107 protein-coding genes (2 of these 107 running past the window's edge) are annotated in these 115,343 nt (G+C 60.3%); 40 read left to right on the forward strand and 67 right to left on the reverse strand.

All coding sequences use genetic code 11. The features are described 5' to 3' along the window. From PY308_RS15705 to PY308_RS15715, 3 genes are all read right to left on the reverse strand, one after another. Positions 1-462, reverse strand: partial view of a carbohydrate ABC transporter permease gene (locus PY308_RS15705; protein ID WP_275784296.1) — the 5' portion only. 411 nt of this gene lie to the left of the window's left edge; only the first 462 of its 873 coding nucleotides appear in the window; its start codon is at positions 460-462; its stop codon lies beyond the left edge, outside the window. 203 nt (positions 463-665) lie between these two features. Further along, positions 666-1,976, reverse strand: a complete 1,311-nt coding sequence (locus PY308_RS15710) for an ABC transporter substrate-binding protein (RefSeq protein ID WP_275784298.1) — start codon at positions 1,974-1,976, stop codon at positions 666-668. A 151-nt stretch (positions 1,977-2,127) separates the two neighbouring features. Continuing rightward, positions 2,128-3,081 carry a sugar-binding transcriptional regulator gene (locus tag PY308_RS15715; RefSeq protein ID WP_275784301.1) on the reverse strand — a complete coding sequence of 318 codons (954 nt, stop codon included), beginning with the start codon at positions 3,079-3,081 and terminating at the stop codon, positions 2,128-2,130. Between the two features lie 207 nt (positions 3,082-3,288). Here PY308_RS15715 and PY308_RS15720 point away from each other — a divergent pair, with 207 nt between their 5' ends. The 3 genes from PY308_RS15720 (at position 3,289) to PY308_RS15730 (ending at position 7,883) form a co-directional block, all read left to right on the forward strand. Further along, entirely contained in the window at positions 3,289-4,650 is a 1,362-nt protein-coding gene (locus PY308_RS15720; RefSeq protein ID WP_275784303.1) for an NAD(P)-dependent oxidoreductase, read from the forward strand. Between the two features lie 15 nt (positions 4,651-4,665). Then, complete coding sequence (gene preA, locus PY308_RS15725; protein ID WP_275784306.1) at positions 4,666-5,979, forward strand: NAD-dependent dihydropyrimidine dehydrogenase subunit PreA; 1,314 nt, start codon at positions 4,666-4,668, stop codon at positions 5,977-5,979. Between the two features lie 224 nt (positions 5,980-6,203). Then, positions 6,204-7,883 (forward strand): adenylate/guanylate cyclase domain-containing protein, encoded by a 1,680-nt coding sequence (locus PY308_RS15730; RefSeq protein ID WP_275784310.1) that lies wholly within the window; start codon positions 6,204-6,206, stop codon positions 7,881-7,883. A 24-nt stretch (positions 7,884-7,907) separates the two neighbouring features. On the opposite strand, the gene PY308_RS15735 is transcribed toward PY308_RS15730, so the two are convergent. Then, positions 7,908-8,549: a TetR family transcriptional regulator C-terminal domain-containing protein gene (locus PY308_RS15735; RefSeq protein ID WP_275784313.1), complete on the reverse strand. Its 642-nt coding sequence runs from the start codon at positions 8,547-8,549 to the stop codon at positions 7,908-7,910. 271 nt (positions 8,550-8,820) lie between these two features. Here PY308_RS15735 and PY308_RS15740 point away from each other — a divergent pair, with 271 nt between their 5' ends. The 3 genes from PY308_RS15740 to hydA all read left to right on the forward strand — a co-directional run bounded on the left by PY308_RS15740 (position 8,821) and on the right by hydA (position 12,203). Continuing rightward, positions 8,821-10,074 carry a Zn-dependent hydrolase gene (locus PY308_RS15740; protein ID WP_275784315.1) on the forward strand — a complete coding sequence of 418 codons (1,254 nt, stop codon included), beginning with the start codon at positions 8,821-8,823 and terminating at the stop codon, positions 10,072-10,074. Between the two features lie 231 nt (positions 10,075-10,305). Then, positions 10,306-10,752, forward strand: coding sequence for an endonuclease domain-containing protein (locus PY308_RS15745; RefSeq protein WP_275784317.1), 447 nt, complete (start codon positions 10,306-10,308; stop codon positions 10,750-10,752). Further along, positions 10,749-12,203, forward strand: coding sequence for a dihydropyrimidinase (gene hydA / locus PY308_RS15750; RefSeq protein ID WP_275784320.1), 1,455 nt, complete (start codon positions 10,749-10,751; stop codon positions 12,201-12,203). The genes PY308_RS15745 and hydA overlap by 4 nt, the downstream gene beginning before the upstream one ends. Before the next feature lie 408 nt (positions 12,204-12,611). Here hydA and PY308_RS15755 read toward each other — a convergent pair whose 3' ends face one another. Further along, positions 12,612-13,025 (reverse strand): cupin domain-containing protein, encoded by a 414-nt coding sequence (locus tag PY308_RS15755; RefSeq protein ID WP_275784323.1) that lies wholly within the window; start codon positions 13,023-13,025, stop codon positions 12,612-12,614. Between the two features lie 127 nt (positions 13,026-13,152). Between PY308_RS15755 and PY308_RS15760 the strand changes: the two genes are divergently transcribed. The 7 genes from PY308_RS15760 (at position 13,153) to PY308_RS15790 (ending at position 22,214) form a co-directional block, all read left to right on the forward strand. Then, positions 13,153-13,944, forward strand: a complete 792-nt coding sequence (locus PY308_RS15760; protein WP_275784324.1) for an ABC transporter ATP-binding protein — start codon at positions 13,153-13,155, stop codon at positions 13,942-13,944. Positions 13,945-13,950: 6 nt separating this feature from the next. Next, entirely contained in the window at positions 13,951-14,286 is a 336-nt protein-coding gene (locus PY308_RS15765; protein WP_275784327.1) for a hypothetical protein, read from the forward strand. A gap of 2 nt (positions 14,287-14,288) precedes the next feature. Further along, on the forward strand, positions 14,289-15,176 hold the full coding sequence (locus PY308_RS15770; protein WP_275784328.1) for an ABC transporter permease: 888 nt from the start codon (positions 14,289-14,291) through the stop codon (positions 15,174-15,176). Next, complete coding sequence (locus tag PY308_RS15775) at positions 15,173-16,327, forward strand: ABC transporter permease (RefSeq protein WP_275784330.1); 1,155 nt, start codon at positions 15,173-15,175, stop codon at positions 16,325-16,327. Before PY308_RS15770 ends, PY308_RS15775 begins: the two co-directional genes overlap by 4 nt. A 60-nt stretch (positions 16,328-16,387) precedes the next feature. Then, the gene (locus PY308_RS15780; protein WP_275784332.1) at positions 16,388-17,359 is read left to right on the forward strand and encodes an ABC transporter substrate-binding protein; all 972 of its coding nucleotides are present in this window, start codon (positions 16,388-16,390) and stop codon (positions 17,357-17,359) included. A 344-nt stretch (positions 17,360-17,703) separates the two neighbouring features. Next, a complete protein-coding gene (locus tag PY308_RS15785) occupies positions 17,704-18,897 on the forward strand; it encodes an efflux RND transporter periplasmic adaptor subunit (protein WP_275784333.1) in 1,194 nt (397 codons plus the stop codon). A gap of 14 nt (positions 18,898-18,911) precedes the next feature. Beyond that, entirely contained in the window at positions 18,912-22,214 is a 3,303-nt protein-coding gene (locus PY308_RS15790; protein ID WP_275784335.1) for an efflux RND transporter permease subunit, read from the forward strand. 66 nt (positions 22,215-22,280) lie between these two features. Here the strand turns inward: PY308_RS15790 and ureG are convergent, their stop codons facing one another. The 16 genes from ureG to urtA all read right to left on the reverse strand — a co-directional run bounded on the left by ureG (position 22,281) and on the right by urtA (position 35,766). Next, positions 22,281-22,892 (reverse strand): urease accessory protein UreG, encoded by a 612-nt coding sequence (ureG, locus tag PY308_RS15795; RefSeq protein ID WP_275784336.1) that lies wholly within the window; start codon positions 22,890-22,892, stop codon positions 22,281-22,283. 32 nt (positions 22,893-22,924) lie between these two features. Further along, the gene (locus PY308_RS15800) at positions 22,925-23,596 is read right to left on the reverse strand and encodes an urease accessory protein UreF (protein ID WP_275791161.1); all 672 of its coding nucleotides are present in this window, start codon (positions 23,594-23,596) and stop codon (positions 22,925-22,927) included. Further along, positions 23,589-24,056 (reverse strand): urease accessory protein UreE, encoded by a 468-nt coding sequence (gene ureE, locus PY308_RS15805; RefSeq protein WP_275784339.1) that lies wholly within the window; start codon positions 24,054-24,056, stop codon positions 23,589-23,591. Before ureE ends, PY308_RS15800 begins: the two co-directional genes overlap by 8 nt. 102 nt (positions 24,057-24,158) lie before the next feature. Continuing rightward, positions 24,159-24,698 carry a peroxiredoxin gene (locus tag PY308_RS15810; RefSeq protein WP_275791162.1) on the reverse strand — a complete coding sequence of 180 codons (540 nt, stop codon included), beginning with the start codon at positions 24,696-24,698 and terminating at the stop codon, positions 24,159-24,161. 166 nt (positions 24,699-24,864) lie between these two features. Continuing rightward, positions 24,865-25,542 (reverse strand): TIGR02117 family protein, encoded by a 678-nt coding sequence (locus PY308_RS15815; protein ID WP_434064262.1) that lies wholly within the window; start codon positions 25,540-25,542, stop codon positions 24,865-24,867. Positions 25,543-25,567: 25 nt separating this feature from the next. Continuing rightward, positions 25,568-27,277 (reverse strand): urease subunit alpha, encoded by a 1,710-nt coding sequence (gene ureC, locus PY308_RS15820; RefSeq protein ID WP_275784344.1) that lies wholly within the window; start codon positions 27,275-27,277, stop codon positions 25,568-25,570. Positions 27,278-27,282: 5 nt separating this feature from the next. After that, a complete protein-coding gene (locus PY308_RS15825) occupies positions 27,283-27,933 on the reverse strand; it encodes a Urease operon accessory protein (protein WP_275784347.1) in 651 nt (216 codons plus the stop codon). A gap of 43 nt (positions 27,934-27,976) precedes the next feature. Next, positions 27,977-28,282 (reverse strand): urease subunit beta, encoded by a 306-nt coding sequence (locus PY308_RS15830; RefSeq protein ID WP_275784350.1) that lies wholly within the window; start codon positions 28,280-28,282, stop codon positions 27,977-27,979. Between the two features lie 16 nt (positions 28,283-28,298). Then, complete coding sequence (locus PY308_RS15835) at positions 28,299-28,553, reverse strand: DUF1272 domain-containing protein (RefSeq protein WP_275784352.1); 255 nt, start codon at positions 28,551-28,553, stop codon at positions 28,299-28,301. Between the two features lie 10 nt (positions 28,554-28,563). Then, a complete protein-coding gene (locus PY308_RS15840; RefSeq protein WP_275784355.1) occupies positions 28,564-28,866 on the reverse strand; it encodes an urease subunit gamma in 303 nt (100 codons plus the stop codon). A gap of 23 nt (positions 28,867-28,889) precedes the next feature. Next, positions 28,890-29,717, reverse strand: coding sequence for an urease accessory protein UreD (locus tag PY308_RS15845; RefSeq protein ID WP_275784358.1), 828 nt, complete (start codon positions 29,715-29,717; stop codon positions 28,890-28,892). An 11-nt stretch (positions 29,718-29,728) separates the two neighbouring features. After that, positions 29,729-30,424 (reverse strand): urea ABC transporter ATP-binding subunit UrtE, encoded by a 696-nt coding sequence (gene urtE / locus PY308_RS15850; RefSeq protein ID WP_275784361.1) that lies wholly within the window; start codon positions 30,422-30,424, stop codon positions 29,729-29,731. A gap of 204 nt (positions 30,425-30,628) precedes the next feature. Then, positions 30,629-31,381, reverse strand: a complete 753-nt coding sequence (gene urtD / locus PY308_RS15855; protein ID WP_275784363.1) for an urea ABC transporter ATP-binding protein UrtD — start codon at positions 31,379-31,381, stop codon at positions 30,629-30,631. Between the two features lie 5 nt (positions 31,382-31,386). Next, a complete protein-coding gene (urtC, locus tag PY308_RS15860; RefSeq protein WP_275784365.1) occupies positions 31,387-32,580 on the reverse strand; it encodes an urea ABC transporter permease subunit UrtC in 1,194 nt (397 codons plus the stop codon). Further along, the gene (gene urtB, locus PY308_RS15865) at positions 32,577-34,184 is read right to left on the reverse strand and encodes an urea ABC transporter permease subunit UrtB (RefSeq protein ID WP_275784367.1); all 1,608 of its coding nucleotides are present in this window, start codon (positions 34,182-34,184) and stop codon (positions 32,577-32,579) included. The genes urtC and urtB overlap by 4 nt, the downstream gene beginning before the upstream one ends. A gap of 292 nt (positions 34,185-34,476) precedes the next feature. Beyond that, positions 34,477-35,766, reverse strand: coding sequence for an urea ABC transporter substrate-binding protein (urtA, locus tag PY308_RS15870; protein WP_275784369.1), 1,290 nt, complete (start codon positions 35,764-35,766; stop codon positions 34,477-34,479). Between the two features lie 223 nt (positions 35,767-35,989). Between urtA and PY308_RS15875 the strand changes: the two genes are divergently transcribed. Together PY308_RS15875 and PY308_RS15880 are read left to right on the forward strand one after the other, a co-directional pair. Beyond that, entirely contained in the window at positions 35,990-39,376 is a 3,387-nt protein-coding gene (locus tag PY308_RS15875; protein ID WP_275784373.1) for a hybrid sensor histidine kinase/response regulator, read from the forward strand. Then, the gene (locus PY308_RS15880; protein WP_275784375.1) at positions 39,369-40,295 is read left to right on the forward strand and encodes a response regulator transcription factor; all 927 of its coding nucleotides are present in this window, start codon (positions 39,369-39,371) and stop codon (positions 40,293-40,295) included. The genes PY308_RS15875 and PY308_RS15880 overlap by 8 nt, the downstream gene beginning before the upstream one ends. 10 nt (positions 40,296-40,305) lie before the next feature. On the opposite strand, the gene PY308_RS15885 is transcribed toward PY308_RS15880, so the two are convergent. From PY308_RS15885 to PY308_RS15915, 7 genes are all read right to left on the reverse strand, one after another. Then, on the reverse strand, positions 40,306-40,695 hold the full coding sequence (locus tag PY308_RS15885) for a hypothetical protein (protein WP_434064159.1): 390 nt from the start codon (positions 40,693-40,695) through the stop codon (positions 40,306-40,308). 375 nt (positions 40,696-41,070) lie between these two features. Next, positions 41,071-42,192 (reverse strand): branched-chain amino acid ABC transporter substrate-binding protein, encoded by a 1,122-nt coding sequence (locus PY308_RS15890; RefSeq protein ID WP_275784377.1) that lies wholly within the window; start codon positions 42,190-42,192, stop codon positions 41,071-41,073. A 121-nt stretch (positions 42,193-42,313) separates the two neighbouring features. Further along, complete coding sequence (locus PY308_RS15895) at positions 42,314-42,658, reverse strand: DUF6867 family protein (protein ID WP_275784379.1); 345 nt, start codon at positions 42,656-42,658, stop codon at positions 42,314-42,316. 110 nt (positions 42,659-42,768) lie between these two features. Further along, the gene (locus tag PY308_RS15900; protein ID WP_275784381.1) at positions 42,769-43,494 is read right to left on the reverse strand and encodes an ABC transporter ATP-binding protein; all 726 of its coding nucleotides are present in this window, start codon (positions 43,492-43,494) and stop codon (positions 42,769-42,771) included. Next, entirely contained in the window at positions 43,494-44,372 is an 879-nt protein-coding gene (locus PY308_RS15905; RefSeq protein WP_275784385.1) for an ABC transporter ATP-binding protein, read from the reverse strand. The genes PY308_RS15900 and PY308_RS15905 overlap by 1 nt, the downstream gene beginning before the upstream one ends. Then, a complete protein-coding gene (gene livM, locus PY308_RS15910) occupies positions 44,372-45,757 on the reverse strand; it encodes a high-affinity branched-chain amino acid ABC transporter permease LivM (RefSeq protein ID WP_275784389.1) in 1,386 nt (461 codons plus the stop codon). Before livM ends, PY308_RS15905 begins: the two co-directional genes overlap by 1 nt. Positions 45,758-45,762: 5 nt before the next feature. Beyond that, positions 45,763-46,665, reverse strand: a complete 903-nt coding sequence (locus PY308_RS15915; RefSeq protein WP_275784390.1) for a branched-chain amino acid ABC transporter permease — start codon at positions 46,663-46,665, stop codon at positions 45,763-45,765. A 518-nt stretch (positions 46,666-47,183) separates the two neighbouring features. Here PY308_RS15915 and cysQ point away from each other — a divergent pair. Then, a complete protein-coding gene (cysQ, locus tag PY308_RS15920; protein WP_275784392.1) occupies positions 47,184-47,960 on the forward strand; it encodes a 3'(2'),5'-bisphosphate nucleotidase CysQ in 777 nt (258 codons plus the stop codon). Between the two features lie 132 nt (positions 47,961-48,092). Next, positions 48,093-49,124 carry a DUF2793 domain-containing protein gene (locus PY308_RS15925; RefSeq protein WP_275784394.1) on the forward strand — a complete coding sequence of 344 codons (1,032 nt, stop codon included), beginning with the start codon at positions 48,093-48,095 and terminating at the stop codon, positions 49,122-49,124. Between the two features lie 16 nt (positions 49,125-49,140). Here the strand turns inward: PY308_RS15925 and PY308_RS15930 are convergent, their stop codons facing one another. Both PY308_RS15930 and PY308_RS15935 read right to left on the reverse strand, forming a co-directional pair. Then, complete coding sequence (locus PY308_RS15930) at positions 49,141-49,530, reverse strand: response regulator (protein ID WP_275784396.1); 390 nt, start codon at positions 49,528-49,530, stop codon at positions 49,141-49,143. A gap of 109 nt (positions 49,531-49,639) precedes the next feature. Continuing rightward, positions 49,640-50,395, reverse strand: a complete 756-nt coding sequence (locus PY308_RS15935) for a Crp/Fnr family transcriptional regulator (RefSeq protein WP_275784399.1) — start codon at positions 50,393-50,395, stop codon at positions 49,640-49,642. A gap of 171 nt (positions 50,396-50,566) precedes the next feature. Between PY308_RS15935 and PY308_RS15940 the strand changes: the two genes are divergently transcribed. Together PY308_RS15940 and PY308_RS15945 are read left to right on the forward strand one after the other, a co-directional pair. Then, positions 50,567-51,436 carry an SDR family NAD(P)-dependent oxidoreductase gene (locus tag PY308_RS15940; protein ID WP_275791164.1) on the forward strand — a complete coding sequence of 290 codons (870 nt, stop codon included), beginning with the start codon at positions 50,567-50,569 and terminating at the stop codon, positions 51,434-51,436. Positions 51,437-51,543: 107 nt separating this feature from the next. Then, a complete protein-coding gene (locus PY308_RS15945) occupies positions 51,544-53,100 on the forward strand; it encodes a VOC family protein (protein WP_275784402.1) in 1,557 nt (518 codons plus the stop codon). A 13-nt stretch (positions 53,101-53,113) separates the two neighbouring features. On the opposite strand, the gene PY308_RS15950 is transcribed toward PY308_RS15945, so the two are convergent. The 13 genes from PY308_RS15950 to speB form a co-directional block, all read right to left on the reverse strand. Beyond that, entirely contained in the window at positions 53,114-53,674 is a 561-nt protein-coding gene (locus tag PY308_RS15950) for an NADPH-dependent FMN reductase (RefSeq protein WP_275784404.1), read from the reverse strand. 44 nt (positions 53,675-53,718) lie between these two features. Continuing rightward, the gene (locus PY308_RS15955) at positions 53,719-54,219 is read right to left on the reverse strand and encodes a DUF3833 family protein (RefSeq protein ID WP_275784406.1); all 501 of its coding nucleotides are present in this window, start codon (positions 54,217-54,219) and stop codon (positions 53,719-53,721) included. 82 nt (positions 54,220-54,301) lie between these two features. Next, positions 54,302-55,084 (reverse strand): carbon-nitrogen hydrolase family protein, encoded by a 783-nt coding sequence (locus PY308_RS15960; protein WP_275784409.1) that lies wholly within the window; start codon positions 55,082-55,084, stop codon positions 54,302-54,304. Then, positions 55,081-55,881, reverse strand: coding sequence for an ABC transporter permease (locus tag PY308_RS15965; RefSeq protein WP_275784412.1), 801 nt, complete (start codon positions 55,879-55,881; stop codon positions 55,081-55,083). The genes PY308_RS15960 and PY308_RS15965 overlap by 4 nt, the downstream gene beginning before the upstream one ends. Then, positions 55,878-56,732, reverse strand: coding sequence for an ABC transporter permease (locus PY308_RS15970; protein WP_275784414.1), 855 nt, complete (start codon positions 56,730-56,732; stop codon positions 55,878-55,880). Before PY308_RS15970 ends, PY308_RS15965 begins: the two co-directional genes overlap by 4 nt. After that, positions 56,729-57,766, reverse strand: coding sequence for an ABC transporter ATP-binding protein (locus tag PY308_RS15975; RefSeq protein WP_275784417.1), 1,038 nt, complete (start codon positions 57,764-57,766; stop codon positions 56,729-56,731). Before PY308_RS15975 ends, PY308_RS15970 begins: the two co-directional genes overlap by 4 nt. 35 nt (positions 57,767-57,801) lie before the next feature. Beyond that, positions 57,802-58,236, reverse strand: a complete 435-nt coding sequence (locus PY308_RS15980) for a type II toxin-antitoxin system VapC family toxin (protein ID WP_275784419.1) — start codon at positions 58,234-58,236, stop codon at positions 57,802-57,804. Further along, positions 58,233-58,484: a type II toxin-antitoxin system Phd/YefM family antitoxin gene (locus PY308_RS15985; protein WP_275784422.1), complete on the reverse strand. Its 252-nt coding sequence runs from the start codon at positions 58,482-58,484 to the stop codon at positions 58,233-58,235. Before PY308_RS15985 ends, PY308_RS15980 begins: the two co-directional genes overlap by 4 nt. Before the next feature lie 113 nt (positions 58,485-58,597). Further along, positions 58,598-59,686, reverse strand: a complete 1,089-nt coding sequence (locus tag PY308_RS15990; RefSeq protein WP_275784425.1) for an ABC transporter substrate-binding protein — start codon at positions 59,684-59,686, stop codon at positions 58,598-58,600. Between the two features lie 84 nt (positions 59,687-59,770). After that, on the reverse strand, positions 59,771-60,421 hold the full coding sequence (locus tag PY308_RS15995) for an amino acid ABC transporter permease (protein ID WP_275784427.1): 651 nt from the start codon (positions 60,419-60,421) through the stop codon (positions 59,771-59,773). Then, positions 60,418-61,086 (reverse strand): amino acid ABC transporter permease, encoded by a 669-nt coding sequence (locus PY308_RS16000; protein WP_275784430.1) that lies wholly within the window; start codon positions 61,084-61,086, stop codon positions 60,418-60,420. The genes PY308_RS15995 and PY308_RS16000 overlap by 4 nt, the downstream gene beginning before the upstream one ends. 4 nt (positions 61,087-61,090) lie before the next feature. Then, positions 61,091-61,894 carry a transporter substrate-binding domain-containing protein gene (locus tag PY308_RS16005; RefSeq protein WP_275784433.1) on the reverse strand — a complete coding sequence of 268 codons (804 nt, stop codon included), beginning with the start codon at positions 61,892-61,894 and terminating at the stop codon, positions 61,091-61,093. 67 nt (positions 61,895-61,961) lie between these two features. Beyond that, positions 61,962-63,023 carry an agmatinase gene (speB, locus tag PY308_RS16010; protein WP_275784435.1) on the reverse strand — a complete coding sequence of 354 codons (1,062 nt, stop codon included), beginning with the start codon at positions 63,021-63,023 and terminating at the stop codon, positions 61,962-61,964. A gap of 248 nt (positions 63,024-63,271) precedes the next feature. Here speB and PY308_RS16015 point away from each other — a divergent pair, with 248 nt between their 5' ends. Both PY308_RS16015 and PY308_RS16020 read left to right on the forward strand, forming a co-directional pair. Continuing rightward, positions 63,272-64,312, forward strand: a complete 1,041-nt coding sequence (locus PY308_RS16015) for a LysR substrate-binding domain-containing protein (protein ID WP_275791165.1) — start codon at positions 63,272-63,274, stop codon at positions 64,310-64,312. Between the two features lie 18 nt (positions 64,313-64,330). Next, positions 64,331-65,509 (forward strand): aminotransferase, encoded by a 1,179-nt coding sequence (locus PY308_RS16020; protein ID WP_275784438.1) that lies wholly within the window; start codon positions 64,331-64,333, stop codon positions 65,507-65,509. Here the strand turns inward: PY308_RS16020 and PY308_RS16025 are convergent. From PY308_RS16025 to PY308_RS16095, 15 genes are all read right to left on the reverse strand, one after another. Next, positions 65,464-66,405, reverse strand: a complete 942-nt coding sequence (locus PY308_RS16025) for a DMT family transporter (protein WP_350339839.1) — start codon at positions 66,403-66,405, stop codon at positions 65,464-65,466. The genes PY308_RS16020 and PY308_RS16025 overlap by 46 nt on opposite strands. Positions 66,406-66,996: 591 nt before the next feature. Further along, positions 66,997-68,265: a glycerate kinase type-2 family protein gene (locus PY308_RS16030; protein WP_275784439.1), complete on the reverse strand. Its 1,269-nt coding sequence runs from the start codon at positions 68,263-68,265 to the stop codon at positions 66,997-66,999. A 5-nt stretch (positions 68,266-68,270) separates the two neighbouring features. Continuing rightward, positions 68,271-68,585: a Dabb family protein gene (locus PY308_RS16035; protein WP_275784442.1), complete on the reverse strand. Its 315-nt coding sequence runs from the start codon at positions 68,583-68,585 to the stop codon at positions 68,271-68,273. A 9-nt stretch (positions 68,586-68,594) separates the two neighbouring features. Beyond that, positions 68,595-70,250 carry a GMC family oxidoreductase gene (locus PY308_RS16040; RefSeq protein WP_275784445.1) on the reverse strand — a complete coding sequence of 552 codons (1,656 nt, stop codon included), beginning with the start codon at positions 70,248-70,250 and terminating at the stop codon, positions 68,595-68,597. A gap of 207 nt (positions 70,251-70,457) precedes the next feature. Continuing rightward, positions 70,458-71,231, reverse strand: coding sequence for a 3-ketoacyl-ACP reductase (locus PY308_RS16045; RefSeq protein ID WP_275784447.1), 774 nt, complete (start codon positions 71,229-71,231; stop codon positions 70,458-70,460). Continuing rightward, a complete protein-coding gene (locus PY308_RS16050) occupies positions 71,228-72,727 on the reverse strand; it encodes a GMC oxidoreductase (protein ID WP_275784449.1) in 1,500 nt (499 codons plus the stop codon). Before PY308_RS16050 ends, PY308_RS16045 begins: the two co-directional genes overlap by 4 nt. Positions 72,728-72,734: 7 nt before the next feature. Next, positions 72,735-73,847, reverse strand: coding sequence for an ABC transporter ATP-binding protein (locus PY308_RS16055; RefSeq protein WP_275784450.1), 1,113 nt, complete (start codon positions 73,845-73,847; stop codon positions 72,735-72,737). Between the two features lie 4 nt (positions 73,848-73,851). Then, a complete protein-coding gene (locus PY308_RS16060) occupies positions 73,852-74,733 on the reverse strand; it encodes a carbohydrate ABC transporter permease (protein WP_275784451.1) in 882 nt (293 codons plus the stop codon). Beyond that, positions 74,730-75,611 (reverse strand): carbohydrate ABC transporter permease, encoded by an 882-nt coding sequence (locus tag PY308_RS16065; protein ID WP_275784452.1) that lies wholly within the window; start codon positions 75,609-75,611, stop codon positions 74,730-74,732. The genes PY308_RS16060 and PY308_RS16065 overlap by 4 nt, the downstream gene beginning before the upstream one ends. Positions 75,612-75,808: 197 nt before the next feature. Then, positions 75,809-77,065 (reverse strand): ABC transporter substrate-binding protein, encoded by a 1,257-nt coding sequence (locus PY308_RS16070; RefSeq protein WP_275784454.1) that lies wholly within the window; start codon positions 77,063-77,065, stop codon positions 75,809-75,811. 175 nt (positions 77,066-77,240) lie between these two features. Further along, positions 77,241-78,767 carry an aldehyde dehydrogenase family protein gene (locus tag PY308_RS16075; RefSeq protein ID WP_275784456.1) on the reverse strand — a complete coding sequence of 509 codons (1,527 nt, stop codon included), beginning with the start codon at positions 78,765-78,767 and terminating at the stop codon, positions 77,241-77,243. Then, entirely contained in the window at positions 78,767-79,546 is a 780-nt protein-coding gene (locus PY308_RS16080) for an enoyl-CoA hydratase/isomerase family protein (protein ID WP_275784458.1), read from the reverse strand. Before PY308_RS16080 ends, PY308_RS16075 begins: the two co-directional genes overlap by 1 nt. After that, on the reverse strand, positions 79,539-81,152 hold the full coding sequence (locus tag PY308_RS16085) for an acyl CoA:acetate/3-ketoacid CoA transferase (RefSeq protein WP_275784460.1): 1,614 nt from the start codon (positions 81,150-81,152) through the stop codon (positions 79,539-79,541). Before PY308_RS16085 ends, PY308_RS16080 begins: the two co-directional genes overlap by 8 nt. Positions 81,153-81,162: 10 nt before the next feature. Next, on the reverse strand, positions 81,163-82,164 hold the full coding sequence (locus PY308_RS16090) for a Gfo/Idh/MocA family protein (RefSeq protein WP_275784463.1): 1,002 nt from the start codon (positions 82,162-82,164) through the stop codon (positions 81,163-81,165). After that, positions 82,161-83,210 carry a LacI family DNA-binding transcriptional regulator gene (locus PY308_RS16095; protein WP_275784464.1) on the reverse strand — a complete coding sequence of 350 codons (1,050 nt, stop codon included), beginning with the start codon at positions 83,208-83,210 and terminating at the stop codon, positions 82,161-82,163. The genes PY308_RS16090 and PY308_RS16095 overlap by 4 nt, the downstream gene beginning before the upstream one ends. A gap of 318 nt (positions 83,211-83,528) precedes the next feature. Here PY308_RS16095 and PY308_RS16100 point away from each other — a divergent pair, with 318 nt between their 5' ends. Together PY308_RS16100 and PY308_RS16105 are read left to right on the forward strand one after the other, a co-directional pair. Further along, positions 83,529-84,692 (forward strand): dihydrodipicolinate synthase family protein, encoded by a 1,164-nt coding sequence (locus tag PY308_RS16100; RefSeq protein ID WP_275784466.1) that lies wholly within the window; start codon positions 83,529-83,531, stop codon positions 84,690-84,692. A gap of 119 nt (positions 84,693-84,811) precedes the next feature. Then, a complete protein-coding gene (locus tag PY308_RS16105; RefSeq protein WP_275784467.1) occupies positions 84,812-85,675 on the forward strand; it encodes an FkbM family methyltransferase in 864 nt (287 codons plus the stop codon). Positions 85,676-85,692: 17 nt separating this feature from the next. On the opposite strand, the gene PY308_RS16110 is transcribed toward PY308_RS16105, so the two are convergent. Continuing rightward, positions 85,693-86,175, reverse strand: coding sequence for a class I SAM-dependent methyltransferase (locus tag PY308_RS16110; RefSeq protein WP_275784469.1), 483 nt, complete (start codon positions 86,173-86,175; stop codon positions 85,693-85,695). A 158-nt stretch (positions 86,176-86,333) separates the two neighbouring features. Between PY308_RS16110 and PY308_RS16115 the strand changes: the two genes are divergently transcribed. Then, a complete protein-coding gene (locus tag PY308_RS16115) occupies positions 86,334-87,506 on the forward strand; it encodes a DUF3095 domain-containing protein (protein WP_275784472.1) in 1,173 nt (390 codons plus the stop codon). On the opposite strand, the gene PY308_RS16120 is transcribed toward PY308_RS16115, so the two are convergent. Further along, a complete protein-coding gene (locus tag PY308_RS16120) occupies positions 87,496-88,839 on the reverse strand; it encodes a nucleotide sugar dehydrogenase (protein ID WP_275784475.1) in 1,344 nt (447 codons plus the stop codon). The genes PY308_RS16115 and PY308_RS16120 overlap by 11 nt on opposite strands. Before the next feature lie 423 nt (positions 88,840-89,262). Between PY308_RS16120 and PY308_RS16125 the strand changes: the two genes are divergently transcribed. The 9 genes from PY308_RS16125 to PY308_RS16165 all read left to right on the forward strand — a co-directional run bounded on the left by PY308_RS16125 (position 89,263) and on the right by PY308_RS16165 (position 102,606). Further along, positions 89,263-91,158, forward strand: a complete 1,896-nt coding sequence (locus PY308_RS16125; protein ID WP_275784476.1) for a dipeptide ABC transporter ATP-binding protein — start codon at positions 89,263-89,265, stop codon at positions 91,156-91,158. Continuing rightward, complete coding sequence (locus PY308_RS16130) at positions 91,155-93,056, forward strand: ABC transporter substrate-binding protein (RefSeq protein WP_275784478.1); 1,902 nt, start codon at positions 91,155-91,157, stop codon at positions 93,054-93,056. The genes PY308_RS16125 and PY308_RS16130 overlap by 4 nt, the downstream gene beginning before the upstream one ends. Positions 93,057-93,058: 2 nt before the next feature. Then, positions 93,059-94,057, forward strand: coding sequence for an ABC transporter permease (locus PY308_RS16135; RefSeq protein WP_275784479.1), 999 nt, complete (start codon positions 93,059-93,061; stop codon positions 94,055-94,057). Next, the gene (locus PY308_RS16140) at positions 94,054-95,229 is read left to right on the forward strand and encodes an ABC transporter permease (protein ID WP_275784481.1); all 1,176 of its coding nucleotides are present in this window, start codon (positions 94,054-94,056) and stop codon (positions 95,227-95,229) included. Before PY308_RS16135 ends, PY308_RS16140 begins: the two co-directional genes overlap by 4 nt. Positions 95,230-95,290: 61 nt before the next feature. Then, on the forward strand, positions 95,291-96,499 hold the full coding sequence (locus PY308_RS16145) for a glycosyltransferase family protein (protein ID WP_275784483.1): 1,209 nt from the start codon (positions 95,291-95,293) through the stop codon (positions 96,497-96,499). Positions 96,500-96,506: 7 nt separating this feature from the next. Then, entirely contained in the window at positions 96,507-97,751 is a 1,245-nt protein-coding gene (locus PY308_RS16150; RefSeq protein ID WP_275784485.1) for a glycosyltransferase family 4 protein, read from the forward strand. Next, positions 97,748-98,896: a glycosyltransferase family protein gene (locus tag PY308_RS16155; RefSeq protein ID WP_275784486.1), complete on the forward strand. Its 1,149-nt coding sequence runs from the start codon at positions 97,748-97,750 to the stop codon at positions 98,894-98,896. Before PY308_RS16150 ends, PY308_RS16155 begins: the two co-directional genes overlap by 4 nt. A 411-nt stretch (positions 98,897-99,307) precedes the next feature. Next, on the forward strand, positions 99,308-102,025 hold the full coding sequence (locus PY308_RS16160; protein ID WP_275784488.1) for an ABC transporter transmembrane domain-containing protein: 2,718 nt from the start codon (positions 99,308-99,310) through the stop codon (positions 102,023-102,025). Between the two features lie 119 nt (positions 102,026-102,144). Further along, positions 102,145-102,606 (forward strand): cyclic nucleotide-binding domain-containing protein, encoded by a 462-nt coding sequence (locus PY308_RS16165; protein WP_275791167.1) that lies wholly within the window; start codon positions 102,145-102,147, stop codon positions 102,604-102,606. A 45-nt stretch (positions 102,607-102,651) separates the two neighbouring features. Here the strand turns inward: PY308_RS16165 and PY308_RS16170 are convergent, their stop codons facing one another. Then, a complete protein-coding gene (locus PY308_RS16170) occupies positions 102,652-104,457 on the reverse strand; it encodes a metallophosphoesterase family protein (RefSeq protein ID WP_275784491.1) in 1,806 nt (601 codons plus the stop codon). A gap of 213 nt (positions 104,458-104,670) precedes the next feature. On the opposite strand from PY308_RS16170, the gene PY308_RS16175 reads away from it, so the two are divergent. Next, on the forward strand, positions 104,671-105,501 hold the full coding sequence (locus tag PY308_RS16175) for an MBL fold metallo-hydrolase (RefSeq protein ID WP_275784492.1): 831 nt from the start codon (positions 104,671-104,673) through the stop codon (positions 105,499-105,501). Here the strand turns inward: PY308_RS16175 and PY308_RS16180 are convergent. The 3 genes from PY308_RS16180 to otsB form a co-directional block, all read right to left on the reverse strand. Continuing rightward, a complete protein-coding gene (locus tag PY308_RS16180; RefSeq protein ID WP_275784494.1) occupies positions 105,498-106,241 on the reverse strand; it encodes a polysaccharide deacetylase family protein in 744 nt (247 codons plus the stop codon). The two genes, PY308_RS16175 and PY308_RS16180, sit on opposite strands and share 4 nt — an antisense overlap. Continuing rightward, a complete protein-coding gene (locus PY308_RS16185; RefSeq protein ID WP_275784495.1) occupies positions 106,234-107,337 on the reverse strand; it encodes a glycosyltransferase family 4 protein in 1,104 nt (367 codons plus the stop codon). Before PY308_RS16185 ends, PY308_RS16180 begins: the two co-directional genes overlap by 8 nt. A 167-nt stretch (positions 107,338-107,504) precedes the next feature. Next, entirely contained in the window at positions 107,505-108,263 is a 759-nt protein-coding gene (gene otsB, locus PY308_RS16190; RefSeq protein WP_275784497.1) for a trehalose-phosphatase, read from the reverse strand. Positions 108,264-108,381: 118 nt separating this feature from the next. Here otsB and PY308_RS16195 point away from each other — a divergent pair, with 118 nt between their 5' ends. Next, complete coding sequence (locus tag PY308_RS16195; RefSeq protein ID WP_275784498.1) at positions 108,382-109,461, forward strand: ROK family protein; 1,080 nt, start codon at positions 108,382-108,384, stop codon at positions 109,459-109,461. A gap of 88 nt (positions 109,462-109,549) precedes the next feature. Further along, positions 109,550-110,134 carry a YidB family protein gene (locus tag PY308_RS16200; RefSeq protein WP_275784499.1) on the forward strand — a complete coding sequence of 195 codons (585 nt, stop codon included), beginning with the start codon at positions 109,550-109,552 and terminating at the stop codon, positions 110,132-110,134. 179 nt (positions 110,135-110,313) lie between these two features. On the opposite strand, the gene PY308_RS16205 is transcribed toward PY308_RS16200, so the two are convergent. Both PY308_RS16205 and PY308_RS16210 read right to left on the reverse strand, forming a co-directional pair. Continuing rightward, positions 110,314-110,928, reverse strand: coding sequence for a general stress protein (locus PY308_RS16205; RefSeq protein ID WP_275784500.1), 615 nt, complete (start codon positions 110,926-110,928; stop codon positions 110,314-110,316). A gap of 43 nt (positions 110,929-110,971) precedes the next feature. Further along, positions 110,972-111,292, reverse strand: coding sequence for a PepSY domain-containing protein (locus tag PY308_RS16210; protein ID WP_275784502.1), 321 nt, complete (start codon positions 111,290-111,292; stop codon positions 110,972-110,974). A 310-nt stretch (positions 111,293-111,602) separates the two neighbouring features. On the opposite strand from PY308_RS16210, the gene PY308_RS16215 reads away from it, so the two are divergent. Then, positions 111,603-112,013, forward strand: coding sequence for a hypothetical protein (locus PY308_RS16215; protein WP_275784504.1), 411 nt, complete (start codon positions 111,603-111,605; stop codon positions 112,011-112,013). A gap of 67 nt (positions 112,014-112,080) precedes the next feature. On the opposite strand, the gene PY308_RS16220 is transcribed toward PY308_RS16215, so the two are convergent. Beyond that, complete coding sequence (locus PY308_RS16220; RefSeq protein ID WP_275784506.1) at positions 112,081-112,989, reverse strand: LysR family transcriptional regulator; 909 nt, start codon at positions 112,987-112,989, stop codon at positions 112,081-112,083. Positions 112,990-113,305: 316 nt separating this feature from the next. Here PY308_RS16220 and PY308_RS16225 point away from each other — a divergent pair, with 316 nt between their 5' ends. The 3 genes in view from PY308_RS16225 to PY308_RS16235 are tightly spaced (each overlapping or abutting the next) and all read left to right on the forward strand, a layout consistent with a single transcriptional unit that may run on beyond the window. Then, complete coding sequence (locus PY308_RS16225; RefSeq protein WP_434064263.1) at positions 113,306-114,076, forward strand: 5-oxoprolinase subunit PxpA; 771 nt, start codon at positions 113,306-113,308, stop codon at positions 114,074-114,076. After that, positions 114,073-114,315: an acetyl-CoA carboxylase gene (locus tag PY308_RS16230; RefSeq protein ID WP_275784509.1), complete on the forward strand. Its 243-nt coding sequence runs from the start codon at positions 114,073-114,075 to the stop codon at positions 114,313-114,315. Before PY308_RS16225 ends, PY308_RS16230 begins: the two co-directional genes overlap by 4 nt. Continuing rightward, positions 114,312-115,343: the 5' portion of an acetyl-CoA carboxylase biotin carboxylase subunit gene (locus PY308_RS16235; RefSeq protein WP_275784511.1), read on the forward strand. It continues 354 nt past the right edge of the window; 1,032 of the gene's 1,386 nt are visible here — the first part of the coding sequence; the start codon lies at positions 114,312-114,314; the stop codon falls past the right edge of the window. The genes PY308_RS16230 and PY308_RS16235 overlap by 4 nt, the downstream gene beginning before the upstream one ends.

Genomic DNA, 115,343 nt, shown 5'->3' on the forward strand with positions numbered 1-115,343 from the left:
CGGATATTGCGCAAACCAATCGACCGGCTGCACGCCGAGAAAGCGCGCCATGTCGGCAAAGACACCGTAACTCGGATGCATGATCATGTTCTTCCAGACAAGCGCTGCCACCGGAGGCATGACGAAGAACGGCGAGATCACAAGGATGCGCACGAAGCCCTGCCCGAAGATCGGCTGATCCAGCAAAAGGGCAAGCAACACCCCGCCGACGACCGTGATCAAAAGCACGCTGCCGACAATCAGGAGTGTGTTGAGAATGGCCTGAAAAAAGGCGGGGTTGGAATAGAACAGCGCATAATTCGAAAAACCGACGAAGCCGTCACGGATCGGGTTGAGCGGATTATACTGCTGGAAGGAAAACCACAGCGTTATCGCCAGCGGCACGATCATCCAGATGAAAAGCGCAAGCACGGATGGCGCCAGCATCAGCCGGGCAAGCGTTTGGGTCTGTCGCGTGGCCATGGTTCCCCCCTCGATTGATGATGGACCGTTCGGTCTTGTGGTGGCGCATCACTTGCAGCGCACGGCGTCGGCGACGCACATCCGGTCGCCAAGCACAAACATATCCGGCATTTCGGAAAATATGGCCGCCCGTTCGTTGGGACGGGCGGCCCGGAGTGAGGCCGCCCCTTGGGAAAGGGCCTCACTCGATAGAGCCACCTCCGTTACTGGATGTAGCCGCCTTCGGTCATCGTGCTCGTGGTAACATCCTGTGCCTGCTTCAGAGCGTCATCGACCGTCATCTGCCCTGCAAGGGCGGCCGAGAAAAGCTGGCCGACTGTCGTACCGAGACCCTGGAATTCAGGAATGGCAACGAACTGCACACCGACATAAGGAACCGGCTTGACGGTCGGCTTTGTCGGATCGGCCGAGTTGATCGAGTCGAGCGTCATCTTGGCGAACGGAGCGGCCTTCTGATACTCGGCATTGGCATAGAGCGAGGAACGCGTGCCCGGAGGAACGTTTGCCCATCCCTCTTTTGAAGCGACCAGATCAAGGTAAGCCTTGCTCGTTGCCCAGGAGACGAATTTCTGGGCAGCTTCGGCCTTCTGCGTGCCAGCCGGAACAGCGAGCGACCATGCCCACAGCCAGTTGCCGCGCTTGCCGAGACCGGTATCGGGCGCCAGAGCGTAGCCAACCTTGTCGGCAACGGTGGAGTCCTTGGGGTTCGACACGAAGGATGCAGCAACCGTTGCATCGATCCACATGCCGCACTTTCCCTGCTGGAACAGCGCCAGATTTTCGTTGAAGCCGTTCGAAGACGCGCCGACCGGGCCGGCATCCTTCATCAGGTCGACATAGAACTGAAGTGTGTTCTTCCACTCCGGCTGATCGAACTGGGGTTTCCAGCTCTCATCGAACCAGCGGGCGCCGAACGAATTGGACATAGCCGTCAGGAAGGCCATGTTCTCGCCCCAGCCGGCCTTGCCGCGAAGGCAGACGCCGTTGATCTCGGCCGCACGGTCGGTCATCTTGCGGGCGGCGTCAGCGACAAATTCCCAGGTCGGCGCGTCGGGCATGGTAAGTCCGGCCTTTTCCATCAGGTCCTTGCGGTACATGATGAACGAGCTTTCGCCGTAAAACGGTGCCGCATACAGCTTGCCATCGACCGAGAGACCACCGGCAATAGCCGGGATGATGTCGGCCGCATCATAATCGGCGCCAAGATTGTCGAGCGGCAGAAGCCAGCTCTGCTTGGCCCAGATCGGAACTTCGTAAGTACCGATCGTCATGACGTCGTATTGGCCGCCCTTGGTGGCGATGTCGGTGGTGACGCGCTCGCGCAGAACGTTTTCCTCGAGCGTGACCCACTCGAGCTGAATGTCAGGATTTGCCTTGGTGAAATCATCCGTCAGCGTCTGCATCCGGACCATGTCGCCATTGTTCACCGTGGCAATGGTGAGGGTTTCGGCCTGTGCGAAACCCGCGATGACGACAGCCGAGCATGTGCCCAGCAGAAAAGTTTTCAAATTCATATATCTTCCTCCCAGAAGAGTTATGAGCATTTGCCTTGCTCGTGGGCAATTACTCACATATCGACGCGCAATGTCAACCGGCATTCGTCGCTGCATTGCAATACGGATGGCCAAGACCCTGAGGTATAAGGATAATAGTTCTTCCGGTGACCTACTGCCCGAGCAGGAATTCTGCCGTCGCCTCATCGGTGATGATGCCGTTGATGATGCGGCCTTTGAGCGCTGCGGCCAGAGCCAATTGTTTTCTCTGGCCTTTTGCCATGCCGATGACGGTCGCCGAATCGCATGACGGTAACGGCACGCTGGCCACCCGCATGTTGATGCTTCCACTCATCATCCGGCCGTTCCTGTCGAACATCCAGCCGCAGATTTCGCCGGCAGCCCCTTCGTCCATCAGGCGCAGCATTTCTTCCCGGGACAGGAAGCCGTCTTCGCAAAGCGGCGCCTGTTCGCCCAGTTCGCCGATGCCGACGAAAGCGACATTGGCTTCGGCGCCGAGTTGCAGTGCCGACCTGACGAGAGCCTGATTGTGCAGCAACGCCCGCTCTTCCGGCGAGGAGACCAGCACCGGTAGAGGCATGGGAAAATGCCGGGCCTTCACCGCATCGGCCATCGAGAAGATGACGTTGTAATAGGCGGCCGAACCATCAAGGCCGATATTTCCGGTCAGCGAGACGATACGGTGCTGCGGACATTCCATCGCCGGAAGCTGGTCGATCGCCGCTTTCAAGGTGCGCCCCGTGCCGATTGCAAGGATGATCGGATCGGCGGATTTCAGCCAGCGTTCGATTTCCGCCGCACCGGCCTCGGCAATACCTGCAGTCGTGGACAACGAGCCGGGATCGCTTGGCACGATGTCCACCTGCTTCAAACCGTATCTTTCCTTGAGACGCAGCCCCAGTTCCAGGCAGGCCGCAATCGGATGGTCGAGACGAACCTTGATCAGGCGTTCGGCCATGGCGAGGGAAACAAGCCGCTGCGCCGATTGCCGCGATATGCCCATGGCGCTGGCGATCTCGTCTTGGGTGCGGCCGGCCACATAATAGAGCCAGCCTGCCCGCGCGGCATCGTCGAGCCTGTTATTGCCTTCCGGTCTGCGCGCCATTGTCTGTGCAATCTCCCTGCTCCTCAGTGCTGACATTTTTTGCAGGCTGCTGTCAAACATGGACAGGTCACCGAAGAAGCATACACCCGCGGAACGCCTGCACGGCAAGCGTCCGGCGTTTTTACATTTTGATTTTTTACCGTTTGATAAAAAAATAAAGCGTGGTACCGTTTCGCTATCCTGAGGCATGACATTTGGGAGCAAAAAATGGGAACGACTGAAACTGGACTGGTGAGCGGGCGTCTGTCTCCCGTGGAATACGAGAAGAATTTTTCCGATCTGCATCCGCCGCTGGATGAGCACGAAGCGCTGGTCGCCTCCGACCGCTGCTATTTCTGCTACGACGCGCCCTGCATGACGGCCTGTCCCACCTCCATCGATATCCCGCTGTTCATCCGGCAGATATCGACCGGCAACCCGGTGGGGTCGGCCAATACGATTTTCGACCAGAATATTCTGGGCGGAATGTGTGCCCGCGTCTGTCCAACCGAAACGCTCTGCGAAGAGGCCTGCGTGCGCAACACGGCGGAGCATCGCCCGGTGGAAATCGGCCGGTTGCAGCGCTATGCGACCGATATCGCGATGCGCGACAACATCCAGTTTTATGCCCGTGCCGAACCCACAGGCAAATCGATCGCCGTCATCGGCGCCGGCCCGGCAGGCCTTGCCTGCGCACATCGCCTGGCGGTCAAGGGCCATGACGTGACGATTTACGATGCCCGTGAAAAGGCCGGCGGGTTGAACGAATACGGTATCGCCACCTACAAGGCCGTTGACAGCTTTGCCCAGAGAGAGGTGGACTATGTGCTCTCGGTCGGCGGGATCGACATTCGCAACCGCATGCTGCTCGGCCGGGATTTCTCGCTGAACGACATGCTTGCCAAGCATGATGCGGTCTTCCTTGGCCTCGGCCTTGCCGGCGTCAACGCCCTGCGCGTTGAAGGCGAAATCGCCGAAGGTGTCGAGGATGCCGTCGATTTCATCGCTGCGTTGCGCCAATCGGAAACCAGGCAGGATGTGCCCGTCGGGCGCCGGGTCGTCGTGCTCGGCGGCGGCATGACGGCGATCGATGCGGCGGTCCAGGCGAAGCTTCTGGGCGCCGAGGAAGTGACGATCTGCTATCGCCGCGGCAAGGAGCATATGAATGCTTCGGAATTCGAGCAGGATCTGGCAGCGTCCAGGGGCGTGACCATCCGCCACTGGCTGCAGCCGAAACGCCTGCTCACCCGCGACGGCAAGGTGGCTGGCATCGAGCTCGATTACACCCGAATCGAAGACGGACGTCTGGTTGCGACCGGCGAAACCGGCGCGATCGTCGCCGACCATGTGCTCAAGGCCATCGGCCAGACATTCGAACCGGACGGCCTTGGCGTTGTGGCGCTGCAATCCGGGCGCATCGTTGTCGACGCGGAAGGGCGAACATCGCTGGACCGCGTCTGGGCTGGCGGCGACTGCGTGCTCGGCGGCGAGGATCTGACCGTGTCCGCCGTAGCACAGGGCCGCGATGCGGCCGAATCGATCAACCGCGCTCTGGCCGCTGTATCGCAGCCGGCCGTTGCCGTCGCGTGAAGGGGAGAATGAACCATGGCTGATCTCCGCAATAATTTCGTCGGCATCAAATCCCCGAACCCGTTCTGGCTGGCATCCGCACCACCGACCGACAAGGCCTACAATGTCGAGCGCGCCTTCAAGGCCGGCTGGGGCGGCGTCGTCTGGAAGACGCTGGGTGAAGAAGGTCCGCCGGTCGTCAACGTCAACGGTCCGCGCTACGGCGCAATCTGGGGCGCCGACCGCAGGCTTCTGGGCCTCAACAATATCGAACTGATCACCGACCGCGACCTCTACACAAACCTGCGCGAGATGAAGCAGGTGAAGATGAACTGGCCGGACCGGGCGCTGATCGCCTCGATCATGGTGCCCTGCGAGGAGCAGGCCTGGAAATCGATCCTGCCGCTGGTCGAGGAAACCGGCGCCGACGGCATCGAGCTCAATTTCGGCTGTCCGCACGGCATGTCGGAGCGTGGCATGGGGGCCGCAGTCGGACAGGTGCCGGAATATATCGAAATGGTCGTGCGCTGGTGCAAGCAATATACGCGCATGCCCGTCATCACCAAGCTGACGCCAAACATCACCGATATCCGCAATCCGGCCCGCGCTGCAAAGAATGGCGGCACCGATGCTGTCTCGCTGATCAACACGATCAACTCGATCACCTCGGTCAATCTCGACACGTTTTCGCCGGAGCCCTCGATCGACGGCAAGGGCAGCCATGGCGGCTATTGCGGCCCGGCGGTCAAGCCGATCGCGCTTAACATGGTGGCCGAGATTGCCCGCGACCCGCAAACCTATGGCCTGCCGATCTCCGGCATCGGCGGCATCACCACGTGGCGCGATGCGGCGGAATTCCTGGCTCTCGGCGCCGGCAACGTGCAGGTCTGCACCGCGGCGATGACCTACGGCTTCAAAATCGTCCAGGAAATGATCACCGGCCTTTCGAACTGGATGGATACGAAGGGCCATCGCACGCTCGACGACATCACCGGCCGTGCTGTTCCCAACATCTCCGACTGGCAGTACCTGAACCTCAACTACATCGCCAAGGCCCGCATCGACCAGGACGCCTGCATCAAGTGCGGCCGTTGTCACATTGCCTGCGAGGATACGTCCCATCAGGCGATTACCCAGTATGTGGATGGTGTCAGGCATTTCGAGGTGATGGAAGACGAGTGCGTCGGCTGCAATCTCTGCGTCAATGTCTGCCCGGTGCAGGACTGCATTACGATGGTGGGCCTGGAGCCGGGCACGCTGGATGAGCGCACAGGCAAGGTCGTCGATCCCAACTACGCCAACTGGACGACACATCCAAACAATCCGATGGCGCGGCAAGCCGCGGAGTGACGGTCGGGTATTGCGAACAATAACCAGCGCTCCGGCCATCGGCTTTGGAGATCGCGGCGTCGCCCCGGTCTCCAGAGTCAACCGACCGCAAGTTCACTTCGTCGGCCTCGTCGAGCACAAAATTGCGACACAGCGTCCATAAAACGTGCTTTGCTCCCGGACGCGAACCCGGTAATAAGGAGTGCGAACCTCAGCGCTGAGGAGCAGCCAAACCGGATAGACACTTGAAGATTGCCTCGTCCAGAACGCGCAAAAGGCTGCATCTGATCACGGGCATGATCCTGGGATTGTTCCTCCTTACCCACTTCGCAAATCATGCGCTCGGCCTCGTCTCGGTCGAGGCGATGGAACAAATGCGCCGGGTTTTCAACATTTTCTGGCGCAGCCTGCCTGGCAGCGTGTTGCTCTACGGCTCGCTGTTGGCGCATTTTGTGCTGGCGCTCGAAAGCCTGTACCGCCGGCAGACATTGCGCATGCCGGTGCGGGAAGCGCTGAAAATTCTATTTGGTCTCTCTTTCCCCTTTCTGCTGGTCGGCCACGTGATCAACACGCGGGTGGAATGGATGCTGACCGGCTATGGCGATGGCTATTTCGAGGTCTTGCCGCGCTTGTGGGCCAATCCGAACGCGGCGGCTCTCCAGTCGCTCGCTCTTGTCCTTGCCTGGGCCCATGGCTGTCTGGGCCTGTGGTTCTGGATGCGCGGACGGGACTGGTACCCGCGCTATTTTCTGGTGTTCTATTCGTTTGCCGTGGCTGTGCCATTGCTCGCGCTTCTCGGTTTCGCAGTGGGCGCAAGATCCCTGGACGGCATACCGTCCAATGCCTGGTTCAAACCGGTTCGCACGCCCACCGAGATTTTACGGCAAATCAGCAGGGGGGTCACGTTTTCGCTGCTGACAGCCATCGGCGGAACATTGATTGCTCGCGCTATTCCCGTCAGGGGTAAAATCAGGATCAACTATCCTGACCGAGCTATTTCGGTTGCCAAGGGTTTCACCATTCTCGAAGCCAGCCGTGCCGCCGGGATACCGCATCTTTCGATCTGCGGCGGCCGGGGACGCTGCTCGACGTGCCGGGTCCGCGTAACCGATGGTCTCGACGGCCTGCCGCCGCCAAACGCTGCCGAACGGACAACGCTTTTGCGCATCCGCGCACCCTCGAATGTCCGTCTTGCCTGCCAACTGCGGCCGAGCCACAACATCTCGATCGCCCCGGTTCTCGGGGTCGGCACGATCGGCCCGCAGACGCAACCCAGCGAACAGGAAGCGGCCGGCAGGGAACGCCGCATCGCCGTGCTGTTCTGCGATCTGCGCGACTTCACGCTGCTTGCCCAGCAGAAACTGCCGTTCGATACGGTCTTTCTTCTGAACCGGTATTTCGAGACGATCGGCGAAGCCGTCGAAGGTTCGGGTGGCACGATCGACAAATTCATCGGCGACGGTGCCCTTGCGCTTTTCGGATTGAATACCGGTGTCGAGGAAGCCTGCGCCCAGGCGCTTGCGGCGACGGCGCGTATCGCGAAGGGGATCGAACTGCTCAATCGCAGCTTCATGAGCGAGCTCGACAAGCCGCTCAGGATCGCCATGGGCATGCATGCAGGCCCTGCCATCATCGGGCAGATCGGTTATGGACGGGCATCGTCCCTTACGGCCGTCGGCGATACGATCAACGCGGCAAGCCGGCTTGAGGGCTTCGCCAAGGAATATGACGCCCAGCTTGCCGTGTCCGCCGATGTTATCCGTTATGCCGGGCTTACCGTGGATCACCGCGAAAGCTACGACATCTCCATTCGCGGACGCACGGGCACGCTCGAAACCCTGATTATCCAGAACGCAGCTGATGTGGAGCCCATGCTTCAGGCGGGAAAGAGGGCCGTTAGTCCCAGCCAGAACGAAAAGCCCTGAGGCTACCGAAAGACCCGCCGCAAATCAGCCTTTGACTTCCAGGCCGCTCAGGAACAGCTGTTCGAGAAACCGCGCGGCATCTTCGAACCGTCCCTCGCCCGCACGCTCCGCTCCCAGCACGGCCCGCACCTGAACGTCGAAATCGGCATAGTGCTGCGTGGTTGACCAGATGGCGAAGATCAGATGATACGGATCGCATTTGGCGATCTTGCCGGCCTTCGCCCAAGCGCGGATCACGTCCGCCTTTTCGTCCACCAGCGCCTTCAGCGGACCCTTGAGTTCATCCTCGATGCGCGGTGCGCCCTGCAGCACCTCATTGGCAAAAAGCCTGCTTTCCCGAGGGAAATCGCGGGCCATTTCCAGCTTGCGGCGGATATAGCTGCGGATTTCCGAGACCGGATTGCCCTCCGCATCGAAGGCGCGCAACGGATCGAGCCAACTGTGCAGCACCCGCTCGATCAACGCCCGGTGCATCGCTTCCTTGGTCCGGAAATAATAGAGCAGGTTCGGCTTGGACATGCCCGCGACCTCGGCGATCTGGTCGATTGTGCTGCCGCGAAAACCATGGGTAGCAAAGACTTCGAGCGCAGCTTCGAGGATCTGCTCTTCCTTCTCCTCCTGGATACGGGTTCGCCGCTGCGTCTGGGCTGCCCTTGGAAGTACCATTTGTCCCCCTGCCTTCCCTCGCGATGCCGTCACACGATTGCCGACACTGCCGCTCTTCAAAATTCGGATGGCAAGGTCGCTTTTTCCCGTTTTTCGTCTTGAGTGCGGCAACGGAAGTTGTAATGTTTTACCAATCGGTCAAATTATCAGTCAGTTCATTTTCAAACGCAACGGCTGATCGCAGGGCAATCGAAAAAACCAGATCACCCCGATTTGGCCGGTGGGAACCATGGAATGCGCAGGATGCATTCCGCATAACAAGGAGAACGCCATGGCAGCTGCACCGGGCGAGAACATGCGCGTCAATTCGGACCGTCTGTGGAATTCGCTGATGGACATGGCGAAGATCGGCCCCGGCATTGCCGGCGGCAACAATCGCCAGACGCTGACGGACGAGGACGGCGAAGGCCGCAGACTGTTCCAGTCCTGGGCCGAAGCGGCCGGCATGACCATGGGCGTCGACACCATGGGCAACATGTTCTTCACCCGCCCCGGCTCCGACCCGGACGCCCTGCCAGTCTATGTCGGCTCCCATCTCGACACGCAGCCCACCGGCGGCAAATATGACGGCGTTCTCGGCGTGCTCGCAGGGCTTGAGCTTGTGCGCTCGATGAACGATCTGGGTATCAAGACAAAGCACCCGATCGTCGTCACCAACTGGACCAACGAGGAAGGCGCACGCTTTGCGCCTGCCATGCTCGCCTCCGGCGTCTTTGCCGGTGTGCATACCCAGGATTTCGCCTATGACCGCAAGGATCCGGACGGCAAGCGCTTCGGCGACGAACTGGAGCGCATCGGCTGGCGCGGCGAGGAAGAAGTCGGCGCCCGCAAGATGCACGCCTATTTCGAATATCATATCGAGCAGGGCCCGATCCTCGAGGCGGAAGACAAGCAGATCGGCGTCGTCACCCACTGTCAGGGCCTGTGGTGGCTGGAATTCACGCTCACCGGGCGTGAAGCCCATACCGGTTCGACACCGATGAATCTGCGCGTCAATGCCGGGCTTGCCATGTCCCGCATCATCGAGATGGTGCAGGGCGTGGCCATGGCCGAACAGCCGGGCGCCGTCGGCGGCGTCGGCCAAGTGTTCTTCTCGCCGAATTCGCGCAACGTGTTGCCGGGTAAGGTCGTTTTCACAGTCGATATCCGTTCGCCGGACAAGGCCAAGCTCGATCGCATGCGTACAAAGATCGAGGCGGAAGCGCCTGAGATCACCGAAGCGCTCGGCGTCGGCTGTTCGATCGAGGCGATCGGCCATTTCGAACCGGTGACCTTCGACCCGACCCTCGTCACTGCTGTCCGCAACGCCGCCGAACGCCTCGGCTACAGCCACATGAACCTGATCTCCGGCGCCGGCCACGATGCCTGCTGGACAGCCAGGGTGGCGCCCTCGACCATGGTCATGTGCCCCTGCGTCGGCGGTCTCTCCCACAATGAGGCCGAGGAGATATCGAAGGAATGGGCCGCCGCCGGGTGCGACGTGCTGTTCCATGCGGTGGTGGAGACGGCGGGGATTGTGGAGTAGGGCCATGGAGGCAAGTCAGGAAGAGCAAGCTTTGGTGGCTTCGCCCCCCTCATCCGGCCCTTCGGGCCACCTTCTCCCCGCTGGGGAGAAGAGGGAGTTTGCCGTTCTTTATAAACCCGTCGTTATCTCTGCACTTCCAACGGTATCCGCGACGCACAGGGCCAGCACACACACCCTCTTCTCCCCCACGGGGAGAAGGTGGCCCGAAGGGTCGGATGAGGGGGGCCTCCGGTGAACGCGCAGAAAAACAACGACATTACCAAGCGCCGAAATGGCGCAACAGCGAAAGCCCGTAATCTTCGGCAGGACGAGACAGAGGTCGAATACAAGCTCTGGAATGAACTGCGCAATCGCCTTCTGAATGGATACAAATTCACAAGACAAGTGCCGCTTGGAATTTATGTTGCCGACTTCGTTTGCCGCGAAAGAAGCCTTGTGATCGAACTCGACGGCGCACAGCATTGCGACTCGCTTGCCGATATTGTTCGAACACGTTGGCTGAACGAAAAGGGTTATTCAGTCCTGCGGTTCTGGAACGATGAAGTCCTGCGCGAGCGGCGCGCAGTTCTCGACACAATACTCGCAGTCCTGTCCGGCGAGATTTCCGCTCGTTGCGATGCGACCCGCTTTTCGCCCGCCGACTCCTTTGCGAATACCAAAAAGGAAATACGCTCATGACCACCATCATCAAAAACGGCACCATCGTCACCGCCGACCTCACCTACAAGGCCGACGTCAAGATCGATGGTGGCAGGATTGTCGAGATCGGGCCTGATCTATCCGGCGACGAGGTGCTGGATGCAACCGGCTGCTATGTCATGCCTGGTGGCATCGATCCGCACACGCATCTCGAAATGCCGTTCATGGGTACCTATTCCTCGGACAATTTCGAGAGCGGCACCCGCGCGGCACTCTCCGGCGGCACGACGATGGTTGTCGATTTCGCTCTCCCCTCGCCCGGCCAGTCGCTGCTCGAAGCGCTTGATATGTGGGACAACAAGACGTCGCGGGCGACCTGCGACTTTTCCTTCCACATGGCGATCACCTGGTGGGGCGAGCAGGTCTTCAACGAGATGCAGACCATTGTCGAGCAGAAGGGCATCAATTCTTTCAAGCACTTCATGGCCTACAAGGGCGCCCTGATGGTGGATGACGACGAGATGTTCCACTCGTTCCAGCGCTGCGCCGAACTGGGCGCGCTGCCGATGGTGCATGCCGAAAACGGCGACATCGTCGCGCAGATGCAGGCGAAACTGCTGTCCGAAGGCAATAACGGCCCGGAAGCCCACGCCTATTCGCGTCCCGCCGCCGTCGAGGGCGAAGCGACCAACCGCGCCATCATCATCGCCGATATGGCAGGCGCCCCGCTCTACGTCGTCCACACATCCTGCGAACAGGCCCACGAAGCCATCCGCCGCGCCCGGCAGAACGGCATGCGCGTCTATGGCGAGCCGCTGATCCAGCACCTGACGCTGGACGAGAGCGAATATGCCAATCCCGATTGGGACCATGCCGCCCGCCGCGTCATGTCGCCTCCCTTCCGCAACAAGCAGCATCAGAACTCACTTTGGGCCGGCCTTGCAGCGGGCTCGCTGCAGGTGGTCGCCACCGACCACTGCGCCTTCACCACGGCACAAAAACGCTTTGGCGTCGGCGATTTCACCAAGATCCCGAATGGCACAGGCGGACTGGAAGACCGCATGCCGATGCTCTGGACCCACGGCGTCGCCACCGGCCGCATCACCATGAACGAGTTCGTGGCCGTGACTTCGACCAACATCGCCAAGATCCTCAACATGTATCCGAAGAAGGGCGCCATCCTCGTCGGCGCCGATGCGGATCTCGTTGTCTGGGATCCGAAGCGCTCGAAGACCATCTCGGCCTCTGCCCAGCAGTCGGCGATCGACTACAACGTCTTCGAAGGCAAGGAAGTCACCGGCCTGCCGCGCTACACGCTGACCCGCGGCGTCGTTGCGATCGAGGAAGGAACCGTCAAGACGCGCGAGGGCCACGGCGAATTCGTCAAGCGCGAACCTTTTACCGCCGTCAACAAGGCGCTCTCCACTTGGAAGGACATCACCGCACCGCGCAAGGTCCAGCGCAGCGGCATTCCGGCAAGCGGGGTGTGAGCGTGCGGCTTGTTGCGCGTATCCCTCTGTTTCTCGCAGCGAGCCTGACAAGCGCTGGGCTTGTTCACGCGCAGGAAAAATTCCTCGACGGCGCCTATGGCAACAAGGATGGTTGCGCCTATGCTAACAGCAATGAAGCGATGGGGTCCGAGGATTTTTTCCTGCTGACTGACGAAGGGGTCACGTCGGCCGCATCCTATTGCAGCTTCAAGGCGCCGGTGACGAGGAAGGGCGATTCTTTTGCCGCTGCGGTCACCTGTGCGGAAGAAGGCGAAAGCGGCGAGACTGAGACGAGCCTCCTGATTCAGCGAACCGGAAAGGACTACATCATTGTGTTCGAGGACGGGATGCGCTGGGGACCTTTAAAAAATGCAAGTGACCGCCGCACCGCACTGTCCCGCCGCCAGCTCAGGCCGGCACCAGCGCCTCCAATTCCGGCAGCAAAATCACGCTCTCCTGTTCGTTCGGATCGGTGCGGGCAATCACGGCGGATGCAGGCTGGTCGGAGAGATTGGCCGGCAGATGCGGCACGCCGGCGGGGATGTAGAACATCTCGCCGGCGCGGACGATGACGTGGTTTTCCAGCCGCTCGCCGTACCAGGTATGCGCCTCGCCCGACAGCATGTAGATCGCGGTTTCATGGCTCGCATGCTTGTGCGCCTTGGCCCGGCCGCCCGGCGGGATGGTCAGAAGGTGCATGCAGATGCCGCTCGACCCCACGGTCTCGGCAGCGATCCCTCCGAAATAGCTGAACCTCTGCTTGCCGTCATAGGTGCCGCCGGGACGAACGATCCGGCAGGTCGGCTGTGATGATTGCGTCATATAGTCCCTCAGTCGATTCCAGCACTTTGGACGAGGTTAGCGTATCTTCAAAAAATCGCATATGCGAGACTTGTACAGGATATCACATGCGACCATCGGTCGATCATCGCGGAGCAGGCAGTACGAAATGAGCAATACTTCCGCATCCGTTGTCTCCGCCAGACAATTGGGTTTGACCTTTACCACCAATGACGGTCCCGTCCATGCGCTGACCGGCGTCGATCTTTCCGTCAACAAGGGCGATTTCGTCTCCTTCATCGGCCCGTCCGGCTGCGGCAAGACGACCTTCCTGCGGGTCATCGCCGACCTAGAGAAGCCGACCTCCGGCACGATCACCGTCAACGGCATGACGCCCGAGGAAGCGCGCAAAAAACGCGCCTATGGGTATGTCTTCCAGGCGGCAGCGCTTTACCCCTGGCGGACGATCGAGAAGAACATCGCGCTTCCCCTTGAGATCATGGGCTATGGCGCCGCCGAACAGAAAGAGCGTGTCGAGCGCACGCTGGACCTCGTCAATCTCTCGGGTTTCGGCAAGAAATTTCCCTGGCAGCTGTCGGGCGGCATGCAGCAGCGCGCCTCGATTGCCCGCGCGCTCGCCTTCGACGCCGATCTGCTCCTGATGGACGAGCCCTTTGGAGCGCTGGACGAAATCGTCCGCGACCATCTCAACGAACAGCTTCTGAAACTCTGGGACCGGACCAACAAGACGATCTGCTTCGTCACCCATTCCATCCCCGAAGCCGTCTACCTCTCCACCCGCATCGTGGTGATGAGCCCGCGCCCGGGCCGGGTGACCGACGTGATCGAATCGACGCTGCCAAGGGAGCGCCCGCTCGATATCCGCGAGACGCCCGAATTTCTGGAGATCGCCCGGCGGGTTCGCGAAGGTTTGAGAGCGGGGCATAGCTATGACGAGTAGGGTGTCATGAACCTTTCCTTTATCCTCTGGCTCGCGGCCTCCATGGCGATTTTCCTCAGCGCCGCGACGGCGTCCCGTTATTATGTGTCGAGCAACAACATCTTTCTTCTGCTATTCTCCCTCGCTCTCTACTGCATCGGCAATCTGATGATGGTGCGGCTGATGCGCGAAGGCGGGTTGGGGCTTGCCATTTCGGCCTCCGCCATTGCCCAGCTTCTGCTTGTCAACGTCATCGCCTTCTTTGTCTTCGGAGAGCGGCTGACACATCTGCAGATGGCGGGGGTCGCACTGGGTGTGGTGTCGATGACGCTGATGCTGCTGCCTGCCGGTGGGAGAAGCTGACAATGGCGCGAGAGCATTTCTTCAGGGACCGCTTCGTGCCTGTCACCACGATCCTGGTGGCCATGGTGGTGTTCTGGTACGGGTTCGCCATCCTCATGAACGCGCCGGTGCAGCGCGACATGGACCAGCGTCGCGGCGAAATGCCGGGTTTCGTCGAATTCATCGGAAAGACGCTGTCACAGGCCAAGCCGATCGTACCTGCACCGCACCAGGTCGCGGCCAATGTTTTCGAAAACACCTTCCTGCGCAAGGTCACCAGCAATCGCAGCCTCGTCTATCACGGCTGGGTGACGCTGTCCTCGACCCTGCTCGGCTTTCTCATGGGCACCGTGCTCGGCATCCTGATCGCCGTCGGCATCGTCCACGTCAAAGTGCTTGACCGCAGCCTGATGCCCTGGATCATCGCGTCCCAAACGGTGCCGATCCTGGCTGTCGCGCCCATGGTCATCGTCGTGCTCGCAGCAATCAACGTCACCGGCATCATTCCGAAGGCGGTGATCTCCACCTATCTCTCCTTTTTCCCGGTGGTCGTCGGCATGGTGACGGGGCTGCGCTCGCCGGAGGCCATGCATCTCGATCTCATGCGCACCTACCATGCCAGCGTGAGCGAAACCTTCTGGAAGCTGCGCGTCCCGGCCTCCGTGCCGTTCCTCTTCACCTCGATGAAGGTGGCGGTGGCCGCCAGCCTGGTCGGCGCGATCGTCGGCGAACTGCCCACAGGCGCGGTCGCGGGCATCGGCTCGAAGCTGCTTGCCGGATCCTACTACAGCCAGACGATCGACATGTGGGCGGCGCTGGTGGCCGGCTCGGTCCTTGCCGGCCTGCTGGTCACCGCCGTCGGCATCCTCGGCCGGCTGGTCGAACGCGGCATGGGGAGACGGCCGGCATGAAATGGCTCGCACCCAACTGGCAGGCTCTTGCCGCTGTGATTTTTTCCATCGCAGCCCTCGGACTGGGGGCCATGACCTCCGTGGAGGCCGATGCGCTCACCAATCCGACGGCAACGATCGATTATCCCTATATCGCGACCAAAGCCCTGATCCTCGGTCTGCTTCTGCTGACGGCGCTCCTGTCGATGATCCGCCTGCCGGCAATCGCCTCCGCAGTCCTCCTGTTCCTTGGCGCGCATCTGACGGCTTGGCTGCTGATCGCAGACATTTCCGGTTTTGAAGGCACGGCGCTGTGGCCCTTTTTCCTCGCACTTGCGGCCGCCTGGCTGCTCGCCTGGCGCTGCGTGGGTCTGCTCGCGGCTATGCGGCCGGCAACGCGATCCAAGGGGGCTGTGCTGCGCCTTTTGATCCCCGCCATTTTCGGCGTCTGGATTCTTATCCTGTGGGAAGCCATCACCCGCGGGGCGGGCGTCCCTTTCATCCTGCTTCCGCCGCCAAGCGCCATCGGCGCCCGCATCGCCGGCTCGCTGCCGATCCTCGTCGCCGATGTCAGGCAGACGATCTTCAAGGCCGTGATCTTTGGTTTTGTCGTCGGCTCTCTTGCGGGCTTCCTGACGGCTATCCTTGCCGATCGCGTCGCTTTCCTGCGCAAGGGGCTGCTGCCGATCGGCAATATGGTTTCCGCGCTGCCGATCATCGGCATCGCCCCCATCATGGTCATGTGGTTCGGTTTCGACTGGCAGTCGAAGGCCGCCGTCGTCATCGTCATGACCTTTTTCCCGATGCTGGTGAACACGGTCGCAGGCCTCGACGCCGCAGGAAGCATGGAGCGCGACCTGATGCACACCTATGCCTCGAGCTATCGGCAGATGCTGTTGAAGCTGCGTTTGCCGGCCGCGGCGCCTTTCATCTTCAACGCGCTGAAGATCAACTCGACGCTGGCGCTGATCGGTGCCATCGTGGCAGAGTTCTTCGGGACGCCGATCGTCGGCATGGGCTTTCGGATCTCCACAGAGATCGGCCGGCTCAACGTCGATATGGTCTGGGCGGAAATCGCCGTCGCCGCCGTCGCCGGCTCACTGTTCTACGGCGTCATCGCCCTTGTCGAAAGGGCGACGACATTCTGGCATCCGTCTCTCCGTGGTGGATAGGCGAAGCCCTGGGCCGCAAGGCCTTTGGCAAACTTCAGAGGGTAAAAAGGGAAAACCACAATGAAAAAACTGATGATTTCCTTGATGGCCGGCGCAATGTCGCTGGCGGCAATGCAGGCAATGGCCGCCGACAAGGTGGTGTTGCAGCTGAAATGGGTCACCCAGAGCCAGTTCGGCGGCTACTATGTCGCAAAGGACAAGGGCTATTACGAAGAGGAAGGCCTTGATGTCGAGATCAAGCCGGGCGGACCGGATATCGCGCCGGAACAGGTGATCGCCGGCGGCGGCGCTGACGTGATCGTCGACTGGATGGGCGGCGCGCTGGTCGCCCGCGAGAAGGGTGTGCCGCTCGTCAATATTGCGCAGCCTTTCCAGAAATCCGGTCTCGAAATGATCTGCCGCAAGGATGGCCCGGTAAAGACCGATGCGGACTTCAAGGGCCGCACGCTCGGCGTCTGGTTCTTCGGCAACGAGTATCCTTTTTTCGCCTGGATGAACAAACTTGGCCTGTCGACGGATGGCGGCCCCGATGGCGTGACCGTGCTGAAGCAGAGCTTCGACGTGCAGCCGCTTGTGCAGAAGCAGGCCGACTGCATTTCCGTCATGACCTATAACGAATATTGGCAGGCGATCGACGCCGGCTTCAAGCCTGAAGATCTAACGGTGTTCAACTATACGGATCTCGGCAACGACCTCCTGGAAGACGGCCTCTATGCCAAGGAAGACGATCTGAAGGATCCCGCCTTCAAGGAAAAGATGGTCAAGTTCGTCCGCGCCTCGATGAAAGGCTGGAAATATGCCATCGATAATCCGGAAGAAGCAGCCGATATCGTGGTCGAGAACGGCGGACAGGACGAGAACCACCAGAAGCGCATGATGGGTGAAGTCGCTAAGCTCATCGGCGACGCTTCCGGCAAACTGGATGAGGCCCTGTATGGGCGCACAGCCAAGGCTCTGCTCGACCAGAAGATCATCAGCAAGGAGCCGGCCGGCGCCTTCACGCATGAGATCACCGATGCGGCTGTGAAATAATCGACAGCTCCGGGAAATCGGAAATGACGGTGCGCGGACCTCGGCTCGCGCACCGTTCCGTTCAACGGCACCGCGCTCTGCGACAAAATCGCCGCCGACGTGATTTTCATTGATCGGATTTTACAAATAAAATAATGAGGGACCATTATTTATTGCGGCTCGCTTGCGATTTGGCTGGGCGGACCTTAAATAGACTCCATTGCATCCGAGGAGGTGCGGAGGAATTTCGGCTGCGCAACCAGAAGCAATGTTTCCTCTATTTCACAGTCTGACGACGGAAATTCCCAGTATGGGGCCTTTGCGTCGGTGCATTGCATGATCCGGAATTCGAAGAAAGTCAGTCCATGGCCAGCAAGACGACGTTCGCACTTGGCATGTCAGCCACAATGCTGCTCACGATCCTGACGGGTTCGGCGCTCGCCGAGGAGGCCGTGGCTCCGAAAACGGAGCAGTCCCTGCCGTCGATCGTCGTCACCAAGGTGCAGAAGAAATCCATAATTGATCGCGTTGTGGCCACGGGGAACATCAAGGCCGTCGAGGAAACCTATGTCGCGCCGCTTGTCGACGGTCTGTCGATCCGCACGCTGCACGCCGATGTCGGCGATCGGGTCCAGGCGGAGAGCACGCTGGCAACGTTGAACGAAGACATGCTGCTTCTGCAAAAGAGCCAGTACGAAGCGAGCCTTGCGAAGGCAAATGCTGCCCTTGCGCAGTACCGGGCTCAACTGGCAGAGGCGAAGGCCAATGCCGATGAGGCGGTGCGGGTTGCCGAACGATCGAGAAAGCTTTCCGCATCCGGATCGCTTTCGACGGCCCAGCGGGATCAGGAAAAGGCCGCCGCCACTGCGGCGCTTGCCCGCGTCAACTCCGCCGAGCAGCTTGTCGCTGTCGCGCAGGCCGATATCAAGGTTGTCGACGCACAGATTTCCGATGTCGATCTTCGCCTTGCCAGGACCGAGGTCCGATCCCCTGTGACCGGCATCGTATCGGCCAGACAGGCGCGGGTGGGCTCCATCGCCAGCGGCGCTGGCGAGCCGATGTTCACGATCATCCGGGATGGCGCCGTCGAAATGCAGGCCGATATCACCGAGCAGGATCTGATCCGGCTTTCCATCGGCCAGAAGGCGAAAGTGACGCTTGCGGACGGGAAGACGGTGGTGGACGGCGAGATCCGCCTGATATCGCCAATGGTCGATGCTCAAACCCGCCTCGGCACGGTCTATATCAGTCTCTTGACGCCGGAAAAGGCACGGGTAGGCATGTATGCCAATGCCCAGATCATCATCGAGGACAGGCAAGCGCTGGTGCTGCCCCTGTCCGCGGTGACCAGTTCAAAGGATGGCATGGTGGCCCGCAAGGTCCATGACAATGTGGTGCAGGTTGCAAAAATCGAAACCGGCATCCAGGACAAGGGCTTCATTGAAATCGTGAAGGGGCTCGCCGCAGGTGACATGGTCGTCTCCAAGGCCGGTGCCTTCGTGCGCGACGGAGACCAGATCAAACCCGTGCTGGCCGATGCCGGCACAGTGTCGAATTAACCGAGGCTGACGCGATGAATTTTTCTGCATGGGCCATCCGAAATCCGATCGCGCCGATCCTCGGCTTTGCGCTCCTGCTTTATCTCGGGATCCAGTCTTTCTTCGCCCTCCCCATCACCCGGTTTCCAAATATCGACGTTCCTGTCGTGGCCATCACGGTGGTGCAGAACGGCGCCTCGCCGTCCGAACTTGAAATGCAGGTGACCAAGGAGGTCGAGGACGCCGTCGCATCCATCGCCGGAGTCGATGAAATCCAATCGACGGTAACCGATGGCCAGTCGGTGACAAGCGTCGTCTTCCGCATCGAAAAGCCGACCGAAGAGGCGGTTCAGGACACCAAGGATGCAATTGACCGCATCCGCAGCGACCTGCCAGCCGATGTCGAGGAACCCGTCGTCACCAAGATCGACGTTGAAGGCCAGGCAATCCAGACCTTTTCCGTCACCTCGCCGAACATGACGCTCGAGGAACTGTCCTGGTTCGTCGACGATACGATCAAGCGCGCGCTACAGGGCCAGATCGGCGTCGGACGGATCGATCGTTACGGCGGCTCCGACCGCGAGATCAACATCGCGCTTGATCCCCGCAAGCTCGATTCTTTCGGCATCACGGCACCGGATGTCAACAATCAACTGCGCGAAACCAATGTCGATCTCGGCTCCGGCCGCGGCCAGGTGGGCGGCAACGAGCAGACCGTCCGGACCCTCGGCGATGCGCGCGATGTCGAGCAGCTTGCCAATACGACGATCGCGCTCCCGAACGGCCGTTTCGTGAAACTGTCCGATCTCGGCAGTGTTACGGATACCTACGAGGAGCCGAAGTCCTTCTCGAGCTTCAACGGCAAGGCGTCCGTGACCTTCGCCGTCTTCCGCTCGAAGGGTGCCAGCGAGGTCTCCGTAGCGGAGACCGTGGCCAAGAGCCTGGAAAAGGTTCGCGCCGACAATCCCGACGTCACCATAGAGACAGTGGACGACGCTGTTTATTTCACCTACGGCAACTATGAGGCAGCCCTTCACACCCTGGTCGAAGGCTCAGTTCTCGCCGTCATCGTTGTGCTGCTTTTCCTGCGGAACTGGCGCGCCACCTTCATTGCCGCCGTCGCCCTGCCGCTGTCCGCGATCCCGACATTCTGGGTGATGGACCTCATGGGCTTTTCGCTCAATCTCGTCAGCTTCCTCGCACTGACGCTGGCGACCGGTATTCTGGTCGATGATGCGATCGTCGAGATCGAAAACATCGCCCGTCACATCAAGATGGGGAAAACGCCCTACAGGGCCTCCCTTGATGCCGCCGACGAGATCGGCCTCGCGGTCATTGCGACAAGCTTCACCATTATTGCCGTCTTCGTCCCCGTTTCCTTCATGCCCGGCGTCGCGGGCCAGTACTTCATCCAATTCGGCCTGACGGTTGCCTTCTCGGTATTCTTCTCATTGCTGGTGGCGCGCCTGATCACGCCCCTGATGGCCGCCTATCTCATGCGACCGGAAGACGGCGTGGACGATCATCACGACAATGACAGCCGTCTGATGAAAGCCTATACGCGGCTTGTCTCCGGCACGACGTCGAAATGGTACTTCCGCTATGCGACCTTGGTGGGAGCGGTGCTGTTCCTTGTGGGTTCTCTCTATCTGATGTCGCAGGTACCGGGCAGCTTCATGCCGCCGGACGATTCCTCGCGCGTTGTTCTGTCGGTCGAGCTGCCGCCGAACGCCACCCTGGAAGAAACCGGTGCGACCACGGCGCGGATCTATGACGCGGTCCGCGGCGTCGATGGCGTCGACAGCGTCTTCGTGCTCGGCGGCGCTTCGCCCAAGGGCGATCTCGAACTGCGCCGCGCCACGGTGCGCATCATGCTCGATACGATCGACCATTCGCTTGTGAAGACCTTGGTCAACAAGGGTCTCGGCGGCCTGCCCTTCATCGGGCAATATATGCCGAAGATGCACATGGATGGCCGCACACGGCCGCAATGGGATGTTGAAAAGGATATCTTTGCCCAGCTGCGCGGCATACCGGACGTTCGCATCACCAAGCTCAATGATCGTGGCGAGCGGGAACTGACCTTCAACTTCCTGTCCTCCAACGAAGACGACCTCAACGAAGCGGTCGCCATCCTGGAAGGCAAGCTGCGCGCATCGCCGATCCTGGCGAATGTCAGCTCCGAAGGCGCCCTGCCGCGGCCGGAGCTTCAAATTCGCCCGCGCAAGGACGAAATCGCCCGCCTCGGCATTACGCCGCAGCAGATCTCGCAGACGATCCGCGTCGCAACCACGGGCGATGTCGATTCCGCGCTCACCAAGATCTCGCTCGACAATCGCCTGATTCCGATCCGGGTCCAGACCTCGCTCGATGTCCGGCGTGACCTTCAGGCCATCGGCGCGTTGAAGGTGAAAACCGCCTCTGGCGCCTTGGTGCCGCTGCGCAGTGTCGCCGATGTGAACTATTCCGAAGGCCCGAGCTCGATCCTGCGCAACGCACGCAACCGGGTGGCCGCAATCGGCTCGGACGTGCCGCAGGGGACTGCGCTCGACACCTCCACGGCGGAGTTCAAGCGCATTGTTTCGGAAACGCAGCTGCCATCGACGGTCCGCCTTGCCGAAAGCGGCGATGCGAAGATTCAAGCCGAGATGACGCAGAGCTTCGGCAATGCCATGCTGCTCGGTCTGATGATGGTTCTCGTCGTGCTGATCCTGCTCTTCAAGGACGTGATCCAGCCCTTTACCATCCTGTTCTCCCTGCCGCTCGCCATCGGCGGCGTCGCCGTCGCGCTGATCCTCACCCGCAATGCTTTCTCGATGCCGGTCATGATCGGCGTGCTGATGCTGATGGGCATCGTCACCAAGAACGCCATCCTGCTGGTGGACTTTGCCGTTGAAATGCGGCGTCACGGCATGGAGCGCGTGCAGGCCATGGTGGAGGCCGGACGCAAGCGCGCCCAGCCGATCATCATGACCTCCATCGCCATGTCGGCGGGCATGATTCCCTCGGCACTTGGCGTCGGCGAAGGCGGCTCGTTCCGCTCGCCCATGGCGATTGCCGTTATCGGCGGCATCATCGTCTCGACGGTGCTGTCGCTGGTGGTCGTTCCCGCCTTCTTCCTGATCATGGACGACCTGTCCCGCCTGCTCGGCTGGATGTTCGGCCGGCTCGTCGGCAAGAAGGATGAGGAACTGGAGGTTCTGGAAAACGAGAAGCTGACGGAAATTGTCACCGAACAGTCCAGGACGATCGGCGAACTGCAGGAAAGGCTCGACCGCCTCGAAGGACCGAAACGGAGCGGCAAGGTGCTTCACCACCCGGCTCTTGCCGCGGAATAGAGGATTCAGACACAGTAATGAAGGCTTGCCGGTGGGCAACCGGCAAGCCTTCATTCATCGTCAACTTCAGAGACCGCCCTCGACCCTCAGAAAATCAACGATCCGGTCGATCCCGTCGCCGCGCTTCATATCCGTAAAGACGAAGGGTTTTTCGGACCGCATGCGATTGGCGTCCCGCTCCATCACGCCGAGGTCTGCGCCGACATAGGGGGCGAGATCCTTCTTGTTGATGACCAGGAGATCCGAGCGGGTAATGCCCGGTCCGCCCTTACGCGGAATTTCCTCGCCCTGGCAGACGGAGATTACATAGAGGGTGATGTCGGCAAGGTCCGGCGAAAAAGTCGCGGCGAGGTTATCGCCGCCGGATTCAATGAAAACCACATCTAGATCCGGAATCCGGCGATTGAGATCGGCAATGGCCTGAAGATTGATGGTCGCGTCCTCGCGGATCGCGGTGTGCGGGCAGCCACCCGTCTCGACGCCGACGATCCGGTCGGACGGCAGTGCCTGCATCCGCACCAGCGCCTCGGCGTCCTCCTTGGTGTAGATATCATTGGTCACCACGGCGATGGAATAGGTATCGCGCATGGCCTTGCAGAGCTTGTCGGTCAAGGCAGTCTTGCCGGAACCGACCGGGCCACCGATACCGACGCGAAGGGGACCATTGGTTGATTTCATCGCTGTTTTCCTTTCAGCACGCAGGTCATCGATCAGGACCGGAAGAGCCGCGAATGCAGGGTTTCATGGCGGAGAGCCGAAATATCGGCAAGAATGGATGCAGACCCCAGATCGTCCAGTGTGCTTGAGGCAGCTCTCGCAGCACTATCGGCGATGGACGGCTCCAGGGCGGCAAGCACGGCGACACCGTCCTTCTGGCCCGTGACGCCGCAGCGAATTGCCACCGACACGAGATTGGACACGGTTGCATGCAGATAGGCGGCCAAGGCAGGTTCGAGCCTGGTGCTGCACAGGCCGGCGACCGCACCCACAGCCACCGGATAGGCAACGGCACCGGCCAGGCCGGCATGAGGGATCGTCATCCAGGGCATAGCTGCGGTGAGAAAAGCCTCCCCCTGGAGCGTCGTTTCCCTATGGCGCTCATAGGAGCCAGCCATGGCTTCCGCCAGTTCCCTTACGCCCTCAAGTCTTTCTGCATTCCCGTGAAACCGGTAGCTTTCGGCAAGAAGCACAGCGTCGTTCCAGCCGGACCCATGGACGATCAGCACCCGCAGCCACGCCGTAAGCCCGGGCGCATCCCTGATAAGGCCATCGTGAACGGCCTGCTCGATCCCGCCCGAATAGGAAAAGGCGCCGATGGGAAACGCCGGCGACAGCCATGTCACCAGCCTCAGAAGCGCCGTCGTCTCAGCGTGATCACCCATGGGCGTGGTGATGGCCATGTCCGCCTGCGCCATGATAAGCGCCGCGCATCGGCTGGAATGGCTCTTTCACCTCAGAAACCGCCGCACCCAGCCCCTCAAGCATCGCCTTGATGACCGGATCGCGCAGGATGAAGATCCTGTCCTCCCGGATTTCGGCCGGCAGATGCCGGTTGCCGAGATGCCAGGCCAGTTCGATCAGATGCAGCGGGTCTTTTGCGCGGATATCGTAGAGAGGCTCCTCGACCGCACCGATTCGGACATACTCACCTGTATCCAGGACGAGCAGATCGCCATCGGCAAGCATTACCGGTTCTTTCAGATCGAGCATCACCACATCGTCATTGTCGAGATGCAGCAGCTTGCGGCGCAGGTGACGCTGGTCGTGCGGCAGGGCCAGCCTGTGCAACACCGCCCTGTCAGTCGGGCCGGGCGACAGGATTTCGGTCGAACGATAGGGCATTCGGCAAACCTTTCGATGGATCAACCCACTGTAACCATAAAAAAATCCGGCGCCAGACCAAAGAGGTCCGGCACCGGATTCACATCATGCAAACAGCATTGCTCAAGCAGCGATTTTTTCAGATTTCAGCGCGCTGAGAATGTTCTGCGGCGAGGACACACTATAGGGATCGCTGTCGCAATTGTCCGAATAACCTTCTTCTTCGAACCACTGTTCGACGGCGCCATTGTTGATGATGGCAGCATAGCGCCAGGAGCGCATGCCGAAGCCGAGATTATCCTTGGCAACGAGCATGCCCATCTTACGGGTGAACTCGCCGGAACCATCGGGGATCAGCTTGACGTTCTGAAGGTTCTGCGACTTGCCCCAGGCATTCATGACGAAGGCGTCGTTGACCGAGATGCAATAGATGGCGTCGATGCCTTCCGCACGGAATTCACCAGCCAGCTTTTCGAAATCGGGAAGCTGGAAAGTCGAGCAGGTCGGCGTAAAGGCGCCGGGAAGCGAAAACAGAATGACGCGCTTGCCGCCGAAATAATCCTCGGATGTTACATCCTGCCAGCGATACGGATTGGGGCCGCCGACGGCTTCATCGCGAACGCGGGTACGGAAAGTTACGGACGGCACTCTTCTGCCAACGATCATGGTCATCTCCTTGAGAAACGAACTTCCGGCGCGGCAGGCTTGGGAGGAACCCGGCGCGAAGCTCAAGAAATCTTTCTACAATAAACCCTGCTGCAGTGCAGCACTCGAGAGGACAAAAACAGCTGTCGCATGGCTGCCCTGCGGTCTGCGCATGGCACGGGCTTCATCCGTTGTGAAGCGCCAGCGATGCCCGCAGCGAGGAAGGCACCGGGTTCCACCAGCCGGTGCTTAGCCCTGCCTCGCGCAAGCCCGCAGCCGTCCAGGTATTGCAGCCAAGCGCGGCGCTAAACCAGCCATTGGCCTCGAAAAAGCGGTCGTTCGTGCCATAGCCGGCACCTGCGATGGCTCTAATTCCACCACCCTCGACCGAGAAACTCGCTTCGATAAAAGACAACAGCTTCTCATAGCCGTCATCCGACACAACGAAGGCTGTCACATGTTCGGAAGGCTGGACGATCTCGCGGGCGATATCCGCGTGAATGACGGCGCGATCCAGCGTCAGACCCTTCAGGAGTGGACCCGGTTTCAGCTCGGCCCATGTCGGCGTCTCCATATAAAAGGCCCGCCCGCCCCAGCCGAAGACCAGCCACCGTGCGTCAGGATGCGCGACCGGCATCCCGCTTTCGCCAAGAAACGGAAAGCGGGCCAGCGTTTCGGCGTCGATCGGAATGGCAATATCCGTATGGATCGGGTTCGACAGAACGAGAATACGCCGTGTCGCCGCTTCCGTCCGCACGCTCTCGGCAGACGGCAGAAACGGGCGCGGCAAGACGGTGCCGAGCGCAAAGATCAGGGCCAGGACCGCAGCAATTGCGGCGAACCAGCGCATGATGCGTTTCAGGCGAGCAAACACAGCCTGTCGCGAACTAGAACAGGAAATAGCGCTGCGCCATCGGCAGCACGGTCGCCGGTTCGCAGGTCAGCAATTCTCCATCGGCGCGCACTTCATACGTCTCCGGATCCACCTCCATATGCGGCGTGAGGTCGTTGTGGACCATCGAATGCTTGCCGATACCCCCACGAGTATTCTGCACCGCCACCAGATCCTTGGCGACACCAAGCCGCGCCTTCAGCCCTGCATCGAGCGAAGCCTGCGACACGAAGGTGACCGAGGAATTCGTCCGGTTCTTGCCATAGGCGCCGAACATCAGGCGGTAATGCACCGGCTGCGGTGTGGGGATCGAGGCATTGGGGTCGCCCATCGGCGCCGCCGCAATCGAGCCGCCGAGCAGCACCAGTTCCGGCTTGACGCCGAAAAAGGCCGGGTTCCAGAGGACGAGATCGGCACGCTTTCCGACTTCGACCGAGCCGACCTGATGGCTGACGCCATGGGCGATGGCGGGGTTGATCGTATATTTTGCAATATACCGCTTCACCCGGAAATTGTCGTTCTCGCCGGTCTCCTGGGCCAGGCGACCGCGCTGGCGTTTCATCTTGTCCGCCGTCTGCCAGGTACGGATCGCCACTTCGCCGACGCGGCCCATCGCCTGACTGTCGGAAGAAATGATCGAGAAGGCGCCGATATCGTGCAGGATATCCTCGGCCGCGATCGTCTCCTTGCGGATGCGGCTTTCTGCAAAGGCGATGTCTTCCGGAATGGAGGGCGACAAATGATGGCAGACCATCAGCATGTCGAGATGTTCGGCCAGCGTGTTTTTGGTATAGGGCCGCGTCGGATTGGTGGACGAGGGAATGACGTTCGGCTGGCCGCAGATCTTGATGATATCTGGCGCGTGGCCGCCGCCTGCCCCTTCCGTGTGGAAGGCGTGTATGGTGCGCCCCTTGATGGCGGCGATCGTATCCTCGACGAAGCCGCTTTCGTTCAGCGTATCGGTGTGGATCATCACCTGCACGTCATATTCGTCGGCCACCGAGAGGCAGCAATCGATCGCCGCCGGGGTCGTGCCCCAGTCCTCGTGTAGTTTCAGCGAACTTGCACCCGACATGACCATCTCGACAATTCCGGCCGGCAGCGACGCATTGCCTTTTCCCGCGAGCGCCAGGTTCATCGGAAAGGCATCGAAACTCTCGATCATCCGTTCGATATGCCAGGCACCGGTGCAGGTCGTGGCGAGCGTCCCGTGCGCCGGTCCGGAGCCGCCGCCGAGCATGGTGGTGATGCCGCTCATCAGCGCTTCCTCGATCTGCTGCGGGCAGATGAAGTGGATATGGCTGTCCATGCCGCCCGCGGTAACGATCTTGCCCTCGCCGGCAATGGCCTCAGTCGAGGGGCCGACGATGATCGTGACGCCCGGCTGCGTGTCCGGATTGCCGGCCTTGCCGATGCCGACGATGCGGCCGTTTTTCAACCCGATATCGGCTTTGACAATTCCCGTATGATCGACGATCAGGGCATTGGTGATAACAGTATCGACGGCCCCGTCGGCGCGCGTCACCTGGCTCTGCCCCATACCGTCGCGAATGACCTTGCCGCCGCCGAACTTCACCTCTTCGCCATAGATGGTGAAGTCCTTCTCCACCTCGATGAACAGTTCCGTATCCGCCAGCCGGACCTTGTCGCCCGTGGTGGGGCCGAACATATTGGCATAGGCCGCGCGCGACATTTTGTAGGACATGGGTCTTAGGCTCCCTGAGCAATGGCGGGTAAGAAATTATCATCGAAACGCGAAAGCCGTGCTGTTGCAACCAGCGCATCGACATAGCGGCGTTCTGCTGCAAACGGATGCCCGGCCCAGCCGGCGTGACCGAAACCAGAAAGTACCACCCGATCACCACGCAGGCGGACGTTTGCCAGCACCTCGGCAATCACGATCAGGCCGCTGCTCGGCACGACATAGCGGCGGGCATGGAACGGTTTCAAACCTGTATCGACGCTGTCATGCACAGAGCCCGGAATGACGCGGAAGGAGCGGCCGGTCGCCTTGGCGAAAGCACGAAAGCCATCTGTATAGTCGTCGCAGAGATCGTTGAGATCCGGGTGGTGTCTCTCGATATCAGGCCGCAATGCCTGCAGTTTTTCGGCTGACCTGACACACCAGATGGCGCCTGCCTGTCGCACGGCAGCGCTTGTTTTCCACGCGCCGCCGCCAAGCATGGCTAATGCCGGACGCCCGGTATTGCAGACGGCGACGATATCGGTTTTCACGCCCCCTGCGCCGCAGGACCGGCAGTCGTTGAAGCGGATGACCATATCGGCAGCATCAATGACAGCAGCAGCGCCATCGGCAACCGGCCCGTTTCCGACGATCATGATGGTCCGGCCTGCTGTCACGTGTGCTCCATCTCCGGACGCTGGACCTGCACAGGCCACAGACTCATAACTTGCCCATGACCTGCTGCCGGAAGCCGTAGACTTCGCGCTTGCCGGAAAAGGGGATGAGCGTGACGTTGCGCATCTGTCCGGGCTCAAAGCGCACGGCGGTTCCCGCCGGGATATCCAGCCGCCTGCCATGCGCCAGGCTGCGGTCGAAGGAAAGACCAGCATTGGTTTCGGCAAAATGATAATGGCTGCCCACCTGGATCGGCCGGTCGCCGGTGTTCGACACCTGCAACGTTACCGTTTCCAAGCCCGCGTTCAGTTCGATCTCGCCGCTGTCGGCAATGATTTCACCGGGAATCATACTCAATCTCTCCTGTTCAGGCAGCCTTGATCGGTGCGCAGCCGTCCGCCTTTAAGACACGCTCCGTGGATGCTGGAAATTTGCCAAGCTTCGCCGCGGGCCGTACGGGCCGGCGAACGAGTTCGCCGCCGCAATTGGGGCATTTCCCGTGAAGAACCTCCGATGCACAATGCGTGCAGAAGGTGCATTCGAAACTGCAGATCATTGCCTCGCGCGTGCCGGGCGGCAGGTCCTTGTTGCAGCACTCGCAGTTTGGTCTCAATTGCAGCACGGTGCACCCTTCAGCGAATGGGTTCGTGGACAGTCACCAGCTTGGTGCCGTCCGGAAACGTCGCTTCGATCTGGATGTCGTGGATCATCTCGGGAATACCCTCCATGACCTGATCGCGGGTGATGACATGCGCTCCCGCTTCCATCAGCTCGGCCACCGAACGTCCGTCGCGCGCGCCTTCGACCACATAGTCGCTGATCAAGGCGATTGCCTCGGGATGGTTGAGCTTCACCCCGCGCTCCAGACGCCGGCGTGCTACGATGGCCGCCATGGAGATCAACAACTTGTCTTTTTCACGGGGAGTGAGGTTCATAGAGCCACCAGATTTCGCATCGATTACAGGTTCCAGACTTTCGGCACAGAGGCGTCCTTGCGCAAGCACGAAATCATCGGAATGATGATTTTTCTCAAGGCATACCCATCGGCCGCCGCGACACGGGATATCAGCTTGTCGTGTCCGCACACATGAAGCCGGCTTACGCCGCCCCCGGCGCCAACAATGGCTCGCAGTGCGTCCAGGTAGAGCTCGCAGCCCGCCCCCGTGTAGAACAGAGTCGCGAAGGCGACCTGCTCCCCAAGCACGGCATTTTCAGCCACGAGCGCCGCGACGTCTCCCGAAAACCTCAGGTTTTCCGCATGAAACAGCCTACCCTCCTTTCGGATGCGCCAGCGATCCTCGAACAGACCCGTGCGCATCGCCTCACCCATGGCCTTGCGTCCCATAAGGACGGCTTCCACGGCCAGGAATTCGCCGCCGTCCGCAATATCGACTTCAAGCCGGCGCGACAGGGAGGCACGGTCGAACAGGATCGTCTCCTGCGGCAGCCAATGAACCGTCGCCCCGGTCCCCACGGTAATCGCCGTGTCGACGGTCGCCGTGCCGGCGCTTGCCTTGTAGATTTTCTCGCAGGCCTGCGTTGTCAGCGTCAGGTGCGTCCCCTCGCCCGCCGAAAATTCCCACTCCAGATGATCGCCGCCGGTCAGCCCGCCCGAACTGTTGATCAGCACCGCTTCCATCGTTGCATCGAACGTATCGGGCAGGCGGATCTTGGCGCATCCTTCCTGATAGAATTCCGAAAGCCGCGTGCGCCCGGCAAAAGGCTTTGCCACGAGCCGCCCCTTGCCCCATGCCCTTTGCGGAGCGATTGCCGCAGCTTCAGCCATAAAATCCGCCGTTAAACCGTAAGGTGGCGGCGTGCTTCCGGCGTGTCCAGCGTCTCTGCCGGCCCTTGATGCACGATCTCGCCCCGATCCATGATGTAGACATGGTCTGCAAGCTCGCGGCAGAAGTCAAGATATTGTTCCACCAAGAGAATCGCCATCCCCGTGGAGTCGCGCAGATATTGGATCGCCCGGCCAATATCCTTGATGATCGACGGTTGGATGCCCTCGGTCGGCTCGTCGAGCACGAGAATTTTCGGCCGCGTCACCAGCGCCCGGCCGATCGCCAGTTGCTGCTGCTGCCCACCGGAGAGATCGCCGCCACGACGCCCCAGCATGGTCTGCAAAATGGGAAACAGACTGAAAATATCGTCGGGAATGAAACGATCCTTGCGGGCCACCGGCGCGTAGCCCGATTCCAGATTTTCCTTTACCGTCAGAAGCGGAAAAATCTCCCGTCCCTGCGGCACGAAACCGATACCGTGCTTGGCGCGATTATAGGGCGCCATGCCGTTCAGCTCGGTACCGTTGAAGGTGATGGATCCGGCACTCGGCCCATGCTGGCCGGTGATCGCCCGAAGCAGGCTGGTCTTGCCGACGCCGTTGCGACCGAGCACACAGGTAATCTTTCCCATGGGTGCCGTAATGGAGACGCCGCGCAATGCCTGGGCAGCGCCATAGTGGAGATTGATGTTGTCGACGGTCAGCATGGGGCACCTTTACTTTTTGAGGAGGCCTTACCCCCCTCTGTCGGCGACGCCGACATCTCCCCCACAAGGGGGGAGATCACAACGAGCTTTTGAGCAAATAAGGGAAAAGGCCAATCTCCCCCCTTGTGGGGGAGATGTCGCGAAGCGACAGAGGGGGGTGCCGCCACGGGCATCATCGTCAATGACAGAACAACTGACCTCATCTCACCGCCCCAGATAATTCTCGATCACCTTCGGATCATTGCTGACGAAATCGATCGAACCTTCGGCCAGCACCGAACCTTCGGCAAGGCACGTCACCTTGACCCCCAGATCACGAATGAAGCCCATGTCGTGCTCGACGACGACGACCGAACGGGTCTTGGCGATTTCCTTCAGAAGCACGGCCGTCTCGCTGGTCTCGGCATCGGTCATGCCAGCCACCGGCTCGTCGACGAGAAGCAGCTTCGGCTCCTGCGCCAGAAGCATGCCGATCTCCAGCCATTGTTTCTGCCCGTGGGAGAGATTGGCGGCGAGATCGTCCTTGCGGGCGGTCATGCGCACCGTCTCCAGAATCTCCTCGATGCGCGCCTTGTCAGCGGGTGTGAGACGATAGAACAGGGTCGAAAACACACCACGCTTCCGGTTCAGCGCCAGCTCGATATTGTCCCAGACCGTGTGGCTCTCGAACACCGTCGGCTTCTGGAACTTGCGGCCAATGCCGAGCTGGGCGATATCGGCTTCGTCTTTCTTCGTCAGATCGATATCGCCGTTGAAGAAGACCTTGCCGCTATCTGGCCGGGTCTTGCCGGTGATGATATCCATCATCGTCGTCTTCCCGGCACCGTTCGGGCCGATAATCGCGCGCAGCTCTCCCGGCTCGACAACGAAGGACAGGGAATTCAGTGCCCTGAAGCCGTCGAAGGACACGGAAACACCGTCGAGATACAGCAGGCTATTGGAAGTTTTTGCATCCATCGATCTTACTCCGCAGCCTGGGGTTCGAGGGAAGGCATCGGACCTTCAGCCTTTGCTGCGGCCTTGTCCTGATAGGCTTTTTCAACGGCATCCGCTTTCTTCTGTTCCCTGCGGGAAGACATGAACTGCTGGACCGTGCCGACCACACCCTTCGGCAGGAACAGCGTCGTGGCGACGAACAGGGCGCCCAGCGCAAAGAGCCAGAATTCCGGGAAGGCGGCAGTGAAGATGCTCTTCCCGAAATTGACGAGGATGGCGCCGATGATCGGTCCGATCAGGGTGCCGCGCCCACCCACTGCCGTCCAGATGACGACTTCGATCGAGTTTGCCGGCGCAAACTCACCAGGATTGATGATGCCGACCTGCGGCACGTAAAGGGCGCCGGCAACGCCCGCCATCATGGCCGAAACCGTGAAGATGAAGAGCTTCATGTTCTCCACCCGATAACCGAGGAAGCGGGTGCGGCTTTCGGCATCGCGGACCCCGACCAGCACCTTGCCGTATTTCGAGCGGACGATGGCGGAGCTGAGGATGAGCGCCAGCGCCAGCGCCGTAGCCGTTGCGGCAAACAGCGCCGCACGGGTTCCGCCGGCCTGCACGTTGAAGCCGAGGATTTCCTTGAAATCGGTCAGACCGTTATTGCCGCCGAAGCCCATCTCGTTGCGGAAAAACGCGAGAAGCAGGGCATAGGTCATCGCCTGGGTAATGATCGACAGATAAACGCCGGTGACACGCGAGCGGAAGGCGAGCCATCCAAAGACGAAGGCGAGCAGGCCGGGCACCAGCAGAACCATCAGCGCGGCAAATGCGAAGTGATTGAAACCGTACCAGTACCAGGGCAGTTCGTTCCAGTTGAGAAAGACCATGAAATCCGGCAGCAGCGGATTGGCGTAAACGCCGCGGTCGCCGATCTGGCGCATGAGATACATGCCCATGGCGTAGCCGCCGAGCGCGAAGAAGGCGCCGTGGCCCAGGGAAAGAATGCCGCAATAGCCCCAGACAAGATCAAGCGCCAGCGCCAGCAGTGCATAGCAGAGATATTTGCCGAGCAGCGGCACCAGATGTCCCGGCACATGGAAGAAAGTGTCGGCCGGAATGAGCAGGTTCGACAGTGGAACGAAGACTGCGGCAATGAGGATGATGAAGACTGCCCAGAGCGTCTTCTTCTCGTGCCGGCTGAACAGCATTTGCGAAATCATTGTTCGATCGCCCTTCCCTTGAGCGCGAACAGGCCGCGTGGCCGCCGCTGGATGAACAGGATGATGAGGATGAGGATGAGGATTTTGCCGAGCACCGCGCCGGCATAGGGCTCCAGGAACTTGTTGGCGATGCCGAGCGTCAGGGCGCCCACGAGCGTGCCCCAGAGATTGCCGACGCCGCCGAAAACCACGACCATGAAGCTGTCGATGATGTAGTTCTGGCCGAGATTGGGCGAGACATTGTCGATCTGGCTGAGTGCCACGCCGGCAATGCCGGCAATGCCCGAGCCGAGGCCGAAGGTCAACGCATCCACCCAGGGTGTGCGGATGCCCATGGAGGAGGCCATGCGCCGGTTCTGGGTGACGGCGCGCATCTGCAGGCCGAATTTCGAGCGCTTCAGAAGAAGCAACAGCGCCACGAAGACGGCCATCGAAAAGACGATGATCCACATGCGGTTATAGGTGATGGCAAGGCCGCCGAATTCGAAAGCGCCGGACATCCAGCTCGGATTGTCGACCTGGCGGTTGGTCGGGCCGAAGATCGTGCGGATCGCCTGCTGCAGGATCAGCGAAATGCCCCATGTCGCAAGCAGCGTCTCCAGCGGCCGGCCGTAGAGCCAGCGGATGACGCTGCGCTCGATCCCGACGCCGACGAGGCCAGTAAACAGGAAGGCGGCGGGCACGGCGAAAGCCAGCGAATAGGTGGCGAGTTCAGGAGAAATCGCGCTCAGCGACTGCTGTACCACATAGGTCGTATAGGCACCGAGCATGACCATTTCGCCATGCGCCATATTGATGATGCCCATGACGCCGAAGGTGATCGCAAGACCGATGGCGGCAAGGAGAAGAACAGAGCCGAGCGACAGGCCGTACCAGATGTTCTGCGCCACATCCCAAAGGGCGAGACTGCCCTGGATCGCGCTCATATGCTTTTCGATGGCAGGCTTCAGGTCATCCGGAGCGGTGCTGAGAGCCATGCTCAGGATCGTCAGCGCATCGCGGTTTCCGCGGGCGGCGATCATCTCGATGGCGGCACTCTTTTCCTCGACACTGGCATCGGTCTTCAGCAGGATGACGGCGCGCGCCGCCTCCATTGTGGTCTTGATCTCGGCGTCTTTTTCCTGCGCCAGGGCTGAATTCAGCAATTCCAGATTGTCGGGGTTTGCATCCTTGAGAAGGTCACGCGACGCAGCCAAACGGGCCGCCCTGTCCGGGCTCAAGAGCGTCAGTTGGCTGAGGGCGGCGCCGATTGCACCGCGCAATCCGTTGTTCAGGCGGATCTTGGCAAGGTTGCCGGGAGCGTCCGCGACCGGCGCGCCGGTGAGGACGTCGACATAGGTTCCGGCATCGGCGCCTTCGAGATAGACTTTACCGCCGGTTTTCGGGGCGTAGAGTTTACCGTCGCTGAGATTTTGCAGGATTTCGCCAACCTTGGGATCACCGGAAGCGGCAAGCGACTTGACCGCCTCTATTTTCTGCGGAAAACCGCCGATACCCAGCGCATTGACATAGGACCGAATGGTTTCCTGCGCATGCAGGCCGGTGGCCAAACAACTAAGCAGCAGGCAGGTAGCGACAAGAAAGGTCTGGATGGCGCGATACATGGCTCGTCTTGTTCCGTTCGCTGGCGCTTTGATCTCGAATGGCGCGTTTCCCGCCACTGCATGCATAAAGTTTCCGCAACGGGCTCGCATGATCCCCGGCTTTTCAGGGTAAAGGCGCAAAATCCTTGGACCCCGTGCATAGACAAGCAGAAAACGTGCCAGACGCTGGCGTGCGGGGAGAGGTCTCCATCCGGACGAAAACCCGGACGGAGATTGATGATGAGAATAACGACGTGATCAAATATTGCAGGAAGCGGCGGGGCCGCTTCCTAATATACTGGCCTTGATAAAATCAGGAGCCTTTGCCACCGCATTTGCCGGTGGCAACGTTGAAGTTGCCGCAGGACATCGGCTTGCGCCAATCGGAGATCAGATCCTTAGAGTCCGGCAGATAGTCGGACCATTCGTCACCGACCACGGCCGGTGTTTCCTGAACGATCTCGAACTGGCCGTCGGCCTGGATCTCTCCGATCAGGACAGGCTTGGTGATGTGGTGGTTCGGCATGACGGTGGAATAGCCGCCCGAAAGGTTCGGGACGGATGTGCCGATGATCGTGTCGAGAACGACGTCGGTATCCGTCGTCCCGGCAGCTTCGACAGCCTTGACCCAGGCGGAAAAGCCGATATAGGCGGCTTCCATCGGGTCGTTGGTCACGCGCTTGTCGTTCTTGGTGAACGTCTGCCACTGCTTGATGAACTCGGCATTGACGGGCGCATCGACGGACTGGAAGTAGTTCCAGGCAGCCAGATGACCAACGAGCGGCTTGGTGTCGAGACCGGCCAGCTCTTCTTCACCGACCGAGAAGGCGACGACGGGAATGTCTGTTGCCTTGATGCCCTGGTTGCCCAGTTCCTTGTAGAACGGCACGTTGGCGTCGCCGTTGATCGTCGAAACGACGGCGGTCTTCTTGCCGGCCGATCCGAATTCCTTGATCTTGGCAACTTCCGTCTGCCAGTCGGAGAAGCCGAACGGCGTGTAGTTGATGAGGATGTCTTCCTTCGCGATGCCCTTCGAGATCAGATAGGCTTCAAGGATCTTGTTGGTCGTGCGCGGATAGACATAGTCGGTGCCTTCGAGCACGAAGCGCTCGACGCCTTCCGTGGCCATCAGGTAATCGACGGCCGGGATCGCCTGCTGGTTCGGCGCGGCACCCGTGTAGAAGATGTTGCGCGAGGATTCTTCACCCTCGTACTGGACCGGGTAGAACAGAATCGAGTTCAGCTCTTCGAAAACCGGCAGAACCGACTTGCGCGACGACGAGGTCCAGCAACCGAATACGGCCGAAACCTTGTTGACCGAAATCAGCTCGCGGGCCTTTTCGGCAAACAGCGGCCAGTCGGACGCCGGATCGACAACGACGGCTTCGAGTTTCTTGCCGAGAAGGCCGCCCTTCTTGTTCTGCTCTTCGATGAGCATCAGCATGGCGTCCTTGAGCGTCGTCTCGGAAATCGCCATGGTGCCAGACAGCGAGTGAAGAACGCCGACCTTGATCGTGTCTTCCTGAGCAATTGCAGGGGACATTGCTGTCGCAGCGAGTGCCGCGGCCAGAAATGCGCCCATGACGTGAGATTTGAATTTCATTGTGAACCCCTCTAGTTCTCTAACGACGGCGTCTTGGGAGACCTTTAACCGTTCGTAAACAGACTATCTGCCGGGGTGCAGGAATCCTGTATACGTCAATTGACGTAGATGCCGGGGCGAAGTGTGCAATGCAGCGTATTAAGCGGCCGGATCTTCTGTGCTACCTGTCAGTCACGGCGGACGAAACACGCTCAAGGCCGCAGCAAGGAACCCAGCTTAACCGATGACAGCACGCCAGCGCATTATTCCGGTCCGGCGCGAATATAACCGTTGGGTGGCCAACCAGACGCTGGAAGACTATGCGCTGCGTTTTACGGCCAAGAGCGCCCGGCAATTTTCCTCCCAGCGCATCTCGCAAACCGCTATCGGTGCGATCTCGTTCCTGGCGCTGGAGGCGATCGGCGGCGCCATCACCCTTTCCTATGGCACGACGAACGCCGTCATCGCCATACTGGTCGCCAGCCTCGTCATGCTTGGCGTCGGCATTCCCATCAGCCGCTACGCCATCCGCCACGGCGTCGATATCGATCTTCTGACGCGCGGCGCGAGCTTCGGCTATATCGGCTCGACCATCACCTCGCTGATCTACGCATCGTTTACCTTCATGCTCTTTGCCATCGAGGCCTCGATCATGTCGGCGGCGTTGGAACTGGCACTCGGCATTCCGCTCTGGGTGGGCTACATCATCAGCGCGGTCATGGTGATCCCGCTTGTCACGCACGGCGTGCGGCTGATCAGCAAGTTCCAACTGATCACGCAGCCCTTCTGGATCATCCTCAACATCGCGCCCTTCATCTTCATCGCGCTGGCAGACTGGGAGAAGTTCGACCTCTGGCTGGCCTTTGCCGGGTCGGAAAACCCGGCTGGCGCTCCGGGTTCGTTGGCACCCTTTTCCCTTGCGGAATTCGGCGCGGCTTCGGCCGTCATTCTGGCGCTGATGGCGCAGATCGGTGAACAGGTCGATTTTCTGCGCTTCCTGCCGCCGGAGGGCCAGCAAAAGCTGCACCACCGGATCGCGATTTTTCTGGCAGGTTCCGGCTGGGTGATCGTCGGCGCGCCAAAACTACTTGCAGGCTCGTTTCTCGTTGTCCTGTGTCTCAGCGCCGGGGTTCCCGTCGAGGACGCCGCCGACCCGGCGCATATGTATCTGACCGCCTTCGGCTACATGATCCCCTGGCACGATGCGGCCCTTCTGCTGATGGCGGCCTTCGTCGTGGTGTCGCAGTTGAAGATCAACGTGATGAACGCCTATGCCGGTTCGCTCGCCTGGTCGAACTTCTTTTCCCGACTCACCCATAGCCACCCCGGACGCGTCGTCTGGCTGATGTTCAACGTGGCAATCGCGCTTCTCCTGATGGAACTCGGCATCTACAAGCTGCTGGAGGAAACCCTCGGCATTTTCTCGATCATTGCGATGTCGTGGCTCTGCACCATCTCGGCCGACCTGTTCATCAACAAACCGCTGGGACTTGCGCCGCCGAATATCGAGTTCAAGCGCGCTCATCTTTACGATATCAATCCCGTCGGCGTCGGCTCCATGGCGCTGTCTGCCGTCGTTGCGCTCACCGCGCATTTCGGCGTCCTCGGCGCGATGGCAGCGTCCATGGCGCCCTATATCGCGCTGGTCACAGCCTTCATCGCCTCGCCCGCCATCGCCTTCGCCACGAAAGGCAAATATTATCTCGCCCGCAAGCCGCGCCAGAGCTGGAAGAAGCTCTCGACCGTCACCTGCTCGATCTGCGAACATCCGTTCGAACCGGAAGACATGGCCTGGTGCCCGGCCTATTCCGCGCCGATCTGCTCGCTCTGCTGCTCTCTCGACAGCCGCTGTCACGACATGTGCAAGCCGCATGCGCGCTTCAATGCGCAGGTCGCCGTGGTCGCCAAGACATTGTTGCCCCAGAAGGTCACCGAGACGCTATCCTCCCGGCTTGGCCGTTACGGTATTGCCGTGGTTCTTTCCATTGCCTGCATCGGCGCTATTCTTGCGATGATAGCGCACCAGACCGGCACGGCATCGCCGGAAACGGCATCGGTCATCAACCGGACGGTGGGTGTCGTCTTCTTCGTCTTTGCGGTCGTGACTGGCGTCGTCTGCTGGTTCTATGTGCTCGCCCATGACAGCCGGCTCGTCGCGGAAGAGGAATCCTCGCGCCAGAACACGCTGCTGCTCAAGGAAATCGCCGCGCACAAGAAGACCGATGCGGCCCTGCAATATGCCAAGGAAACGGCCGAAGCCGCGAACCGCGCCAAGAGCCGTTATGTCGTCGGCCTCAGCCACGAATTGCGGACCCCGCTGAATGCCGTTCTCGGCTATGCCCAGATTCTTGAGCGCGACGAGACCATTCCCGCCCCGCGGCAAAGCGCGATCAAGGTCATCAAGCGCAGCGCCGATCATCTGTCCGGCCTGATCGACGGGCTGCTGGATATATCGAAGATCGAGGCCGGGCGGCTGCAGGTCTATTCCAACGAGATCCATATCCAGGATTTCCTCGACCAGATTACGGACATGTTTCGCCCGCAGGCGCAGGCCAAGGGGCTGGTTTTCCATCACGAACGCGCCAGCGCCCTGCCCCAGTATGTCCGCACGGACGAGAAACGGCTGCGCCAGATCCTCGTCAACCTGCTGTCCAACGCGATCAAATTCACCGATGCCGGCACAGTCCGCTTTGATGTCGCCTATCGAAGCCAGGTCGCCACCTTCACCGTTTCCGATACCGGCCGCGGGATTTCGCAGGCCGACCTGCCACGCATCTTCGAGCCTTTCCAGCGCGGCGAGGCCGAGCATATCCGGCCGATGCCGGGTCTTGGGCTGGGGCTGACCATCACCCGGCTTCTCACCCAGACGCTCGGCGGCGACATTGCCGTGGACAGCGAGCGTGACAAAGGCTCAACCTTCCGCGTCCGGCTGATGCTGTCGGCCATCAGCCGCCCGACCGCCACGCTGCCGTCGGTGCGCAAGATCGCCGGCTATGCCGGTCCGCGCCGAACCATCGTGGCTGTGGATGACAATGAGGATCATCGTGATCTCATGCGGGAAGTTCTCATGCCTCTCGATTTTGTCGTGCTGACGGCAGCCAGCGGTACGGAATGCCTGACGTTGATCGAGGGCATCCAGCCGGATCTGTTCCTGATCGACATCTCCATGCCCGGAATGAACGGCTGGCAGCTGGTCGCCCGACTGCGCGATCACGCACAGACGGCGCCGATCATCATGCTTTCGGCCAATATCGGCGACGGGACCGCTGCCAACGGCCAAACAGGCCACAATGACACGCTTGCCAAGCCCTTCGATATCCGCCAGTTGCTGGACAAGCTGGCAGTGCAGCTGGCCCTCGAATGGGTCTATGGAGATACGGTCTCCCAACCGAAGGCGCGACCGGCAGGCATTGTGAAATCGCCCGGTGCAGACCATGTAGAGGAACTGATCAGGCTCGGTGAAATCGGCTATGTCCGCGGTATAGAGGCCAAACTCGCCGATCTCGCAAGAGCCGAGGAAAACCAGCCCTTCGCTGAGGCGGTTAGAACCTATGTCCAGGCTTTCGACCTTGCCGGCTATGCCAACTTCCTGCAAAACATCAACAGGCAAGGGAGACCCGCAGGTGAGTGAAACAGCGCATCCACGCGATATCGTGCTCATCGTGGATGACAGCCCGGAAACGCTGGGCTTTCTCACCGATGCGCTGGAGCAATCGGGATTCTCTGTCCTGATCGCGACATCGGGCCAGGCGGCGCTGAACATCGTCGATCGCATCACGCCGGATATCATTCTGATGGACGCGGTCATGCCGGGCATGGACGGCTTCGACACCTGCCGCAGTCTGAAAGCCAATCCCGGAATTGCGCAGGTCCCGGTCATCTTCATGACGGGCCTCACCGAGACGGAACATATTGTCCATGCGCTGGAATCCGGTGGTGTCGATTATCTCTCCAAGCCGATCAACATCGACGAACTGCGCGCCCGCATCCGCGTGCATCTCGCCAATGCACGCTCGGCACAGAGTGCCCGCGTGGCGCTGGATGCGGCGGGGCGGCATCTCCTTGCCGTGCGCTCGACCGGCGGCATCCAATGGTCGACGCCCCAGGCGACGCGCCTCGTCAACGCGGCAACGGGCCGCGACGACGGACTGGATACGCTGGCCGGTCATATCGCCACATGGCTCGGGGATCGCGAAAAGCAGGGCTCGGGGAAGGACGCTGCGTTTTTCATCCAGCAGAATGGCCAGCCTGTCCTGCAACTGGCCTTTCTCGGCGCCATCGGCAGCGACGAATATCTCTTCCGCCTGACCGGCGTCAGCCAGACCTCCGACGACGAAACCCTCCGCCAGAGTTTCGCCCTCACCGTGCGCGAGGCGCAGGTTCTGCTCTGGATCGCCAAGGGCAAGTCCAACCGGGACATCGGCGAAATCCTCGGGCTTAGCGCCCGCACCGTGAACAAGCACCTGGAACAGATTTACGTGAAGCTCGGCGTGGAAAACCGGGCCTCCGCGGCGGTCAAGGCAGCAAACGCCCTGCGCCGGGAGCAATGACCGGCCCGGTTCAGAAGGAGCGCGGCGGCACGAACAGGCAGAGCGTCCGGCTTTTTTCTTCGCCAGCGAGAGAGCACCAGTGGAACTCTCCGTCCGGCGAGGTTCGGACCCGCGTGTCGCTATAGGGCACGACTTCGCCGGTGACGTTGACAACATAGCCCTGTGGACGCTCGCTGATCGCCTTGGTTGCAACCGGCCGGCAATCCTGGTTCGAACAGCACGAGAACGGATAACTCCAGCCGGATGGAGCATCATGGGCGTGAGCGGACGCTGCGGACAGGGCTGTGCCGGCCAGAGCGAACAGAAGTGGTCTCCAGCGGCGCGCCAATTCAGCGGCAAGGCGGGAGGCAATCGGGTTGGCGTGTTTGCCTGTGCGGCAGATGACTGTTGGAAAGCGCATGAACAACTCCTCAGTTGGGACCAGTTCCATCCCATCCCTGGAGTGCTTCTCCCGCATCCGGCGACCACCCGACAGTGTGCGGGCGTGACATCGGCAGGATTGCCCTGCATCCGTTCCATGGCAGCGGCCGCCACTTTCGAAGCGACTCAACTGCCTGCCTTATATTTAGGCAGTATCTACCGATTTCACAAAACGGCAACCGGCCCGACACCAGATTTTTGCTGCGTTGCAACATAGCAACAAGACCCCGGCCGCACCGGCGATGCCGCATAGGAATTTCTCTCCTAATTATATAATAGCGCTCAAATGCAGAAAGGCCCGGCAATGCCGGGCCTTTCGCGATCCAAGAGAACCGACTGGCTCTATCCGAAACGATTACTTTGCGTTTTCGAAGTAGCTGAACTTGCCGTCGTCGCCCTTTTTCCAGGTGTACATGACGTAGTCCGGGCGGGTGATGTCGCCCTTGTCGTCATAGCCGAACTCGCCGATCACGGTCTTGAACGGGCCCTTGCCCTTGATGTTGCCGGCAACTGCCTGCGGATCGTTGCCGCCGGTCGTCTTTGCGGCTTCCGCGATGACCTGCAGGGCAGCATAGGAGTAGAGCGTGTAGGCTTCAGGCTCGAAACCTGCAGCGCGGAACTTTTCAACGAGTTCCTTGGCGTTCGGGTTCTTGCGCGGATCCGGAGCAAAGGTCATCAGGGTGCCATCGACAGCGTCGCCGGCGATCGAAGCGAGTTCGTTCGAGACAATGCCGTCGCCGGACATGACAGTGGCCTTCAGGCCCTGGTCAGCCATCTGGCGCATGATAAGGCCGGCTTCCGTATGCAGGCCGCCGTAGTAAACCAGCGAGACGCCGGCTTCCTTCATCTTGGCGATCAGGGCCGAAAAATCCTTGTCGCCAGCCGTGATGCCTTCGTAGACGGCTTCGGTGACGCCGGCTTCGTTCATGGCAGCCTTGGTCAGGTCAGCAAGGCCCTGGCCATAAGGTGTCTTGTCGTGAACAACAGCAACCTTGGCGTCCTTGAAGTTTGCAGCGATGTAGGCACCGGCAACGGCGCCCTGCTGGTCGTCACGGCCACAGGTGCGGAACGTGTTCCACAGGCCCCGTTCGGTGAAGGTCGGGTTGGTGGAAGCAGGCGTGATCTGCAGGATGCCGTTTTCAGCATAAACTTCGGAAGCCGGGATCGAAACGCCGGAGTTGAAATGGCCGATAACAAACTTCACGCCGTCAGCAACGAACTTGTTGGCAACGGAAACGCCCTGCTTCGGGTCGGAAACGTCGTCGCCGAGCACGATCTTGATCTGTTCGCCGTTGATACCGCCGGCAGCATTGATGTCAGCGGCGGCCTGCTCTGCGCCCTTCTGAAGCTGAGCGCCGAAAGCAGCGTTCGGTCCCGTCAGCGGGCCAGCGACACCAACCAGCAGGTCAGCCCATGCATTGCCGCTGAAAGCGACCATTGCGGTCAGCGCGACAGCCGACAAAAGTGACTTCTTCATCTTGTAACTCCCAAAAAATTGAGCGGGTGCAGCTTTAACCGTTTACGATACCCACTATCATCGCACCGGTATTCTTGTCTCCACGGACAGCGCAACTGCACCGCCACGGGATTCCCTCTTGTTATTTCGACCGCCACGAAAAGGGCGAAGCCTTCTCGTAGAGCCAGTAGTAGTTGTTCGTCATCTGCTTCGTCCGGTAGTAACGATAACCGGCCGTAGCGAAAAACAAAAGCACGATCGTGTCAACGATATAGAACTGCACACCCAGAATGGTGCCGTTGAAAAGTGCATGGTGAATGAAGCGGATCGCGGCGCCAAGAAGCAGCGTGTAGATCACCAGCACGCCGTAACTGCTCCAGCCTTCGGCAGCACTCTTGCCGGTACGCCAGGCCGTCCATCCGCCCATCAGCACCGTCACGAATGCGAATTGCAGAACCGTCGGTTCCTCGTAGAGAATGCCTTGCATTCAGTGTCTCCCTTCAAAACGCATTGGGGATCCAGGATCACCGCCAAGCGCTTCTGCGTACCGAAATCGACGCCCCGCCGGCCGGCACAAAGGCCGCCGGCAGGATGCCATCAATGATGACCGCCTTCGAGATAGGCGGCGCGCACTTCCGGATTGGCGAGCAGTTCCTTGCCGCTACCGCTCATGGTCACCTTGCCGTTCACCATCACGTAGCCGCGATGCGACAGTTTCAGTGCCGCAAAGGCATTCTGCTCGACGAGGAAGACGGTCAGGCCTTCCTCCTCGTTAAGCTTGCGGATCGCCGCGAAGATGCTCTTGACGATGAGTGGCGCCAAGCCCAGCGACGGCTCGTCCAGCAACAGAAGCTTCGGGCGCGCCATCAGGGCGCGGCCGATCGACAGCATCTGCTGCTCGCCGCCCGAGAGCGTGCCGCCACGCTGCGCCTGCCGCTCCTTAAGCCGCGGGAACAATGTGAAGATCTTCTGCACGTCCTCGTCGAAATACTTCAGATTGTCGAGGCTCGCGCCCATCTGCAGATTTTCGTAGACGGTCATGCGCGGAAAAATACGGCGGCCTTCCGGCGACTGGGCAATCCGCAGCCGGGCAATCTCGTGCGTCGGCATTCGGGTGATGTCCTGGCCATCGAACACGACCGCGCCGGTCCGGGCCTGCGGGCTGCCGCAAATGGTCATCATCAGCGTCGACTTGCCGGCACCGTTGGCGCCGATCATGCTGACGATCTCGCCACGCTTGACCTCGACATCGACGCCGGCCAGAGCCCGGATATTGCCGTAATAGGTCTCGACAGCTTTCACATGCAGGAGGGTCTCGCTCATCAGACCGTACCTCCCGGTGCGATGTGCTCGATCTCTTCGATCACCTCTTCGACCTCATCATCTTCGACCCCGAGATAGGCGGCGATCACCTTCGGATCGTTCTTCACATGGTCCGGATCGCCGTCGGAAATCTTCTGGCCGTATTCCAAGACGACGACATGGTCGGAAATCTCCATGACCACGGACATATCGTGTTCGATCAGCAGAACGGACGTTCCCGTATCCTTGCGGATGCCGCGCAACAACTCGTTGAGCGCCAGCGATTCGCGTGGGTTCAGCCCGGCCGCCGGTTCGTCCAGGCAAAGAAACTCAGGCCCGGTGCACATGGCGCGGGCAATTTCCAGACGCCGCTGGGCCCCGTAGGGAAGATCGCCGGCCGGATCGTCGGCGCGGTCGGTGAGACTGGCCTTGTCGAGCCAGTATTTCGCCAGTTCGATCGATTCGGCCGAAGCGCGTTTGTAGGCGGGGAAGCCGAGCAGGCCGAGGATGGTGTAGCCGGAGGCCAGCATCAGCTTGTTGTGCTGGGCGACAAGCAGGTTTTCAAGCACGGTCAGCCCCGAAAACAGTCGGATATTCTGAAACGTGCGGGCAACCTTCGCATCGCGGTTGACCTCGAAGTCCGACATGCGCTCGAGCAGAAATTCCTTGCCCGCCTTCTGGCGCATCGTGATCATGCCCATCGTCGGCTTGTAAAAGCCTGTGATGCAGTTGAACACGGTGGTCTTGCCGGCGCCGTTCGGCCCGATCAGCGCTGTGATATCACCGCGAAAGGCTTCGAACGACAGGTCGTTGATGGCCATCAGGCCGCCGAAGCGCATCGACAGATGCTCGACTTTGAGAATTGCGTCTTTCGTCATCGTACTCGTTCCGGCCATCATCAACCGTGACCTTCCTTGGTGAAGCTGCCGGAGACACTCTTGCGTTCGCGCAGGAATGCCGTTGGTTCGCGCGAACCGACAAAGCCGCGGGGCTTCCAGACCATGACGATGATCATGGCGAGACCGAAGATCAGCATACGGTAGAGTTCCGGCGTGAAATCTGGCCCGAAGATATGCTTCAGGAATTCCATTTCACGCAGCAGTTCTGTTCCGCCGATCATGACGGTCGCGGCGACCGCGATGCCGACCAGCGAGCCCATGCCGCCGAGAACCACGATAGCGAGGATGATCGCGGACTCCAGAAACACGAAGCTTTCCGGCGACACGAATCCCTGGCGTACAGCGAAGAACGAGCCCGCGAAACCTCCGAACATGGCGCCTGTCGCAAAGGCCGTCAGCTTGGTCGTTACCGTGTTGATGCCGAGCGAGCGGCAGGCGATCTCATCCTCGCGAAGCGCTTCCCAAGCGCGTCCGATCGGCATGCGGCGCAGGCGGATCGTTACGAAGGCGGTCAGCATGCACAGCGCCAGCGCCAGATAGAACAGGAAGATCTTGTAGTAGGACGACGACATCGGTAGCCCGAAGACCTTGGCAAAATTGTTCGCGGCGCTGACGTCGAAGGACCAGATGCCGAAAACGCTTGCCTTCGCGATGCCGGAGATCCCGAATGTCCCCTTTGTCACGGCAGTCCAGTTGATCAGAACCAGACGGATGATTTCGCCGAAAGCCAACGTCACGATCGCCAGATAGTCACCCTTCAGGCGCAGCACCGGGAAGCCCAGGACGATGCCCCAGAGAGCCGCGAAAATGCCGGCCAACGGCAGGAGAATCCAGAACGAAAGGCCAAAATGCGATGACAGCAGGGCGTAGGAATAGGCGCCGACGGCATAGAAGGCGACATAGCCGAGATCGAGAAGGCCGGCGAGACCCACCACGATATTCAGGCCCCAGGCGAGCATCACATAGATGAGGATCTGAATGCCGAAATTGTCGACCCATTTCAGGGAGCCCTGGAAACCGAACAGCGCCACCATGACAGGCGGATAGACGATCAATGCCAGCACGGCGATCATGCTGAAATGGCGAACAAAGAAACTGGCATCCTTGACCGGGGCAGCGGCTTTCGTTGCCTTGCGCTCGGCGAGCCAGGGACGGATGAAAGCGACCGACAGGAAACGGCCGACCATGGCGATGATCACGAAGATCGCCAGCAGACCCCAGCGCTGAACCAGAATGAGCTCGTTCAGAATGTTCTGGTCGGTTTTCAGACCGACGAAGAGGACGAAGAGCCCAAGCGACACGAGACCAGCATAAAAGGCCTCGCGCAGTGCCTTCGCCATCAGACTGCCGCCCGCGCTCTCGTTGGTGTGCGAAATATTTGCCATGGGAATTATACCTTCTCGACTTCAGGCCGGCCCAGAATACCGGACGGCTTGAAAATCAGCACGATGGCGAGGATCGAGAATGTCGCGACATCCTTATAGTCGATGGTGAAATAGGCGGACCAGAGCGATTCGATCAGGCCGATCATCAGCCCGCCGATCACAGCACCCGGCAACGAGCCGATACCGCCGAGAACGGCCGCCGTAAACGCCTTGACGCCCGGCGTAAAGCCATCGGTAAACACGATGACCCCGTAATACATCAGATACATCGTGCCCGCGACGGCAGCGAGCGCCGCTCCCATGACGAAGGTGATCGAGATCGTCTTGTCGACATCGACGCCCAGAAGGGCCGCCATCTTGCGGTCCTGCTCGGTTGCACGTTGTGCCCGCCCCAGCGGTGTGTGGTTGACGATGTACCAGAAGATCGTCAGCAGCACCGCGGTTACCACAACGATGATGACCTGCTTGAGCGACACGGAAATACCAAAAATCTCATACACCGACGACACCAGCGGCGGCACTGGCTTGTTGCGCGGCCCCTGCGTCACCTGGATGAAATTCGACAGCGCGATAGACATGCCGATCGCGGTGATCAGCGGCGCGAGACGGAACGAGCCGCGCAAGGGACGATAGGCCATCTTTTCGATAACCCAGTTCCAAAGGCCGGTCATCAGCATGGCGACGAGAATCATGATCAACAGCGCAATTGCGATCGGAATGCCGCCGAACAACCCCAAAAGCACGAGATAGACGATCAGCGCGGCAAAACCGCCCAGCATGAAAATATCGCCATGCGCGAAGTTCACCATGCCGATAATGCCATAGACCATGGTGTAGCCGATGGCTATCAAACCGTAGATCGAGCCAAGAGTCAGGCCGTTGACGACCTGCTGGACAAAATACTCCATCTATATCCCCCGGGTCGGATCCTTTTCAGGTCTGACCTCTTGTTTTCAAGGCTCTTTTCGAGCCCTTTCATCGATAGGGATTCCATAATGCTTTCAGACCAAAAGTGAAGCGTAAAATGGCGGTTTCCGGAGATTCTTTGCCAGTTTGGAGATTCTGACGCTTTAACAGCCAAGAAACCAAAATATCGGCAGAGAACGCCGCCGATTTGGGCATCAAACGGTGAATCCTGCGGAAACAAATGTCTGCAGAGGGTCCTCTATGGCGTAAGTCCCGTGTAAGCAGGCCATTACCTAAACATTTATCCCCAAACCGCAGATAAAAATGCGGAATTCGTCTAGGCAAGAGATCGAACGGGTGTTCAAGAGGCATGCCAAATGAGCACAGCCAAGAAAATTTCACCGGCCTCCCTTGAAAAGACCGTCGGGGAATGCGGATGTAGATTTCGCTGTCCGGTGTGGCTTGATTGCTGCCCTGGACGCAAAACTGCGCAAACGACGGAAAGATGCAGGACCGAGGCATGCTCGACATTCTGGAAGAGGCGGCGGTGGCGGCGGGGAAAGCGATCCTCGACATCTACCATGCCGGACCTGACGTCAGCTACAAGGCGGACTGTTCTCCCGTGACAAATGCCGACGAAAGTGCCGAAAAGATCATTCTGGCACGTCTGGCAGAGGCCTTTCCGGAGATTCCGGTGGTTGCAGAAGAAGCCGTCTCCGCCGGGTTTGTGCCGGACATTGAAGGCAGATGCTTCTTTCTGGTCGATCCGCTGGATGGCACCAAGGAATTCGTCGGCCGCAAAGATGATTTCACGGTCAATATCGCCCTGATCGAAAAGGGCGAGCCGGTCGCTGGCGTAGTCTACGCACCGGCGCTCGGCATTCTCTATGCCGCGAGCCGGAGCAGCGCCAGGAAGGCCGTTGTCTCCGGCCAGAAACATATCGGCCCGGCAACGGTTATCGGCTGTCGCAGCCGGGGGGACAGGCTGGTCGCACTGGCCAGCCGTTCGCACAACAGCCAGGAAACAATCTCCTATCTCTCCCAGCATGGCATTACCGACTACGAGCAGATCGGCTCCTCGCTCAAATTCTGTCTTCTCGCCGAAGGCCTCGCCGATATTTACCCGCGGCTCAGCCGGACTATGGAATGGGATACCGCAGCCGGCGACGCCGTTCTGAGGGCGGCAGGCGGCGAGACGGTGACCATGGACGGCAACCCATTGTCCTACGGCAAGCGCAACCAGAGTTCCGACGTCGATTTTGCAAATCCCTACTTCGTCTCGCGCGGCAAGACCTGATAACGCCTGAAACAGCGCGACCCGCGCATGAGCGCGCCGGATTCCCGTTTGGAAACAAGCAGGACGGCTGCTTCTCGTCCCCGGCCTCACATGCTCGTCTATACTCGTCCCCGACACAGAGGAGAGTTTTCGATGAGCGAAGCCACCGTCAATCTGGGCCTGCCTTATATCCTGCCCTCCCAGGCGCAGAAGCATGTAACCCACAACGAGGCGCTGCAGCGTCTCGATGCGCTGTGCCAACTGAGCGTCACCGCAACGCTGGGGACACCGCCGTCCGATCCCCAGGAAGGAACCTGTTACGCCGTGAGCGGCGCAACGACCGGCGCCTGGATCGGTGCCGCCGGCAAGCTTGCGTTCCGCCAGGATGGCGACTGGATTTTCATCACGCCACGCGAGGGCTGGATCGGATGGTTTCTGGCAGAAGACCGGATCAAGATCCATGACGGCAGCGGCTGGATCAATTACGACGCGATCGGCGTACCCCCGTCGCTCGGCATCAACACGACCGCCGACAGCACCAACAGGCTCGCCGTCTCTTCGGCAGCGACGCTGCTGACCCACAGCGGCGCTGGCCACCAGTTGAAAATCAACAAGGCGACCACCGGTGACACCGGCAGCGTTCTTTTCCAGAGCAACTGGACGGGCCGGGCAGAGATTGGCCTTATGGGATCCGACAGTTTCGGTCTCAAGGTCAGTCCGGACGGCGTGGCCTGGAATACGGCGATCACCGTTGCAAGCCAGGGACAGGTGCGCATGCCGTACCGGCCCCTGGTTCGTGCAACACGGGCCGTGGGACTTTCGACTCCGGCTTCCGGCGCGCAGACAGGATTTTCGACCCTGAGCGTGGTGCAAGGCGGGTTTTCCCTGGGCTCGGCCGTTGCCGGCGGCGGAAACCGGCTGGTGGTGCCACTCACGGCTGCCTATCTGCTGTGCCTTGGCGTCGAGGCAAATCCCGCCGGCGCCTTTTCTGTTTCAGTCAAGGTCAACGGCACGACAACCGTGGCCAGTGTCAACGACAACGACGCCGCCGGATCATCCTACAGCAATTGCGCCATCGGCCTTGCGATCCTGAACGTTGGTGACTGGCTCGCGCTGGAGCATACCGGCACGACGCCGCTTGATTTCGGATACGACAAGACCGAACTGACGGTGATCATGCTGTAGAGCGGAACCCTAACAATCAGCTGCGGGCTTGCTCCGCGCCGGCAAGGAGGCCGATCAAACTCGCCTCGTTGAACGGCTTGGTGATCCGGGGTACATCCCGCAGCGCCGCGGGAAACACGGAGTCCTCCCCGTAGCCGCTGACAAAGCCGAAGCGCACGCCGCGTTCGACGAGATCGCCGGCAAAGGCAAAGCTCGTTTCAGAGCCGAGACTGACGTCGAGAAGGGCGAAATCGAAAGATTGTGCGTTCGTAAGCTCTGCCGCCTGGATCAGATTGGTTGCGATCTCGACATGCTGGACACCGAGCGAGCGCAATATATCCTCGGCCTCCATCGCGATGATGAAATTGTCTTCCAGAACTAGAACATTTCTGATCGATACCGGGATCTCCGTAAGCGCTTCCGACATCCGTCTTTTGCCTCCAAGCGCTTTCTGCGCGTTGCGAATCCTGAGGTGACATCTAGGACAAAGAATGGGACTGGACATTTAAAAATGACATGCTGATAGTGCCCAGCAGTCATATGAAAGGGCGGTGCTTCTCCTTGTGCCCGTCCCATCCGGAAATTTTCATGAGACCCTGGTCATCGAGGATGTCGCACCCCCGGTCGGCCCAACGAATAAGTTTTCGCTCGGCAAGCTTTTTCAGGGTTTTGTTGGTGTGAACGATCGACAATCCCAGCGTATCGGCAACATGCTGCTGGGTGATCGGGATCGAAACCCGTTCTCCTTTGAACAGGTTGGTGGCCTTTGCCCGTTGATACAAAAAGGCCAGCAGATAGGCAGCCCTTTCGAGCGCCGAACGACGCCCTATGCTGAGTAGGTTTTCATCCAGGATCCGCTCCTCCTGTGCTGCGATCCAGGTGAGGTCATAGGCGAGATCGGGATAGTTTCGAAACAATGTGCCGAGTTTGTCGCGTTCGAAGACGCACAGGGTCACCGGCGACAGTGCCTCGACAGAATGCTGCATCTCCCCCATCAGCGTCCCCTGAAGCCCGATCAGGTCGCCGGGCATCATATAATTGAGGATCTGCCTGCGTCCGTCATCCAGAGTCTTGTAGCGAAACCCCCAGCCGGACAAAACCGTAAACAGATGCGCGCTATGCGATCCCTCGGCCAGGATCGTCGTACCGGCATCGACGTTCAACTCGCCCGACTTGAAATTCCAGACAAAATCCAGCTCATTCGGCGTGAATTCGCGAAAATGCTCCAGCGTCCTCAGGGGACAGAGGTCGCAAGGCGTCTGCTTATTGCTGCGGGTCTTGAACGCGGCCATGCGGTTCCTCGATAAGGTCATAAATCAGGCGGGACAGGACCTTGATTTGAAACGAAAATTAAAGACTTATCATGTGTACGGCAAGACCTGCATGCGGAACGGCAAGGACGAGGCTGGACAGGATAACGCCCGGCGCTAGTTTCCCCTTACACTTCGCAACGAGACGGAACAATCATGAATCATCCGGCTTTCGCCAACAATCATGTCGCGGTCATCACGGGCGCAGCCTCCGGGATCGGGCTTGCTGCTGCCAAACGTTTCGCCGGGCTCGGCATGTCCGTCATTCTCGCCGACCTTGGCGGAGAAAAGCTCGATCGGGCAACCCGCGAGACAGCGGCATTATCTCCGCATGGTGGTGAACGCGTGGCCGGCATTGCCGCCGATGTGGCCTCTATCGATTCCTTGCGGGCGCTGGAGCGGGAAACAGTCTCCCGCTTCGGGCGCATCCATGTTTTGATGAACAATGCCGGAATTCAGCCGGGAAGCGCGATTTTCGGAGCACAGGACGCTTGGGAAAGTGTGCTCGGAGTTAATTTGTGGGGCGTCGTCAACGGCTCACGCATCTTCGCGCCCGGAATGATTGCTCACGGAGATACCGGTTTGATCATCAATACCGGCTCTAAACAGGGCATCACCACGCCACCCGGAGACCCCGCCTACAACGTCGCCAAGGCTGGCGTCAAAACCTTCACCGAATCCCTGCAGCATGACCTGCGCAACCGGCCGGATTGCAAGATATCCGCCCATCTGCTCATCCCCGGTTTTGTCTTCACCGGGTTGACGTCGAACGGACGCACCGAAAGGCCGGCCGGCGCCTGGACACCCCAGGAAACCATCGATTTCATGATGCAGAGGCTCGAAGAGGACGATTTCTACATTCTCTGCCCCGACAATGAGGTCGATCGCGCCACGGACGAGAAGCGAATCCTCTGGGCGGCAGGCGACATTGCTGAGAATCGCCCGCCCCTGTCGCGCTGGCATTCCCAATATGCCGAAGCCTTCAAGCGATTTTTGGCCCGAGACCGCCCCAAAATCCACTGAAAACAACGGAGCGTGATTGCAAAGCGCGACGGTGTGTTCATCGCCGGCCACTGGCGTTGGCCGCATTTTGCTGGCTTTATGCGGCTTCATCAAGAGGTTAGAGAGTCATGACGAGCGGCATCCACCATATCACGCTGATAACCCGCAAGGTACAGGCCAATGTCGATTTCTATGCCGGCTTTCTCGGCCTGCGCCTCGTCAAGCGGACAGCCGGATTTGAGGATGCCGATCAGTTGCACCTGATCTATGGCGACGCGACGGGCTCGCCCGGCTCGCTCGTTACCTTCCTCGTCTGGGAAGATGGCGCGCCCGGCCGCGTCGGCCACGGCCAGCCGAGCGAGATCGGCTTTGCCATCGCCGCCGACAGCATCGGCTTCTGGCTGACCCGGGCGCTGCGTTACGGCGTGGCGACGACGGGCCCGGCGGCCGAATTCGGCGAACCGGTCATCCGCCTGAAAGACCCGGACGGCGTCATCGTCAAGCTCGTGGGCAACAGCACCGTCACAACGCCAGCGCCCTATGCGACACCGGATATTCCGGCAGGGGACGCTATCCGGCGGCTGCGCGGCGCAACGATCCTGACGGAAAATCCGGACGGCACCGCCGCCTTCGTCGTGCGGCATTTCGGCTATGCGCATGCGGAACGCACCGACACGATCCAGCGGCTGGTCTCGCAATCGGGCGATATCATCGACGTTCGCGACGCCGGCGGGTTCTGGACCGCCGCGCCGGGCACGGGAACCATCGACCACATCGCCTTCCGGGCCATCGACGAAACCGCCGTCAACGACCTGCAGGCACGGCTCGCAGCCGAGGACGCCGGTACGATCGCCGTTCACGACCGCAAGTATTTTTACTCCCTCTATGTCCGCGAACCCGGCGGCACGCTGTTCGAATACGCCACCGATGCGCCGGGAATGACGGTGGACGAGGATTTTGAAACACTCGGGTCCCGGCTTTTCGTTCCGGAGCATTTTACGGGTGACCATGGTGCGCGCCTTGTCGTGCTGCCGCAATTTTCCATGCCCGGGCAAGAGCGCCTGACCCAACGCGAACTGCCCTTCATCCACCGGCTTCATCAACCGGAACGACCGGACGGCAGCACGACCTTCCTGCTGCACGGCAGCGGCGGCAACGAAACCAGTCTCTTGTCCCTGGGCCGGCAGATGATGCCAAACGCTCTTCTGATCGCCTTGAGAGGCCGTAGCACCGAAGAAGGAGCCCCGCGGTTCTTTCGCCGGCTCGCTGCCATGTCCTTCGATCAGAAGGACATGGCATCCGAAGCCGAGGCCTTGGCCGCGACCATCGAGGCGACCATTCCGGCCTATGGCATCGATCTCGATAAGACCGTGTTCATCGGTTATTCGAATGGCGCGAACATGCTGATCGCCACCATGCTTCTCCACCCCGGCCTGATCCGGAAATCCGTGCTGCTGCGGATGATGAACCCGCTCGATCCGGTGCCGGACGCCGATCTCTCCGGCACCAGCATTCTGACCGTTGCCGGCGCCACGGACCCCTATGCCAGCTACGCGCCTGCGGTCGATGAGATCTTTCGGCAGTCGGGAGCTTCTGTGGAAAGCGTGACCGTGAACAGCGGTCACGACATCGGCGACGGGGATACCCAGGTGGTGCGGCACTGGCTCCAAGCGGCCGGCACCTGACGCCGCTGGAGAGTCAGGCCGCAGTTTTCCTTTTCACATACGCAGCAAAGGCTTCGACAAAGGTTTTCAATCGTGCCCTGGCATCTTCGTCCGTGAGCTTGCCGTCCCCGTCGAACAGCGAGCCCGCTTTCGGCAACATGAGCCGCTTTCCGGACCAGAGATCTGCACCGAGCGTGCGCAACACGGGCAACCAGGCGTTCTGGCCGAGCAGCGTGCCGAACGGACCCGGCGACGTGCCGGCAATGGCGAAGGCGCGGCCGGCAAACACGTTCGGCGCCCCGGTCATGGAGGAGCTTACCCAGTCGATGGCATTCTTGAACACGCCGGGCAAGGAATTGTTGTATTCCGGCGTGAACAAGAGGACGCCATCAGCCGAAGCGATCTGATCCTTCAGACGCTGCACCGGCTCCGGCACGCCCTCCCGTTCGATATCGGCATTGTAGAGCGGAATGCCTTCGATGGTTCCGGCGACGAAAGTCACATTGACCGGCGCAAGCGGGATTGCAGCCTGCAGCAACGCCGTGTTGAAGGATGCCTTTCTCAGGCTTCCGGAAATACCGATCAGTGTCGTCATGAACAATCCTCAACCTGCGCAGACCATGGCGAAGAATTGTCGTTCTACCGCTTGAAATCAACCCGCACCCGCGCAACGGGCAAGATGTATTTCCAGACCGTGGCCGTATTGGAAAGGGAAAGCCCATCCTGCGCAAGAACCATCTTGTCATGGAAACGCACGATGTTCTTTTTCGGACCCGGGTCGAGATCGACCAGATAGGTGAAGCGCGCGGTGCGGCCATCGACGCGCACAGTCGTCGATCCGATCACGTCTTCCCGTGTCCCGGTGTAGGTGGCCGGGCCTGTGCGAATGAACGTCCAGGTCTTGCGGTCCTTCTCACCGTCGGAAAAGACGAAATCCTCCCGCACCGTTAATCTGTCGCCGCGCACCTTGCCGGTAAGAACGACCTTGAAGTCACGCTGGACGCCGTTGATTGCCGAAAACGACCCTGTCGCCGTTGTTCTTCCGCGGAAAAACCGCTCCATCATCGTATCTGCGGCCGACGCTGGCCATGCGCCGAAAAGGCTGGACGCAAGGCATAGTGCAGCAACTATCGTCTTCATGGCTTTCTCCTTTGTTTGCCAGGAGACATACGAGCATCAAGCCGCTTTGGTTTCCCTAATCGAAAACGAGCGGTGCTCACGATCACGGGATTTGCTTCAGATCGGCCAAATAGGTGTTTTCGCTCTTCGATACGTCGAAATCGCGAGGATTGATCGCGACGATCATCAGCGCTTCACCATGGGACGCAGCGCCGGCCAAAAGACTGCCGTCCGGCGCGGCGATCCGGGACGCGCCGGCGAAGGTGAACCGCTCATCGGCGCCGCAGTGGTTGATGTAAGCGACAAAAACCTGGTTCTCGAAGGCGCGGGTCTGGATCATGTGATCCGCAATGAAAGTCCCGGAATAGCCTGCTGGAAGCGCCGTCGGCACAAGAACGACATCCGCTCCCGCCAGAGCCAGCCGCCGGACATTTTCCGGAAACTCGACATCGTAGCAGATCAGCATGCCGCAGGTGACGCCGCGGTGCGCAAACAGCACGGTTTGCGGGGAAGACGGGGCAAAGAGCCTGCGCTCGTAATCGCCGTAGAGATTGGATTTCCGGTAGACCACCGGCGCGGCATCCCCATCAACATAGACGGCGCTGTTGAAGATGCCGTCGGCCGCCTTTTCGGCGAAACCCGCGATGATGGCCACGCCCGCTTCCCGTGACACCGCCTGCAACCGACGGATCAGGGGTCCATCGGAAGGCTCGGCCATATCGCGGATGGCATTTCCCGCGCCATAGCCCGTCAGCCCCAGTTCCGGCGTAACCAGAAGGCTGGCGCCCTTTGCAGCCGCCTGTTCCACCGCCTCCTCGATCCGTGAGAGATTGGCAGCGACATCGCCGCTCTTTGACTTCATCTGCAAGGCGGCAAGCGTGATCATGTGTCGTCCGATGACATGGCGCCGAGCAGTTTCGGCAGATCGCCAAAGCGGGCGACGAGGGAAAAGATCACCGCAGCGGTGACGACGAAAAGAACGGTGACAGACGCCATGGTCGGCGTATAGCCGTAGCGCAACGCGTTGAAGATCTTGATCGGCAAGGTCTCCATGGTAAAGCCGACCGTCATGTAGGCGACGATATACTCGTTGAGCGACAGCACGAAGGCGAAGGCATAGCCGGAGACCATATAGGGCAGGATCAGCGGCAGGACGACGGTGCGGAAGATCGTCCGGTCGTCTGCGCCCATCGTGGCCGCGGCTTCCACAAGCGAACGGTCGATCGCCGTAAACCCGAGCGACAGGGTGACGAGCGGCAATGTCACGAAGAAGATCGCGTGGCTGACGACGGCGGTCCATGGCTGGCCGTAGAAGCCGGTGGTGGCCCAGAAGGTGAGCAGCCCGAGCGCCGTGATGACAGGCGGCAGCGTGAACGGCGCGATGCCGAGAAGCTGGAAGATATTTGCCCAGGGCGCGATCCGCCGCCACAGGAACCAGGCAAGCGGCAGGGCGATTGCCACCGCAAGGGCGGCGGAGAGGATCGCCAGCGTCAGCGAGGCAAGCAGCGCATTGCGCCACTCCGGATTGAGAAAGATTTCGCCATACCAGGACAGGGAAAACCCCTTTGGCGGAAAGGCGAGCGTCTGCTTGGCATTTACTGAAACCCCGGCGACGACGATGATCGGCAGCGCCAGAAACAGTCCGATCAGGAAGAAATAGGTTTTTCTCAGCGCGCCCGTCATGCCGCTTCTCCTTTCCGTCCGGCGATCACCGTCAGCGCCACAAGGCCGAGCGTGACCAGCACGAGGAACACTGCCATGGCTGCAGCAAAGGGCATGTTGGACTGGTAGATCGCCTGATCTGTAATCAGCACCGACAGCGTCCAGTGCTGGGGACGCCCGAGAAGCTGCGGCAGGAGGTATGAACCGAGCGCGAAGATGAATACCATGATCAGCGTCGCAACAAGCGTGTTGCGCAGGGCGGGGACAACGACCGTGAAGAAGGCCTTGATCGGCGATGCGCCCAAAGTGCGGGCCGCTTCCGTGAGCGTCGGATCGAGCCGGACAAGGGCCGGATAGAGCACGAGAACCGTGTAGGGAAACGCCTGGTAGACCATTCCTGTCAGCACGGCACCGAAGCTCGGCAAAAGCGCCCTCGGCTCACTCATGATTCCCGCCATGACAAGCAGATTGGTGATCCCCGCCGTGCGCGAAAACAGCGTCGACCAGGCAAAGCCGATGATCACCTCCGACAACGACAGGACCGACAGCAGCGCAACGAGCCAGACGATCTGCACGTTTCGCGCCATGCGGGTCAGGAGATAGGTGAAGGGCACGGCAAGCAGAATGCAGCAGATGGCGACGGCCACCGCCAGCATCAGCGAAAAGCCGAGCACATTGGCGAAGAACAGGCTGAGGAACCGCTGGTAGTTGGCAAGTTCGAAGGCCGGCAGATAGAAGCCGCCCTGCTGGCGCTGGAAGAACGAGACGGCGATCATCGTCGCGAAGGGCACGACGAAGAAGACGATCAGCATGGCCGCCGGAAAGAACAGCGGCCCGTAATCGGCCAGACGCTGGGGAGCTTCGCGCCTCATTTCGAAAGCACCACGCAAAGGTCAGGCATCAGAACGACGCCGACCGATTGCCCCACGGTCACATCCGGCCTCGCCCTCGGCGTCGAAACCGCAACGATCTGGCGGCCAGCGACCTCGACGAAGGTTTCGATCGTGCCGCCGAGATCGCGCACGAAGGTGACAATGCCCGCAAGAGCACCCTCATCCGGTGCTGTCAGATGCACGTCCTCCGGGCGAACCGACAAGGTCGCCTTCATCCCCGCGCCGCCCAGCCCGATACCCGGCACCGGTTGGCCGAGCACGCTGACGCGCCCGGCGCTGTCGGATTGGGCTTCGAGCAGATTGGTCGAGCCGATGAAATCGGCAACGAACGTATCGGCCGGCCGGCGGTAAATTTCGATCGGCGACGCCGCCTGGCGGATCTCGCCGCCCTGCATCACGACGACCGTATCGGCCATGGTCATCGCCTCCCGCTGGTCATGGGTGACGACGATGGTGGTAATGCCGAGTTTCTGCTGCAACTGCCGCAACTCCACCTGCATCGCCTCGCGCAGTTTCGCATCGAGCGCCGACAGCGGTTCGTCGAGCAGGAACAGCTTTGGGGAAATCGACAGCGCCCGGGCAATCGCCACACGCTGGCGCTGGCCACCGGACAGTTTCGAGACGGGCCGATCAGCGTAACCCGTGAGATGGATCATCGACAGGAGTTCGTCGACCCGCTTCTTCTGCTCCTCCTTCGGCGCGTTGCGGATGCGCAGGGGATAGGCGATGTTCTCCCCGACCGTCAGATGCGGAAACAGCGCCAGCGACTGGAAGACCATGCCGAGATTGCGCCTGTGTGTCGGAACACGGGTAATATCCTCGCCATCAAGGCTGATGGCGCCGCCGGTCGGCAGATCAAGCCCGGCAATCATCCTCAGCAGCGTGGTCTTGCCGCAGCCGGACGGGCCGAGCATGCAGACGAAGGTGCCGTGCGGCACTGTGAGATCGACGGAGTTGACGGCTGTGAACGTGCCGAATTGCTTCGTGACATGCTGGAGAGAGAGGCCTGACATAAAGTGCTGTTCCACTGGTTGGATGCTGTGTTCATTCAAAACGGCGCAAGACAGGTGATGCCGAATACTTCGAAATCACGGATGTTTGCGGTAACGACGGACAAACCGTAAAACTCAGCCGTTGCCGCGATCAGAATATCGGCCAGTTCGCCATTATGCCCCCGCGCCTGCATCATGCCCTCAAGCCGACCAGCTGTAAGTGCAACCGGCACGTCCACAGGCAGAATACGATCCTGGAAATCCACACAGAGCGTCTCTAGCCATTGCCCCAGGCGTTTCGCCTTGGAAGGGTTGCCCGCCTTCACCATCTCCAATTTGGTGATGCCTCTTTTGATCTCCTCAAGAGTTATGGCGGAGATGAACAGGAGGTTTTTCCGCTGCTGCTCTTCCAGCCATGCCAGGAAGGCCGGTGACGCCCGGTTGTTGGATAACAGGGAGATCGCATTTGTATCGACAAGATAGCCGCTCAAAGATCGACGTCTCGCCCGGGAGACCGGTTACGCTCGAACACCATGCCGGGTTCCGGAAAAGCTTTTAGATGCTCCACGAAGCTACGCTCCGACTTTCTCCCGGGTTGTTCCGCTCTGTTTTCTTCAATAGGAGAAAGCGTCGCCACAGGTTTTCCGTCACGCGTGATTGTCACGATCGAACCGTTGACAACCTCATCGACCAACTCGGAAAGATCCGTTTTCACATCGCGCAGGCTCACTGTCGACATAGTTTCATCTCCAGATCGTCATTTCCGCTACATTAACACGAGCCAAGCCGAGCGGAAAACTCTTAACGCGACATGAACCCTTCTCCCAAACGGGAGAAGGGTGAAAGGTAACATCAACCGACGATCAGTTCCGTCCACTTCTGGTTCAGCCAATCCGACTTCGTCTGGTAGAGATCGTAGCGCGGAATGATCGGATCGATGTCGGACGACACGGCGGCGAATTCCTCCGCCGTCAGGTCCGTCAGTTCGCGCTTGACCGTCGGCGCGGTGCCGACCTTGCGCGACAGGACGGCCTGGATCGAGGGCTGGCTCATATAGTCGATGAAGACATGCGCTTCCTCGACCTTTGTCGACGCACGCGACAGCGCCCAGCAGCCCGAGTCTTGGATGCCGCCTTCCTTCGGGAAGGTCGAGCGCACGGGATTGCCGTCCGCCGCCGCTAGGCCGGTGACATCGTGGTAGTACTGGCCCATCGGGATCTCGCCCGATTTCAGCGCCTGCTCGAACTGTGCTTCGTCACGATACCACAGGCGCACATTCGGCTTGACCTCGGCCAGCTTGTCGAAAGCCTTCTGGATGCCCTCTTCCGTATCGAGCGCATTTGTGCCGCCAAGGAAGGTCTTTGCTGTCACTTCCAGGAGGAAGGAATTCGAAACCAGCGCCAGCAACCCGAGCTTGTCGGCATTCGCCGGATCCCACAGCGCTTCCCAGGAGGTCGGCGCTTCCTTGAAGACATCCGTATTGGTGACCAGAGTGATGTACCAGGACACGGCACCGATGCCGGCGATGCGGCCATCCGGATATTTGTTGACGAAACGATCGATCAGGTTCGACGCGTTCTTGATCTTTGCGGTGTCGAGCGGCGCCCAGAGCTCGGTCGACTGTCCCTTCAGCATCGAGACCTGCGACATCATCGAGACGTCAGCGGGCGCCTGTCCTGCCTTGGCCGCCTGGTCGAGTTGCACCAGCCAGGCTTCGCCCGTCGGCTCGGCGACCGCCTCGATGGCGATTCCCGTTGCCTTGGTAAATTCCGGGAAAATGTTCTTGTCGAACGAATCCTTGAAATAGCCGCCATAGACGCCGACCTTCAGCGACTTGTCCTGCGCCCGCAGGATGGACGGCATGGCAAGCATGGATGCGCCCGCAAGGCCGGCACCCAGCACGGCGCGGCGGCCGATGGTCTGTTTCAGAAATTCCGTCATGTCAGTTCTCCTGTTTTGCCCGGCGCCATCTTTGGCTTTCCGGTCTGTTCCCAATGTCTGATCCGGTTTCAAGTCAGGCGAGATTTATCCGTGTTTCAAGGCGCGAGCCTCCAGCAGCTTTGCGTATCGCGTCAAGGGAAAACACAGGGCAAAATAGATCAAGGCAACGAAACCATAGACTTTAAACGGCTCGAAGGTCGCATTGTTGATCGCATTCGAGGTTCTGACCAGTTCCTCGAAGCCGATGATCGACGTCAGGGCGGTGCTCTTGATCAGTTGCACCAGAAACCCGACCGTCGGCGCCCGTGTCATGGCAAAGGCCTGCGGCAGGATGATCAGCCGCAATTGCCTGACATAGTGAATACCGAGGCTGCTTCCGGCATCCCACTGCCCCACTGGCACCGCCTGCACGCCGCCCCGCCAGATTTCCGCCAGGAAGGCACTGGCACAAAGCGTCAGGCCCAGAACGGCCGCCGTCCAGGCCTCGATGCGAAACCCCAGCATAGGCAGCCCGAAGAACAGCAGGAAGAGCTGCATCAGAAGCGGCGTGCCCTGAAACAATCCGATGTAATACTCCGCGAAACGCCTGACCCAGCGCCGCTTGGAAATCCGCATGAACAGGATAAGCAGGCCGACAATCGTGCCGCCGGCAAAGGCCACGGCCGACAGAAGAATGGTCCAGCGCGCCGCGAGCAGCAGATTGCGCACGATGTCCCAGAGCGTGAACTCGATCATGACACGCCTCCGGCCAGAAAGCGGTTGCCACCGGCGACGAGCAGGCGCCGCAGGCCGATGCTCATGCCGAGATAGACCAGCGTGACGACGAAATAGGTCTCGAAGGCGCGAAACGTGCGGGCCTGCAGCAGGTCCGCCTCATAGGTCAGTTCGCGCACCGCGATCTGCGAGACGACGGACGATTCCAGCATCATGATAACGATCTGGCTCGTCAGCGCGGGATAGATGACCTTCAACGCCTGCGGCAATACGATCTTGACGAACACCGTGCGCGGCCGCAGCCCGAGCGCAAGTGCGGCCTCCCGCTGTCCTTTCGGCACGGCATCGAGACCTGCGCCGACAATTTCGGTTGTATAGGCCGTCATGTTCAGGGTCATCGCCAGAATGGCGGCGGTGACGGGGTCGAGCCGGATGCCGAGGCTGGGCAGGCCGAAAAAGATGAAGAACAGCTGCACCAGAAACGGCGTGTTGCGGATCAGCTCGACATAGCCGGCAACCGCTTGGCGCAGGATCACATACCGGCTGCGCCGGGCTGCCGCGCAGAGAATACTGAGCACGATGCCGGCCGTTGCCGACACCGCGATCAGGAACAGGGTCATGGCTGCGCCGCTTGCGATCAGCGAGACCGCGTCGTCCAGCCAACCGAAATCAAGCGCATAGCCCAAGCGATCAATCCTTGAGATTTTCAGGATTGAGCGGCGTCTTCAGCCAGGCTTGCGAACTTTCGTTCAGCTTTCCATCGGCCAGCATCTTGGCAATCGCATCATTGATCGCCTGTTTGAGACGATCCTCGCCCTTGTTCAGCGCCAGATGCGATGGCGATGTCAGGAGCTGAAATTTCTGCTCGGGCTTCAGATCGACCTGCCGGGCCAGAACCTGCGCACCGACATCATTGCCGACGACCATCAGGTCCGTCTGCCCGGAAATAAAGGCCTGGATGACGGAATTATAGTTGTCGAACCGCTTGATGTCGGCGTCCTTGGGGGCTGCTTCCGTCAGCGACGTGTCTTCCAGGGTGCCGCGATTGACAGCAATGCTCTTGCCGGAAAGATCCGCCTTGTCCTTTACCTCCATGGCAGCCGGGCCGATGACGGCGATGTAATAGGGCGCATAGGCGGCGGCGAAATCAATGACCTCTGCCCGCTCCTTGCTGTAGCCGACGCTGACAAGCACATCGACACGTTTTTCCGTAAGGTAGGGAATACGGTTCTGTCCGGTCACCGGCACCGGAACCAGCTTCACCTTCAGGCTGTCGGCAATATACTGCGCCACGTCGATGTCATAGCCCTTCAGGCTCATATCGGCGCTAGCCGAGGAAAAGGGCGGGAAATCAGCAAAGACGCCAACGTTGAGCACGCCTGCCTTGGTGATGTCGTCGATGGCATCGGCATGGGCGGCTGATGCGAAGCCGAGGGCTGCGCCAAGCATCAAAAGTCCCGTTAGATGCGATTTGAATGTCGAGAGTCTGGCCATATTTATTCCCCTTGTTGGTTTTTGTTTGAAATCGATAAATGTATTTTTGCGGCAACCGCCCCTAATCCTAGCCCCGCTCCCCCTGCACGAACGGACTGAAGACCATCAGGCTCAGGATCTCGAAGAGCACCTGCGCGCAGGCATGGGCCGTATTCGTCGTCGCATCATATTGCGGCGCCACCTCGACGACGTCGCCGCCGACGAGATTGATGCCCTTGAGACCGCGGATCAACTCCAACACCTCACGGGTCGTCAAGCCGCCGACCTCCGGCGTTCCGGTGCCGGGCGCAAAGCTCGGATCGACACTGTCGATGTCGAAGGACAGGTAGGTCGGGCCGTCGCCGACGATTGCCCTCGCCTTCTCAATGATCGCCGGCATGCCCATGCCTGTGACATCCTCGGCATGGATCACCGTCATGCCGCTCTCATAGGAGAATTCCCACAGATATTCCGCCGAGCCGCGAATGCCGATCTGCACGGTGCGCGTCGGATCGAGAACGCCGTCGAGCACCGCGTTGCGGAACGGTCCGCCATGGTGGAATTTCGTCTGATCGAAGGCGCCGCCGGTGTCGCAATGGGCGTCGATATGGATCATCCCGACCGGCCGGGTCTTGCCGACGGCTTTCAGGATGGGATGGCTGATCGAATGATCGCCGCCGACCGAAAGCGGCACGACGCCGGCATCAACGATCTGGTTGATGCGTTTTTCGATATCGTCATGGTTGAGTTCAAGCCGGTAGCGGCTCTGGAACGGCACGTCGCCGATATCGGCCACGCGCAGATCATGGACCGGGGCGCAACCGAGAACGTGATTGTAGGGACCGATGCGCTCGATGGTGCGCAAGGCTCGCGGCCCGAAGCGGGCGCCTGGGCGGTTGGTGACGCCGAGATCCATCGGCACGCCGATGATGGCGACCTGGAGATTGCCGAAATCCGGCTCCAGCGCGTCCACAGGCATGTGGGGTGCACTTAGAAATGTCGGAACCCCGGCATAGGGCGCAAGGCGCGTGCCGCTTTTCGAAAAGATCTTGTCCGCAACCTTGCGGAAGGCAGGATCGAACAGCTCGCCGCCATGGGCATTGCCGTATTTCGCTTTCAGATCGTTGAGCTTTCCGTCGTCCCACACCATATCCGTCGCCTCCGATGGAACCTTGGGAGACCTGCGGGATCGGTCCTAGACCGGCGCAACCGATGCGGCAATCCGAAATAGCGCCACCACGCCAGTTCGGCGCCGCGTCGTTCCTGCATGTTCCCCAAGGCTTTTGCGCCTCTTGTCACACCATTAGGGAATAATTTGATTGGAAAATCAATTGACAATGTTATAGCTTTTGATGTGAGAAAAACTAACATTGAATACGACGCCCGGAGCCAGGTATCCTGATCAGCCGCCTTCCCCCCCTGAACCCGCTAAGGGCCTTCGAGGCGACTGCCAGACGCGGCTCGGTTTCGGCAGCGGCGCGTGAACTCAATGTCACGCATGGGGCGATCAGCCATCAGATACGAGCGCTGGAACTGTCCTTCAACGCCGCGCTTTTCGAGCGTGGAGGCAAAAGGTTGAAACTTACGCCGCAGGGCGCGCTGCTTTTGCCCGCGGTCACCCATGCTTTCGAAGGGATCGCGGCGGCCACCGCTGCCATGTTGCGGCCGACCACCAGCGGCGAATTGCACATTACCTGCGTGCCTGCGCTCCTGTCGTTCTGGATGATCCCGCGCCTTCATCAGTTTACCGGACAGTTTCCAGACGTGCGGCTCACGCTCGTTGCCTCGAACGATCCGGCGCATCTGTTTTCGAGCGGCGTGGACATCTGCCTGCTCTATGGAGACGGCAACTGGCCGGATTGCTGGGCCCGGCTCTGGAGCCACATCGACCTGTTTCCCGTCGTCAGCCCGACGCTTCTCAACATGCAGCCCCTGCGCTCCGTGCGGGATTTGCGTGATCATGTCATCCTGCATGGCGACGATGGCCGCGAATGGAACACATGGCTTGCCGCTGCGGATGGCCTGGACGTCCAGCGCGGCCGGCAGCACTTCATGAGCGATGCCCGCCTTTCAACCGAAGCGGCTCTGCACAATCAGGGCGTGGCGCTCGGCGATACGATCACCGCCGGAAGCCTGATCGCCAAGGGCGAGCTGATCGCTCCCTTCGACCTCACGGTGCCCGCCAACGACGCCTTCTACGTTGCCTGCCGCAATGAGGTGCGGGCGGCACCGATCGTCAAGGTTTTCATCGACTGGCTGTTTTCGGCGCTGGAGAGCGATCCCATGCCGGAACTCCAGACTTCGGCACGCACGATCATCCGCGCCCGCGCCCCGAAAGTCAGCGCACCCGAGCGGGTGGCGGTCAAAGACGGTTTCCAGCCGGTCTCGTCCCCCGCCAGGCGTCGGGAACCGGCGCCGAAACGTCGCAGCAAAGTTTAGGAACCACAGGAAGCCGCAATGCCGCATTTCAACCCGCTGATTGCCAGACTATCGCCGCCGCCGGTCCCCTCCGTTCTCGCCTGGGCGAAGGCCTATGACGGCGCGCGTGGCCCGCTGATCGATCTTAGCCAGGCGGTTCCGGGATATCCGCCCCATCCGGACATGCTGACCTGGCTTGGTGAAGCAGCCGCTTCCCCTGCCTATACGGGATACGGCCCGATCGAAGGCGAGAAAGTGCTGAGGGACGCCTACGCCGCCCATGTTTCCGGTCTTTACAATGCCAGGATTGGCCCGGACCACATTCACATTACGTCCGGCTGCAATCAGGCTTTCATGGCCACCGTCATGGCGATTGCCGGCGCCGGCGATACGGTGCTGCTCACCAATCCGTTCTATTTCAATCAGGAAACGACGCTTTCCATGCTCGGCATAAAAACCGAGCTGCTACCCTGCGATCCAGGCAACAGCTTCCTGCCGGACATCGAAGCCGTCACGGCGGTGTTAAGGACCGGCGTCCGGGCGCTGGCTCTCGTCACGCCGAACAACCCGACGGGTGCAGTCTACCCAGCGGCCTTGCTGCGCCGGATCTTTGCGCTCTGCCGGGCGAACGGCGTATGGCTGATCCTCGACGAGACCTACAGGGATTTTCTTGGCGAAGACGCAAGCCCGCCGCATGCGCTTTTGAGGATCGGTGACTGGCAGGACACGCTCATCTGCCTCTACAGTTTCTCGAAATCCTTCTGCATTCCAGGCCATCGCCTCGGAGCCATAACGGCAAGCCCGCAGGTCGTCGCGCAAGTGGCAAAGGTAATGGACAACCTGCAAATCTGCGCACCGCGATCGGCGCAGGCCGCCATTGCCAAGGCGCTGCCGGCTCTGGACGACTGGCGGGCAGAAAACCGTGTCGAGATAACCGCCCGTGCGGACGCGTTGAGGAGCGTGATGAGCCGCCTGACGGGCTGGAAACTGCAGGCTATCGGTGCCTATTTCGCCTATATCCGCCACCCCTATCCCGATATCAGCTCGGAATTCGTTGCCGAGAAACTGGCGGTGATTGCCGGTATCGTCTGTCTGCCGGGAGACTATTTCGGCGCGGGACAGGAAGCCTATCTGCGCTTTGCTTTCGCCAATGCCGATGTGGCGACGATCCTTCAACTGGAAGACCGGCTTTCTGGCTTCGAATTGCCGGGCATATGATCGGCCCCGGCGCGCGCGATCAGGATGCCCACGAGCACGATGGCGCCGCCGATGGCCTGAATCAATCCCACAGGCTCGCCAAGCAGCAGCCATGCAAGGATCGCCGCGACGACGGGCTGCAACAAAAGCGTCAAAGATGAGAACGCCGGGGGCAGGAAGGCGAGCGCGTAGATGATAAGCCCCTGGCCGGCAGCCTGGCTGATAAAGGCAAGGCCGATTAGCACGGCCCAGCCGAACAGTGTCGCGGGAACGAAACTGTCTTCGAGCAAAAATGCCAGCGGAAACATGCACAGCGCCGCCGACGCCGTGCTCCAGATCATGATCCGTTGCGTGGAAAACCGGCTTCGCAACCGGCCGATGGCCAAAATGTAGCCGGCATAGACGACAGCAGCGAGAATGGCCGTCATATCGCCAGCAAGATCTCCGTCGCCAAGCGCCGTCGGGCCGCCTTTCAGCGTCACCACGCCGGCAAGCGCGAGCCCGAGCCCGGCAAGGAAGACGCCGCTGACGCGGGCGCCAAACAGAAGCCAGGATCCGAGCGTGACGAAGATCGGCGCGAGATTGGCCAGCAGCGTCGCGTTTGCAACCGACGTCATATGCAGCGCCAGATGCCAGGTCGCGAGATCGACCGCGAGAAAAACACCCGGTAAAACCAGCAGGCTATAATCGGCAAGACCGGACGGGCGGGTATCGGTTGCGCTTTTTTCTCCGAACGTCGCCCAGAGATACAGGGGCAACAGCGCCAGTGCCACGCGCCAGAAGGCGGTCGCCATCGGACCGACTTCGGACAATCGCACGAAGATCGGCGAACCGCCGATGGCCATGCCGCCAAGAATAAGGGCCGCGACAGCAAGCCTGCGTGTGCGAGATGACAATTGCTGGGAAGGGCCTGCCACGGAATGCTGTCCAACTGGGTGCAGCACGGCATGCGCTGGTGGAGCAGCAGCTATCAGAACCGGATTATCCGAAACAGTCACTTCTGTTTATGAAGGCATGAAAATTGGTGAACAGGCTTGGCGCGTGCGACAGAACTCAGCTGCTGGGTTAAAAATTCGGTTTAGATCACGCCACAGACAAGAGCAGCGACGAACGAGAAGGCAGCACCACACGCCAGAAACTGCCCAACCAATCTCCAGCACACCGGAGAAGCCGCGCCGAGCAGACTGTTACGGCTGTCCAGGATTGACTTCGAACTCTGCATCCTGCCCTTACTCCGTTGAAGGTATGGCTCCATCCTCCAATATTCTCTATAAAATTTATAGATATAATTTTTCGTCAAGTCTCCGACAAGGAGAAAATCATTCTCTTGATGTGCCGCAGGCGGAGCCGCCCCACTATGTTGATGTTGGGCCACGCTTCCTCTCCCTGACATGGCTGATATTTGTTTTGCGGAACCAGAGATCGGCAGCAATACGGCCGGCGGAATGCAGGACCACGGTCAAACACGCTGTTTCCGCCGGTTGCCGGCTGCGATCATGAAAATGCCGTCAAGTCACCAGCAACGCCCGGAAATCATTGACATTGGTTCCTGTTGGCCCAGGCACGAAAAGATCCCCGCTCCCGTGGAAGGCAGTCCAGGCGTCGTGCCAGGCAAGATGGCTGCGTGGATCTATGCCGCGCGCGCGCATGCGGCCGGTCGAGCCTGAGTCGGCAAATGCGCCGGCATTGTCTTCGGAGCCGTCGATGCCATCCGTATCGGCCGCCAGTGCATGAATACCGTCGGTCCCGTCGATATCGAGCGCAAAAGACAACAGGAACTCGCTGTTGCGGCCGCCCTTGCCATAATCCCTGCCGGAAATCGTCACGGTCGTCTCGCCACCGGACAGGATGACCACCGGCTTTCGGAAGGGGCGACCGCGCAAGGCCGTCTCGCGGGCGATCGCCGCATGCATCCGGCCGATATCCGCCGCTTCGCCTTCGATGGCGTCCGACAGGATGACAGCGTCGATGCCCTGTTGCCGCGCCTTGGCGGCCGCGGCCTCCAGCGATACGCCGGCAGAGGCGATGATATGCGTTTGATGGCCCGCAAAGGCCGCATGATCCGGCAAAGCGGCTGCGGACTCAGGCGACGCCAGATGCCGGATCACCGCTTCCGGCAATGTCATCCGGTAGCGGTCGACGATCTCGAGAGCGTCCGCCGGCGTCGATCGGTCGGGGATGGTCGGGCCGGATGCGACAAAAGCCGGATTGTCGCCCGGCACATCGGAAACGATCAGGCTGACGACCCGTGCGGGTGCCGCGGCAAAGGCGAGCCGCCCGCCCTTGATCCGCGACACATGCTTGCGCACGACGTTCATCGCCGAAATCGGCGCGCCGGAGGCAAGCAAAGCGCGGTTGACGGCGATTTCGTCTGACAATGTCAGCCCGACCGGCGGCGCGGGCAACAACGAGGAACCGCCGCCGGAGATCAGCGCTATGACGAGATCCTGCTCCGTCAAGCCCTCGACCAGACGCAGGAGTTCGGTCGATCCGGCAAGCCCCGCGTCGTCCGGCACCGGATGTGCCGACTGCAGAATTCTGATGCGCTTGCAGGCTGCAACCGGACCGTGACGGGCAACGACAGCACCTTCCAGCGGCGCATCCCACAGGCTTTCGAAAGCCGCCGCCATCTGGCTTGCCGCCTTGCCGGCGCCGACGACGACCGTGCGGCCCTTCGGCTTTTCAGGCAAATGGGCGCGGATCGCACCAAGCGGATCTGCAGCCTTGACGGCAGCGGCAAACAGGTCGCTCAAAAAGATACGCGGCTCGGAAATCATGGAAATCATCCTGAAATTTCGAGATCGTAGACGAAGATGCCGTCGATACCGCCTTCGGCGGCCCCAACGATCCTTCCCCCTGCCGCCTCATGGTCGGGATGGACGAGATAGGCGTCGCGCGCCTCAGAATCGGCAAAATCGATGACGAAGCCGCTGGTATACCCCCGGCCCAGCCCTTCGGGACTGACATTCGGACCAACATCGACCGATAGGTAGCCGGGAATAAGCGGTTTCAGCGCCACGATGTCCGACAGGATCGACGCCCTTTCATCTTCCGGGACATTCGTCTTGAACCGGATGAAAACGCAGTGACGGATCATGGAAGTCTCCTATCGGATATCGGCGCGCCCACGCGGGCGCTGGTCGTTGCGTTCGTGGGAAAAGATCGCCGCAGGCAAAGGCTGCAGGTTGCGAATGATGTCCGATCCCTTTTCGCCCATCATGATGGTTGGCCCATTGGTATTGCAAGAGGGAACGCGCGGCATCACGGAACTGTCGCAGACGCGCAGTCCTTCCAGCCCGTGCACCTTCAGATCCAGTCCGACCACTGCCTCCGGCCCGGTGCCCATCTTGCAGGTGCCGACCGGATGGTGGTCGGTCTTGGCATTGGCGCAACCGTACTCGAACAATTCGTCGTCGGTCATCACCTTCGGCCCCGGCAGGCGTTCGGCCATGATGAAGGGTTTGAGCGCGTTCTGCTGAAAGATTTCGCGGGCGATCTTCAGCCCCTCAAGCGACATCTTCCGGTCGTGCGGATCGCTCCAGTAGTTCGGATCGATCAAGGGCGCCGCCGCCGGATCGGATGACGACAACCGCACGGTGCCTCGCGAACGCGGATGCAGGTAAGCCGAATTGAGCGTGACGCCGGCGTTCTTGAGTTTTTCGACGCCCGCCTCGATGCCGGAGCCGAGGCCGAGATGGAACTGGATATCGGGCGAACGGGCCTGCGGATCCGCGTACCAGAAGCCGCCGGTCTCGAAGAGCGACGACGCCACCGGGCCGGAGCGGAACAGCACATATTGCAACCCGGCCCAGAGCGTCCGATGCAGCTTTGCGACGCCGTCATAGGTGTGGTCGCCGGTGCATTCGGAAATGACGAACAGATCGAGATGATCCTGAAGATTCGAGCCGACGCCCGGAAGATCGTGCTTCACATCGACGCCGACCGAGCGGAGGTGGTCGGCGGGACCGATGCCCGACTGCTGCAACAGCTTCGGCGAGCCGATTGCGCCGGAGGAAACGAGTACCTCGCGATCGGCCCGGATAATTTCCAGCCCCCGAGCGGTTGCAACTTCGACGCCGACCGCACGTGTCCCTTCCAACACGATCCGCGTCACGCGGGTGCCAAGCCGCACGGTAAGATTTTTCCGATCCTTGATGGGGTTGAGGTACGCAAGCGAAGCCGAAGAGCGGCGACGATTGCGCTGCGTCAGCTGATAAAAGCCGACACCGGCCTGCTGCCTGCCATTGAAATCGTGATTGTAGGGAATGCCGAGTTCCTGTCCGGCGCGGATATAAGCGTCGCAGATCGGCAAACCGGAGACCGGCATGGAAACGCCCAGCGGCCCGCCATAGGAATGATAATCGTCGGCAAAGCGCTGGTTGTCTTCCGAGCGTTTGAAATAGGGCAGTACGCTTCGATAGTCCCAGCCCACGCAACCATCCTCGCTTGCCCAGAGATCGTAGTCTGCCGCATTGCCGCGCGTGTAGAGCTGTGCATTGATCGAGGAACCGCCGCCGATGACCTTGGCTTGCGTATAGCGCAGTACCCGGTTGTTCATGTGCTTCTGCGGCACGGTCTCCCAACCCCAGCTGGCGACACCCTTGGTCATCTTGGCAAAGCCGGCTGGCATATGGAATAGCGGGTTCCAGTCGCTGCCACCGGCTTCGAGCAACAGCACCCTGACATCGGCCTCCTCGGTCAGCCGGTTGGCGAGAACGCAGCCGGCGGGTCCGGCGCCTGTGATGATGTAGTCGTAAGTCATGTCGTCGTCCTTAATAAGCTCCGCGGCTCTTCCATTCGGAAGGATGAGCCAGCCAAATATCCTGCTGCCACTTCTCCCCAGCGGGAGAAGTACCGAGCGTATGCGAGGCGATAAGGGGGCTTGCCGCGAACATCGGATGGCTTGGCTCCCCATCATCCGGCCCTTCGGGCCACCTTCTCCCCGTTGGGAAGAAGAGTCGCCCCGCCTTCACAATCTCCCGATCGACAGCGCCCCATCCGCATTGATCACCGTGCCGGTGGCAAAACCGAAACGGCCGGAGGCCAAAGCAGCAACGATGCCGCCAATATCATCCGCCTCGCCCCAGCGCTTCATCGGCACGAGACCGCCTTCGATCAGTGCATCATATTTGCCCGACACACTGGCCGTCATGTCGGAACGAATGATGCCCGGGCGAACCTCGAAAACAGAGATGCCGGCGTCTGCCAGACGAAGAGCCAAGCCTTGGGAGAAGGATGCAAGCCCCGCCTTGCTGATGCAGTAGTCCAGCCGCTCCGGCGAGCTCAGCACCGCCGAGACGGAGGTGATATTGACGACGGCTCGCGGCGCAACCGATGGCGAAACCAGCATAGCCTTGACCACAGCCTGGGTAAAAAACACCGTGCCGCGCAGGTTGGTGGCAACGATCGTGTCGAAATTCTCCGGCGACAGCTCGAGGAAATCCCCTCGAACGACGGATGCCATGCCTGCATTGTTGACGAGGCAATCGATCGAACCGAATGCCGCAAGCACCGCATCGACGGTGGCCTGATGACCGGCAAGATCGGACAGATCGGCTTTCAAAAAGATCGCCTGTGCGCCAAGCGCCGCCAGATTTTCCAGCACGGTGCCCACCTGGTCCGCCTCGCCGATGCCGGTGATGGCAATATCGAAACCATCCTTCGCAAGCGCCTTTGCAATGCCAAGACCGATGCCGCGCCGCCCTCCGGTGACGATGGCAACGGGACGCCGCTGATCCGTCATGCCGCCAACTCCTTCGAAACGATGTGATCAGCCACGCGCAGTGCCTGGGCCGCTACCGTCAGGGCCGGATTGACGGCGGCAGATGTCGGCAGGCAACTGGCATCGACGACAAACAGGTTCTGATGGTGGAACGCCCGGCAGAGCGGGTCGAGCGGAGCAGAAGCCGGATCGTTCCCCATGCGCACCGTGCCGCACTGGTGCGACGGGGTGCGTTTATCAAAAGGCTGGGACAACACGATCGGGTAGCCTGCAGCCTTGAAATGCGCGCGCATCTTTGCCTCAAGACCGGACAGCGCCTCCATATTCGAGCGCCGCCATTGCATGATGATGCCTTTGCCATCGACCATGATGCGGCTTTCGGGGTTCGGCAGATCCTCCGTCATCATGTACCAGTCGACGGCGTGCCCGGCCATGAAGTCGAGCGCGAAGCGCGGCGCGTACCACGGCGCATTGGCCTTGAGGATATCTCCGTTGATCTTGCCGAGCAGTTGCACATTGCCGAGCGGCAAGCCGTCACGGCCACCGGTCAGGTAATAATCGTTCAGCATCAGCGTCTTCTGGTACACGCTGTCATTGCGCTTGAAAGGGTTGATCGCCAGCATGGCGCTGCAATTGTGGTTCATGAAATTGCGACCGACCTGATCGGACCGGTTGGCGAGCCCCTTGCCGTCGCCGGAGCGCAGCAGGATGGCGGCGGAGTTGATCGCGCCCGCCGACAGGATCACCAGCTTCGGTGACAGCCGTTTTCTTTCGCCCCTGTGCGTGTAATGAACAGCCTCGATCCGCCCGCCCGGCCCCGCCTCCAGCGTCTCGACATGAGCGGAGGTGATAAGCTCGATATTGGGGTCCGTCAGCGCGAGAGCGAGCGGCGCGCTCTCGGCGTCCTTCTTGCCCCTGCCCGTGTTGGGAAAACCATCCCACGGCGTGCGTCCGCCGGCGAGCCACGCATCGATATCGACGCCGAGCGGCAGTGTCGCCGGATGCAGTCCCTGCGCCTTAAGCTCAGTGCGAGCGCGGGCAATCGCCGGCTCGTCCGGCACGGGTCCGTGAGGATAGGGCGTCGAATGAACAGGCTCGGTCGGATCCTGCCCCAGTTCGCCGCGCACCTCGAACAGGCGCTCCGCCTTGCCGTACCATGGCTCCAGTTCCGCGTAGGGAAACGGCCAGGCCGGCGAGACGCCGCCAAGATGCTGCATCTCGGTAAAATCCTCGGCGCGATAGCGCAGCAAGACCGCGCCGAAGAGCTTGGAATTGCCGCCGACGAAATAAAAGTTCCCCGGATTGAACGCCGTGCCATCCGGTTCGCGCCACATTTCTTTTGGGCGGAAGTGGCCATCGACGAAGATGGAACGATAGCTGCGTGTCTCCGGCGTGTCGGGCAGGCGCTCGCCGCGTTCGAGGATCACGATCCGCGCACCCGTACCGGCAAGCGCGGACGCGATTGTCGCTCCGCCGATGCCGGAACCGATGATGACGATGTCTGGTTGCTTTACCATGATCGAGCTAGCCGATGCGCTGCTGGCTTTGCGGATCGAAGAACACCGCCTTGTCGAGATTGAAGGCGAGTCGGGTGTTTTGGCCAGGCGCAATGCGCGCATCGGCACGCAGGCGTGCAACCACTTCCTTGCCGCCAAGCTTGGTGACAGCGAAGGTGTCGGAACCGGCAGGTTCCACCACCTCGATCAGGCAATCTCCTTCCACCAGAGAGCGGGCGTTGCGGTCGGCGCCGTCCGGATCGGTCAAGGCCTCCGGTCGAATGCCGAAGACGATCTGCTTGCCGGCGTAGGCGGCAAGGCCTCCCACCTGTGCGACGGGAAGATGCAGCGGCGCAGCATCCGGGCGCACAAGCGAGACGCGCAGATCATTGCCGCCCCCCTCGACGGTCGCGGTCAACAGGTTCATGGCAGGCGAACCCATGAAATCGGCGACGAAGAGATTGGCCGGATTGTTGTAGATTTCGGCAGGCGTGCCGAATTGCTGCAGCACGCCATCCTTCAACACCGCGATCTTGGTGGCGAGCGTCATGGCCTCGATCTGGTCATGCGTCACATAGACGATGGTCGTTTTCATCCGCTGGTGCAGGCGCTTGATCTCGGTGCGCATGTCCACACGCAGCTTGGCATCGAGGTTGGATAGCGGCTCGTCGAACAGGAAGACCTGCGGATTGCGTACCAGCGCCCGGCCCATGGCGACGCGCTGGCGCTGCCCGCCGGAAAGCTGGCTTGGCTTGCGGTGAAGCAGATGACCGATCTGCAACATTTCGGAAACCTGCTTGATCGCCTTTTCCCGCTCTTCCTTCGGCACGCCGCGGATTTCCATGCCAAACGCGATGTTTCCGGCCACCGTCATGTTCGGATAGAGCGCATAGGACTGGAAGACCATGGCGATGTCGCGCTTGGAGGGATGCAGGCCCGCCACCGATTTGCCGTTGATCGAGATTTCGCCCGATGTGATCGGCTCAAGCCCCGCAATGGTATTGAGCAATGTCGACTTGCCGCAGCCGGACGGTCCCACAAGCACGAGGAAGCCTCCTTCGTCGATCTCGAGATTGATGTCTTTCAGGATTTCCAGTGCGCCGTAGGACTTGCGAAGGTTTTTTATTTTCAAAAAGGACATGGCTTTACCCCTTTACGGCGCCGGACATCAGACCTCGGACGAAATAGCGGCCGGAGACGATGTAGACGACAAGCGTTGGCAGGGCGGCGAGGATCGCGCCTGCGAAATGGACATTATATTCCTTTACCCCCGTGGAGGAGGAAACCAGATTGTTGAGCGCAACCGTCATCGGCACGGAGTCGGAGCCGGAGAACGACGCCCCGAACAGGAAGTCGTTCCAGATATTGGTGAACTGCCAGATGACCGAGACGACGATGATCGGGCCGGAGGACGGCAGGAGGATGCGTCGGAATATCTGGAAGAAGCTGGCGCCATCGATCTGTGCCGCCCGCACCAGTTCGGTCGGAAAGGCTTCGTAGTAGTTGCGGAAGTAAAGCGTCGTGAAGCCCAGGCCATAGACGATGTGGACGAACACAAGGCCGGTCGTGGTGCCGGCAAGCCCGAAGATGCCGAGCATGCGCGCCATGGGGATCAGGACGATCTGGAACGGGATGAAGCAGGACAGAAGCAGCATGCCGAAGAAGATGCCGGAGCCCGGAAAGCGCCATTTGGTCAGCACGTAACCATTGAGGGCGCCGATGATCGTCGAGATCGCAACGGCCGGAACGACCATCAGGATCGAGTTGATGAAGAAGGGCTTCAAACCCGTCGGCTGGACGCCGATCTGCGCCGTCGACCAGGCGGACCGCCACGGATCCAGTGTCCAGGTCTGTGGAATGTTGAGCATGCCGCCTTGCCGGATTTCATCCAGCGGCTTGAAGGAATTGACCAGCATGACGTAGAGCGGCAGAAGCGAATAGACCGCAAACAGGATGAGTACGGTATAGATCAGGGCGCGTGTCAGGCGTCCGCTGGAAATGGCATTGTCAGGGCTCTGGACGCTCATTGGCGCTTCTCCCCTTTGATTTCGGAGTAGAGGTAGGGGATGATGATCGAGAAGATCATCACCAGCATAATGATGGCCGAGGATGCGCCGATACCCATCGAGTTGCGGGTGAAGGTATAGGAGTACATGAAGGTCGCCGGCAGTTCGGTCGCCTGCCCCGGTCCGCCGCCGGTCAGGGCGACGACAAGGTCATAGGCCTTGATGGCGAGATGGGCGAGAACGACAAAGGCCGACAGGAAGACCGGGCGCATCAAGGGGATGATGATGCGGCGATAGATGGTTGCCGACGAGGCCCCGTCGATCTGCGCCGCCTTGATGATTTCGTTGTCGACGCCGCGCAGGCCGGCGAGAAACATCGCCATGATGAAGCCGGTGGACTGCCAGACGGCTGCGATCACGACGCAGTAGATGGCGTAGTTGCGGTCCTTGATCCAGTTGAAGGTAAAACTCTCCCAGCCCCAGAGATGCATGGTGTTTTCAAGCCCGATGCCGGGGTCGAGAAACCATTTCCAGGCCGTACCGGTGACGATGAAGGACAGCGCCATCGGATAGAGATAGATCGGCCGGAGCAGTCCCTCGGCGCGGATCTTCTGGTCGAGCAGGATGGCGAGCGCCAGACCGAGCACGGAGCAGATGACGATGTAGAGCGTCGCGAAGATCGCAAGATTGGAAATCGCACGCCACCAGTGTGGCAAGGCCCAGAGCTTGGAATAGTTGCTCAAACCCACAAAATTATAGGAGGGCAGCATCTTGCTGTCCGTCACCGAAAGGTAGCCGGTATAGGCGATGAAGCCGTAGACGAAGACCAGAACAATGATGAAGCTTGGGGCAAGGACAAGTTTTGGAACAATATCCTGCAGCCGGCTGCGGCTATCCATCGTGAATACCACCGTTGAGTGTGAATTGAGAAATGGCGAGACGACGCTTATAAAAGCCCCTCACCCCAGCCCTCTCCCCGCTTGCGGAGAGAGGTGACGATGGAGTTTGCGGCTAGTCCCTTCTCCCAATTGCTGGGAGAAGGGGCCGCCCTCCTAGGCGAAGAATGGCCGGATGAAGGGCGTTGTTCGCAGAACGATCACTGCGCGGCGGCAACCGCTGCCGGCAGTTCCTTGACAGCCTCCTCAGCGGTGAGTTCACCGTTGAATTCGCGTGTCACGACGTCGTAGATCGCGTTCTTGACCGCCGCCGGGTTGGCATGGCCATGCGCCATGGACCCGAACAGCTTGCCGTTCTTGTCGGCATCCGCAAGATCGGCGATCGCCTTCTTGCCGCAGGCGTCGAAGGCTTCGTTCGATACGTCGGTACGGGCCGGGGCCGACCCCTTGACGACGTTGAAAGCCGACTGGAAGGTCGGGCTTTCGATCGCGGCTGCCATCTGCATCTGCGCCGGCACCTTGTCATCGGCAACCTTGAACATTGCGAACTGGTCGGAATTGAAGGTCACGGAACCCTGCGTCTCGGGATAACGCGCGCAGACGAAGTCGGTGCCGGGCACCTTCTTTGCCTTGACGAACTCCCCCTTGGCCCAATCGCCCATGAACTGCACGCCGGCCTTGCCTTCGATCACCATGGCGGACGCAAGGTTCCAGTCACGGCCCGAGAAGTTGTCATCGACATAGGAACGCAGCTTGGTCATGCGTTCGAAAGCCGTCTTCATCTTGTCGCCGCCGAGAGCAGCAGGGTCGAGATCGATAAAGGCGCTCTTGTAGAAATCGGTGCCGAGCGAGAGAACGACCGCATCGAAGATCGTTGCATCTTGCCAGGGCTGTCCGCCATGCGCGACGGGAGTGAGCCCCTGCGCCTTGAAGTTGTCGAGCAGGGCAACGAGTTCGTCCCAGTTCTGCGGCTCCTTGCCGCCGGCCTTGTCGAGCGCTGCCTTGTTGATCCACATCCAGTTGGTGGAGTGGACGTTGACCGGAGCCGCGATCCAGTGACCATCATATTTGGAGAACTTCTGCAGAGCCGCCGGGATGACCTTGTCCCAGTTTTCCTTGGCAGCGATTTCGTCGAGATTGCCGAGCGCGCCTTCCTTGGCCCAGTCGAGAATGTCGAAGCCGAGCATCTGCACCGCCGTCGGTGCATTGCCCGAAGTAACGCGGGCGCGCAGAACCGTCATCGCCTCCGTGCCGCCGCCGCCGGCAACCGGCATGTCCGTCCAGGAAATGCTCTTACCTTCCAGATCCTTCTTCAGAACGTCAAGTGCGGCCGCTTCGCCGCCGGACGTCCACCAATGCAGGACCTCCACGTTCTCGGCTGCCTGAACAGCCGAAGCCCCAGCCATTCCGGCTATCATGATTGCCGCTACCGCCGTCGTCGTCAAAAACTTGCGCATCGTATTCCTCCCGGTTGCAAGTCGAAAATAGCGGAGAACTCCTCCCCGCCGTGAATGCCGGCCGTGTTTTACACCACCGGAAATATGCAGCTCCTCTCCGCATGCCCAATTCAGATGCCAAATGGCATCCTCCGTCAAGCAGGCGAAACGAAGAATTCAATCGTTTTAACGCCTCTTATTCGGCCGCTCTGGCTGAACCCGGCATCCACCAGCCGGTCCGGCCGCCGATATGCATGTTGAGCGTTTTCGTCTCCGTATAGTCTTCCACCGCATGCCGTCCGAGTTCCCGGCCAAGCCCCGACTGGCGGTAGCCGCCGAAGGGCAGTTCGGATGCGCCGTCCATGAAGGTGTTCATCCAGACCGTGCCGGCCCGCACCTTGCGGCCGATCGTCAGGCAAGTGTCGAAATCGCGGCTCCAGACGCCGGCGGAAAGCCCATAGTCGATGGAATTGGCGATGCGGATTGCTTCATTCATCGTCTCGAAGGTCAGGACCGAGAGCACCGGACCGAAGACCTCTTCGCGCGCCACCGCCATGTCAGGCGTCACAGCCGACAAAATGGTCGGCGACATGAACTGGCCGGAGCCGAGGTCGAGCGCCGATCCGCCATGCGAAACGGTCGCCCCGTTCTTGGAAGCGGCAGAGACATAACCGACGATCTTTTCGAGATGCTGCGGCGTGATGATCGCCCCGACCTGGGTTTCCGGATCGAGCGGGTCGCCGACCTTGACCTTCGCTGACATCGCCGCAATCTTCGCGATCACATCCTGGGCGATATCCTTGTGGACGATCAGCCGCGAGCCGGCATTGCAGCATTCGCCAGCATTGAAGTACGCGCCGAACACGGCGGCATCGATGAAATCGTCAAGATTGGCATCGGGAAAGACGATTTGCGGATTCTTGCCACCAAGCTCCAGGGACACCTTCTTCAGCGTCTGGGCCGCATTGCTCATCGTCAGCTTGCCGATAGCGGTCGAGCCGGTGAACGAGACCATATCGACATGCGGATGGGTGGTCATGATGGCGCCGGCGTCCGGGCCTGTACCGGTGATGATATTGACGACGCCGGCGGGAACGCCGGCCGCTTCGAGGATTTCGCCCAGCACCAGCGTCGAGCCGGAGGTGAGTTCGGACGGCTTCACCACCGTCGTGCAGCCGGCGGCGAGCGCAAAGGGCAGTTTCTGACTGACGATCAGGAAGGGGAAGTTCCACGGCGTGATGATCGAGACAACGCCGATCGCTTCGCGCAGGACGACGCCCAACGTGCCATCACCCAGCGTATTGTAGCTTTCGCCATGCAGGTCGCGGGCAAGCGCTGCGGCATAGCGCCAGATGTCGGCAGCTCCGCCGAGTTCGGCTTTCGCCTGGCTGATCGGCTTGCCGCTCTCGATGCAGTCGAGATAGGCAAGCTCATCGGCGCGCGCCGCGATCATGTCAGCCGCCTTGAGCAGCACCAGCGAACGCTCCGACGCCGTCATGCGCGGCCAGGGACCGTCGTCAAAGGCTTTGCGGGCAGCAGCAATGGCGCGTTCGGCATCGGCCTGTTTCGCGGCAGGATAGCGGCTGACGGTGACGCCGTGACCGGGCGCCACCCGCTCCAGCGTCGCGCTATCCGCCGCATCGACCCATTGGCCGTCGATCAGCATCTTGAAATCGCGAACCGCGAGATCGCCGAGCGCCTTGGGCTTCACCAGAACCGTCATTACCATTCTCCCTTGAATTGCGCGGGACGTTTTCCGGCAAAAGCCGCAACGCCCTCTTTCATGTCACCGGTCTTGGCAGCCAGGATCGAACCCAGCGCCTCGACGGCCGTGCCATTGTCCTCGCCATTGGCCGACGCGATCATCAGCTTGCAGATCTCCAGCGACGCCGGCCCGCGCTGCGCTATCCGCCCGGCATAGGCCTTTGCGGCGGACAGGACAGTGCCCGTCTCCGCCACCGCATCGACCAATCCCAGCGCCCTCGCCTCCTCGGCCGAAAACATCTCGCCGCCGAGCACCATCCGCCGTACGACCTGCGCGCCGAAACGCTTGACGAGACGTTGCGTGCCCGACCAGCCCGGCACCATGCCGAGGCTCGTTTCCGGCAGGCCAATCTTCGCCTGGACTTCGGCAATCCGGATATCCGCCGCCGCCGCCAGTTCCAGCCCGCCGCCGAGCGTATGGCCGTTGATGGCCGCAATGAGCGGCATGCGCAGCGTTGCCAGCCGCTCGAACACGCGGTGACCGAAGCGCACCCATTGATGGCCGAAATCATTGGGGCTCATCGCGCCCCAGGCCTTGATGTCGCCGCCGGCGCAAAAGGCCTTGCCCTCGCCGGTCAGGATCGCGACCCGCACGCTGGCATCGGCCTCGATCGTATCGCAGGCAGAGCCAAGCGCCTTCAGCATGTCGATGTCGAAAGCGTTCAGCTTCTCCGGCCGCGCGATCGTCAGCGTTGCGATCGCATTGTCGATCTCGATCCGGATGCGGTCATCAGACATGAGCGCCTCCTGCGAGGCTGCGCGCGGGCTTTTGCGGCAAGGTCAGTCCAATCGGCGCATCGTGGAACAGCGCCGCATCCATCACCTTCAGATCTTCGGAGACGATCAGCGGGAATTCCGACTGGTCGAGAATATGCGCCTGCAGATCGACGCCGGGAGCGATCTCCGTCAGCACGATGCCATCCGGCGTCAGCTTCATTACGCAACGCTCGGTGACATAGGTGATGTCCTGTCCCTGTTCGACCGCGCGGCGGCCGGAGAAGGTGACATGCTCGACCTCGTTGACCAGCTTCTTCAGCTTGCCCTCTTTCTCTATCACCAGCCTGCTGTCGGCCATCGAAAGTTTCGCCCCTGCATTAAACATGCCGGAAAACACGATCTTTTTTGCCCGCGCGGTAATGTCGACGAAGCCGCCCGCCCCTGCGGTCACATGCGGACGGAAGGAGAGTTTCGAGACGTTGACCGAACCGGACCTGTCGATCTCCAGGAAGGACAGGAGAGACGCGTCGAAGCCGGCGCCTTGAAAATAGGTGAACTGGTAGGGCGACGGCATGAAGGCATCGGCGTTCGAAGCGCAACCGAAGGCGAAATCCAAGAGCGGCACGCCACCGACGGCCCCCTGTTCGATCACCCAGGTTACCGAACCGTGCAGGCCTTCTTCCAGAAGGATCCGCGGCACATTGGCCGAGATGCCGAAGCCGAGATTGACGCAGGAGCCGCCCTCGAGTTCCTGGGCGACGCGCCGCGCGATCACCTTCTGGATGTTGAATTCCGGCACCCGGAAGCTGTCGAGCGGCCGGAAGATTTCGCCTGATATGGCCGGATCATAATCCGTCAGCGTCGTCTGCTTCTGGTCGGGATCGACAATCACATAGTCCACCAGCATGCCGGGCACGCGCACGTCATGCGGCTTCAACGAGCCTGACTTGGTGATGCGCTTGACCTGTGCAATGACGATGCCGCCATTGTTGCGGGCCGCGAGCGCCTGATCGAGGCCACCGAGATAAGCCCCTTCGTGTTCATAGGTCAGGTTGCCGCGCTCATCGGCCGTGGTTGCGCGGATGATCGCCACTTGCGGGACGATGGCCTTGAAATACAGCCAGTCCTCGCCTTCGAACTCGATCTTCTTGACCACCGGCATAGCAGCGGCCGAAGCATTCATCGCGCAGCCCTGCCGCGCCGGATCGACGAAGGTGTCGAGGCCGATCTTTGTGAGAACGCCCGGACGCTTGGCCGCGGCTTCGCGGTGCATGTCGAACAGCACGCCGGAGGGAATATTGTAGGCCGCAACCTCGTCATTTCCGATCATCTGCCAGATCAGCGGCGGTTCGGATGTCGAGGGGCCGGAAGGATAGGAGCCGCCGATGATTGTCTTCAGCAGTCCCTTCCTGGCGATATGGTCGATCCCCTTGATGCCGCTCATGTCGCCCGCGGCGATCGGATGCAGCGTCGTCAGGTCGCGCGGATGGCCGGTTTCCTCGAAACGCGCGCCGATCGCTTTCAGCATCAGGTCCGGGCAGCCGAGACCGCTCGAGGAGGAGACGGAAACGACCGCTCCGTCCGGGATCAGGGAGGCTGCTTCAGCCGGGGTGATATGCTTGCTCATGCGTGTTGTCTCAAAGTCCGGGTTCGATGGTAACGATGGCGCCGCTCGCTGCGGCCTGCATCACGGCAAGACCGGTCGCCAGCGACCAGATGCCGTCCTCGCCGCTGCACAGCGGCCTGCCCCTGCCGGCAATCGCATCATCGAAGGCAAGCAGCGTGTTTTCGTAAAGATTGCGATGATCGAGCGAAAGCTCCGTTTCGCCATCGGCGTTGCGCAGCGTCACCGTGCCGATCGCCTTCTGCGTCATGCAGTTGCGGGCGAACAGCGAGCCCTCGGAGCCGTGCACTTCGAAACTGGTCCGGGCATATTTCGTGGTGAAGCCATCATGGAACTGCGCGATCAGACCCGACTTGAAGCGGATGACGCCCATGGCCGCATCTTCAAGCCCCGCCTTCGCCATGCCGCCGTATTGTCCGAGCGCAACCGCCTCGACCGGGTCGTCGCCAAGCACGAAACGCAGCGCGTCGGTGTCATGCACCGTGATATCGAGAATGACGCCGCCGCCGGCTTCCGGCCGGTCCAGTCGCCAGCCCTGCAGATGGGCCGGCAGATAGCCGGCATGGCAGACCCGGGCGGCAAGCGGCTTGCCGATCCTGCCTGCGGCGATCGCGTCGCGCATGGCACGTTGTGTGGCAGCACCCCGCAGATGATGATTGGTCGCCATGACGACGCTGGCATCTCTGGCCGCCTTGACCATGGCATGCGCATCATCCAGCGACATCGCCAGCGGTTTTTCGCACAGGATGTGTTTGCCGGCACTGGCCGCCGCAAGCACTTGATCGCGATGCAATTCGTTGGTGGTCGAGATATAGACGGCCTGCACATCAGGATCGTTGACCAGATCGGCAACGCTGGTCACCGATTTCGCGATGCCGTGTTCGCTGGCATATTTGGCACCGCGCTCGGTGCTCGTGCTCATCACCGAGACGATTTCGCCGCCCGTCGCGCGGATCGCGTCGATAACCCACTCATGCGCTATCGTGCTTGCGCCGATCAATCCCCAGCGTGTCATAGCAGAGCCAGCCTTTCCCTTTTGTCGGATGCAGCACCACAGCTTTGGCGCACGACGAGCCGTACCGAGCCGACAACGGCCTCCGCATCGGCCTTTCCGGCATTGATCTGTTTCAGGAGCAATTGCGCCGCCCGCCGGCCCATGCCCTGCGGATCGACCGAGATGGTCGTCAGCGCCGGCACCGCCGTCTGCGCCTCGATGACGTCATCGAAACCGACGACGGCAAAATCCGGACCGGGTTCCAGGCGATGCGCGCGCAACCCGTCGCAGACGCCGAAGGCAACCGCATCGTTCAGGCAGACCGCCGCCGTCGGCGGATCACGCAAAAGCAAAGCCCGCTCCACGGCCGCCACGCCACCGGCCCGCGAGGGCGCCGAGCTGATCACCAGATCGTCAAGCGGCGCCAAACCCAAGGCAGCCAGCGCTTCCCGATAACCGTTCAGCCTGTCATTGAATACCGCCGTATCGGGAAAGCCGCCGAGAAAGGCAATGCGGCGGTGGCCGAGGCCGGCCAGATGACGCACCGCCTCGCGCATTCCGCCGCGATTGTCGGAAATGAGCGACGAGACTTTCGCGCCGGCAATCTGCCGGACGACGTTGACCACCGGAATACCGCTTGCCACCAGCGCCTTCAGATCCCCGGCTTCCGTGCCGCGGGCTGGAGACAGGATCAGGCCCGAAATACCGTGCTCGCGCATCGAGGCGATGACCTCGCTCTGGCGATCGACGCTCTCTCCGGTATTTGACAGGAACTGAACATAGCCGGCGGACTGCACCACCATGTCAACGCCGACGGCAAGCTCGGCGAAGAAGCTGTTGGTCAGGTCGTTGACGACGATGCCGATAATCTTGGATTTGGAATTCGACTGACGCAGATTGGCAGCACCGCGATTGTAGACATAGCCGAGATCGCGGATCACCGCATTGACCTTGGCACGCGTCCCTTCGTTGACGAGCGGGCTTCCCTGCAAGACGAGCGACACGGTCGATTTCGACACGCCGGCGGCGCGTGCAATATCGATGACCGTCACCCGTTCCCCGCTCATGCCGTCCTCCCTGCAAAGCCCTTGCGGCTCTGTTATAGATCTTAAATAATTGGATCGTTCCAAATTTGTCAAGCGAGGCAATCAAAAAAATGCTTCCGCACCGCATCCCGCCTCCGATCATTCACAGCAGTAGGGGTAAAACTAAGATTTCTAGGCTAATTTAGTGATTTTAGCCAGCAGTTGCTCCAAAATTTACCCAAACCAGCAATGCACCGACAGGACTACTGGAACTCGCCCAGGATCAGGATGGTCGCATTTTCTGCTTGAAATTTGGAACGATCTAAATTATCTGACGTCTGTCATTGCGAGGAGGACCCCATGACAATTACCCTGCCGCTTCCGCGCGCCGATGGAAGTGTTGAGCCCTACCGTCTGACAGGCTCTCCGATCGCCCGCCCGTCAGCCACTCCCCGCTTCAATCGCATTGCCTACGCGGCGGCGCATGTCGTGTCGGACCCGTTGCGCGACGTGACGCCGTGGGGCCAGCCAGCGATCGACTGGGACACGACACTCGCCTTTCGCCACCATCTCTGGAGCCTGGGGTTCAGGATTGCCGAAGCGATGGATACGGCGCAGCGCGGCATGGGGGTCGATTGGGCCGGCGCGCAGGAGTTGATCCGCCGCTCGCTGGTGGAAGCGCGCACCGTTGCAGGCGCCGACCTCGCCTGCGGCGCCGGCACGGACCATCTTGCACCGGCAGATGCAAAATCGCTTGATGACGTCATCAAAGCCTATGAGACCCAGATCGGCTACGTCGAAAAATGCGGCGGCCGCGCGATCATGATGGCCAGCCGGGCACTCGCACGGATCGCTACATCGCCGGACGATTATCGCCATGTCTATGGCCATATCCTGCGCCAGACCAGGGACAAGGTGGTGCTGCACTGGCTGGGCGATATGTTCGACCCACAACTCAAGAGCTATTGGGGGTCCGAAGATTTCGAAACTGCGCTCGCGACGGTGCTGTCGATTATCGAGGACAACAGGTCGAAGGTCGAAGGCATCAAGATCTCGCTGCTCGACAATGCTTGCGAGGTCGCGCTGCGCAACCGCCTGACCGACGGCGTGCTTTGCTTCACCGGCGACGACTTCAACTATGCCGAACTGATCGAAGGCGACGGCAAAAAATACAGCCACGCTTTGCTCGGCATTTTCGATGCCGTGGCGCCGTCCGCCTCAAAGGCGCTGGCCTCACTGGCGACCGGCGACATCGACACCTTCCGCAGCGTGATAGAGCCGACAGTCCCGCTGTCGCGAAAGATATTCGAGGCACCGACGCAATATTACAAGGCCGGCGTGGTCTTTCTCGCCTGGCTGAACGGCCACCAGAAACACTTCACCATGCCCGCCGGCATGCAGTCGGCTCGCGGCATGGTGCATTATGCCGATATATTCCGGCTCGCCGACCAGGCGAATGTGCTGGATCGTCCGGACCTCGCTGTGGAACGAATGAAGGCGTTCCTCGTCACCCAGGGATTTTGAGACCAGGCGACCGGCGCTCGACCAAGGCTGCAAACGGCGTTCCAACTCCAAGAAAATCCTTCATTTCCGCATCGAACTCGTATTGAAGAGGGCAGCACACCGAAGGAGCGACTGAGGGCATGGCTGCAATGGAAAATTGGAAGCGCCGGCTGCGCAAATGGCGCAACCGGACGGCTCGGCGGCTGCTCAATACACGCATAGGCCGGGACATGCTCGTCAATTCAGTAAGCCCGAGCATCCTGACCATGACGGCGGACTGCGGCGATCACCGGATGACGTTTTCGCCGCATGATTACATCGGCCGCAAGATTTATCGCAAAGGCCATTTCGAGCGCGAAAATGTCGAGCGCCTTCTCGCCGTGCTGCACCGGCGCTGCCTCTTGCCTGACGGCACAGTGCTTCTTGAACTGGGAGGCAATATCGGCACCCAGACACTCTATTTCGCACTGAGCGGCGCTTTCCGCCGCATCCTCACGGTCGAGCCGGACCCCCGCAATTTCGCCCTGCTGCAAACCAATATCGGCCAGAACGGATTTGGGGAGCAGATCACGGCGATCAACACTGCTGCGGGCGAAAGCGAGGGCACGCTGGATTTCTTCCTCAACCGCGACAACCATGGAAAAAGCAGCGCGATCCGGCAGAGCGACAGCGATATTGCAACAACCGTCCCGGTTCGGCCGGTCACTGACATTCTGGACGAGGCGGGCGTAAGACCTGATGATATCGGGTTGATCTGGATGGACATCGAGGGATATGAGCCGGTGGCCATCCGCTCCATGACGCCGCTGCTTCAGCGTCGCACCCCCTTCTATATGGAATTTTCGCCGGTCTTTTACGGCCCCGAGGGAACACGGGCCTTTATCGGCCACCTCGCCCGGTTCTATGAAGACTGCATTGTCTTTTTCGAGGACCGGGAGGTGGAAATGAAGGTGACCGCCCTGCCCGCCGACGAACCGCAATTCGACGTTCTCTTTTTTCCCTGACGGCAGGGCTGTTCGTGTCAGCGCCTGCGATAGAAGTAGGTGCGTCCGGGCTCGGCCCCCGCGGGCAAGGGCAGTGGCTCAAGGTCGGCGTGCTCGAGCGGCAGACCGCTGGCGGCGACACCGCCCTGATCCAGCGCCGCGGCGACCGACTGAGGAAGCCAGGTCAGCGTCACCGCATCTTTTTCCGGATAGGCCGTGCCGATATCGGCGTGAACGAAGGCAACCATCCGGCCTGCGAATTGCCGGATGGTCTCCTTGATATCGCCAAGCACCATATCGGCCTCCGGCGGCGTCGAGGCAGGATGGGCGCCGACGGCGCGATCGAAGGCTAAGATCCGGTTGCTCGGAAACAGTTCGCGAATATGATCGTAGGTTCGGCCATTGCCGAGCCCGACTTCCAGAATGACCCCATCCGGCGGGATCATCGCTTCTGTCCGGATGTGATTGAGAACGGCGCGCTGCGATTGCATGCGGGAAATAAAACTGTCGAGGCGGCTCATTGCGTGCTGTCCATCCATTCCGGAACCCGTGACGTTCAAGTGGCTTAACACGGCCCCGCGTCCAAGGTCGACCATAGGATATCGACGGAGGCCAAGAATTCACCCGGCCGGCATCTATGGGACGTGCTTGCGCCTTGTCGATATGCTAGCGTCGCCACATGAACGCCAGCGAAACATTTTTCAACACCCTCCCCGTCTTTCTGGAATTCGAGGGCGTTACCGATGTCGAAAACTACAAGCCGCTTCCGGCCGACTGGGCGCTTGCAACGGCTGACATCGTCGATTCCACCGGAGCGATCGAGGCAGGCCGTTATAAAGCCGTGAACATGGCCGGTGCCAGCGTGATCTCGGCGATCCTCAACGCGCTCGGCAAGCACGATCTTCCGTTTGTCTTCGGCGGTGACGGCGCCCTCGTTGCCGTGCCGCCCTCCGCTGTCGAAGCTGCCCGGGACGCCCTGTCGGCTGTGCAGTTATGGGTGAGACAGGAACTGCAATTGACGTTGCGTGCAGCGCTCGTTCCGGTGGCCGACGTCAATGCTGCGGGGCTCGAGGTTCGCGTCGCCCGCTTTCAGGTCAACCCGAACATTTCCTATGCCATGTTTGCCGGCGGCGGATCGAGTTGGGCGGAGGCGCGGATGAAGGAAGGGCTCTACGCCGTGCCGCCCGCAGCAGACGGCGCGCAACCGGACCTGACCGGCCTTTCCTGCCGCTGGAACCCGATCCAGTCCCGCCACGGCGACATCGTCTCGATCATCGCTGTACCGGGCGCCTCCGGCACCGGCGAGGCTTTCCGCACGCTGATTTCCAACATCGTGGCGATTGCCGCCGAAGAGGAGCGCGCCGGTCACCCGGTTGCGGCCGAAGGTCCTCAGCTTGGTCTTTCGCCCGCAGGTCTGGCGACGGAAACGAAGACGGTTCCAAAGGGGAAGCAGTTCAGGCAGCGGCTGTTCATCCTCGCGCAATATCTGCTCACGGTTGGCCTCTTTCGCCTTGGAATGACGCTCGGGCGGTTCGATCCGAAGGAATACCGCCGCGATGTCGCCCGCAACACCGATTTCCGGAAATTCGACGACGGCCTGAAGATGACCATCGACGTCGATCCGCAGCGTCTTCAGAAAATCCAGACCCTTCTCGAGAAGGCTGCCAGCGCCGGCATCACCCGCTACGGGCTGCACCGACAGGATTCTGCATTGATGACCTGCATCGTGCCCACGCCGCTCAGCCACGACCACATGCATTTTATCGACGGCGCCGCGGGAGGCTACGCGATGGCGGCCAGCCGCCTGAAGAAACAGACCCCCGGCACCCACGCTTCAGCGCTTACGCCTTGACGATCTTGCCACCCGTTATTCCACGGCGCGCAAAAACATTGCGCGTGTCGACGATCAGCGGCGACCAGCGGGCCAGCGACGCATAGTCCACGGTATCATGGTCGGTAGCGATGAGTACGGCGTCGAACGACGCCACCGACGGCTCGTCGAGCGCCACGGATTGCCGGCCCTTGAGCGCCATATATTCCCGCGTGCGCGGGATTTCTGCCACATGAGGATCGTGATAGCAGGCGCTTCCGCCACGTTCCTCGATCAGTTCGATCAGTTTGAGAGAGGGACTTTCGCGGATATCCGGCACGTTTTTCTTGTAGGCGAGGCCGACAACCAGAACGCGCGAGCGGCTGAGCGCTTTGCCGCAATGGACATCGAGCGCTTCTGCCAGCCGTCCGACAACGTGGCGCGGCATGGCCGAATTGATCTCGCCAGCCAGTTCGATGAACCGGGTCGGCAACTCGAATTCCCGTGATTTCCAGGTAAGATAGAAAGGATCGATCGGAATGCAGTGGCCGCCCAACCCCGGCCCCGGGTAGAAGGGCATATAGCCGAAGGGCTTGGTCTTGGCCGCATCCACCACTTCCCATATGTCGATACCCATGGCCTCGTAGACGACCTTCAGTTCGTTGACGAGCGCGATGTTGACAGCGCGAAAGATGTTTTCCGTCAGCTTGACGGCCTCGGCGGTCGCGGTCGAGGATACGGGAACGACGGTATCGACTGCGAGGCTGTAGAAGGCCTCCATCAGTCTTGCCGCATCCGCGCCATCACCGGCCACGATCTTCGGAATGCTGGACGTGTGGAAATCCCGGTTGCCGGGATCCTCGCGCTCCGGCGAAAAGCCGAGGAAGAAATCCTGTCCCGGGGTCAACCCGGTTTTTTCGAGAATCGGCCGCACCACCTCGTCGGTCGTTCCGGGATAGGTGGTGGATTCCAGCACCACCAGTTGTCCCGGCCGCAGTGTCTCGGCAATGGTCGCGCAGGTTCGGGTAATGTAGGAAAGGTCCGGCTCGCGATATTTTGTCAGAGGGGTGGGAACGCAGATGACGATGATATCGCAGGCGGCGAGGCCGGAGAATTCCGTCGTCGCACGAAAACGCCCTGCCCCGGTCTCGGCTCGCAGAACGGTATCCGGCACTGCCTCGATATAGGAACGACCGGCATCGATATCGACGATCTTTTGCGGATCGATGTCGAAGCCGGTAACCGTCAAACCACCACGGGCGACGGTCATCGCCAGGGGCAAGCCGACATAGCCTAAACCGATGATGCCGGCATGCGCGGTCTTGTCTGTGATCTTGGAGAGCAGGATTTCGCTGGAGGAGGAAAGAACGGTCAAGGCAGAATTCCCGGCGGATCGTGCGCATCAGCGGCTTTGAAGAATGCGGGTCAGTTGAGGATAAATTTCGCGGGTGTCAAGCAAGACGCTCAACCTGCCTCCTCGATCTCCGCCGCAGGCGCGCTGTCTTTCGCAGCCTTTGGAACAAAAAAAACGGCCGCACGGCGCGCTTTGCGGAACAAGTCGGACGCTTTGGCGGTTTGTTGCGATTGGCGGGAGCAATCTCCAAGTGCGTGCCGCGATCCTCTTCGAAAGATTGGCATTTCGCCTTGAGGACATGGAACAGCAGAACGCATTTTAGCCATTGTAGGTCATGGACAGGTGAAATGCCGTGCGATAGTCTTTTTCTGAAGAAGACCGGCCACAGGCCGAAAAATAAGCGGCCGTGACGTATAGCTGCCGGAAACAGGGAAATGTGCTGGCATGAATTCAGGCGCGGACCTGCTGCGAATTGAAGATCTGAGTATCTCGTTCGCGATGCTCGGCGGGCAGATTGATGCCGTGCGCAAGGCCAGCCTTCGCGTCATGCCCGGCAAGGTTACCGCCCTGGTCGGAGAATCCGGCTCCGGCAAATCCGTCATCAGCCAGGCCGTCATGGGTATTCTGCCAAAAACTGCCAGCACCAGCGGCCGCATCCTGTTCTGCGACCCCGCAGCATCTTCCACGCCGGTCGATCTTTTGCGCCTGCCGCGTGACGGAAAAGAAATCCGCCATTTGCGCGGCAATCGCATCGGCAAGATCTTTCAGGAGCCGATGACATCGCTCTCGCCGCTGCATACCATCGGCAACCAGATCAGCGAATCCCTGACAATTCACACTCCCATGACGCGCAGCGAACGGCGCGAGCGGACCGAGGAGATGCTTGGCCTTGTCGGCTTCGCAAAGCCGGCGCGCGCCTTCGACATGTACTCGTTCGAACTTTCGGGCGGCATGCGCCAGCGCGCCATGATCGCCATGGCGCTGATCTGCAACCCCTCGCTGCTGATCGCCGACGAGCCGACGACGGCGCTTGACGTCACCATCCAGGCGCAGATCCTGCAGCTTTTGCGCGGCCTGCAGACCAAGCTGAACATGGCGATGCTTCTGATCACCCATGATCTCGGCGTGGTGGCCAATGTCGCCGACGAAGTGGTGGTGATCTATCATGGCGAGATCATGGAAGCCGGTCCCGTCGAAACCATCTTTCGCAATCCATCGCACCCTTATCTCAAGGGATTGATGGCGGCGGTTCCACATTTCGACATGAAACCCGGAGAACGGCTGAAGGCGCTGCGCGACGTGCCCGTCAATACCGGTATGCTGCTCGGCAAGAAGAAGCTTGCGGCCGAACCCGGCAAAGCCGGTGTCCTTCTGTCTGTCCGCGATATCAGCAAGACTTTCACGACACGCAAATCCAGCTGGTTCAAAAGTGAAGCGGCGACAGCGACCAAGGCGGTCGACAGTGTGAGCTTCGACATCATGCGCGGCGAATGCCTGGGTCTCGTCGGCGAAAGCGGCTGCGGCAAGACGACCGTCAGCAAGATCCTGATGCGGGCCGTCACCCCTGATCAGGGCACAATCGTCCTGAACAGCAGCGACGGGCCGATCGACGTCCTGAATGCCGAGGGCAATGATCTTCAGACGTTGCGAACTCGGGTGCAGATGGTTTTCCAGGATCCGGTCTCCTCCCTGTCGCCACGCATGACGGTGCAGAACATTCTCAGCGAGCCGCTCGAAATCCACGGTCGCGGCAGCAGCAAGACACGCGCCGAAACCGTGAAGGCGCTGCTCAAGGCGATTGGCCTGCACGAGCGCCACCTCAACCGCTATCCGCACAGTTTCTCCGGTGGGCAGCGCCAGCGGATTGGAATTGCGAGGGCGCTGGCGCTCGGGCCGGATCTTCTGATCTGTGATGAGCCCGTTTCCGCGCTCGACGTTTCCGTGCAGGCGCAGATCCTCAACTTGTTGAAAGATCTGCAAAAAGAACTCGGACTGACCTATCTGTTCATCTCCCACAATCTTGCGGTGGTCGATTATATGGCGGACCGGATCGCGGTGATGTGCGGCGGACGGATCGTCGAGATCGCGCCACGCGAGACGCTGATGCGCGCACCGGTCCATCCCTATACGAAGTCTCTTCTTGCCGCAGTTCCCTTCCCCGATCTCGATCGGCCGCTGGACTTTGCTGCACTCAATCCGAGCGGTGCAGCCGACAAACGCAGCTGGGGACGGCATTTTTCCAACGAGGGAGACGAGGACGCCCTGGCGACCGCCGACCTCGGCAACGGACATCTGGTTCTGGCGCGACGCGGCGCCGATGCAAGGGAGTTGCAGCCATGATTACACGGCGAATGACCCTCGGTATGCTGGCCTCGGCCTTTTTGCCCGGCACGAGCCGCGCGGCCCCCGAACCCGATTACCTCAGGCCCTATCTGCGCGCCCAGACGCTGCCCGTTCTGAGCGACCGGATTCCGAAGAACCCGCGCCGAGTGAATCTCGCTGCCATGGGCCGCGAGCCCGGCGCGTATGGCGGCACGGCGCGCATGGTGATCGGCAGTCAGAAAGACATCCGCATGATGACGATCAACGGCTATGCCCGCTTGGTCGGTTACGATGAGCATCTGAATTTCCAACCGGATATCCTCGAAAGCTACGAGGTTCAGGAAGGCCGGATTTTCACCTTCAGGATCAGGGATGGCCACCGCTGGTCGAACGGCAGTTATCTGACGGCGGAAGATTTCCGCTATACATGGGAAGACGTCATTCTCAACAAGGAACTGCGCAAGGGCGGCGTTCAACGGGAGTTGCTGGCCGATGGCGAGCCGCCGGTCTTCGAGGTGATTGACGACCTGACGGTGCGGTACAGCTGGGCTGCTCCCAACCCGGATTTTCTGCCCGGACTGGCCGCTGCCTCTCCGGTGGTTATCCTGCTGCCGTCAGCCTATATGCGACACTTTCATAAGAACTATCAGGACAATTTCCGTCTTTCGGCCCTGATGAAGCAGTATCGCGCCAAGAAATGGACGGACCTGCACATCAAGATGTCCCGGCAATACCGTCCGGAAAATCCTGAGCTTCCCTCCCTCGATCCTTGGGTAAACCGGACTGCGCCGCCCGCCGAGCAGTTCATTTTCGAGCGCAACCCGTTCTTTCACCGGGTGGACGAAAACGGCCTGCAGCTTCCCTATATCGATCGCTTCGTCCTCAACATCAGCTCGGCGGAGATCATTGCCGCCAAGACTGGCGCCGGCGAGAGTGACCTGCAATCCACCGGCGTCGATTTCGTCGATTATGCCTTCTTCAAGGATGCCGAGAAGCGTTATCCAGTCAAAGTGAACCTGTGGAAACGCACGCAAGGGTCGCGCGTCGCCCTGCTGCCGAACCTGAATTGCGGTGACGCGGTCTGGCGCAAGCTGTTCTGGGATGTCCGCGTCCGGCGCGCGCTGTCCCTCGCAATCGACAGGCATGAAATCAACATGGTCAGCTTTTACGGGCTGGGCAAGGAAAGCGCCGATACCGTTCTTCCTGACAGCCCCCTGTTCAAGCCCGAATATGCGGCAGCCTGGTCCAGCCACGATCCCGATCAAGCCAACGCCCTGCTGGACGAGGTGGGCCTCATAGAGAGGAACAGCGATGGTGTCCGCCTGCTTCCCGATGGCAGGGAGGCCAAGATCGTCATAGAGACCGCCGGCGAAAGCACGCTGGAGACCGATGTCCTGGAATTGATCAAGGACCATTGGAGCAAGATCGGCTTCTCGCTTTTCGTAAAAACCTCCCAGCGCGACGTGTTCCGCAGCCGTGCGATGGGCGGCGACATCATGATGTCGATGTGGACCGGCATCGAGAACGGGGTGCCGACCGCCGACATGAACCCCGCCCAGCTTGCCCCAAGCGCCGACGATCAGTTGCAGTGGCCGGTCTGGGGCATGCACTACCTTTCGATAGGCCAGAACGGTCACGCGCCGGAGCTGCCCGAAGCGACGCAACTGGTTGAATTGCTCAAGCAATGGCGCAGGACCGTGGATACGCAGGGACGCACGGCCATCTGGCACCAGATGCTGAACATCTACACGCAGAACGTCTTTTCCATCGGCATCGTCAATTCGACGCTGCAGCCGGTGCTGCATTCGTCGCGCATGCGCAACGTTCCCGAAAAAGGCCTATACGGTTTCGAACCCACCTGTTACCTCGGTGTCTATATGCCGGACACGTTCTGGTATAGCAGCGAGGTCAGCTAAGCATGGTTCGGTACATTTTCTGGCGTGTTCTGGCGATGATCCCGACCCTGCTGGTTATTTCGGCGCTGGTCTTCCTGATTATCGAATTGCCGCCGGGCGATTATTTCGAGAGCTATATTTCCGAACTGCGCGCGCAGGGCGAAGCGGTCGATATGGCCGAGATCGAGGAACTGCGCGCCCAGTACGGCTTCGACCAACCGCCGGTCCTTCGCTATTTTCACTGGGTCGCCGGCATGACGCAGGGCGACTTCGGATATTCCTTCGAATACCAGCTACCGGTGAACGAGGTCGTCGGCGACCGGCTCTGGCTCACCGTTCTCGTCTCCTTCGTCACCATTCTCTTCACATGGCTCATCGCCTTCCCCATCGGCATCTATTCGGCGACCCATCAATACAGCTGGGGCGATTACGGGCTGACATTCCTCGGGCTGATTGGCATTGCCATCCCCAACTTCATGTTCGCTCTGATCCTGATGTATTTCGCCAATATCTGGTTCGGAACCTCCATCGGCCACCTGATGGACCAGAAATATCTGGCCGAGCCGATGAGCTGGGAAAAAGCCAAGTCGATCCTCGAACATCTCTGGATCCCGGTGCTGATCATCGGTACTGCCGGCACTGCCGGCATGATCCGGCGGTTGCGCGCCAATCTGCTTGACGAGCTGCAGAAACAATATGTCGTGACGGCGCGTGCCAAGGGGCTCCACCCGTTCCGGGCGCTGGTCAAATATCCGCTGCGCATGGCGCTGAACTTCTTCATTTCCGACATCGGTTCGATCCTGCCGGCGATCATCTCCGGCGCCGAAATCACCGCGATCGTCCTGTCTCTCGAAACAACCGGGCCGATGCTGATCAAGGCGCTCCAGAGCCAGGATATGTATCTGGCCGGATCCTTCCTGATGTTCCTGGCTTTTTTGACCGTGATCGGGGTCCTGGTGTCGGATATCGCGCTTGCGCTGCTCGATCCCCGCATCAGATTGCAAGGCGGTAGCACCAAGTGACGGCATCCCTCCCCGAACCCGGCGCACCCTTGGCGCACTACGTTTCCGCGGCGCCCTTCGATCCGCACTCCATAGACGTGATGAGCGAGGAACAGACCCGCGTCAATCAGGCGTCGCAAACGCGGCTGATGTGGTGGAAATTCAGGAAACACCGCCTGGCGGTGTTCTCGCTCTATTTCCTCGGCCTGCTCTACGCGGCAATGGTCATCGTCGAGTTTCTGGCGCCCTACAATCTGCATACCCGCAACGTCGATTACATTCACGCGCCGCCGCAGCGGATTCACCTTTTCCATGAGGGCAGTCTGGTGGGACCGTTCGTCTACGGGCGGAGCATGAACCTCGAAATGGATACGTTGCGCCGCGTCTATACCGAAGACAAAAACAAGGTCGAGCCGCTCCGCTTCTTTTGCAGCGGCGACCCCTACATGTTCTGGGGCCTCGTTAAAGCCGATACGCATCTCGTCTGTCCGGCCAAGGACGGCGAACTCTTCCTGCTCGGAACAGACCGGCTCGGCCGCGACGTCCTGTCGCGCATCATGTACGGCGCGCGGATCTCGCTGACCATCGGCCTGCTCGGCATCACCATGAGCTTCGTGCTCGGCATCGTCATCGGTGGCCTTGCCGGCTATCACGGCGGCGTCTTCGATCTCATCGTGCAGCGCATCATCGAGGTTCTGCAGTCCATTCCGAGCATTCCGCTTTGGATGGCGCTCGCCGCGATCATGCCCGTGACTTGGAGCCCGATCCTCATTTATCTCGGCATCACAGCAATCCTCGGCATGCTGGACTGGACGGGGCTTGCGCGCGCCGTGCGCTCGAAGCTTCTCGCCCTGCGTGAAGAGGATTATGTTCTCGCGGCACAGCTCATGGGCGCCGGGTCAGGCCGCATCATCGGCCGTCACCTCGTGCCGGGCTTCATGTCTCACCTGATCGCCACGGCCACCATGTCCATTCCGGGCATGATCCTCGGCGAAACGGCACTGAGCTTCCTCGGCCTTGGCCTTCGGCCGCCGATCACCAGCTGGGGCATTCTCCTGACGGAAGCCCGCAGCGTCAGCGTCATTGCTTTTTATCCCTGGCTGCTGTTTCCAACGATACCGGTGATCCTCGTGATTCTGGCGTTCAATTTTCTGGGCGACGGACTTCGCGATGCGGCCGATCCCTACAAGTGAAGTGGAACACATCAATGTTCAGGACGACGGGCAACGTGAGAGGAGACAAGGGGCTCCGATCATGACGCGCAGGATCGAGGATGCCCACATCCTGATGTACAGCCACGACACGTTCGGTCTCGGCCATCTCCGGCGATGCCGGGCAATTGCGCATTCGCTTGTCGAGGATTATCGCGGCGTCAACATCCTGATCATATCCGGCGCGACCATCGCCGGCGCCTTCGACTATCGGGCGCGGGTCGACTTCATGAAGATTCCGAGCGTCATCAAGCTGCGCAATGGCGAATATACATCGATGGACCGGCATATCGACCTTCACGAGACGCTGAAGATGCGCAGGTCGCTCATCCGCCACACGGCAGAGACCTTCCAGCCGGACATCTTCATTGTCGACAAGGAGCCGATGGGCCTGCAGGGCGAGGTCGAGGAAACGCTCGCCTATCTGAAGAAACAAGGCACCACTCTGGTTCTGGGGCTGCGCGAAGTCATGGATGCCCCGCATCTGCTGGATGCGGAGTGGAAGCGCAATGACGTAATGCGCAAGATCGACCGGTATTACGACAGCATCTGGGTCTACGGACCGCCGGATTTCTACGATCCGCTCATCGGTCTGGAGGTGCCCCCCGGCGTTCGTTCGAAGATGGATTTCGTCGGCTTCCTCCAGAGGAGCGTCTCTCAGGACATGATCTCCGAGCACAAACCGAAGGACGATTATATTCTGGTCACCACCGGCGGCGGCGGCGACGGTTCGGACCTTATCCACGACGTCATCGACGCCTATCAGGAAGACGTGACGCTGACGCATAAATCACTGATTGTGCTTGGGCCCTACATGCCCGCCAAGCAACGTCACAAGCTCATCACGAAATGCGCGAAAATCCCCTATGTGGAGGTCATCGAATTCGACAACCACATGGAGGAACTGATCGCCGGGGCGAAGGCAGTTGTGGCAATGGGCGGGTATAACACCTATTGCGAAATCCTGTCGTTTGACAAGCCGGCTCTCATCGTTCCGCGGGTCATGCCACGCGAGGAACAACTGATCCGCGCCAGCCGCGCGCAGGAACTGGGGCTGGTCGATATGCTTCTACCCGAGGAAGCACGCGACCCACGTCGCTTTGCCGCCGCCCTCAAGTCCCTGCCCGACCGCCCCCGCCCCTCGCAGAGCGCTGCCGGCATGACCCTTGAGGGGCTCGCCAACATCTCCCAGATTGTGGGCGAATGGCTGGGCCGGCGCAGCCAGGAACCCTTAAGCGCGGTGCAGGGATGATCCGGCTTTGACCACGCGGCGCAAGATCGTCGTCGTTCTGAAGGGATATCCGCGCCTGTCGGAAACCTTCATTGCGCAGGAATTGCTCGGGCTCGAAAAAGCCGGTTTCGAGCTTGTCCTCGTTGCGCTGCGCCGCCCGACGGATACCAAGCGTCACCCCGTCCATGACGAGATCAAAGCCCCGGTCCACTATCTCCCGGAATACCTGCACGATGAGCCGGCTCGGGTCGCGAAGGCGCTTATCCATGGCATCGTCAAGCCTGGCTTCTGGCGCGCGCTGGGTGCCTTCCTGCCGGATCTTCTTCGCGATGTGACGCCGAACCGGTTCCGCCGCTTCGGGCAGGCCTTGGTGCTTGCGCACGAATGGCCGGCAGGCGGCGGATGGTTGCACGCCCATTTCATCCACACGCCCGCCTCAGTCGCCCGCTATGCAAGCCTGATGACCGCTATCCCCTTTACCTGTTCGGCCCATGCGAAAGACATTTGGACCTCTTCGGACTGGGAGCTTGCCGGCAAGCTCGCGGGGTCCCGCTGGACGGTGACCTGTACCCAGTCGGGATATGACCATCTGCGTCATCTGGCACCGGACGGAACCCGCGTCCATCTGAGCTATCACGGCCTTGACCTGACCCGGTTCAGTCCATTTGACGGTGCGCGTCCGGCATTCGATGGCTCTCGCGCGCATGAACCGGTAACGATCCTGAGCGTCGGACGCGCTGTCGAAAAGAAGGGATACGACATTCTCCTGCGGGCACTGAGCTTGCTGCCTCCGGCTCTCCACTGGCGGTTCGAGCATATCGGGGGCGGCGAGAAGCTCGCAAAGCTTCAGGCGCTCGCCACGGAACTCGGCATCGCAGACAGGATCGTCTGGCATGGGGCCCTGTCGCAAAAGGAGGTGCTGCAGCGCTATCGCAGCGCGGAGATCTTCGCGCTCGCCTGCCGGATTACAGCGGATGGTGATCGTGACGGGCTGCCCAATGTCCTTGTCGAGGCTTCAAGCCAGGGTCTCGTCTGCGTGTCCACCGGCATTTCGGGCGTTCCCGAACTGCTGACGGACGGCGAGAACGGCTATGTGGTGCCGCCGGAATCGCCCGAGGCCTTTTCCGAAGCTCTCGCGGCGGCCATTCGCGATCCCGCGGCTCGCCGGAGGCTTGGCGCTGCAGCGGAGCAAAAAGTCCGCGGCAATTTCGATCATCACACCAGCATCCGGCAACTGAAGGAACTGTTCGAGACGGAATGGAAAGCTTCATGACGACCAGGCCTGTCAAAGCGGCACCACGTGTCTTTTTCTATGTCCAGCATCTGCTCGGCATCGGTCATCTGGCCCGTGCAAGCCGCATAGCCGAAGCGCTGGCGCAACACGGCTGCGAGGTCACGGTCGTCACGGGCGGAACACCGGTCAAGGGTTTTCCGGGACCGCAGGTGCATCACGTTGCCCTTCCTCCCATCGTCGCCGGAACGAAAGGCTTTTCAGAGCTCGCCGACATGGACGGCAATCCGGTCGATGACGCTTTCAAGGATCATCGCCGGGATCTCCTGCTCTCCGCCTTTCGCCAGAACGCCCCGGATATCGTCATGATCGAAGCCTTTCCGTTCGGTCGCCGCCAGGTCCGCTTCGAGCTCCTGCCGCTGCTCGACGAAATTGCCGGCATGACGGAGCGCCCGCTTGTCGTAACGTCTTTGCGCGATATCCTGCAGGAGCGCGCCAAACCTGGGCGTGATGAAGAAACCGTGGCGCTCATCCAGCGCTATTTCGATCATGTGCTTGTCCACGGAGATCCCGACTTCGCCCGTTTGGAAGAGACCTTTCCGCTGGCGGCGGAGATCGCCGGCAAGGTGATTTATACCGGACTTGTCGCCGCCCCGCCGCCCGGGCAACCGACCGAGCGTTTCGACGTCGTCGTTTCCGCTGGCGGCGGCGCAGTCGGCAATAGCCTCATCCGTGCGGCACTCGAGGCGGGGAGATCCTTCGACAGCCGATTGTCCTTCGCGCTCATCACCGGCCCGAACCTCCCCCAGGCAGATTTCGATGCTATTTCCACGGATGCGCCTCCTCATATCGGCGTCTTCCGTTTCCGTGCGGATTTCGCCAGCCTGCTTGCCGGCGCAAAACTCTCTGTCTCGCAGGCGGGCTATAATACGGTTTGCGACACCCTGAGAGCTGGCTGCCGGTCGTTGCTCATCCCCTTCACGGCAGGCGGCGAGACGGAGCAGACAGTCAGGGCCGAACGGCTCGAAAAACTCGGTCTGGCGCATGTGCTGACGGAGGAAACCCTCTCGCCGGACACGATGCGAGAGGCAATCGAGGTTGCTCTCTCGGCCACCGACAGGCCTTCCCACAAGCTCGACCTCAACGGAGCCCTCAGAACGGCGGAAATCCTGCATCGCCTCGCCTGAAGGGTCTATACGGGGACTTTCAAACGGCTTGCTGCGTAACCATATGGTTGTTCAATCGTCTTTTTTGGAACGCGCGAGGAGCGTCTTTGAAATTGCCTGACAGCATAAGCGCTCCTATTTTGAGTTGCTCTTCACCAACACAAAACATCAACATTACCTATCCGTGCCAATCTCTTGTCTCCGCATCGTTTACCGGTGGTTTTGGCCCATCGCCTGCTGTAGTCTGGACTTTTCCAGGGGGGCAAGGAATGCAACTGAGCCTGAAACATGCCGTCTCCGCATCCCGATCCTTCGGGGTGACGGGCAACAAGCAACCTCCTGCAGGCCGCGATCTGGTCAACGGTCCGCGATCCTATGCCAGCCGTAACCTCTCCCTTTCCAACACCTGCTTCCCGGTCTGTTGACGTCCCCATGGAAAAACGCCTCTCCCGCTACATCTGGACCCATACGCGCGGCCAGCAGCTCTGGATTCTGCTCGTCGTCGCCGTTTCCATGGTTCCGTATTTCCTGTCGTTCGATTTGCCGAAGCAGATCGTCAATGGCCCGATCCAGGGGGAAGGTTTCGACCGGCCCGGTGCTACGCAGACCTTCATGAACATCAGCTTCGATCTGCCCTGGCTGGGTACGGTGTCGCTTTACGACGGCATCGACCTGACCCGGATGCAGACGCTGTTTGCGCTCAGCATGGTCTTCCTCATCCTGGTGATCATCAACGGGCTTTTCAAATTCTACATCAATACCTACAAGGGCCGCCTCGGCGAGCGACTGTTGCGGCGCATCCGGTTCGAGTTGGTCGATCGCATTCTCCGGTTCCCGCCAAACCAGTTCAAGCGGATGAAGGGCGCGGAAGTCTCCAGCATGGTCAAGGATGAGGTCGAGCCGCTTGGCGGCTTTACCGGCGATGCTTTTGTTCAACCGGCAATGCTTGGCGGACAGGCGCTGACGGCCCTCATCTTCATTTTCATCCAGAACGCCTGGCTTGGCCTGATCGCTGCGCTGATGGTCGGCGTTCAGGCAGTGATCATTCCGCGCATGCGCCGCCGTTTGCTCGTGCTCGGACGCGAAAGACAGATCACCGCGCGCGAGCTTGCCGGCCGCGTCAGCGAAATCGTCGACGGCATCGGCACCATCCACTCCTTCGACACGTCCAACTACGAGCGTGCCGATATCGCCTCGCGGCTCGGCCGCATCTACAAGATCCGCTATGACCTCTATCAGTGGAAATTTCTGGTCAAGTTCATCAACAATTTCCTCGCCCAGCTCACGCCGTTTCTCTTCTATTGTATCGGCGGTTATCTGGCGCTTCAGGGTCGCCTCGACATTGGCCAACTCGTCGCCGTCATCAGCGCCTATAAGGATCTGCCCGGGCCGCTCAAGGATCTGATCGACTGGGACCAAACCCGCCAGGACGTTCAGGTCAAATATGTGCAAGTGGTCGAGCAGTTCAGCGTCGATCAAACGATGGATCCTGCAGTTCAGGCTATTGCCATCGGCACCGCCGGTGTGCTGGCCACTCCGCTGGCCGCGGTCAACCTGTCGGTGGCGGACGACAGCGGCGCCAAGCTTCTCGATCGCGTGTCGGTCCAGCTCAACCCCGGAGAAACGATAGCGATCATCGGGGGTGCTGCCAGCGGCGGCGACATGCTGGCGGAAGCCCTGGGCCGCGTGACATGGCCCGAGAGCGGCAAGATCACCGCCGGTGGCGACGATATTCTGACGCTGCCTGAAAGTGTCACGGGCCGGGCCATCTCCTATGTTTCCGCAGATGCGTATTTCTTCTACGGCAGCCTGCGCGACAACCTGCTTTACGGGCTCAAGCACGCACCCCTAAAAGACTTTCCCTATAAGGGCAGCGATGCCGCACACCGCAAATGGGAAATCGGAGAAGCCAAGCTGGCGGGCAATCCGGACCATGACGTGAAAAGTGACTGGATCGATTATAAGGCCGCCGATGCGACCGACCGGGAGGACCTGTTCACGCCCGTGCTGTCCGTGCTCGACACGGTGCAGTTGTCGAAGGATATCCTCGACCTCGCATTGCGCAGCACGGTTTCCCCCAAGGATTATCCTGGCCTTGCGCAGGGGATCGTTGAAATGCGGCATGCACTTCGAGAAGAACTCGATGAGGCGGGTCTGCGCAGTCTCGTCGTCGCATTCGAGCCCGGCGCCTACAATACCGAAGCCACAGTCGGCGAAAACCTGTTGTTCGGCACGGCGACCGGCCCGGGACTAATGGGCAAGGCAATAGGAAAGAACGTCTATTTCCGCTCGGTCGTCCGGGAGAGCGGGCTTGACCGCATCATGTTCGACATGGGCTACAGCATTGCTGAAAACGCTGTCGAGCTTTTTGCCGACCTGCCGGCCGATCATCCCTTCTTCCAGCAACTCACCTTCATGACGGCAGATGATATTCCTGAATATCAGATGCTGCTGCAGAAACTGAAAGGAAGGGGCTTCGAAGCCGCTTCCGAAGACGAGCGCGGTGCGATCATCCGACTCAGCTTCCGCTATATCGAACCTCGGCATCGCTTCGGTCTTTTGACCGACGAACTGATGGCCAAGATCGTCGATGTGCGACGGCAGTTTCACGAAGGCCTGCCTGAGGAGATGCGCGGAGATATCGAGCGCTACGATCCGGAACACTATCTGGCATCGGCGAGCCTCATGGACAATATCCTGTTCGGGCGCATCAGCCACAAGCATTCGGACGGCTCCAAGCGTATCCGATCTATCGTCAGCTCGCTCCTGAACTCCCTCGGTCTTCTTGAGCAGGTCATCGACATCGGTCTCGACTTCAATCTCGGGGCCGGCGGCCGGCGGTTGACCGCAGTCCAGCGACAGAAGCTCAATCTGGCGCGTGCACTTGTGCGAAATTCGGATTATTACATCTTCAACAGGCCGTTGCCGGGCCTCGACCATCGCCTGCAGGATGAAATAGTTCACGACGTCCTCAAGTTGGTTCGCCGCAACGGTCGCAACCCGGCTGTTATCTGGGTCCTTTCGAACACCACGCTGTCAAACCTGTTCGACCGGGTTCTGGTTTTCGATCGGGGGATGCTCGTGGAAGATGGCGCGCCTGATGTACTGGCCGAGAATAACGGTATCTTTAAAGAGCTTGTGTCATCATAATGTCGAAGGCAAAGTCCATGTGTCGGCACGAAATGGACAGTGAACAGCCTTCAAACCGCGATATGTGACATGACAGGCACTTTGACCGGAAGGGAGGAAGCAGGAGAATGGGCACGGAAATGCTTCTGAAAGACGAAGTCCAAATGCTGCGGCGTGTGCCGCTTTTTTCCAATGTCGAGCCAGGCAAGCTGAAGCTGCTCGCGTTCACGTCCGATCGCGTGAGCTACAGACCCGGCGAGGCGATCTTTCATCAGGGCGACACGGGCGACGCGGCCTATGTGGTACTCGACGGCAAGGCCGACATTCTCGTCGATTCCGCCTCGGGTCCAATCAAGATCGCGGAGGTCGAGCGAAACTCGATCGTCGGCGAAATCGCCATTCTCTGCGATGTCTCGCGAACCGCCACCGTGCAGACCACCACGCCGCTGGAAGCGCTGCGCATCCGCAAGGATCATTTCCTCAAGCTGCTGACTGATTTTCCCGAGATCACCATTGAGATCATGCGCGTGCTGGCAGACCGGCTCAGCAACACGACGAGCGAACTCACCGAAGCCCGCAGCCGCATCCGGCAGGCGGAATAGAAAAGGGACAGTGCGAACACGCCGGATTGCAGCATGCATCGCTTGCTAAGCCTGCGCTCCAGTCTCCGACAGCACGCCGGTCGTCGCTTCAATAGCAAGGACCGCTCCAGTCACGCGGTTCACGCGAAAATTCCGGGACGGCAAGCCATCGAGATATTTCTCCAACATCCGGAACACCAATGAAATTTGGTGTTGCACACTTTGCTGATCCAGCCACTCGCGTTCTGCGTAGAGAGTGCTGACAGCCCGGTAAAGCGCCATCCGACCCTTGCCGATCCAGTCCAGTGCAAGCTCGCTTCCCATCCGCAAACGGTACCAATCAGCGAGAAAATCAACGGCCGGAATGACCGACAGCGCCGCCGGTTCTGCCCCTGCGGCACTCAGGCTTTGAAGCAGGCCATGGCGCTCGCGAACCGTTGAGAGTGCCTTGAAAACTTCCTCGGTGGGGATTGGCTCTTCGATGAACGCCAGGATAGCCAGATCCGAAAGATTAGCCGCGCGAAAAAATTCCGCCAGATCTTTCGGCCAATCGCGCTTCAAATAGCGACGGCTTGTCAGATGCCCCAAATGCGCGGAGAGAAAGGAACCATAGTCCGTTGCTTCCATCATCGCTCCGGACTTCAAGCCAGAATGGGCGATCTCGCGCTGATAGCTTTTCCGAAGCAAAGGGCTGAGTTGCATGTCCCCAAGATCGACCGTCTCGACGTCGATCGTATCCGTCCCTATGGACACGATCTTGTAGGCAGCGGGAAAGGCCACCAGCGACGGTACCGCGATATTGACAAGAACACGGTCGCCCGTCCGATGCCGCGCCGTATCGTTGACATGCAGATGCCCGCTGAAGTGAACATCAAGCCCGGCTTCGCTCAGAGCGTTAGCGACGGCCGGGCCGGGAATGCGCTCGGACATGCCGGTGCGGCCAAGCAAGGCAATCTCGTCGTCCGCCGTTTCATCAAGCGGGTCGATGACCGGATAGTGCGAAAAAGCGAGAACGACCTTTCCAAGATGGCGCGCGCGCCTCGTCACGTCCCTGATCCAGTCGAATATGAAGGGCTTGTGCCTCAGCATGGCATTCCATCCAGCGCCCGTGCTGTCGGCAAGATCCCCCGGCTGGCCAACAGGAACGCGATCTACAGGCACGAAGACATTGGCATCGATCATCAGCAGCCAGACACCTGCGAAAGGTTCGATGAGATAGGATGCGTCCATCAGCCTGCGCAGCGTTCTCCCGTCCGGCGAGCGAACATCGTACATCCGCCCGCCCGGATCGCCGTCCGCTCCGAACGGTGTTTCCCAGTGAAGGTCGCCTGCCGTCGGGAAAAATCCGCACCGCGCCATGATGTCGAGGCCGTCCGGGTAACCTCTGCAATACATCGCCTCGCTGACCTCGATGGACCGCGCCGAAGGATCACGCAAAGCCGGATCGCTGCTGACCACGCAGTAGCCGCCGTCGGCATCAAGAACGCGTTTGCTCCGGTGCCGTCCCTGCACGCCAAAGATATCGTGATTGCCAACGGTGGCATAAAACCGCATTCCGAAGCGTTTGCTGTAGGTCTCGAGGACCTGTTCAACGCCCCGCACCGTCTCAATCTGCCCGTCATCCGAATAATCACCCAGGAGAACGACATGGCGAATACCGCGCTGGGCAATGCTATCGAGCGTGCGATGCAAAGCTGCATGGCTCTCGTTGAAAACCCGCGTCGAGCGGGCGGTGTCGGCGAGAAGACGCAGCGTCAGGCGGCGACCGTCGCGTTGCAGCCCCTCGAAACCGTAGTCGCCATAAATGTCGTGAAAATGCGCGTCGGCGACAACCGCGATGAGAGGCGGCCGGCTGGGCTCTATGGTGTCCATGGTCCGTCAAATCCTGAAACCGGATTCATTTGCTGCCGTCTCTGCCATATGTGGAAATAAAAAGCGAACTGCGCCCTCGCTTAACCCATGCAGTTTGGCTAACATGGCGGAAATGAGGCTTGGCAAAGGTCTCGAAAAAAGACGACCTTAAGAAATTGATGAGATATTTGCACAACAGGTGGCCATCACCTTGATCGTGGCTGCAGCAAGAGAGTGTACGAAAACGTGTTTCGGGTACGGTTTTGGGGAGTGCGCGGCAGCCTCCCGGTCTCGGGGGCCGAGTTCCAGCACTATGGCGGCAATACGATCTGCATCGAGATGCAATGTGGACCGCATCGATTGCTGTTCGACGCCGGCTCTGGTTTGATGCCGGCCGGTCAGGCTCTCAAGGCAGCAGGTGTTGCCGATTTCAATCTCTTCTTCACGCACTGTCATTACGACCACATTGTCGGCCTGCCCTATCTGCCGGCCCTGTTCGATCCGAGCGCTGCGGTAACGCTATGGTCGGGACATCTGGCAGGGCGCATGTCGACGCGTCAGATGATCGGCGAATTCATGCGGCCGCCGTGGTTTCCGGTCGAGCCGGATATCTGCCGCGCTGCCATCAATTGCCGCGACTTCCGCTCCGGCGACGTCCTTGCTCCCTATCCGGGCGTCGCGATCCGAACTGCGAGCCTCAACCACCCCGGCGGGGCTATCGGTTACCGCGTGGAGTGGGGTGGCCGTGCCGTTGCGCTTGTCACAGACACGGAGCACCGGCCGGGAACGCTCGATCCGGCTGTGCTCGATCTCATCGACGGCACCGATCTCTTTCTGTATGACTGCATGTATACCGATAGCGAAATGCCGGTTCATGTCGGCTACGGGCACTCCTCCTGGCAGCAGGCTATACGCCTCGCCCGCGCCGCCCGCGCCAGGAAAGTGGCCTTCATTCATCACTCGCCTTTGCGCACCGATCCGGAACTCGATGCGATCCACCAGGCGGCTTCTGCCGAATTCGACGGTGCCTTTGCGGCCCGCGACGGCCAACTGATCGAGCTTTAAGAAAGATCCAGGAGATCGGCCACCCTGCACCAGTGACAGGCGGGATGACCGGCAGTGACGCCAAACAAGGCCTCAAGGAAGTCCCAGACGGTCTTGTCGTGCACCAGATGATGCGTCAGCAACCCCATCGATCCGCCGTTATCAAACATGTACCGCAAACGCACGATTGTTTCCTGCGCGAGCGCTGCCGGGTCGCGTCCGCCGCGCGTCCCGTGCCAATCCATTACATCGACATGGCAGTTGACCAGCGGCACAGGAGAGGGTTTTTCCGAGCCGTAGACTGACAGCGCTTTGAAGCCGGCATCGGCAAGATGTGGAAGAAGGGCGGCATCGATCCGGTTCCAGGGCGGCACGAGCAGCGGTACGAAACGTTTTCCGTGCAGGTATAAGAGATAGTCAAAGCCACGCTTCAGTTCATCCATCACCTCGGGCGCCGGCCGGTGTGCCCCAAGTTCCTGTTTCTTTTCTCCAGCACCGGCATGGTTGTCGTGTGACCACCCGTGAACGGCGACGCTGGTTGAACCTTCCTCCTCCAGCCGCCGCGCCAGGGCATTTCCTGTATGCGCGGGGATGATGGCCAGGGTCACGGGTACGGAATAACGCCCGGTCACATTCAGAAGCTGGTCGAGAGGCGCACTCGGCTCCGTCGCATCGTCGTCGCGCAGCCAGAAATGCGCCACTTTGCCTGCATCGGCCCAGCGATCCAGTTCCTTGGTCAGCAGGTGCATTTCGTTACTCATTCCCAGCTGATCCTGTCACATACCTGGCCAGAATAGCGCCGAGCCGTTCGGATGCCCCATCGAAGGAACGCTGCTCAATGACGAAACGGCGGGCCGCCGCTGCAAACTCCAGCCGCATGGCGTCTTCCGTCAACAACTGCGCGATAGCTGCGGAATAGGCGGCGACGTCTCCCGGCGGCGTCATCAACCCCGTCTTCCCATGCGCCACGACCTCAGGTACGCCGGCGATTGCCTGGGCAACCACAGGCACACCGGCCGCCTGCGCCTCCAGATAGGCAAGTCCGTAAGCCTCGCCGCAACCTGGCCAGACATAGAGCGCGCTTTCGGAAAGAAGAGCAGCAATCTCTGCCGGCGTCCTTTCCCCGTGCCAGCGGATACGCTCGTCCTCGAAGCCGGAAAAAAGGCTGCGAACCTCATCTCTGCGTGGCCCGTCGCCGACGATAGAGAGGCGCCATGGCCGATCGGCGATCCGCGTCAGCGCCTCCGCCAGCATGGCATAGCTCTTCATCTTGTCGCCGGGCCGCATCATCGCCACTGTCACCAAATGTCCCGGTTGCGGCGCAGGCTGCCGTATAAGAAATTGAGCCGGATCAATGAAGGGAGAAAGCCGTGCAAGGCGGGCATCCGGCGCCGCAATCGCAAGTCCGTCCAGATCCCGCTCTGTCATGCAGATATTGACGGCCGCGCCCTTGACCGCCTCAAGCACAACAGCCTGCCGCTCCGCCCACCCCGCCGCATTCCGCCGCGACGAATAGGAGGCTTCCGCCGTGACATATTTCAGCCCGAACTGCCGGGCGAGCGCCGGACCGAGAAGATCCGGCGCCTTGTAGTAGGGGTGGTAGCAAAACCAGACATCCGGAGCGCCCGTCTCACGCCAGAGCACTGCCAGACGCCGCCTCTCCGCATACGCAGCGTTCGAAACATCCGCCATCGCAGATGGGTCCGGTTCCGAAACAAAAGCCCGAAGTTCCGAGGCAAGCTCGACCACATGCCCTGCCTTCTCGAGCGCCGCCATCAGTTGCCGCGCCATGAGTCTGTCACCGGACGGCACCGGGTGACGCGGCGATTTCAAAGGGCAATAGAATGCAATCTTCATGATCCGTTGTATTAGATGATGGAACAGCCAAAGCAAACGGTGCAGATCGTCCTTTGGCTGCATCGCGGAGGCCATTGCTTCAGTCAAACCGATCACCAGCCATCACGAAGCAGCCGCGTGCAGCAAGGGACGACAGCATCCCGACATGGTGCAAGCACAAGCCCGCGTCAATTTGCCATGCTCGTTATGACATTTCGAACGAGCGCTGGCGAGGAAAGCCGGGCCTGGGCGCAGGTCGGGGCATCCACAGTGCCGATTCTGACCGAAACCCCGCCGCGGGCATTCGCCACGGCAAACATGGATTCGTCAGTCAGGTCGTCACCGAGAGCAACCGGCGCCCGGCCGCGGAACGGTGCCGACTGGAGAAAGCGTTCCAGCGCGTCCCCCTTGCTGGAGCGCGCGGGACGAAGTTCGAACACCATTTTTCCAAGCTGCAGCGCCCAGCCCGGACCCGCTTGCTCGGCGTAAAACATCATCCGTTTTTCCAGGAGCTTCTCGTAGTCCGGCGCCAACCGGTAATGGGCCGCGACCGCAGCACCCTTGTCCTCGATCAGGACGCCGGGGTAGTTTTCGGCCTCTATCGTCAAGGCATGTTTCAGTGCCTGAAAGGCAGGCGTCGCCTCGGCAGGCTGCAGGCCGTTGCCATCGCGCAATTCAGCACCGTGCAGTCCTGCGGTCGGGAATGAGAACGGCTGGAACAATGTATCCGCATAGGCGAGCGAGCGCCCCGTAACCAAAGCCAAAGCGCCACCGAGCTTTCTCGACAACCTGTTCAGTTGCTCAGGCAGCCCGGCGGGAACTTCGATGGCATCAGGCGTTGCAGCCAGATTGAGCAAAGTGCCATCGATATCGAGAAACAAGGCCCAACGGTCCGGTTGGTGGAGTATCGTTTTCAACAGGGATTCTGTGGCGATCGTATCCTGCACTCTCTTCTCCGTAGCTGCCGGCCTGTCTCAGAGCTAGGTCACAGCCAAGCCCCGGCAAGGGGAACGCTACGCCCGGTCAAGCGTTATGTCCGCATGATCCATCCAGGAAAGTTGATCAATGGCAAAGAGCAGTTCCGCGTCGAACGCGAACATCAAGACGCCCCTGTCTCACGGCGCCGCCGAACTGCCTTCCGTCACGGTGGACGACTACAACAACGAGCTACGCGATAAGGACGGCTTCGTCGGTGACGGTGCGAACAAGCGAACCTTCCAGCTGAAGCTTGACGAATGGCGAAAGCTGGCGCGCCAGTTTGGCAAAGATCCACTGGGAGAGGCACGAAGCAACGAACTCTCGAAAAAGAAGATGGATGCCTTGTTGCGAGGCGACAATATCGAAGCTTCGGCCACCGTCATGAGCGCCATCGAGGATTTTTCGCAGGATTTTGCCCGCGTGATCTCGAAATTTCTCAAACTGAAAAGTTGGTCCGACACGGAACGCATCGCAGTCGGCGGCGGTTTTCGGGCCAGCCGATGCGGCGAATTGGCAATCGCCCGCACCATGCTCCTGCTCTATGCCTCTGGCACGAAAATCGACCTCGTCCCGATCGTGCACGACCCGGACGATGCCGGGCTGATAGGCTCGATCCACCTGATGCCCGCCTGGATGCTGAAGGGACACCGCGCCATTCTGGCCGTGGATATCGGGGGCACCAACATGCGGGCCGGCATCGTGGAATTCGACAGGCAGAAAGAGGTTCATTTCGAGCCGTCCGTGAGCGAGTTCTCGTTGTGGCGTCATGCCGACGACAAGCCGAGCCGCAGCGCTGCGGTGGAGCGTTTGGTCGAGATGCTTCGCGATCTGATCGGGAAAGCCGAAAAGGCAAAGCTCAAGCCGGCACCGGTGATCGGCATCGCCTGCCCCGGCATCATCAATCCCGACGGGTCCATTGAACGCGGCGGACAGAACCTACCCGGCGGAAACTGGGACAGCGATCACTTCAACCTGCCTGCGGCACTGATGAAAGCCATCCCCGAGATCGATGGTCACGCTACCTTCGTGATGATGCACAATGATGCCGTCGTGCAGGGGCTGTCGCAAATTCCCTTCATGGCTGACGTCTCGCGATGGGGCATCCTGACCATCGGGACGGGGCTTGGCAATGCCCGCTTTACGAACCGGCAGAGCGAATCCGGATAACTCCAGAGGCGTTTACCGCATCCGCCGGAACATGCACCTCCGCGGCGGGTTATGCGATGGAAACCAATCACGAACCGGAGATCATCCCATGTCACGCAGCGCCATGACCGCCCTCCTCAGTGTTCTTGCCGTCGCGGGCTTCCAAAACCGCGACAAGATTGCCGAGATCTTCAAGGGGCTCACGGGAAATGGCGGCCGTGCTGCCGATCCGAACGGCGATCTGACATCAACCGAAAATGGTTCGGCATCAACCGGAGGTCTTGGCGGTCTTTTTGGAGGCTTGGGCGGCACAGGAGGAATGGGCGGCCTGGGCGACCTTTTGCGCGGAAACTCGGGCGGCGGTAATATTCTGAGCGGCGGCCTCGGCGGGCTCCTCGATCAGTTCGACAAAGCTGGAAAAGGGGAGACGGCCAAGTCCTGGGTAGACGATGGTCCAAACAAGGAAATCGATGATAACGGCCTGTCGCAGGCATTAGGGCCGGACGTTCTGCAGGATATTGCGGCACGAACTGGGCTGACCCGGGACGAAATCCTGAGCAGATTGTCCAGCGATCTTCCGAAAGCGGTGGATAGCTTGACGCCCGAAGGAAAAATACCGGTCGAGGAAGACGATGACGGCATCTCAAATCCTCGTCCAGGCTCGGTTCCATCGGTGAAACCGACAATCGCCTGATAAATGTGGGCGGTACAATCGCCAATTTTTGCCCCCGTCCTTCGTTACCGAAATGGCGGACAAGGGAATGAGTGGTGCTGAATGTGAGCGGTAACCAAAATTATAAATGCAAAACTGATTCAGTCGTAACGTCGAAAAACGAGGATGCCGAATCCATGAATTCGGCATCCTTAGTATTTTTATATTGACGAAGCGCGACCGGCGTAGCGGGCACGTTCTGCATCGATTTCAGCTTGCGTGTAGGGTTCCGAAGCATCGTCGAAGCGGGTCCAGCCCTGGCCTTCGTAGGCCGTGCGTCGCGTGGGAAGATCAACCCAGTTGGAGCGCTGCAGGATGGCCTCGGCTTCAGCAGCACGTGCTTCATCGACCTTTGCCGTGACCAGCGTGCCGCCGCGACGGACGCCTTCGGCGTAAACGTGGGCATCATCCTCATCGACGCCGGAATCGGTCAAGGCACCGATCAGTCCACCGGCAGCACCGCCGACCACTGCGCCTGTCAGAGCCCCGGCAGCCGTTGCCGCAAGCCAGCCAGCGGCGACGACCGGTCCGACGCCCGGGATTGCCATAATGCCAAGGCCAGTCAATAGACCACCGACGCCGCCGACAGCTGCGCCGATCCCTGCGCCTGTACCAGCGCCCTCGGCGGCATCATTGTCACCGTCCTTATAGCGCCCGTCCGAATTGTTCGAGACGATGCTGATATCCCCGTCGGAAATACCGGCAGCCTTAAGTTGATCGACGGCCGACGTTGCGTCCGAATAATGATCGAATAGTCCTGTTACCGTTTTCGTCATGGTGTTTCTCCACTGTTGTGTTTTGAATTATATTAAGCTGCGATTACTTGGCGACGACGTTGCCCTGGTAATCCATGGACACAGCGACCGGCTTGCCGTCTTTGGTTGCCTTGGCCTGCCATACGCCTTTGTCATCCAGCTTCAGATCGGTCACGTCGCCGTAGCCGGCTTCGCCGATGCGCGACATGGCCTGATCTTCGGTGAAGCTGTTGGCGCCTTCTACAGGCGCTGTCGCATTGGTATCTTCGGGCGTTGCGACCGCAGGGGTTTCGCCTTCCGGATTAGCAGTCGGCGTGGCCGTCTGCGCGAAAACGGACGATGCAGAGAGGGCGACGACTGCCGCCGCAATAAAAAACTTCTTCATGGGTGTGCTCCTGTCGGATCTTGAAGTGATCCCCGCCCACAATCCACCAACACTCTATTGGTTCCATTCGCGACAATCCTGCCGATCGGGGAAATCTGAATCATTTTGGATCTATTAGCGCCCGGATCCTGGTGCGGTAGAGTTCGAAGGCCGTCGAGAAAGGAGCAAGAGACATGTAAAACCGCGCCCGACGCGTTTCGCACCCGATAATGGAAATGTCGTCAGCCGCTGCCCGTAGCAAGCCGTTGCGCGTGTCGAGGGAACATTGCGACATCCCGATGGTTTAGACCGGAATACAAAAGGAGCGGTCATGGCCACCTATAAAGACGAACGCGGCGACACTGTATCGACTGCAGATACGAAGAGGACTGTTGAAGTGAACCAAGTGGAGGCGCGCCAAGGATTCCTGGGGCGCCCCGTTCTTATGGTTCTGATCGCAGGTCTTGTGCTTGCAGCAGTGGCCGGTGTTGTTGCTGGGACCTACGGGGAGGCGACAGACAACGATGCAGCGGAGGGTACGCACCAGACAGGCACCGGGGAAAGCAAGGCCGTTATCACCTCGCAGGACCAGCCTGTGATCGACAACACCCCGCCGGCCGGCGAAACCATGCAGACAGTTCCCGCAGACAGGGATCCGACGTCGGAAACCGGGACGGGCGGAGCATCGCAGTCTGTAAGCCCGGCCGGCGTGGAAAAAGGCGGTAACGCGAGTGAGCCATAACGATCACGCGTGAGGGATCCACGCGAAGGTCGTCACCGAAATCAGCGATCACGGTCGCTGCGCAATACTACCGCTGAATGTTTGGAAGATGAAACGCCTGCTGGAAATAGGAGCGGAACGCTATCATGGCGGGAGAGAGTTCCATGTTCTTGCGCCAGCTGAGGCCGACATCCATGGCAGGCACGGGGTCGCTGACGGAAATCGTCTCGATCCTTCGTCCTTCCAGCGACCAGGGACGGTGCACCATGTCGGACAGGATTGCAACGCCCTGGCCGTTTGCGACCATGGAGCGCACCGCCTCTACCGATGACGTGCGGAGAATGACCCGCGGCTGGTAGGGGCTGGCGCTCCAGTATTTCAGCGCGGATTGCGCAGCTTCGTCCACTGTCAGCATGATATATGGCTCATCAGCGATATCGCGCAGACCGACAACATCGCGGCGCAGGAAATGATGCTGAGCAGGAACCCACAGCCGTCGTGCCGATCCCAAAAGCTTCTCGGTCATCAGCGCCGGATTGAGGATGTTCGACGTTAAAAGCACCGATATATCATAGCGGTTGGTCAGCAATCCCTCTTCTATGGATTCCCGGTTCTGTTCGAAAAACTGAACTTCCAGTTTCGGAAACAGCCGCTTCAAGCGCTCGATATGCAATGGCAGGAAGTAGCCCATCACCGTATAGGTGGCGGCAACGCTGAGTGTTCCCTCTACGGCGCTGGAGACGAAATTGAGGTGCGTCGCCTCATCCACCTTCTTCAGAATTTCATAGGCATGCGACAGGAACTGCCGTCCGGGTTCCGTCAGATCCATGCCCTGCGATGTCCGCAGAAAAAGACTGACGCCGACGATATGCTCCAGTTCCTTGATGGCAGTGGTGATTGCCGATTGCGAAATCGACAGGTTGACGGCCGCCAGCGAAATCTGGCCAAGCTCGGCCGTCGCTACGAAATATCGCAATTGTCTCAGGCTAACAGCCATACTCGCTTCCCGTCTTGGCTCGTAATTTTCAAGGTGAACCTTCTGAAAAACAGAACGACCGACCAAACAGTAAGCAGGGATATGCCTCCAATATAGCCAAATCAGCCTAACATGTTCAAAATAATCACAAAAAAAGAAACGTATTTGTCGCCGGGCATTCTGATTTTCAGATATACGATATGGTAAAAAAGAAATTTTCAAAGGGAATTTTTTCTCCTAGCCTTACTTGACCGAAAATATGCTGGCCTGAAAACCGCATGAATTCAGGCAATAGAGGACATGCGTCTTGCTTGAGATTGTCGATATCAATTGCGATATGGGAGAGGCTTTCGGGCGCTGGCGCATCGGCGATACCGACGACACCTCCCTGATGGGGTTCATCAGTTCCGCGAATATCGCCGCAGGATTTCATGCCGGCGATCCGAACCTGATGGATGAGACGGTCCGGCTTGCGGTCACCCACGGCGTCGGTGTCGGGGCGCATCCGGGTTACAACGACCTGCAGGGTTTCGGCCGCCGGAAGATCGACGGAACCGCCAGGGAACTGGTCAACGACATCATCTATCAGGTCGGTGCGATCCGCGAGTTTGCCCGCCGTCACGGCACGCGTCTGCAGCATATCAAGCCGCATGGCGCCCTTTACATGGAGATGGCCGTCAATCCGGAGCTGGCACGGATATTCGTCGATTACATGCGCGCCGCCGTCCCTGATACGCCTGTATTCTGCATGGGTGGTTCCGCCACTTACACCGCGGCACTTGAGGCAGGCCAGCCTGCCATCCGCGAATTTTATGCGGACCGGGATTACAACGATACCGGATCGATCGTCTTTACCCGCGATGCCGGACGGCCGGACCCGACGGCGATCGCCAGCAAGGTCCTGCGTGCCTGCAGGCAAGGCAAGGTGCGCACCGTCAGCGGCAACGACATCGACATCGCCTTTGAATCCGTCTGCTTTCATTCCGATACGCTCGGCGCCCTCGATATCGTGCGCACCATGCGCGAAACGCTGGTTGCAAACGGTATCCGCATCGCACCGGTATCGGACATCATCGGCCTTAAATCCACGCGCGGAGAACAGTCATGACCAAGCTCGAAATCAGATCGCCGCTACCTGGCACCTTCTATCGGGCTTCGTCTCCGGAAACGCCGCCTTTCAAGGCCGACGGCACTGCTGTTGCGACCGGCGATGTCATAGGCCTCATCGAAGTGATGAAAACATTTCAGGAAATCGCCTCCGACGTCTCCGGGGCAAATATCCGTTACCTGGTCGACAACGAGGAGCCGGTCATGGCAGGCCAGGTGATCGCCGAGGTTGAGCAATGACCATTCAATCCGTTCTCGTGGCGAATCGTGGCGAGATCGCGGTTCGCATCATTCGAGCCGCCAAGGCGCTGGGTATCCGCACGGTTCAGGTCTACAGCGCTGCCGATGGCGATATGCTGGCCGTCAGGCTCGCCGACGAGGCCATCAACATCGGCTCGCCTGCGCCCAAGAAATCCTATCTCAATATCGAGGCAGTGATCGATGCCGCCAAAGCGGCCGGCGTCGATGCCGTCCATCCGGGCTACGGCTTCCTGTCTGAGAATGGAGATTTTGCCGATGCCGTCGTTGCCGCCGGCATGATTTTCATCGGCCCGAGCGGTGACGCAATCCGTCTATTGGGCGACAAGGTGGCGGCCCGCTCCGTTGCAGCCAGCGCCGGTGTGCCCACCGTCCCCGGCAGCGACGGGCGCGTCGATACGCTCGAGGCTGCGCGCGCAGTGGTCGAAAAAACCGGCTTTCCGATGATGATCAAGGCAGCGGCAGGCGGTGGCGGGCGCGGTATCCGCATTGTCCAGACACTGGCCGATCTGGAACAGCAGTTCCCGCAGGCCTCGGCGGAGGCGGCAGCGGCCTTTGGCGATGGCGGTCTCTATCTCGAAAAGGTCATTACGCGGGCACGGCATGTCGAAGTACAGATTCTTGGCGATGGCGAGAACGTCGTTCATTGCTTCGAGCGGGAATGCTCGTTGCAACGTCGCCGCCAGAAGGTTTGGGAGGAAGCGCCTGCTTTTCTATTGCCGGCCGATATCCGCGAAAAGCTATGCGCAAGCGCAGTTGCGCTCGCCCGCGCCGTAAAATACCGGGGGGCAGGAACTGTCGAATATCTCTATGACGAGGACGCCGGCGCGTTCTATTTCATCGAGGTCAATACCCGCATTCAGGTCGAGCATCCTGTAACCGAAATGATCACCGGAATCGATCTGGTGCAGGAGATGTTTCGCGTTGCCGGTGGCGCTGCGCTGTCCATCCGGCAGGAGGATGTCCGCGTATCCGGCCATGCCATCGAATGTCGCATCAATGCGGAGGAC

The organism is Pararhizobium gei (genome assembly GCF_029223885.1).
Classification (GTDB): Bacteria; Pseudomonadota; Alphaproteobacteria; order Rhizobiales; family Rhizobiaceae; genus Pararhizobium; species Pararhizobium gei.

Excerpts from the sequence above, each read along its gene's own strand:
- PY308_RS15740 (WP_275784315.1), top strand. The coding sequence starts at position 8,821 with ATGGCAGCTGCACCGGGCGAGAACATGCGCGTCAATTCGGACCGTCTG.
- PY308_RS16165 (WP_275791167.1), top strand. The coding sequence starts at position 102,145 with ATGCTTCTGAAAGACGAAGTCCAAATGCTGCGGCGTGTGCCGCTTTTT.
- hydA (WP_275784320.1), top strand. The coding sequence starts at position 10,749 with ATGACCACCATCATCAAAAACGGCACCATCGTCACCGCCGACCTCACC.
- livM (WP_275784389.1), bottom strand. The coding sequence starts at position 45,757 with ATGGCAAATATTTCGCACACCAACGAGAGCGCGGGCGGCAGTCTGATG.
- urtA (WP_275784369.1), bottom strand. The coding sequence starts at position 35,766 with ATGAAATTCAAATCTCACGTCATGGGCGCATTTCTGGCCGCGGCACTC.
- PY308_RS15710 (WP_275784298.1), bottom strand. The coding sequence starts at position 1,976 with ATGAATTTGAAAACTTTTCTGCTGGGCACATGCTCGGCTGTCGTCATC.
- preA (WP_275784306.1), top strand. The coding sequence starts at position 4,666 with ATGGCTGATCTCCGCAATAATTTCGTCGGCATCAAATCCCCGAACCCG.
- PY308_RS16110 (WP_275784469.1), bottom strand. The coding sequence starts at position 86,175 with ATGAGCCGCCTCGACAGTTTTATTTCCCGCATGCAATCGCAGCGCGCC.
- PY308_RS15925 (WP_275784394.1), top strand. The coding sequence starts at position 48,093 with ATGAGCGAAGCCACCGTCAATCTGGGCCTGCCTTATATCCTGCCCTCC.
- PY308_RS15970 (WP_275784414.1), bottom strand. The coding sequence starts at position 56,732 with ATGAGGCGCGAAGCTCCCCAGCGTCTGGCCGATTACGGGCCGCTGTTC.
- PY308_RS16230 (WP_275784509.1), top strand. The coding sequence starts at position 114,073 with ATGACCAAGCTCGAAATCAGATCGCCGCTACCTGGCACCTTCTATCGG.
- PY308_RS15800 (WP_275791161.1), bottom strand. The coding sequence starts at position 23,596 with ATGGGTGATCACGCTGAGACGACGGCGCTTCTGAGGCTGGTGACATGG.
- PY308_RS15760 (WP_275784324.1), top strand. The coding sequence starts at position 13,153 with ATGAGCAATACTTCCGCATCCGTTGTCTCCGCCAGACAATTGGGTTTG.
- PY308_RS16115 (WP_275784472.1), top strand. The coding sequence starts at position 86,334 with ATGAACGCCAGCGAAACATTTTTCAACACCCTCCCCGTCTTTCTGGAA.
- PY308_RS15765 (WP_275784327.1), top strand. The coding sequence starts at position 13,951 with ATGAACCTTTCCTTTATCCTCTGGCTCGCGGCCTCCATGGCGATTTTC.
- PY308_RS16085 (WP_275784460.1), bottom strand. The coding sequence starts at position 81,152 with ATGAGCAAGCATATCACCCCGGCTGAAGCAGCCTCCCTGATCCCGGAC.
- PY308_RS15875 (WP_275784373.1), top strand. The coding sequence starts at position 35,990 with ATGACAGCACGCCAGCGCATTATTCCGGTCCGGCGCGAATATAACCGT.
- PY308_RS16125 (WP_275784476.1), top strand. The coding sequence starts at position 89,263 with ATGAATTCAGGCGCGGACCTGCTGCGAATTGAAGATCTGAGTATCTCG.
- PY308_RS15840 (WP_275784355.1), bottom strand. The coding sequence starts at position 28,866 with ATGAACCTCACTCCCCGTGAAAAAGACAAGTTGTTGATCTCCATGGCG.
- PY308_RS15935 (WP_275784399.1), bottom strand. The coding sequence starts at position 50,395 with ATGGCCGCGTTCAAGACCCGCAGCAATAAGCAGACGCCTTGCGACCTC.
- PY308_RS16035 (WP_275784442.1), bottom strand. The coding sequence starts at position 68,585 with ATGATCCGTCACTGCGTTTTCATCCGGTTCAAGACGAATGTCCCGGAA.
- PY308_RS16160 (WP_275784488.1), top strand. The coding sequence starts at position 99,308 with ATGGAAAAACGCCTCTCCCGCTACATCTGGACCCATACGCGCGGCCAG.
- PY308_RS15775 (WP_275784330.1), top strand. The coding sequence starts at position 15,173 with ATGAAATGGCTCGCACCCAACTGGCAGGCTCTTGCCGCTGTGATTTTT.
- PY308_RS16185 (WP_275784495.1), bottom strand. The coding sequence starts at position 107,337 with ATGAAGATTGCATTCTATTGCCCTTTGAAATCGCCGCGTCACCCGGTG.
- PY308_RS16135 (WP_275784479.1), top strand. The coding sequence starts at position 93,059 with ATGGTTCGGTACATTTTCTGGCGTGTTCTGGCGATGATCCCGACCCTG.
- PY308_RS15915 (WP_275784390.1), bottom strand. The coding sequence starts at position 46,665 with ATGGAGTATTTTGTCCAGCAGGTCGTCAACGGCCTGACTCTTGGCTCG.
- PY308_RS16105 (WP_275784467.1), top strand. The coding sequence starts at position 84,812 with ATGGCTGCAATGGAAAATTGGAAGCGCCGGCTGCGCAAATGGCGCAAC.
- PY308_RS16210 (WP_275784502.1), bottom strand. The coding sequence starts at position 111,292 with ATGAAGAAGTTTTTTATTGCGGCGGCAGTCGTCGCCCTCTCTGCATCG.
- PY308_RS16220 (WP_275784506.1), bottom strand. The coding sequence starts at position 112,989 with ATGGCTGTTAGCCTGAGACAATTGCGATATTTCGTAGCGACGGCCGAG.
- PY308_RS15990 (WP_275784425.1), bottom strand. The coding sequence starts at position 59,686 with ATGACGGAATTTCTGAAACAGACCATCGGCCGCCGCGCCGTGCTGGGT.
- PY308_RS15885 (WP_434064159.1), bottom strand. The coding sequence starts at position 40,695 with ATGCGCTTTCCAACAGTCATCTGCCGCACAGGCAAACACGCCAACCCG.
- PY308_RS16200 (WP_275784499.1), top strand. The coding sequence starts at position 109,550 with ATGTCACGCAGCGCCATGACCGCCCTCCTCAGTGTTCTTGCCGTCGCG.
- PY308_RS16130 (WP_275784478.1), top strand. The coding sequence starts at position 91,155 with ATGATTACACGGCGAATGACCCTCGGTATGCTGGCCTCGGCCTTTTTG.
- PY308_RS16080 (WP_275784458.1), bottom strand. The coding sequence starts at position 79,546 with ATGTCTGATGACCGCATCCGGATCGAGATCGACAATGCGATCGCAACG.
- PY308_RS15905 (WP_275784385.1), bottom strand. The coding sequence starts at position 44,372 with ATGATGGCCGGAACGAGTACGATGACGAAAGACGCAATTCTCAAAGTC.
- PY308_RS16070 (WP_275784454.1), bottom strand. The coding sequence starts at position 77,065 with ATGCGCAAGTTTTTGACGACGACGGCGGTAGCGGCAATCATGATAGCC.
- PY308_RS16005 (WP_275784433.1), bottom strand. The coding sequence starts at position 61,894 with ATGGCCAGACTCTCGACATTCAAATCGCATCTAACGGGACTTTTGATG.
- PY308_RS15900 (WP_275784381.1), bottom strand. The coding sequence starts at position 43,494 with ATGAGCGAGACCCTCCTGCATGTGAAAGCTGTCGAGACCTATTACGGC.
- PY308_RS16095 (WP_275784464.1), bottom strand. The coding sequence starts at position 83,210 with ATGAGCGGGGAACGGGTGACGGTCATCGATATTGCACGCGCCGCCGGC.
- cysQ (WP_275784392.1), top strand. The coding sequence starts at position 47,184 with ATGCTCGACATTCTGGAAGAGGCGGCGGTGGCGGCGGGGAAAGCGATC.
- PY308_RS16045 (WP_275784447.1), bottom strand. The coding sequence starts at position 71,231 with ATGACGGATCAGCGGCGTCCCGTTGCCATCGTCACCGGAGGGCGGCGC.
- speB (WP_275784435.1), bottom strand. The coding sequence starts at position 63,023 with ATGGTGTGGGACGACGGAAAGCTCAACGATCTGAAAGCGAAATACGGC.
- PY308_RS16030 (WP_275784439.1), bottom strand. The coding sequence starts at position 68,265 with ATGATTTCCGAGCCGCGTATCTTTTTGAGCGACCTGTTTGCCGCTGCC.
- PY308_RS16155 (WP_275784486.1), top strand. The coding sequence starts at position 97,748 with ATGACGACCAGGCCTGTCAAAGCGGCACCACGTGTCTTTTTCTATGTC.
- PY308_RS16225 (WP_434064263.1), top strand. The coding sequence starts at position 113,306 with ATGGGAGAGGCTTTCGGGCGCTGGCGCATCGGCGATACCGACGACACC.
- PY308_RS15890 (WP_275784377.1), bottom strand. The coding sequence starts at position 42,192 with ATGAAGAAGTCACTTTTGTCGGCTGTCGCGCTGACCGCAATGGTCGCT.
- PY308_RS16170 (WP_275784491.1), bottom strand. The coding sequence starts at position 104,457 with ATGGACACCATAGAGCCCAGCCGGCCGCCTCTCATCGCGGTTGTCGCC.
- PY308_RS16205 (WP_275784500.1), bottom strand. The coding sequence starts at position 110,928 with ATGACGAAAACGGTAACAGGACTATTCGATCATTATTCGGACGCAACG.
- PY308_RS15945 (WP_275784402.1), top strand. The coding sequence starts at position 51,544 with ATGACGAGCGGCATCCACCATATCACGCTGATAACCCGCAAGGTACAG.
- PY308_RS15735 (WP_275784313.1), bottom strand. The coding sequence starts at position 8,549 with ATGGTACTTCCAAGGGCAGCCCAGACGCAGCGGCGAACCCGTATCCAG.
- PY308_RS15995 (WP_275784427.1), bottom strand. The coding sequence starts at position 60,421 with ATGATCGAGTTCACGCTCTGGGACATCGTGCGCAATCTGCTGCTCGCG.
- PY308_RS16040 (WP_275784445.1), bottom strand. The coding sequence starts at position 70,250 with ATGACTTACGACTACATCATCACAGGCGCCGGACCCGCCGGCTGCGTT.
- PY308_RS16180 (WP_275784494.1), bottom strand. The coding sequence starts at position 106,241 with ATGAGTAACGAAATGCACCTGCTGACCAAGGAACTGGATCGCTGGGCC.
- PY308_RS15950 (WP_275784404.1), bottom strand. The coding sequence starts at position 53,674 with ATGACGACACTGATCGGTATTTCCGGAAGCCTGAGAAAGGCATCCTTC.
- urtC (WP_275784365.1), bottom strand. The coding sequence starts at position 32,580 with ATGATTTCGCAAATGCTGTTCAGCCGGCACGAGAAGAAGACGCTCTGG.
- PY308_RS15975 (WP_275784417.1), bottom strand. The coding sequence starts at position 57,766 with ATGTCAGGCCTCTCTCTCCAGCATGTCACGAAGCAATTCGGCACGTTC.
- PY308_RS16050 (WP_275784449.1), bottom strand. The coding sequence starts at position 72,727 with ATGGTAAAGCAACCAGACATCGTCATCATCGGTTCCGGCATCGGCGGA.
- ureG (WP_275784336.1), bottom strand. The coding sequence starts at position 22,892 with ATGAAATCAACCAATGGTCCCCTTCGCGTCGGTATCGGTGGCCCGGTC.
- PY308_RS15985 (WP_275784422.1), bottom strand. The coding sequence starts at position 58,484 with ATGTCGACAGTGAGCCTGCGCGATGTGAAAACGGATCTTTCCGAGTTG.
- PY308_RS15830 (WP_275784350.1), bottom strand. The coding sequence starts at position 28,282 with ATGATTCCCGGTGAAATCATTGCCGACAGCGGCGAGATCGAACTGAAC.
- PY308_RS15965 (WP_275784412.1), bottom strand. The coding sequence starts at position 55,881 with ATGACGGGCGCGCTGAGAAAAACCTATTTCTTCCTGATCGGACTGTTT.
- PY308_RS16145 (WP_275784483.1), top strand. The coding sequence starts at position 95,291 with ATGACGCGCAGGATCGAGGATGCCCACATCCTGATGTACAGCCACGAC.
- PY308_RS16020 (WP_275784438.1), top strand. The coding sequence starts at position 64,331 with ATGCCGCATTTCAACCCGCTGATTGCCAGACTATCGCCGCCGCCGGTC.
- PY308_RS15790 (WP_275784335.1), top strand. The coding sequence starts at position 18,912 with ATGAATTTTTCTGCATGGGCCATCCGAAATCCGATCGCGCCGATCCTC.
- PY308_RS15785 (WP_275784333.1), top strand. The coding sequence starts at position 17,704 with ATGGCCAGCAAGACGACGTTCGCACTTGGCATGTCAGCCACAATGCTG.
- PY308_RS16195 (WP_275784498.1), top strand. The coding sequence starts at position 108,382 with ATGGCAAAGAGCAGTTCCGCGTCGAACGCGAACATCAAGACGCCCCTG.
- PY308_RS16100 (WP_275784466.1), top strand. The coding sequence starts at position 83,529 with ATGACAATTACCCTGCCGCTTCCGCGCGCCGATGGAAGTGTTGAGCCC.
- PY308_RS15930 (WP_275784396.1), bottom strand. The coding sequence starts at position 49,530 with ATGTCGGAAGCGCTTACGGAGATCCCGGTATCGATCAGAAATGTTCTA.
- PY308_RS15845 (WP_275784358.1), bottom strand. The coding sequence starts at position 29,717 with ATGGCTGAAGCTGCGGCAATCGCTCCGCAAAGGGCATGGGGCAAGGGG.
- PY308_RS15720 (WP_275784303.1), top strand. The coding sequence starts at position 3,289 with ATGGGAACGACTGAAACTGGACTGGTGAGCGGGCGTCTGTCTCCCGTG.
- PY308_RS16060 (WP_275784451.1), bottom strand. The coding sequence starts at position 74,733 with ATGAGCGTCCAGAGCCCTGACAATGCCATTTCCAGCGGACGCCTGACA.
- PY308_RS15960 (WP_275784409.1), bottom strand. The coding sequence starts at position 55,084 with ATGATCACGCTTGCCGCCTTGCAGATGAAGTCAAAGAGCGGCGATGTC.
- PY308_RS15955 (WP_275784406.1), bottom strand. The coding sequence starts at position 54,219 with ATGAAGACGATAGTTGCTGCACTATGCCTTGCGTCCAGCCTTTTCGGC.
- PY308_RS16055 (WP_275784450.1), bottom strand. The coding sequence starts at position 73,847 with ATGTCCTTTTTGAAAATAAAAAACCTTCGCAAGTCCTACGGCGCACTG.
- urtB (WP_275784367.1), bottom strand. The coding sequence starts at position 34,184 with ATGTATCGCGCCATCCAGACCTTTCTTGTCGCTACCTGCCTGCTGCTT.
- PY308_RS16215 (WP_275784504.1), top strand. The coding sequence starts at position 111,603 with ATGGCCACCTATAAAGACGAACGCGGCGACACTGTATCGACTGCAGAT.
- urtD (WP_275784363.1), bottom strand. The coding sequence starts at position 31,381 with ATGGATGCAAAAACTTCCAATAGCCTGCTGTATCTCGACGGTGTTTCC.
- PY308_RS15770 (WP_275784328.1), top strand. The coding sequence starts at position 14,289 with ATGGCGCGAGAGCATTTCTTCAGGGACCGCTTCGTGCCTGTCACCACG.
- ureE (WP_275784339.1), bottom strand. The coding sequence starts at position 24,056 with ATGCCCTATCGTTCGACCGAAATCCTGTCGCCCGGCCCGACTGACAGG.
- PY308_RS16090 (WP_275784463.1), bottom strand. The coding sequence starts at position 82,164 with ATGACACGCTGGGGATTGATCGGCGCAAGCACGATAGCGCATGAGTGG.
- PY308_RS15755 (WP_275784323.1), bottom strand. The coding sequence starts at position 13,025 with ATGACGCAATCATCACAGCCGACCTGCCGGATCGTTCGTCCCGGCGGC.
- PY308_RS15715 (WP_275784301.1), bottom strand. The coding sequence starts at position 3,081 with ATGGCGCGCAGACCGGAAGGCAATAACAGGCTCGACGATGCCGCGCGG.
- PY308_RS15780 (WP_275784332.1), top strand. The coding sequence starts at position 16,388 with ATGAAAAAACTGATGATTTCCTTGATGGCCGGCGCAATGTCGCTGGCG.
- urtE (WP_275784361.1), bottom strand. The coding sequence starts at position 30,424 with ATGCTGACCGTCGACAACATCAATCTCCACTATGGCGCTGCCCAGGCA.
- ureC (WP_275784344.1), bottom strand. The coding sequence starts at position 27,277 with ATGTCCTACAAAATGTCGCGCGCGGCCTATGCCAATATGTTCGGCCCC.
- PY308_RS15895 (WP_275784379.1), bottom strand. The coding sequence starts at position 42,658 with ATGCAAGGCATTCTCTACGAGGAACCGACGGTTCTGCAATTCGCATTC.
- PY308_RS16075 (WP_275784456.1), bottom strand. The coding sequence starts at position 78,767 with ATGACGGTTCTGGTGAAGCCCAAGGCGCTCGGCGATCTCGCGGTTCGC.
- PY308_RS16065 (WP_275784452.1), bottom strand. The coding sequence starts at position 75,611 with ATGGATAGCCGCAGCCGGCTGCAGGATATTGTTCCAAAACTTGTCCTT.